A 110,878-nucleotide genomic window follows, 5' to 3' on the forward strand; every position below is an offset into this window, starting at 1 on the left:
AACCTTCTTCAGCTCCTGCATGGCGAGATGGATGTTGGCAACGCCGCGCAGGATCTGCGGCAGCCGGCCGACATAGAGCTCGCCGGGCTTGGTGACCATCGGAGGATCGGTCGGCAAATCGTGCTGCGGGCTGACGACCATGTAGCCGCGCGCAGCGAAGATGTTGGCGAGGAAGCCGTATTCGGTGTTCTTGACGGTATTGCCGTGGTTGATCACCGCGACCGGCAGCGTGATCATGCCGGCATTGGCCTGCATTTCCTTGTCGCGGCGCACCGCGATTTGAACGGGCACCGGACGGTTGTCGCGCGAGGCGTCGTAGAAGGTGATGGTCTCGTGCTTGATCGCCCACTTGCTCGCCGTGAAATAGGCGATGCCGCAGAGGGCGCTGACCGAAACCAGAACGGCAATTCCACGCTTCATTTTCGTCCTCAGCCTCAGGCGCTTGTGGCCTGAATCCCTGTTGAAAATCGTGTTCTCCGGGGCTCTCCGTCCCCTCGTCGCCTATTCGCTAATATATGTCACAGGCGCGTGACAGGAAGGCCAAATATTGTGAACCTGCAGCCCTTTCGTTGTGCGGCGCACACGTTTTCTGAGCACCCTGTTTTCCAGCCGCTACGTCAGGATGCAGCTCACCATCCGACGCAACCGGACCCGGTCGGGTTCAATTTCACGGTGAACGTAGAATAAAAACGGCCGAGCGCGGTCGCGGTTCCAGAGGAACCCGGCGCGGTCAGATCGATGGGAAGTAGCAGTATACCGCCTCAGGCGCCGAGGATGTCGTGGACTTCGAGCGGCTTGTCGACCTGGTTGAACCACTCGGCCCGGTTCGCGGCGCGGCGGCGGCCGCGCTCGTCGAGCGGCAACTTGAGCTGACGCAGCAGGCTCGTCACCTCTTCCCGGGCGGTGAGATGGCCGAGATTGGGCCGCATGCCGAGCGTGGCCTCGTCGATCTCGTCGAGGGCGGTCAGGCCGCGCGGGAAGAATTCGCGATAGACGACGCGTTCGGCGAAGCCATCGACGTAGCGGAAGCCGAGCCGCAGCGACAGATCCTTCAGCCCCTCTGCGACCAGCTGCTTGTTGCGCGAGCCGAGCATCGACAGGCGGTTGCGCACGACGATCCAGTCGGTGGTCGAACCGTCGAGCTGGCGGCGCTTGCGCCGGACGTCGCGCACCATCTCGGCGTAATGGCTCTCGCCGGTCACCGCGTAGCTCGCGGGATCGACGGTGCCGAGCACGTCGAAATCGAGGAAGCTGTCGTTGATCGGCGTGACCAGCGTGTCGGCCATCGAATGCGCAAGCCGCATCAGGTAGCTGTCGGTGCCCGGCGTATCGATCAAGATGAAGTCGAAGCTGCTCTCGACCACCGAGACCGCCTCCATGAACTGCTGGAACTCGGAATTCTCGTTCTCGGCGATCTGCATGGTCTCGCCGAGCTTGATGCAGCGATGCACCGGCAGTTCGAGGTCCAGCTTGGTGCGGCACGCCCAGGCGGCGCGGTTGTTGATGTAATGGGTGAAGCTCTGCTGACGGCAGTCGAGGTCGATGGTGGCGACGCGCTGGCCGGCCTTCAGGAGCGCAACGGCGATGTGCAGGGCGGTGGTCGACTTGCCGGAGCCGCCCTTCTCGTTGCCGAGCACGACCACATGCGCCGAGCCGGATTGGCCTTGGCTAGCCTGCACAAGCATGGCGATCCTCAACACCCCTGATGAAATATCTTCGAGTTGGCCGCGCCTGCGGTCAAGTGAAATGCGTGACAGGTCTTGCAAATCGTACTGCGCCGTTCTTCATCTTGAATCGCGGCGCCAATCTTCCTTCGTCTGTGATCCAGCCCACGACGTCGTGCGCGGCCTTGCGCGGAATGCTGTGCCGCATCCGGGTGCATGGCGTCCATGATCGCTGCTTGTTAAGGTTAGTCCTCCCGGGCGCGGATCGCGCCGCGCCGATTCCCAACCCTGCCGAGTCCCGATGTCATCAAGCCCCTTGATCGCCCGCACGGTCCCAACCTTGCGCCGCGCCGTCGACAATCTTCGCAAGCGAAAGGCCACGATCGCGCTGGTCCCGACCATGGGGGCCCTCCATGACGGGCATGTGTCCCTCGTCCGCCTCGCCAAGCGGCGCGCCAGCCGCGTCGTCGTCTCGATCTTCGTCAACCCGACACAGTTCGCCCCGACCGAGGATTTCGGCGCCTATCCGCGCACCTGGAAGGCCGACATCGCCAAGCTCGCGGCCGAGGACGTCGACATCGTCTGGCATCCGGACGTCAAGGCGATGTATCCGGAGGGCTTCGCCACCCGCATCGTGCCGGAGGGGCCGGCGCTCGCCGGCCTCGAGGATCGATTCCGCCCGCATTTCTTCGGCGGCGTCGCCACCGTGGTCGGCAAGCTGTTCACGCAGTGCCGGCCGGACTTCGCCATCTTCGGCGAAAAGGACTTTCAGCAATTGCGGGTGGTGACGCAGATGACGCGCGACCTCGACCTCGGCGTCAAGGTGATCGGCTCGCGCACCGTGCGCGAGCGCGACGGACTCGCGATGTCCTCGCGCAACGTCTACCTGTCGCCCGAGGAGCGGCAGACCGCCACTGTCCTCTACCGGGCCATGAAGGAGAGCGCCGGACGCATCCGCGCCGGCGATGCGATCGCGCCGGCGATGGCCGGCGGCGCCGAGATGATCACGGCGGCCGGCTTTGCGCTCGACTATTTCGTGATCCGCCATGCCGAGACGCTGGCACCGGTCACCTCGCGCCAGGACGGCCCGTTGCGGATCCTGGTCGCGGCCAAGCTCGGCAGCACCCGGCTGATCGACAATATCGCGGTTTAGAGCAGCCCCAGATCGCGCAATTCGCGCCGCATCGGCTCCGGCATCGCCGCGATCGAGCCGGCGGCGGACCTGCCGAGATCGCGCGGCACGGAATCCTCCGCGAGATAGCGCCAGCCCTGGAACGGGCGCATCGGCCGCGGCGACACCGAGATCACCTTCGGCTGCATCACGATGCGGCAGCGCCCGATACCGTCCTTGTCGCGGAACGGCTCGATGCCGATGATCTTTTCCCGCGCGGCGATCTCGCCCTTGATCACCCAATAGAGCGACCCGCCGGCGAGGATCTCGGCGTCGCGCTTGGGCACCATGCGGGTGATGTGGATGTGGCGTTGCGGCAGACCCTTCTTCTTGGCGGTCTGCATCCGTTCGGCGACCCACTCCTTCAATTCCTTGACGGAGTCGCAGCCGACGGCGAGCTTGATCAGATGTAGCGGCATGGCCCAGCATTAGCCGGGCAGCACCGCATTTGGAATGCCGAACTATTCGTTATCCGCAGCCGCGGGAGCCGCCGCGGTCGCCGGCGGGGGCGCGAGCGGAACCGGTGCTGCGGTGGCCCGCGCAGCCTTCGGAGCCGGTGGCCGCTTCGCAGCAGGCGCCGCAGGCGCTGAAGCCTGTGCCGAGGCAGCTGCCGGCGCGCGCGAAGCGGCCGGCGCTGCCGCCGCGTTTGCCGACGGCGCCGCCTGCCGCGTCGTCGCCGCGGGCTCCGGATTCATGATGCTGACCGGCGGCGTCGACGAGGCGCTCGGGAACTCCGCATTGGTCGGCTTGCCCGTCGGCATCGAGGGCGGCAGACCCGCGAGCGCTGCATTCGGTGGCAGCGCCGCTGCCGCTGCCGCCGTCGTTGGCGCGTTCCAGGTCGGCGCATGGCGCGCGACCAGCGCGTCGTAGAGATGGGAATCCATGTTGGCAGCGACCTGCTGCTGGTCGGTCAGCGAGCGGAACGCGGCACAGTCGAACTGGGTACAGCCGTCGCGCACGACCAGCACCTGCGCCGCCAGGCCGTAGCGATCGCGCTCCAGCGCCTTGCGCAGCGCTTTGATGTCCGCCGTCAGGCTCTTGTCGGCGGTCGCGGCATCGCCGAGCGCCATCAGCCGGTCGATCCGGGCCGCGGTGTAGGACACGGCCGCGGCCACCGCATCCGGCGAGCCGAACAGCGCCCTTTCGCAGCCGATGGCGACCGCATCGCCGGCGAGATCGTCAAGGCAGGACAGTGCCGGCAGGCTGGCGACGACCGCGCTAGGCGCGCGCGCCTCGGCCGGCGCGTCCGAACCCAACGGGCCATAGACGCGCACGGTGGCAGCTCCGGCGATCGCAATGGAGAGCAGCGTGATCACGGTCAGGGCGCCGTTGGCGACCGATCTGTCGGCGCGCAGCAACGTGATCAGCAGGATCAATCCGAAGAATCCCGCAGCGGCCAGCGTCATCCACATCGGAAAGGCCGGTGAGCGCCAGATTTGGTCGAGCGAAGTGGCCCATGCCCAGTTCATGCGCGACGTCCCTCACGCGAGCAGAGAGCGAATGGTCAAGCGAGCACCGCTAATCGGCAACTGCCCCGGCCCACCTTTTGGAGGTGAAGCGGGCCTTTTGACGGCGGCAGGACACTATTCGCTGATGGCAGCAATGCGGGATGCGTCAGCCTTCAGGAGCGCGAGCTGGCTTCAGGACAGCGCGAGCTGGCTTTCCTTGGCGACGCGTTCGAAGGCTTCGGTCGAGCTCTTGATCCGATATTGGCAATCGTCGCCATCGGTCGGCAGCAGACGGATGATCTCATACGCGCCGCTGGCGGCGGGGCGCGCGACGTTGCTGGCCGTGAACAATACGCGCGTTCCAATCGGAAATTTGTGCTTCAACACCCTCTCCATCACTCCAAACAGCGCCTGCCTCGCCCATGGTCCCACTACGACGGCCGGCCGGAAACCCATGTGCTTTATAGCACGCGACCCGTGGTTTTGGCCAGCGCCATGCCCGCATGGCAAGCGCCTATATTTTGCAGTCTTTTCAGAATGATAGGACCGGAACGGGCGGGCCGATGATACCGGCGGGGGCCGCTCGTTCGGACAGCTTGTCGCAGCCCTGACGCCATGGACCCCGGTCAATTTCCGGCCATGCGCCGCCGGCCGCCACCGGCCAGCGGCCTCGGGCAGCCCCCGGTGCTCAGGCGTCCTCGAACTTGGCGATGACGAGCGTTTCGGCCAGCCCGTCGCGGGTCCATTCCTGGAACGCCGGCAGCGCCATCATCGTCTCCATGTAGGCCTTGGTATCCGGCGCAACCTCGATCGCGTAGGTGCGCAGGCGGTGCACGACCGGCGCGTACATCGCGTCCGCCGCGCCGAAGCGGCCGAACAGGAACGGCCCCGCCGCCCCGTAGCGCGTGCGACACTCGCGCCAGATCTCCTCGATGCGGGCGACGTTGGCCTTGGCCTCCGCGGACAGCGCCACGGGGCGGATCGGCCGATGCAGGTTCATGCCGCATTCGTTGCGCAGCGCCACGAAGCCGGAATGCATCTCGGCGCACACCGATCGGGCATGCGCGCGCGCGGCGACGTCGTCGGGCCACAGCTTCACTTCCGGATAGCGCTCGGCGATGTATTCGATGATGGCGAGCGAATCCCACACCGTGACGTCGCCGTCGACCAGCACCGGCACCTTGCCGGCGCGGCTGAAGGACAGGATCTGCTCCTTGTCCGCGGGATTGTCGGTGTAGAGCGGAATGAGCGTCTCCACGAACGGAATGTCGTTGGCGCGGAGCGCGAGCCAGGGCCGCATCGACCATGACGAGTAGTTCTTGTTGCCGATGGCGAGTTTCAGCGCAGCCATGTCATCAGTCCTTCCAGAGACGTCCTCGAGCGAGCCGCTTTTAACGCCATCACCTGCCGCCAATCAATCGTTGCCGCGCCGGTTCACGCGTGGCAATCGTTGCCGTCCGCGCCAGGAGACAGACATGAGCAGGCACTGGGTCGACATCGCCGCCGTCGGCTTCTTCGTCATCGAATGGCTGGTCTATGCCCTGACGCTGGAGCATTCGGCCTACGGCCGGGACAGCCTGTCGGCGCGCATGAACCGCTATCGCGAGGTCTGGGTCCGCCGAATGCTCGACCGCGACACCCGCATGGTCGACATGCAGATCATGGCCTCGCTGCAGAACGGCACCGCCTTCTTCGCCTCCACCAGCCTGTTCGCGCTCGGCGGCGCGCTGGCGCTGCTGCACGCCACCAACGACGCCATTACGATTCTGAGCAAGCTGCCGGTCGATCTCAGCACCTCGCCGGCGATGTGGGAGCTGAAATGCGTCGGCCTCGTGCTGATCTGCGTCTATGCCTTCTTCAAATTCGCCTGGGCCTATCGCCTGTTCAACTATGTCGCGATCCTGTTCGGCGGCATGCCGGCGGCGGACCAGCGCGACACGCCAGCGGCCGAAGCCCATGTCATCCGCACCTCGCGCCTGTTCGAATCCGCCGGCCGCCATTTCAACCGCGGCCAGCGCGCCTTCTTCTTCGCGCTCGGCTATCTCGGCTGGTTCGTCAGCCCATGGGTGCTGTTCGTCACCACCGCCGCCGTTGTGGTCGTGACCTGGCGCCGGCAGTTCGCATCCAGCGCCTGGATGGCGATGGCCGCGGAGGTGGACGCTGATCAGGGGATGAAGCGCGGTCATTGAGGCGCTGGTGTCCCGGACAAGCTGCCACGTCCTCGGCGTTGCGGCGCGGAGCCGGGCCCCGGAAGGCCGCGGCACTCGCTGGATGGGCCCCGGCTCTGCAGCGCACCGCCAAAGAGGCGCTGCGCTGCGTCCGGGGCACGAGAGCCGAGTGGCGCACCCTCTCGCAACGGCGTCATTGCGAGAGGCTGCGTGTGAGGCGGCAGCCTGTTCTCCAAGGGACGCTGTCATTCCCCGCGAAGGCGGGGAATCCAGCACGCCGCGGCTTCTCGGTGCAATCGCGAGCGTCTCTGGAATACTGGATCGCCCGGTCAAGCCGGGCGATGACACCGCGTGTGTGGCGACGGGCATACGTTCTCGCTCTCGCGGCTGAGTTCGCCCGAGCTTTGCTTACGTCTCGCTACCCTCTCAAAGCCAAGAGGGCGCAGGGAAGGCCGGGTGCCAGCTCGCACCCGCGGTCCGCTGCGCGAAATGCACACGCAGGAAGAACCGCACAGCAGCATACAGGTGTGGCCAATCACTCGGCCTTCCCTGCGCGGTGGTCTGACGGCTTATGCCGTGCTCTCCCGGGAGCCGAACTTTCCTTCTGGCCTCCCTCGCCCCCGCGAATTGGATGATGCAGTCTGCCCGGTTGGGCTCGCTCGCATCTTCGCGGACAGCTTGACCGTAGCAACGACGGCCAGGACCACACGGTTTTGCCGTACGCACGGCCCGCCATGTCGCCGCAGTCTTTCCAGCCCTGTCGACGGAGCCGGAAACTTACAGGCGAGACGAAACCTAACAGCGCCGTTCGTCTGCACGCGGGTCTCGGGCTCACAGGGACTACCCGCCCTGCCCGCACCATCTCGTGCCGACGCTGCCGCGTCCACCGCAAGCCCGGCTCGCGAAATTGACGACCGCAAGATCGCCCCTCTTGAGTGAGCCGGGATGGCCGACACATACGCCATTTCCGAATTTCGGTAAAGTGGAATATTTTCGGGTGAAGGGATTGACAGTGGCCGACACAGGGCATCTTCCCAGGTATCGCTGCGCTCACCCGGGCTACGCGCTGCGGGCTAGCTCCCCAAATCCCGCGGGCTGAACGGCAGGTCGAGCACCTTCCATTCCTCGTACAAATCCGCGGGCAGCATCTTGTAAGGTTGACAGTTCTGAAGCGCGCTCGTTGCGGATTTCACGAGGGCGACCCCTTTCGTCGACGGCGGGGCTTCGAGCAGGACCGGCTCGCGCGCCAGCGTGCCGTCGGTCGCGAACACCGCGCGCAGCTTGATGTGAACATTGTCGGTGGGTGCAAGTCCGGCCGGCAATTTGGCACAGCTGCGCAAATGGCTGCGAAGCGCGGCGATGATCTCGGCCGGCAGCTTGGCTGCGATCGAGTCCGTGGCATCGCCGCCATCGTCCTTGGCGCCGCCTTTCGGCAGCGGCAGCGGCAATTCAGGCGGCAGCCCCAGCATGACGCCGTACTTGACGGTGACGTCAGGCTGCGGGGCCTGATAGGCCGGCGGCGGCGCGGCCTGTTGCTGTGGCGGGGTTTGGGGCGGCGGCGGCATCGCCGGGGCCTGCGGCTGTGCGTTGGCCTCGCGCGGCTTCGGCGAAGGCTGTTGCTGTTGCTGTTGCGCCGGCCGTTGCGGTTCGGGCGTTGGCGCGGCCGGCTGCGGGGTCGCAGGCTTCGACGCCGCGGGCGCCTTGTCCTTGTCGGTGAAATCCAGCTTCGGCAGCTTCAGATCGGGGAGCGGCTCCGGGGTCTTGTCTTTGACCTCCTCCTTGACCTTCTCCTCCGCTTTGGCCTCCTCCTGCTTCACCTCCTCGGGCGTGACGATGTCTACCGTGACAGTCTCGGGCGGCGTAGCGTGGAACGGATGGACTTCGCTGATCAGGATGATCAGCGTCACCAGCGTCAGATGGGCGATCGCCGACGCCGCAACGTCCGTCCGTATGATTGTCCGCAGTTCCATCGCCAGATCTTGGATTGCCGCCCTGCTGTTAGCATACCGCGGTCTCCCCTCAATCCCATTTCGGGGCGAAGCCAAAGTCGGTCAGGCGGCCCTTCGGATTGGCGAGCGCGGCGATCCGGCTCATCTCGTCGTCCGACAGCTCGAAATCGAAGATCTCGATGTTTTCGGACAGGCGCTCGATGCGCGAGGTGCGCGGGATCGCAGCAACATTCTGTTGCACCAGCCAGCGCAGGCAGACCTGCGCCGGTGTCTTGTGATGGGCGCGCCCGATCTCGGCCAGCGCCTGGTCGGTCTTGATGCGCCCCTTGGCGATCGGGCTGTAGGCGACGAGGGCAAGGCCATGCTGGTCGCAGGCCGCCCTCACCTTCGCCTGGTCGAGATAGGGATGGTATTCGACCTGGTTGCAGACGAGCGGCTCCGGCGAGGCCGCCACCGCCTGCTCGATCAGCGCCACCGTGAAATTGGAGACGCCGATGTGGCGGGTCAGGCCCATCGTCTTCGCATGCGACAGCGCGCCAAGCGTCTCCGCCAGCGGCACGTGCGAATTGGGCCAGTGCAGCAGCAACAGATCGACGGAGGGAAGCCGCAAGCGCGCCAGGCTCTCCTTGACCGAGCGCTCGAGATCGTGAGGCGCGAAATGGTTGGTCCAGACCTTGGTGGTGAGGAAGACGTCGTCGCGCCGCACGCCCGAGGCGCGCAAGCCGTCGCCGACCTCCCGTTCGTTGTCATAGACCTGCGCGGTGTCGATGTGGCGATAGCCGAACCGCAGCGCCTGCTCGACCACGCGCGCGGCAAGCCTTCCGCTCAGCTCCCAGGTCCCGAGCCCGATTGCCGGGATCTTTGCGCCATTGGCCTCGACGAACAGCATGAGGACTCCTTCCGTTGCGGCAGCCCCAAACGCCATCAGACGGCATTATGGACCCGGCCCTGGACACTGCCAACGGAAGCTGTGGCAGTTCGACGGGATATTTGGCGCAAGACTAACGGGAGGTTGCGTCAGGGCTGGTCGGCCCGTCACGCCGCCACGTCAGGCTTTCGCAAGCGCCTGGAACACCGTTTCGGGGGCGTGCGCAATCACCGCGAGCAGCGCGCGGGCCGGCCCCCGCGGAGCCCGCTTGCCCTGCTCCCAGTTGCGGATGGTCTCGACGGGAACGCCGAGCTTGGCGGCGAACTCCATCTGGGTCAGGCAGGCGCGGCGGCGCAAATCGCGCACCGCGAGCGAAGAGGTGTCGCCAGGCGCGACTGGGGCCGTGGGCTCGACCGCAGACGGCTGGACTGGAAATTCCTGTCCGTCCCGCAACTCAACGACCCGTCCGTCCGCCTTCAGCCGCAACCGCATGTCCAGTCCCCCAAGCGCGGGCGATGATGCGGCAGGTCGCTTAAGTTCGGATTAAAGATGGGTTGCTGTCATTCCGGGGCGCCCGAAGCGCGAGCTATGGTGCGCAATTGCGCACCTGAGAATCCATCGTGCACCGGAGAATGTCGACAAATGGATTCCGGGCTCGCGCCAAGTGGCGCGCCCCGGAATGACGGCGGGTGAGACCTACCTCAACCCGAACCACAGCGTCGCAATGCCGAGGAAGGAGAAGAAGCCGACGACGTCGGTGACGGTGGTGACGAACGTTCCCGACGCCACCGCCGGATCGACCCTGACACGTTCGAGCGCCATCGGGATCAGGATGCCGCCGAGCGCGCCGGCGACGAGGTTGCAGATGATCGCGAGGCCGATGACGATGCCAAGGCCCGGAATCTTGAACCAGGCCACCGCCGCAATCCCCGTGATCACCGCGAAGGCGAGCCCGTTGACGAGGCCGACCAGGGCCTCGCGCATCACCACCCGCCAGGCATTGGAGGCGCCGAGCTCGCGCGTCGCCAGCGCCCGCACCGCCACCGTCATGGTCTGGGTCGCGGCATTGCCGCCCTGGCTCGCCACGATCGGCGCCAGCACGGCGAGCGCGACCATCTTCTCGAGCTGCCCCTCGAACAGGCCGAGCACGGAGGATGCGAGGAAGGCGGTGGCGAGATTGACCAGCAGCCAGTTGAAGCGGCCGCGCGCGATGGTCAGGAAGGTGTCCGACAGCTCTTCGTCGCTGGTGACGCCGCCCAGCGCCTTGAGGTCCTCGTCCGCCTCCTCCTCGATGACGTCGACGACGTCGTCGACGGTGATGACGCCGACCAGGCGGTCCTGGGTGTCGAGCACGGGCGCGGCGACGAGATTGTACTTGCCGAACATGCGCGCCACCTCTTCCTGGTCCTCCAGGACGGAGACGCGGCGGCGGTCCTCGTCGGTCAGTTCGGTCAGCGCCACCGGCCGGCGCGCGCGCAACAGCACGTCGAGCGGCACCGCGCCCTGCCAGTGCTGGTCCTTGTCGACGACATAGATCTCGTAGAAGCGGTCGGGCAGATCCGGCGTCTCGCGCATGTAGTCGATCGCCTGGCCCACGGTGAAATCCTGGGGCACCGCGATGAACTCGGTCTGCATGCGGCGACCGGCGGAATTCTCCGGATACAGCAGGCTGCGCTCGAGCGCGACGCGCTCCTTGAGCGGCAGCTTCTCGAGGATCTCCTCCTGTTCCTCGGCATCGAGGGTTTCCAGAAGCTCGACCGCGTCGTCGGATTCGAGCTCGCGGACGCCCTCGGCAACCGTCTCCGGCGGCAGCTCGTCCAGGATCTCCTCGCGGACGGCCTCGTCGACCTCGTTCAGCGCGGAGAAGTCGAAGTCGCGCCCGGTGAGCTCGACCAGGCGGACACGGTCGTCGGGCTCCAGAGCGCCGATCAGATCGCCGAGATCGGCCTCGTGCAACTCGGCGACGCAGGCGCGCAGCGATGCGCTGTCGCCGGCCTCGATCGCCCGGGCAATTTCTTCGACGAATTCGTGCCTGATATCGCCGTCTTCATTGCGCATCGGCACGTGGTCGAGTACCGAATCGGCAGCGGGCGGGGCAACGTCCATATTTTCATCCATGGCGCGCCTCGCCGGTTGACAGGTTGGAACCAGTGGTCTGAGCTGATGGTTCAGGCAATACCCACAAGGCAACTCCGAGCGCAATGACAAAGATGCTTCGACTGAGGTGGACTTCGATGTCGCTGGGCGCGGCCGTTGCGGCGCTCGCCGGCGTCGCCGCGGCGGATGCCGCCGAGTGCCCGCGCAAGGACGCGCTCGGCACCTCCCGCGTGCTGAGCGTTGATGCCAGGACCACGCCGCGCGTGGGCCTGAAGAGTTTTCCGCAGACGCTGCAGCTGGCCGATCGCGAGGTCGTGCTGACCTTCGACGACGGACCGAACCCGCCGACGACCTCGAAGGTGCTGGCGGCGCTGGCGCACGAATGCGTGCGCGCGACCTTCTTCCTGATCGGCCAGCACGCCGCCGAGCATCCCGACATGGTCAAACGCATCGCCCGCGAGGGCCATACCGTCGGCCACCACAGCTGGTCGCATCCATTCATGGCGCATATCCCGTTCGACAAGTCGAAGGCCGATATCGACCGCGGCATCGCGGCCGACGAGATGGCGCTGCACGGCACCTCGACCACGACACCCTCGACGCCGTTCTTCCGCTTTCCCTATTTCGAGTCGACGCAGGCACAGCTCGACCTGCTCCAGTCGCGCGGCATCGTCGTGTTCGGGGCTGATCTATGGGCCAGCGACTGGGAGGAGATCACGCCGGAGCAGGAATTGAAACTCGTCACCGACCGCCTGGCGGCGAGCGGCAAGGGCATCATCCTCTTCCACGACAACAAGGTGCGGACGGCCGCAATGATGCCGGCCTTTCTGCGGTATCTGAAGGAGAACGGCTATCGGGTGGTCCACGTCGTCCCGGCGGGCACGTCACAGAAGAGCGTCGATGCGCGCTGATGCCGGAATGTCACGCCGGCGCAAAATGGGGCGATTTGGGTCCTATTAACACTCTGTTCATGCTACGCCCTGCAAATGGATGGAGACTTTGCCATGGGAATGGTTCTTCGCGCCTGAACCGTTTCCTGCTGTCTCCGACCTACTATGGCGGCCATCGCGCATGAGGGCAGACGGGGTTCATGATCGGAAGTAGCGTTGTGGTGCGGACGCGATCGTGGATCGTCCTTTGCCTCGGTGGTTTCCTTGGGTGTTCGGCCGTCGGATCGCCGGCGCTTGCAGCCGACTGTCCGGGCCATCCGGACGCGCTCGGGACCTCCCGCACCCTCGTGGTCGATCCGCGCGAACATCCGCGCATCGGCACCATGCAGTACCGCGAGACGCTGCCGCTGAAGGACCATGAAGTCGTCCTCACCTTCGACGACGGTCCGCTGCCGAAATATTCCTACCAGGTGCTCAAGATCCTGGCCGACGAGTGCATCAAGGCGACCTTCTTCATCGTCGGTCAGCAGGCCAAGGCGAACCCCGAAGGTGTGCGCAAGCTGGTGGCGGCGGGCCACACCGTCGGCACCCACAGCATGAGCCATCCGCTGACGTTCGACCGGATGCCGAACGAGAAGTTCGAGCCCGAGATCAACGGCGGCATCGAGTGGACCTCGGCCGCGATGACGGACCCGGCGCAGCTCGCCCCGTTCTTCCGCATCCCCGGCCTGATGCGCGCCGAAGGCGTCGAGAATTACCTGATCTCGCGCGGCATCCAGATCTGGAGCGCCGACTTCCCGGCCGACGACTGGCGCCATGTGTCGTCCGACCGCGTCTATCAGCTCGCGATCCAGCGACTGGAAGCCAAGGGCAAGGGCATCCTGCTGCTGCACGACATCCAGGCCCGCACCGTGGCGGCACTGCCGAAGATCATCCGCGACCTCAAGGCGCGCGGCTATCGCATCGTGCATGTGGTGCCGGCGACCGCCGACCGGCCCGCAACGCCGACCAATCCAGTGGAGTGGCTGCTGCATCCGCCGACCGAAACGGTGCCGATCGCGCGCTGGCCGGCTGTGCCGCACTTCGTGTTCGCCGAGAGCCGGACGCTGCCGGCGCCCTCGCTCGCCGACCTCAACGCAAGGACCGAGCATCAGCCGCTGCTGCCGCGCCGGACCAGGGGGCAGATGGATATCGCATCCACCCTGCCCGTGCCCGGCCGCGCTCTCTTTGCGATCCCGGAAGGCTCGGTCGAGGTGCTTCTGTCGACGACATTGTCGCGGCGTGCCGCGACGCGGCTGGCCATGGCGGCCGAGACGCCGCATGCGGCCAGGGGCAAGGTCGCAAAGGGCAAGACCGCCAAGCCCCAGGCTCGGCACACCGCGCATGCGGCACCGGCCGCACCGAACCATGCCGCGCAGATCAAGAGCGCTCCGCCGCGCCCGACCCGCGTCGCCAGCCTGAAGAAACGCGCTTGAGCTTTACGGCCGCAGGATGGCGGCGACGCAGAGCAGCACGATCAGCGCCAGGAAGAACAGGTCCATGTAGGACTTGAGCTCGCCGTCGCGCCGCAGCCGGGCAACGTCGGTGATGACCTGCTTGCGCGTGTTCGTTCCTCCGGAGCCGTCATTGATCGGGCCTTGAAGGCGCCGCGTCTCGGCCTCCAGTCTCTCGATCTTCTGGAAGAAGTAGAACGCGCGCAGCGTCGAGGCCGCGCGCATGGCGGCGTAAACCAGCACCAGGATCGCCAGTGTCGCCCGGTTCGGATATTTCTCCATGAAGTTCAGGCTGAAATAGACCACCGCCATGAAGGCAAAATTGGTCAGGAAGCGGTAGACGAAGCTGAGAATGCCCATGCTGGCTCGAACCTTGAGGAGTGCAACCAAATCGTGCTGCAAATTCGGGATCGGGGACCCGGACCGGAACGGCCGGCCTGGATGCTTAGCGGCCCGTCTACGCCAAGTTCGTTTCAACAAAGATACTGCCGCCCCGCACCCCGCCGCCTTTTAGCCTGACGCGGACATAAGGCAAGCCGGAGCATGGCCCGGTGGCGCTGCCCCGCATGATACCGCAACGGCTCGATGGCGATTTGGCGGAAGTCGCGATAGACTGGGTCCAGTCGCCACATCCGGGGTCTGCCGATGCCGAAGAAGGGAATCACCGGCCACGACGACTGGGTTCTGACCGAGGCCCTCGCGACCGCCCTGGTCGCGCTGGAGCAGCTCGAACCGAAGCACCAGCCGAACGCGCATATGGACGATATCCGCAAGATGCTCTCGAACGGCAAGGAGCCGGCGGAGGTGAGCCTGCACCTGGCCCAGGCCAAATGCCGCCTGTTTCCCGACCTCGATCCGCTGAAGATCTACCGGGAATACGGCATCGGCGAGGAATACGGCTGAAGCGACGGTTTAAGGCTAAGGCCCGCCCGCAACCGATCCCGCGATCGCCATGACCAGCGCGCCGAGATCGATCTTGCCGTCGACGGTGAGCTCTTCCGAGCCTTTCGCATCCTGGGCGCCCGCGATCTTCAGCGCTTGCGGCCGGTTGGCGGCCTGCCGTTGCAGCTCGCCGATGATGGCGTCCTTGAGCTTCTCTTCCAGCATGGGCTCTCGTCCTTCGCGCGCGTTCCTCTCACTCAAGGCAAAGCCGCGCCCTTCGTTCCCTCACGCAAGCCGCCGCGGCAGGCTATGATGGATGTTGCAGGCGGCGACCGCGGCGTGGCCGAACGCGACCGAGATCTGGTGCAGATCGGTGACGACGTCGCCGATGCCGTACAGCCCGCGGACCGAGGTGCGCTGATGGTCGTCGACCTTCAGATAGCGGTCGGGCGTGTGTTCGGCGCCCAGCGCCACCGCGAGCTGCGAACGCACCTCGGCCCCCATCGCAGGATAGACCGTGTCGAATTGCAGCGTCCGGCCGTCGGCGAGGACAGCCGCGACGCCCCCGCCCGCGCGCTGCAAATGCAGGTCGGGCGCGAACACGAGCTCGACGCCGGCATCCAGCAGCTCCGAGGTTGCGCTCTGGTCGTCATCCGGTCCGATCGCGAGCAGCGTCACGTCACGTGAATAGCCGCGCAGGAACAGCGCCTTGCCGGCGGCACGCTGAAGCGGGCCGACGATTCCGATGCGGCCGCCGGTCGCCTCGAAGGCATCGCAGACCGGACAATAGCGTAGCACCCCGTCCGCGACCGCAGCACGCCACTCCCGGAACGGCGGATGGGTGTCGACGATGCCGCTGGCGAGAATGACGGTGGCGGCGGCGTGCGCATCGCCGTTCCAGCTCGCCTCAAAACCATGATGGTGCCGCCGCAACGCGGTGACCTCGGCCTCCGCGCGCGTGACCGCGAGCTCGTCCAGCTGCGCCGACATGCGGGCAATCAGATCCGCGCCTGACAGCCCGTGGACGAAGCCGGGAACGTTGTGGCTGCGCGGGATCAGCGCGGCCCGGCTCGCGCCGGCGTCGACGACGCAGACGTTGCGGCGGAAGCGGGCCAGATAGATCGCGGCCATCAATCCGGCGGGGCCGCCGCCGACGATCAGGCAATCGAACTGCGCCGGCTTCATTTGGGATTCGGATCCGCAAGACCGTCGCCGGGCTCCTGAAGGCGCCCGCTCCTTGCCAGCCGCACGGCGTTGCCGAGCGCATGCGCCGCGTTGCGCACCTCCTGCTGGAATTCTCCGTCTTCATCGAGTTCGCGATGCGAGGTGGCGTATGGCTCCATGTAGCCAACATAGCCGTCGAGCTCGGCGAAGCGGCCCGCCGAAATCAGCTGCATGTCGGTCAGCCAGTCCGACAGAGCGCGGCGCACGCCCTCGGCACCGACGGCATCGCCGTGAACGACGACGCCGAAATGACGGCCGGCGAGATGGCGCGGATACGGCCAGCCCTTCAGCTCCATCGCCTTGGCCTCATCGGCCTTCTTGCCATGCGTCGAGGTCGGATCGGGATTGCCGCCGTCGGCGCAGACCATGCGGTCCATCATCGCCTTGAGGCCTGATGGCACGTGATACCAGTTCACCGGCGTCACGATCAGGATGCCGTGAGCGGCGACCCACAGCGGATAGATCTCGTTCATCCAGTCGTGGGTCTGCCCCAGCGCATAGTTCGGATAGCAGCTGCACGGCCAGTGGCAGAGCGGCATCGCGGTGCCGACGCAGGATTTGCAGGGATGAATCGTCTTGCCAAACTCCGAGGCGAGGCGTGACAGATCGAGGATGTCGACGGCAAACCCCATCTCGGTGAAAACAGGCTCGGCCAGCTTGACCAGCCGCCAGGTCTTGGACATCTCGCCGGGACAGGTGTGCTCGCTGCGGGCCGAGCCGTTGATGAGGAGGATGCGCGGCGTCTCGTCCGCATCGTCGTGCCGTCGCTGCGCTTCCAGGATTCTCGCGCGCGCATCGAGCCAGTCGACGGCGATGTCATAGTCGGGATCGGCAAAGCCCGGGCCCGCCTTCCGCGTCAGCGGCGCCTTGCGCGAATGGCTGTAGGCGTCCCAGGCCGCAGCGGTGATGGCATCGAGCTCGCGCCCGAGCGGCGCAAAGGCGGGATCGACGAACTGCCCCGTGTAACGCCGCTCGAACTCATCGCGCGACAGCTTGACGGGCGGCATCCCCTTGCGAATTTCGGCGTCCCTCATGCGTGCTCCGGCAAAGTCGGCTGTCCGACCAACCCGGCGCGCAGCGCGCGGTTCCCGAAACGCTACTGACGAACCACATCCGGTGGCGCATCGAACTTCGCGATGCGCCGGTCCAGCCGCCACAGCTCGATGCGATGCACCAGCACGAGCGCGGCGGCCTCCCGCTTGGCCTGCTCGTCGTCGTCGCAGACCAGGTTGACGCATCCGAACACCCGCCCGTCCGGATCGATCTGGAAGGCGCGGTAATGCTTGAGGCTCCCCACTAGGATGCTCCTCGTCTCGGGAAGACCGGTGCGCTCAGCCAGTCCGTCAGGTTCGAGGTGATCTCGTTCTGCTTGGCGCGTTGCAGCAGCATCTCGCGCTCCCTGCCCGGTGGCAGGCTGCGTGCGCGCTCGCGGGCGCTTTCGGCGAAGGCTGCCAACCGCTCCTGAAGCGATTGGGTCTGTTTCCTGCGGTTACGTTTGACGCTCATCGGACTTTCACAGCGGATTTCGGATGGAGGAAATCGGCCTCGCAGCTTCCGCCGCGAGAGCCGGTTCCAGCATTTCAATAAGTTAACGCTGCGTGATTTTGCGGAACGCCCCGCTTATGACCGCTGCTTTGCACTGCGCCGGAACCGAAATGCTGATTCGTATGTTCAAGGATGACCTTGAAGGAGGATCATCATGGCGAAAGCAGCATGGAAGCGGCCGGGCTCACCGATCGGCCGCAAGGGACCGCGCAAGGCCAATCCCGCGTACAAGCGACGCACGCGGCAGCCCTGGACGCCCGCGGACGTGAGCAAGTTGAAGCAGCTTGCGAAAGGCAACACGCCCACCGGCGTGATGAGCATCAAGCTTCAGCGCCCGGTCGCGGCCATCCGCAGCAAGGCGCAGCGCGAAGGAATCTCGCTGCGGCCCGCCAACCGCTCGCCCTACAACCGCCGAACCAAGGCGGCGAAGCGGCGTTGACGACAGGCACCGCCGGGTGACAACCGGACACAACGGGGAACGATGGACGTGGCGCTCATTTTTCCGGTTTCTGCCCACGACATCAGCGCATCGGTACGCGCCGACATCTAACCCGTTCCCGGCGCGTGCACCTCACACCCCCGCGCGTGCTACGGCTTTTCCGCGCCGCAACACTCGACGTCATTCAGTCCGGCGGCTGCAGGCCGGGTGAGCGCAGCCATTCGCTCATCTGAGAACCGGTCTCGGCCTGACGTGCCTTGCGCAACATCTCGTCGCGGGCCGCCCCTGGCGGAAGCGAACCTGCTTCTTCGCGCAGCCGCTCAGCCTCAGCAGCCAACCGCGCCTCGAGCGGATCCGTGTGCCTGGATTTGCGCCGCGTCAACATGAACGTCCTCCCTGTTCGTCGGAGCGCGCCGTTGCGTTCTCGGTTCGGTCACGCCACGCCGGTTCGGCGCGGCGAACCGACAACGTTCCCGAAGCGGAGCGGTTGCCTGCGTTCCGCGAAAAAGCCGCCGTCTCACGCTGCTGCCGAGAGCTAATTGTCCTGATTGTCGCGGTGAGCCCTGATCTCCGTGCGGACCATGGCGCTTTCCATGACAGCCAAACGCAGATCGGCGAGGATTTGATCGTGACGCTCCATGAGCAACCGACGCTGCTCCCGCAGCGTGCGGCTGTCATCGATCGCGCGAGCTGCGCGAGATATCAGGGCGTCAGGCATGGCGCCATACTGACATGCCAGCAGAAGCGCGCATTTAAGCAAGTTACTCAAATTGAGCCACCGGCTGAAAATGAGCGCGATGAGGCCCTATATCTTGAGCGTCGACTGGGCGAATTGCCGTTCCAGTTCAGAGCGGGCCAGCCGCACTTCCTTCCTTACGGAGAATCCGGCTGCGTCGGCGCCCGCTCCCCGCCGATCAGCGCCATCATCCGTGCTCTCGGCCGCCCCGATAGAGTTGCAGATAGCTCGGCGAGAACAGGGCCGTGCTCTTGAGCGCGTCGATATCCCTGATCACCAGCGTACGGTCGCGCAGAACGATCAGCCCTGAGGCGCGCAACTCCTGCAGCGTGCGATTGAGATGGACCACCGACAGGCCGGTGGCGTCCGCCAGATCCGTCTGCGTCACCGGCATCGCGCAGCTGTTGCCCTCCGCCATTCCGACGGGGCGAAGCCGCTCGAAGATTTCGCAGAACAGGTGCGCGACGCGCTCGAGCGCGGCGCGACGGCCGAGATTGATGACCCATTCGCGCTGGATCGCGTTGTTGACGAGCATCTCGCACAAGAATGCTTCGGCAAGCGAACGGTCGGCGGCCAGCAGGCTGTCGAAGCGCGCGCGCTTGATCTCGGCGTAGACGACCGGGGTCAACGTCGCGATGGAATGGTCCATGGTCGAGAGCAGGAACGCATGAGCGTCGCAGCTCTCGCCGGGAAAGATGAAGTTGACGATCTGGCGCCGGCCGTCCTCGAGCGCCTTGTAGCGGCAGAGCCAGCCCGACAGCACGATGCGAACGCTGTCGACAGGATCGCCCTCGGAGATCAGGTCCTCGCCGGCTCCGGCGCGCTGCAAGCCCTCGAGCATCGCATATTCAAGCGAGGCGCGCGCTTCCGGCGACAGCGGTCTCAGCGCGTTCAACCGGCGAATCGCCGGTTCCAACAGGCTGCGATCGGCGGTCGATAAGGGCATCAGTCAGCCGCAGAAGGGGTGTGGAAGGAGCCCTTGCTCAATGGAATCGCGATCGTGCATTGCAGCCCCCCCGAATTGAAGGCCAACTTGGTCTGGCCCTTCAACTCGAACGCCAGCGTACGCTCGAGAAGTTCGGTGCCGAAACCCTTTCGCGGTGGCGGCGGCACCTCAGGCCCTCCACGCTCCCGCCATTCGAACATCAATTGTGCCGGCGCCGTGCTTTCGTCAATGCGCCAGGAAACCTCGATGCGGCCCGACGGCTGGCTCAGCGCACCGTATTTCAGCGCGTTGGTCGCAAGTTCGTGAATGGCAAGAGCGAACGTTTCGGCGGCCTTGGGCTGGAAGCGCACCTTCGGGCCGGACACCCGCATCTGCTCGCCTTCGCGCGCATCATAGGCCAGCAATTCCTCGACCACGAGATATTCGAGGTCGACGCCGCCATCGGGATCGCGGGTGACCAGCGCCTGGGTCCGGGCGAAAGCATTCAGCCGGCCGTCGAGATGCGAAGCATATTCCTCCACCGTGGAGCTCGTCTCCGCCGAGCGGCGGGCGATCGAGCGGACCACGCCGAGCGTATTGCGAACCCGATGCTGAAGCTCGGCCAGAAGCAGGCGCTGCCGCTCCTCGGCGCGGGTCATCGCCGTGACGTCGATGAAGGTGATGACGACGCCCGCGATGAAATCGTCGACGCTGCGGTAGGGCAAGACCCGCGCGATATATCTCTTGCCGTCGTCAGGCGCGGTCAGCTCGCGCTCGGCGCTTGCCAGGGTGCGCAGCACGCGGCGGACATCGTCATAGAGCTCCTCGATCGGAACGCGCGCCTTGATGTGAGAGATGGGACGGCCCGCATCGGTCTCCACCAGGTGCAAGACCTGCGTGATCGCGGGCGTGAAGGTCATCACCCGCAGATCGTTATCGAGGAACACGGTCGCGATCTGGGTGCTCTCCAGGAAATTCTTGAGGTCGCTGCTGGCGCGGGTCAATTGCCGGACGCGGTGCGCCAGCTCGCCGTTGACGGTCGTCAGCTCTTCGTTGACCGATTGCAGCTCTTCGCGTGACGTCTCGAGCTCCTCGTTGGCGGACTGAAGCTCTTCGTTGAGCGATTGGTATTCCTCGTTCGAGGATTTCAGCTCCTCGTTCGTGCTTTCGAGCTCCTCGATGGTGGCCTGGAGCCGCTCACGCGTCGCGCGCAGCTCGCTTTCGAGGCGCTCGACATGCTCGGTGCGAATGACGGTGTTGGGCTTGCTGTTGCCGTCCGCGGCCGATGGGGCCGATCCGTCCTTGAACAGCGAGGTCGCAGCGGCCGCGGGCACCTCGTCGAACCCCCGCTTCTCCTCCAGGCGGCGCAAATGGCGGGCATAGACCTGGATGTGCTCGGGAATGTCTTCCGGCGGCAGCACGTAGTCCGCGATCGCCGCCGGCGTGTTGGCATTGAAAGGGCCCGATGTCTCGCTCGCGACCTTCTCGGCGATGGCAAGGCCGCCGTGGTCCTTGAGCGTGGCCGTGCCCAGCGTGCCGTCGCCGCCGGTGCCGGACAAGATCACACCGATGGACTTCTCGGCGCGCTCCTCCGCCAGCGACACCAGGAAGCTGTCGATCGTGGCGCGCTCGCCGGGCGCCTGCTCGGCCTTGCGGATCGCGAAACGCCCGCCCTGGATCGTGGTGATCGTGCCAGGCGGGCACAGATAGATCGTGCCGCCTTCGATCGGATGGCCATGGCCGGGATCGGACAGCCTGCCGCCGCTTGAGCTTTGCACGATCTGGCGCAGCCGAGCCTCGTCGAACCCTTCGTGGTGCTGAAGCGCCAGCACGATCGCCTGGTCGGCGCCCAGGGTCAGCTTGGCGAAGAAACGCTCGATGCTGTCCAGCGCGGTCGGTGAGGCGCCAACGCCGATGACAAGTGGGGACTTGGTCTGGCGCTCTCCCTCGGCTGCTTGCTCGCCGACTTCAGTCATGGACCGGGTAGCTCTCTCACTGGCCGGCACCAACGGGTGCCCGGTGCCTGCAAATAGCAGAAATCAGCGGGATCCTAACAGTTCAAAGACAACAAGGTCACAGAGCCTCCTTGATGTTTCGTCTCCTCTCAGCCCTGGGGTGGAGCCGCGTGGCATCTCGCCGGCTGGGGCGGCGCGCGGCCTTCAGGGCTCCGGCCATGCCGGCAGATCCGGCGGCAGGCGGCTCAGGATCTGCTTCAGCGGCTGGGTCGCTCCCGCCGAGCCACCGATCACGATGATATCGCGGTTGCTCATGGAACCCGTTTTCGATTGCGTCGTTTTGCAACCAAGGCGGAGCCCCGTTTTATGTTCCTACGGGGCGAAGCGGAGGCTGAGGCATCATAACGATGTTGCGTAAATCATCCGGGCAGCCTGCGCCTCTCGCCGGGCGCAGGGTTTTCGTGGTCGAGGACGAGTATTTTCTCGCCGACGACATCAGCGAGACATTCCGGGCGCTGGGGGCCGAGGTGGCAGGTCCCGCCGGGCACATCGAGGACGCTTTCAAGATCCTGCGCGACGGCAGCACGCTGGATGCCGCGGTTTTGGACGTGAACATTCACAACGAGATGATCTTTCCGATCGCCCGCGAGCTAAGGGCGCGCAAGGTGCCGTTCGTGTTCACCACGGGATATGAAAGGATCAACGTCGGCCCGGAATTTCACGACGTGCCGCTGATTGAAAAGCCGATCGATCTTGCGGCGATGGCGCGGAAGCTGGCGGCGCTGATCGCCGATCCCCGGGACGAACAAGGCCCGGGCACGATAAGACCTGGATAAGACTTGAAGACTTGGATAAGGCCTGGCAGTCAGAACAGCCGCGCGAAGGCGAGCCAGGTTGTGACCGCCAGGCACAGGAGAACCGCGACGTAGGGCAGCGCAACGCGCAAGACAGCCTCCCGGCCCCTTAAAGCGCGATGAGATGAGGAAGACTAGTCATCGCGCTCCAGGTTATTTTTGAGCATGATCTTTTCGGAAAAGCGCTGCGCACCTTTCCGGATCATGCTTTAACTCATCATCATCCAGACGAGCGCGCCCATCATCACGAGAAAGCCCGTAATTGCGGTCGCGACAAAGGCCTGCTCGATCCGATCCATTGCCCCGGCCCCTATCCGGCGGGTGCAGCTTGACCGGCTCGGGGCCCGAACGCATTAGGCTATGTGAATCGGCCCCCGGCGCTTTTTCGTCAAATGCCGAGGGCCGTACCTGCCGCCACGGACAGCAGCGGAGCGTTACGTCACGATTTCGCCGTGCCGGGCTCGGCCATCTTGCGATGCTGCCTGGCCAGCATCTCGTTCGGCGTGACATTGGCGACCGTGGTCTGGATCTTGTTCTTCAGGCCGGTGACGATGTCGGCCTCTCCGCGCAGCATCGCATCGAAACCGGCCTTGGCAACGTCGTAGGCGCCGTCCTTCTTCTCGGTGCCGACCCTGGTGTCCATCATGCCGGCGCGGCGGAAGAACTCGGTGTCGGTCGCGCCCGGCATCAGGCAGGTGACGGTGACGCCGCTGTCACGCAGCTCCTCACGCAGCGCAAACGAGAACGAGTCCAGAAACGCCTTGCTGGCGTTATAGGCGGCCTGGAAGCTGCCCGGCGTGAAGCCGGCGATCGAGCCGGTGATCAGGATGCGCCCGGCATTGCGGCGGAGCATCTCGTTGCCGACGCGGTGGATCAGATACAGCGTGCCGGTGATGTTGGTGTCGATCAGGTGCTTCACCCTGGCGAAGTCCTGGTCGAGGAAGGCCCTGCCGAGGCCGACCCCGGCATTGGCGAGCAGTGCGTCGATCGGCCGGTCGCCGACCGCGGCGCACAGCTTGTCGACGCCTTCGGTGGTGGCAAGATCGGCCTCGACCGGCTCCACGCTGCCGCCGAGCCGGCGCAGATCGACCGCCACCCGTTCGATCTGGGGTTCATCCGCGGCGATGACGAGGTTGAAACCGTCCTTGGCACAGCACCTGGCGAGCTCCAGGCCGATGCCGGTGGAGGCGCCGGTGACGACGGCGAGTTGATTGGCGGGCATGGCACATGTCCTTGAGATGGGATGATGACGCCCAATCACTCCGCCGCCATCTCGTTCCAAACAGGCGCGGTGCGAAGAATCGCCCGTCGCTTAGCAACCATCGTTCATTCCTGGACTTAAGTGCCAACTGGTTCAGCCGAGAGGACGAAAGATGAAGGCGCTGGTTTGGCACGGCAAGGAGGATATTCGCTGCGACACCGTCACCGACCCTGAGATCCAGGATTCGCGCGATGCCATCATCAAGGTCACGAGCTGCGCCATCTGCGGCTCCGACCTGCACCTGTTCCACAATTTCATTCCCGGCATGCTGCCCGGCGACATCATGGGCCACGAGACCATGGGCGAAGTGGTCGAGGTCGGCTCCGGCGTCGACGGCAAGCTGAAGAAGGGCGACCGGATCGTGGTGCCCTTCACGATCATTTGCGGCGAATGCGACCAGTGCAAGCGCGGCAATTTTTCCGTCTGTGAGACCACCAACCGCAAGCGCCATCTCGCCGACAAGGTGTTCGGACACACCACCGCCGGCCTGTTCGGCTACACCCACCTGACCGGCGGCTATCCCGGCGGCCAGGCCGAATATCTGCGCGTGCCCTATGCCGACGCCACCCACATCAAGGTGCCCGCCGGCATTCCCGACGAGCAATTGCTGTTCCTCAGCGACATCTTCCCAACCGGCTGGCAGGCCGCGGTGCAATGCGACATCGAGCCGACCGACACGGTCGCGATCTGGGGCTGCGGCCCCGTCGGACAGATGGCGATCCGCAGCGCCATCCTGCTCGGCGCCAACCAGGTGATCGCGATCGACTGCCTGCCCGAGCGCCTCAGCATGGCGGAAGCCGGCGGCGCCACCACCATCAACTTCGAGACCGAGAGCGTCCTAGAACGGCTCCAGGAGCTGACCGACGGCAAGGGCCCGGAAAAATGCATCGATTGCGTCGGCATGGAATCGCATGTGATGGCATCGCTGCCCGACACGCTGCTCGACCGCGCCAAGCAGATGGTGATGGCGGAGAGCGACCGGCCCCACGTGCTGCGCGAGATGATCTATGTCTGCCGTCCCGGCGGCATCATCTCGGTGGCCGGCGTGTACAGCGGCTTGTCCGACATGCTGCCGATGGGCGCCTTCATGAACAAGGGCCTGACGATGCGGACCGGCCAGACCCACGTCAACCGCTGGACCGACGATCTGCTGCGCCGCATCGAGGACGGTGAGATCGATCCGTCCTTCGTCATCACCCACACCGTCCCGCTCGAACAAGGACCGGAGATGTACCAGGTGTTTCGCGACAAGCGCGATTCCTGCGTCAAGGTCGTGCTGAAGCCCTGAAGGAGCAGACCCATGTTTCATTTCTCCAACATCGTGCGCACCAAGGGCGACCCCAAGATCCTCGAGAGCGGACCGAGCCTGAAACAGCCGGTGGATCAACTCGCCCGCGCGCTCGGCTGGTTCAGCATTGGCCTCGGCGTCGTCGAGTTTTTCGCGCCGCGGCGCGTCACGGAAACGCTGGGCATGGAAGGCCATGAGACGATGGTGCGCGCCTTCGGCGTCCGCGAGATCCTGGCCGGGATCATGTCGCTGTCCGTGGACAAGAATGCCGGCCTGTGGGCCCGCGTCGGCGGCGACGGCCTCGATGCCGCGGCGCTGCTGTCGGGACTGACGCCTGATAATCCCAAGAAGGGCAACATCGCGCTGGCGCTGCTGATGGTCGGCGGCATCGCCATGCTCGACTACAGGGCCGCGCAGGATACCAAGCCGCGCCGCCCTCCGCGCGATGCACGGCGCAAGCTCTACCCGAACCGCAGCGGTTTCCCCAAAGGCATCGAGAGCATCCGAACTGCGGCGCGGCAGATCGCAGCGCATGCTGGGCAGAACGAGGTGAAGCAAGGTGATGAGCGTCGAATCCCCTGACAAATCTGCGTGGTGGGAATCCGCCGTCATCTACGAGATCGCACCGATCTCCTTCCAGGACTCCAACGGCGACGGCAAGGGCGACCTCGCCGGGCTGATCTCGCGTATCGACTACCTGAAATGGCTCGGCGTCGACGCGGTGTGGCTGACGCCGATCTACAAGAGCCCGTTCCGCGATCTCGGCTACGACATCTCCGATTATTGCGCGATCGACCCCGCCTTCGGCAGCCTCGAGGATTTCGACCGCCTGCTCGCGGCGCTGCACGGCAAGGGCGTCCGCCTCATCCTCGACCTCGTCCCCAATCACACCGCCAATGATCATGCCTGGTTCGCCGAAAGCTCGAGCTCGCGCAACAGCGCCAAGGCCGATTGGTACATCTGGGCGGATGCGGCCGAGAATGGCGGGCCGCCCAACAACTGGCTGAGCCGTTTCGGCGGCAGCGGCTGGGAATGGTGCGAGGCACGGCGGCAATATTATTATCATTCGTTCCTGGTCGAGCAGCCCGACCTGAACTGGCGCAATCCGCAGCTGCGCGCCGCGATCGCCGACGTCATGCGGTTCTGGCTCGAACGCGGCGTCGACGGCTTTCGCGTCGACGCCAGCGCGGTCCTGATCAAGGATGCGCTGATGCGCGACAATCCCGCCAAACCCGACGCCGAGGGCAAGCCGCCGCCGCAGCGTCAGACGCCCGTGTTTACCGACGACCGGCCGGAGACGATGGATTGCATCGAGTTCATCCGGAGCGTGATCGACGAATATCCCGAGCGCATGCTCTGCGGCGAGGTCCAGGGCAAGACCGACCGTATCGGCCACTTCTACGGCAACGACAAGCCGCGCCTGCATCTGCCGCTCAATTTCGCGCTGCTCGATTCGCAATGGGACGCGCTGTCGCTGCAGGCGACCATCGACGCGTATTTCAACGCGATCCCGGAGCAGGCCTGGCCGGTCTGGGTGATCGGCGGCCACGACAAGCAGCGGGTCGCCAGCAGGATCGGCGAGGCCCAGATGCGCGTGCTGGCGATGCTGCTGATGACCTTGCGCGGAACGCCGTTTCTCTTCATGGGCGACGAGATCGGCCGCAAGCGCGTTCCGATTCCGTCCGAGCGCGTCCGCGATCCCTTCGAGAAGCTGGTGCCGGGCTATGGCCTGTGCCGCGATCCCGAGCGCGCGCCGATGCGCTGGGACGACAGTCCCGACGGCGGCTTCACGACCGGCCAGCCATGGCTGCCGCAGGAGCGGCCTGATGGCGCGGCCAACATCGCCACGCAGCGGCGCGACGAGCGCTCGATCCTGGCGCTGTTTCGTGCGTTGATGGCGCTGCGGCGCGAGCATGCTTGCCTGCGCCGGGGGGCTTACGAGCCGCTGCGTTCGCAGAACGACGTTCTCGCCTACAAGCGGACCGATCGCGGAAGCGGATTCCTGATCGCGCTCAACATCGCTGCCGAGCCGCGGAAATACCACTGGCAGGGCCGCGGCCGCCTGCTGATCTCAACGCACCTCGACAGGCCGCCGGAGCCATTGCCGGACGCCTCGATCCTGCTCCGCGGCAATGAGGGCGTGATCATCGCAATCGAGGCGCGGTGACGACAGGAACCATCGGCGCATCAGCGCGTCTGATCAACGCCTCCGACATCCCCCCTGCCGGAGGCGGACTGCGCGAACCGCGGCCCCGGCGCTCGCCGCCTTCGGGCGCCGGGGCTGGCGGCATGAAGCTTGGAGGCAGGCCAAGGGAGGCAGGCAAAAGGGAGGCAGCGCATGAGCAAGACGAAGGGTCTTCGGCAACGGATCGCCGGCAAGACCAGGCAGGCCGTCGGCGAGATCCTCGGCGACCAGGATCTCCACGATGACGGCAAGGCGCAAGCCGAGCGCGGGCGCGACGAGCAGGACCAACCGAGCGAGCTCAATCCACTGACGAAGCTCAAGCAGCTGACGTGAACGCGAAACCGCGACCAACGCTCTCCGATACGGCACGGTACGCTGGCGGAGGCGCGTCGCGGCTGGCGCGGCAACGACGCTCGCGCTGGATCGCCGCCGTCGAGCTCGGCCTGATCAGCAGCACGTTCTCGACCCTGGTCAGCCAATTGTTCGCCGCCCGCATCGGCCGCGACGCCGCGGTCGACTGGATGACGGTCGCCGCAATTCCCGCGCGCGACTGGGCGCTCAGTGCCGAGCCGTCGTGGAGCGCAATCCTCGCCGGGATTGCCTTCCATCAATGGGCGGACTTTTCCTGGGCGCTGGTGTTCTTCGGCGTGCTCGGGCGCTGGACCGCGGACTTGCGGCCGCGAACGATCCTGCTGCTTGCGCTGCCGTGGGCGGCATTCTCCTCGAGCATGGAATGGTTCGTATTGGTTCCGCTGTTTCCGTTCTGGCAGCCGCTGTTCACGCTGCAACAGCCCTACTGGATCGGACTGCTGGTCCATACCTCTTCCGCCGTGATGTATCCCCTGTTCGCCCGGCTGCGCTGGAGGCGCGGCCATGCGCCGGCGCGCGACATCCGCTTCACCAACGCCTGGGCCACCGGCGCGGTGGCGGTGACCGTGCTGCTCGGCGCGACCGCATTGTTCGGCAGCCACGGCTACGAGCCGCCGTGGATGGGCCGCGACAGGGATGCCGACCAAACCTATATCCGTCACATGACCGCGCATCACGCCCAGGGCATCGAGCTGGCGCGGATCGGCGCAGAGCGCGCCCAGGACCCGCATCTGCGCAAGCTCGCGATGCTGATGGTCGCGAGCCAGGCCGGCGAGATCAGGATCTTCGAGAACTGGTGGCTGAGCTGGTTCGACACGGAGATGCCCGATTGCAGCACGGAGGAACGCGCGGCCATGCCGGGCTATTTGACGCCGGCCGAGATGCGAGCGGTCAAGACCGCATCGCTCGACCAGTTCGATGCGGCCTTCGTCCAGGCCATGAGCAGGCATCATGCCGGCGCGGTGAGGATGGCCGACCGGATGTGGCAGAGCCGCGGCGATCCGCGCCTGCGCGTCATGGCGCATGCCATTCGCCACGAGCAGCAAGGCGAGATCGCGCTGATGCACGGCATGGACGGCGTTGCAGCCGTCGCCACCGCGTTCCGCAACATGTTCGACGACAACGTCAATTGAGCTGATAGCACCCTACTCACGCCAGAATTCGGTCAGCTCCTCCGCGGTCATCAGGTCGACCTGACCGTGGAAGCGGGTGCGGTACATCGTCATGAGAGCGTCGTGCCCGACGTCGGAGGAGCTGCACAGCGCGTCCTCGACGATCACGACCCTGAAGCCGAAATCGACGGCGCTGAGGACCGTCGAAAGCACGCAGACGTCGGTCTCGGCGCCCGAGATCACGACCGTGCCGACCTTCTTGTCGACCAGCCGGCCCGCCAGGCCGGGATTGCTGAAGGCGGAATAGGCCGGCTTGTCGATCATTGCAGCCGGCGGAACGAACTTGCTCAGGGCGGGCACGAGCTCGAGCGCGGATGGCGGAAGATGCCTGCGGGTGGCCTGGTGCCAGCGGCGAAAATAGTTCTGCCATTGCCCGGCACGGTCTTCCGGATCCAGCGGCGTGACGAAGCGCGTGAAGATCGTTCTGGTCTGATAACGCGCAACGATCGAGGCGATCGTCGGCAGGACGCGCTCCATCCAGGGTGTCGCCCACAGACCGCCGGGCGCGAAAATGTTCTGCATGTCGATGCAGAGGTGAACGGCATCCCTGATCTCGGCGACATCCGACGCACTGTTTCTCATGGTCCTCCACCGGCGAACGCATGGCCGCGGCACGTCCGCGGCGGGCTCACTGACTGCAAATGCGATTCCGACGGCCATCGTTCCGCATTGATGCGGCCGGTGATCCCGCAGATGAGGCCCGGATATGCCATCGCCCGGCCGGGAGGTCTTTGGCGTTCGCGGGCTCAGGCATACCCACGCTGCACCGCCGGACGCGCGAGGCCCCGCTCGAGCCAGGCACCGACCGATTTGAACTGGGTGAACTCGACGAGATCGCCGGCGCCATAGAAGCCGATGAGATTGCGCACCCAGCCGAGCATGGAGATGTCGGCAATGGTGTAGTCGTCATCCATGAACCATTGCCGGCCGGACAGATGCGTGTCCATCACGCCGAGCAGGCGCCTGGCTTCGGCGACGTAGCGGTCACGGGGCCGCTTGTCCTCGAAATCCTTGCCGGCGAATTTGTGGAAGAAGCCGACCTGGCCGAACATCGGCCCGACGCCGCCCATCTGAAAATGCAGCCACTGGATGGCCTGGTAACGGCGCGCGGGGTCCTCAGGCAGGAGCTTGCCGGTCTTCTCCGCGAGGTATTGCAGGATCGCCCCGGACTCAAACAGCGGCAGCGGCCTGCCGCCCGGGCCGTCGGGATCGAGGATCGCCGGAATCTTGCCGTTCGGATTGAGCGAGAGGAATTCAGGCGTCTTCTGGTCGTCCTTGCCGAAGTCGACCCGATGCGCCTCGTAGGGAAGTCCGATCTCCTCCAGCATGATCGAGACCTTGACGCCGTTCGGCGTCGGCAGGGAGTAGAGCTGAAGCAGCTCGGGATGCCTGGCCGGCCAGCGCTTGGTGATGGGAAAAGCGGATAGATCAGACATCGGCGCTCCGGCTGTTCGTGAGATGCCGCCCAGTCTAGGCGAGCGGACGAACGACGCAAGGCCGACCAATTGTCTGGAAGATCGCGGGGGAAGAGGACGATCGGTAGTGCCCTTGAAGCGACTAAGGCGGCAGTGTTGCGATCTTGACGACCGGGGTCATGGTTTCATGCTGCAGTCGATACTGGATGAACCATTGCCCCGTGATCAGCAGCGCGGCCGTGAAGGCAGCCGCGAGCGTCGCGGTCGCCCATTGGCAGACATCGTACATGGCATTTGTCCCTCAACTCCTTCGGCCTAAACGCCAAGCTCACGTGCCGCGTTCCGACGTCGACCGAAAATTTTGCCAGTTTTTCCCGCCTCCGCAGACGAGCCCCTGCGATGTTTTTAGGGACCATCGAGCAGCTCTGCGCGTTGTGACGGGATGAACATCGAGAAGCGCGCCCTGCTCGACCACGCACAGCGCTGTCGCCGCGTCGCGGACGATCTCGCCCATCGCGAAGCCGCGCGGCGGTTACGGGCCATGGCCGATGTCTACGAGGCGCGAGCAGCACAATTGGCCGACGAAGATGGCTCCTCGAAGCCGGACCGTCACGAACGCAGCCGCCTTGCCGATACAGGCGATCGGCACAATTGATCGGTTCAATAGTTGATCTCCATCCGCAGTCCGCGCGGATCGATGTCTTCGCCACCGATGCGCTGCGTGCTGTCGCGCGCTGCGACCGCGCAGGCGCAGGCATCGATGAGATCGTCGCGACCGATGCCGGTGCCGTGGCGAAGCGTCAGCCATCTTTCGACCTTGCTGAAGCCGCGGTCTCTCAGCAGCGCAACGCGCTGCTCGCGGCCCCGCGGCGACGTCTTCGGCGCGAGCCGCACGCGCCCTGCCAGATTCCAGAACACCAATTCCGGATGCGCTTCGCCGATCGTCGCCTGCCGCGCCGGCGTCATAACCTCGTCCACCTCTCTGATCTTGTCCCTGATATTCCAGAGCTGCGCCGACACGCCCCTGCCCTTGCCCTCGTGCGTCCAGTAATGGCGATTGGCCGTGGCCATGTCCGGGAATGTCCAGAGGTCGCGGCGCGCACCGAGAAACACGGCAGGGCCGATCAGCTCGCGGGCGCGCAGATCGCAAGCGCGATAGCCGCTCGGATCCAATCCGATCGGCATGTCGATCATCGCGCGCGCATGCGGCAGCGCGAGCAGGCGCGTCAGGCGAGGTGAATAATCGAAGCCGTGATCGCCGCGCTCGTCGATCCAGGCCGCGACCCAACCGAAACGAAATCCATCGAGGCCGAGATAGTTCGGCACCTCATGCATCCGTCATTTTCAATTTCCTTAGCGACCATCGCTTGACATCCGCAAGTTGCCGGCGTATGTCCCGCGCCCTCGCAAGCACTTCCGTTTGCGACAGACACCATGAACCGAGCGATGCTGAACCGCTACGAAAGAATTGTCCGCATGAAGAATAGCCCAAAGCTATTCGACTGCGCATGCCCGGCTCATGGGAGCGATCTTGCCTGACCGCAAGATCGATCGTCCGCTTCTCACGGACCCTCCCGAGCCTGCCGCTCCGGAGGGTTTTTTATTGCCCGCCGCGCGGCCCAACCGAACAACCCGGCATCGGCCGGAACGGGAGACCCGGATCCCGGGGCTCGCGCTGAGAAGGCGCGTGCCCAAGTGCGCGGGGCCTGCCGGAGGGAACGAGGCGATGAGCCGGACACCGATGGCAGAGCGAACCCTGAGGTTCGCAAGATGCGGCGCGTCGACAGCGCCGCGATAGAATTTTTGTACGTACCCTCAACGGCCGGTGTCAAAGCACCGGCCTGGCGGTGGTGAAGATGTCTGTTACTTCGTGGTAAAGGCGCGAGAGCGCCGAGCAGGTTCGACTCCTGCGCGCCGAAAGGCGGTTCGCCCGCAAGGGCAGCAACAGCATCGATCGTTCCCCGCCAACCCCATCACGGTCCGTGGTGAAGATTTCTGTTACTTCGCCTGCAACGCGAGAGGTCGCGGGTTCGAATCCCGCCCGGTGTCCCATGCACCGGTAGCTCAGAGGATAGAGCGCTTTCCGGCAAGCTTGCGCTTGCCGGGTTACAGCAATCGCCTGTTCCCGGATCGTGACCCCTTAGCCACCGCCGGTGGTGAAGAGCGCTGTTACTTCGTGAATCACACTGTCGAAGGTTCGACTCCTTCCGGACGAGAGTCCGTAGCTCAGCGGTAGAGCATGTGGAGCCCCTCGTGGGCAGGACAGCCTCGCCTGTTCCCCGGCACCCGTTTCGATTCCCATCAACCCCAGAGGAGGCCATCATGGTCAGGCTCAACAAGATCGTTCGCGCCTTCACGCGGGAGGGCGCGCGCGCCGTGCGCTTCACGCCCGAGATGGAGCTGAAGCGCGCGCTGATGAACTGCCTCCTGTGGGAGGACCAGTTCTATGAGGACGGCGTCGCGATCGCCGACCGCATCAAGGCGCTCGTGCCCAAGGTTGCGCCCGCCAGGGTCGCGCAGCTTGCGATCGAGGCGCGCGAGGTGATGAAGCTGCGGCACGCGCCGCTGCTGGTCATCCGCGAGATGGCGCGGAGCGAGAAGCACCGTACCCTCGTGGCCGACACGCTCGCCCGGGTGATCCAGCGGCCCGACGAGATGACGGAGCTGCTCGCGATCTACTGGGCGGATGCGCTGGGTCCTCAGCAGCAGCGCAAGCGTCAGCCGGTCTCGGCCCAGGTCAAGAAGGGTCTTGCCCGCGCGCTGACCAAGTTCGACGCCTACCAGCTCGCCAAGTGGGACCGCGACGGCGCGGTGCGGATCAGGGACGTGCTGTTCCTGGTCCACGCTAAGCCTGGGGATGCCGAGCAGGCCAAGGTGTGGAAGCAGCTCGTCGATGGCGAGCTCGCCTCCCCCGACACCTGGGAGGTTTCGCTCTCGGCCGGCAAGAGCAAGCGCGAGACCTTCGAGCGGCTGATCGCCGAGAAGAAGCTCGGCGGTCTGGCGCTGCTGCGCAATCTGCGGCTGATGCAGACTGCGCAGGTCCCGCGCGAGACCATCGCAGGCGCGATCGAGGCGATGCGGACGGATCGTATCCTTCCCTACCGCTTCATCACGGCGGCGCGCTATGCGCCGGACTTCGAGCCCGAGCTCGAGGCTGCGATGCTCAAGTCGGTCAAGGACCATGTGCGGCTTGCGGGCCGGACGCGGCTCCTGATCGACGTCTCGGGCTCGATGTTCGCAACCCTCTCCGCGCAGTCGGAAATGACGCGCGCGGAGGCGGCGTGCGGCCTTGCCATCCTGGCGCGCGAGATCTGCGACGAGGTCGAGATCTTCACCTTCTCCAACGAGGTCGTGAAGGTCCCGCCCCGCCGCGGCTTCGCGCTCAGGGATGCGATCATCAACTCGCAGCCGCATGGCGGGACGTATCTCGGCAAGGCCGTGACGGAGATCGACCGCAAGGGCGATCGCCTGATCGTCTTCACCGACGAGCAGAGCCACGACCAGGTGCCCGAGCCGCGGGCGCGCGGCACCATGGTCAACGTGGCCTCGTATCAGCACGGTGTCGGCCACGGCGCCTGGACCCGCGTCAACGGCTTCTCTGAGGCCGTGGTCGCGTGGATCGCGGCGTCGGAGACGGCGTTGCACTGATGCGCACAACGACAACGGCCCCGGACGCAAGAACTGCGCCCGGGGCTTCAGAACTTTCGGAAATGAACCGCCGGCCCGTTATGGTGCGCGCGGAATGACAAGGACTACGACCATGCGACGACCCGATCCCTACATGGAACGCGCCCGCGAGCTCTGCCTCGCCGCCGGTGTCGATCCCGACTCGCGCGTCGGCGAAGGACGCGGCCAGCCCGCCTGGTGCCTGTACAAGGACGCCGCGCGCAAGGAGCATCTGGCCCGCGAGGCCAATGCAACCGCGAGCTCGATCGCCGCGTTCCGAATGCAGGACACCCGCTTCCAGAATGCGCCGCTGAAGGTGTTCGGTCCGCACGAGGACGCGACGATCGCGCAGATGCGCAACTGCATGGCGGTCGGCAACGTCGTCTCCGGCGTGATCTGCGCCGACGGCCATCTCGGCTATGCGCAGCCGGTCGGCGGCGTCATCGCCTACGAGAAGCAGATCAGCATCTCCGGCGTCGGCTTCGACATCGGCTGCGGCAACATGGCGGCCCGGCTCGACACGCGCTTCGACGACATCGCGGGCCTCGTCCCCACGATCATTCGCGACGTCGCCAGGACGATCTCGTTCGGCGTCGGCCGTGCCAATGCCGAGCGGGCGGAGCACGATCTGTTCGACGACGGCGATGCCTGGCGCGAGAGCGACATGGAGGCCTACCGCAACAAGGCGGTGAGCCAGCTCGGCACGGTCGGATCGGGCAACCATTATGTCGACCTCATGCGCGACGAGGACGGCTTCGTCTGGATCGGCGTCCACTTCGGCAGCCGCGGTCTCGGCCACACCTCCGCGACGCGCTATCTCAAGGCCGCCGGCGGCAAGGACGGCATGAACGTCCCGCCCGCCGTGGTCGACGAGGACAGCGAGCTCGGTCGCCGCTACATCGCGGCGATGCAGCTCGCCGGGCGTTATGCCTATGCGGGCCGCGAGTGGGTCGTCGAGCGCGTCCGCCGGATCATCGGCGGCAGCGTCACCGAGAGCGTGCACAACCACCACAACTATGCCTGGCGTGAGACCCACGACGGCAAGGATCTGTGGGTGGTGCGCAAGGGCGCCACGCCGGCGTTTCCCGGCCAGAAGGGATTCGTCGGCGGCTCGATGGGCGACGACGCCGTCATCCTCGAAGGTGTCGACAGCGCGGAAGCCAAGGCCTCGCTCTACTCGACCGTGCACGGCGCGGGCCGCCTGTTCGGACGACGGGAGGCGAAGCGGCGCTTCTCGCGCGCGGAGATGGACCGCTGGCTCAACGAGCGCGGCGTCACCCTGATCGGTGCCGACCTCGACGAGAGCCCGATGGCCTATCGCCGCCTGCCGGACGTGCTGGCGCAGCATGCCGGCACCGTGAAGGTGCTGCACACGCTGCGGCCGTTCGCCGTCGCCATGGCCGGCGAAGGCGAATTCGATCCGTGGAAGGATTGACACAAGCAGCGGGCGGGAGGCGATGCCTCCCGCTCGTTTCGTTTCATCCTGGAAAGCGAGACCGCCCGCTTCGTCAGCCTCCGGCGGCCTGATAGGCCAGGCGCTTGAACTCGAAGAAGAACGGATTCCAGAAGCCCATGTAGCGCTGCGCCATCAACACGCCGGCGGTGTTGGCCTCAGGGCAGATCCACCAATGGGTGCCGGCAAGGCCGCCCCACTGGAATTCACCAGTCGAGTTCGGCGGATCGAACGGCGTCGGCGCGAAGGTGACGGCGCCCCCGAGACCAAAGCCCTTGCCGGGGATCGGCCCGAGAGTGGCGAAGCGGATGGTCTGCCCCGTGGGCAGCTGGTTCGTCATCATCTGCCCGAGCGTCTCCGGCTTCAGCAGGGCATCCGAACCGGGCAGCAGCGCGCGGACCAGCGCGAGCATGTCCGGCAGGGTCGAGACCAGACCGCCGCCGCCCGAGAGCCGCGGGAACGGCCGCCGATAGGCTTGCGGAAACGGCAGATTGTCCGCGCGCGTCAGGCCCGGCTTCATGGGGTCGAGCACGTCGGCGCCATTGTAGAGCGCGACCAGCCTGCCCTGCTGTGCCTCGGGCACGTAGAAGCCGGTGTCGGTCATGCCCAGCGGATCGAAGATGCGCGCCTTGAGGAAGGCATCGAGGGATTTACCCGAGACGACCTCCACGACGCGGCCGAGCACGTCGGTGGCAACGGAATATTCCCAGGCCGTACCGGGATGATAGGACAGCGGCAGATCGGCCAGCTTGTCGATCATGTCGGTCAGCGGCGTCAGCGGATTGAGCACGCGCGCATCATTGTAGCCCTTGAACAGCACCGTGCCGGGATCGAAGATGCCGTAGCTGAGACCGGAGGTGTGGGTCAGGAGCTGGCGGATCGTGATCGGGCTCTTTGCCGGCTCGACATCGGCGAGGCTCGAAGCGCCCGGCTTGAGCACCTTGCGATTGCCGAGTTGCGGCAGGAACGTCTCGACCGGATCATCGAGCCCGATGCGGCCTTCCTCGACCAGCAGCATGATCGCGCACGTGACGAAGATCTTGGTGTTGGAGAACGCGCGGAAGATATGGTCGGGCCGCAGCACGGCGTTGGCCTCGCGGTCGGCAAAGCCGACGCATTGCTGGTCCACCACCTCGCGCCCGCGCAGCACGGCCCAGGATGCGCCCGGAATGATCTCCTGATCGACATAGCGCTGCATCGCCGTCCGCGCGGCGGAAAAATCAGGTGTCCTGGCGTCCATATATCCCCCCAAATTCTGGTTGGCATCGATATAGCGCGAATTCGCGGGATATGAAGCCCGCCGCGCGGCTCATCCCTGTTTCATCAGCACTGTGACGTGCAGGCGACGCCGAATCCGCATGCCCTGCCGCTGGTACAGGGCAATCGCGGACGTATTGTGGGAAAACACGTGCAGGAACGGAATCTCGCCGCGCGCCTCGATCCGCCGCGCGACCGCCGCAAGCAGCGCCTGTGCATAGCCGCGGCCGCGATAATCGGGATGCACGCAGACGGCCGTCATCTCGACGAACTTGCCCGGCTTCATCCGCTCGCCCGTCATCGCGACCAATTCGCCGCCGGCGCGGATGCCGAGGAACGTGCCAAGCTCGTGGGTACGTAGCGCGAACGGCCCGGGCTTTGTCAGCTCCGTCAGTGCCATCATCGCGGGCACGTCGGCCGCTCCCAGCGTGACGATCTCGGCGTCGCGGAGCGGGCTGTCGGCGGGCGAGCCGATCATCTGCTCGCCCGTATCGGCGAGCACCACCTTGAAGCCGCCGGGAACTTCGACCGGCTCCGGCGTGAACAGCGCGGCGACCTGCGTGCCGGACAAGAGATCGCGGAGCGCGGCAAAACTCGCTGCGGACATATCGGCCATGTCGGCAAACGGCGTCATGTCCACGGGGTAACGCAGCGCCCGCGGGCCGCCCTCGGCCAGATGCTTCTGGCTCGTCGTCAGCGCGCTCCAGATCGGACGATCCAGCAGCGCCTCATCGCTGTCGGACATCGGCTTAGTCCTTGTCGAAGCTGACGATGACGGCGGCGTTGGCGATGAGGATGGGGTCGTTGGCCACTTCCGTGGCCGAGGGAATCTCCAGCCCGCCCTTGACCGCGGTGACGGTCACGGTGCCGTAAGGCAGCTCCCTGGCGACGGCTTCCTTGTCCACCGCCTCAGGGTTGGGGACGCCGATCGTGACGTCGACGAACATGTCGTTCGCGGTCTTGCCGATCATCCGGAAGAAACCGAGGCTGGAATGCCGGATCGCGTCCGACACCGCCCGCTTCGCCGCCTTGGTGGCATCCCTGCCGTGGACGTCGACGCCCATGCCCATCTCGGTGACACAACGAACGCGGGTCATTTCATATTCCTGTGGTTGATTTGGTGATTGCGAGTGTGGGTGATCGGGGCGCGCGAGGCAAGTTTTTGGTCTCGTGTGCCGGACGCGCTGCAACGCTTTTGGCGTTGCTGCGCAGAGCCGGGACCCAGGAAGCCGCACAGCTCGCTGATGTATGGGCCCCCGCTCAGCAGCGCACCGCCAAGAGGCGCTGCGCCGCGTCCGGGGCACGAGAGCGTTGTTGTCACGCCTTCGCCTTCTCATGCGCGCGCAGCTCATCGACCAGCACCCGCACGTTCTCCGAATAATCGATCGGGATCGAAACGAGATGCAGGCCGCCCTCCTTGAAAGCGGCGTCGAGCGTCGGAGCAAAACTGTCGATGCTCGCGATGCGATGCCCCCTCGCCCCATAAGCCCTCGCGTAAAGCGCAAAGTCCGGATTGCCGAAGGTCATGCCGTAGTCGGCGAAACGATCGACGGCCTGCTTCCAGCGGATCATGCCGTAGGCGTTGTCCTCCAGCACCAGCACGACCAGATTGAGCTTGAGCCGGACGGCGGTTTCCATCTCCTGGCTGTTCATCATGAAGCCGCCGTCGCCGGCGACCGCGAGCACGCGGCGATCAGGATAGAGCATCGCGGCCATCATTGCCGACGGCAGGCCGGCGCCCATGGTCGCCAGCGCATTGTCGAGCAGCAGCGTGTTGGCGACGCGGGTGCGGTAGTTGCGCGCGAACCAGATCTTGTACATGCCGTTGTCGAGCGCGACGATACCGTTCTCGGGGATCACCTGGCGGATGTCGTGCACGATCCGCTGCGGCGTCGGCGGCCAGCGCGCCTCGGTGGCGCGGTCGGCGATGTGCCCCAGGATTTCCTCGCGCAACGGCAGCAGCGCCGCAGCTTGCGGCAGCTTGCCTTCGAGCCGGTCGGCGAGCAGCTCCAGGCTCGGGCCGACATCGCCCACCACCTCGGCGTCCGGAAAATAGACCTGCTCGACGCTCGCCGAGGTATAGCTGACGTGAATGACCTTCGGCCCCGACGGGCCCATGATGAAGGGCGGCTTCTCGATCGGGTCGTGACCGATCGCGACGATCAGGTCGGCGGCGTCGATGGCGTCATGCACGTAGTCGCGCTCCGATAGCGCCGCGGTGCCCATGTAGAGATTGGTGCCGCCGGGCACGGTGCCCTTGCCCATCTGCGTCGTGAAGAACGGAATGCCGGTGCGCCGAACGAAGCTTGCGATGCCGTGGGTCGATCGCGGCCGGCTGGTGGCTGCGCCCATCATCACCAGCGGGCGCTTGGCGGCCAAGATCATCTCGGCCGCACGGTCGAGCGCGGCGCGATGGGCGACCGGGATCTCGATCGGATGCACCGGGATCACGGGCACGGCAGGCACTTCGTCCCCGGCGATGTCCTCGGGCAGCTCGAGATGCACCGGCCCGGGCCGCTCCTCCATCGCGACGCGAAAGGCGTCGCGCACCACGGTTGGAATGCTGGAGGCGCTGACGATCTGCCGCGACAGCTTCGTCAGCGGCTTCATGGTCGCGACCACGTCCACGATCTGAAAGCGCGCCTGCCGGCTGCTCATGATCGGCTTCTGGCCGGTAATCAGTATCATCGGCATCGCGCCGAGATGCGCATAGGCCGCACCGGTGGACAGGTTGAGCGCACCCGGGCCGAGCGTCGACAGACAGACACCGGGCTTGCCGGTCAGCCGGCCATGGGTGGCGGCCATGAAGGCGGCGGCCTGCTCGTGGCGGGTCAGAACCAACTCGATCTTGGAGGTGCGAAGCGATTCCACCAGATCGAGATTCTCCTCGCCGGGGACACCGAAGATGCGATCGACGCCCTCGTTCTCCAGCGCGGCGACAAACAGGTCCGAACCTTTCGTCTTGCGTTCCTGCCCGCTCATGCCGCCTCCCACCTATGCTCGCTGCCGTGTTCCACGGCAGTCGGCACATCGTAGCGGCTCGCGGCTTCGGCACAACTCACAAAGAAAGGCGCGGCCGGATCTACCTCGTCATGGCGCGCGCAACGAGGCGGTACGGACCAGCGGCTTCCTCCGCGCTTCATCGCGGCGGCCGCCGGCTGCCAGATCTCCCCACGCGATTGACAGGCCAATATCTCTGACTATAGTCAGATATCATGCTGGACCCGATCTCGCGCGTTCGCCGTTTCAACCGCGCCGTCACCTCCGCTGTCGGCGCGCTCGATACCTCCTTCCTGGGCCGCGGCCGGCCGCTCGGTGCGGCGCGCGTGCTCAATGCGATCGGGCACGGACGTTCGGACGTGGCGGACATCCGCGATTATCTCGGTCTCGATTCCGGATTGATGAGCCGCCTGCTGCGCAGCCTCGAGGAGGAGGCGTTGGTCGAGACCGAAGCGCATCACGACGATGCGCGCCGGCGCGTCGCGACCTTGACGCGTTCAGGCCGGCGCGAGTTCGCCGCCTATGAGGCGCTGTCGAACGCGCAGGCCGAAGGCTTCCTCGCGCAACATTCACAACGCGAGGCGCTGCTGGCGGCGATGGACCTGATCGCCTCCACCCTGACGCGCGAGCGGATCGCGCTGGACGAGATGGATCCGCGATCCGCGGAGGCGCGCCACTGCCTCGGCGAGTATTATGCCGAGCTCGGCCGCCGCTTCAGCCAAGGCTTCGACGTCTCGCGCTCGCGCGACCCTGACGCCAAGGATATGCGCCGCCCGCGCGGCACCTTCATCGTCGCGATGTCGGACACGCTGCCGATCGGCTGCGTCGGCTTGAAGGGAACGGATCACGGCTACGCTGAGGTCAAGCGTCTGTGGGTCGCTCCCTCCGCACGCGGCTTGCGGCTCGGCCGGCGACTGATGGAAGCGGTCGAGGATGCCGCGCGGGATCTCGGCATCACGCTGCTGCGGCTCGACACCAACAGCGCGCTGCCCGAAGCCGGTCAGCTCTATCGCAGCACGGGCTGGCGCGAGATCCCCCGCTTCAACGACGATCCCTATCCGGACCTGTTCTTCGAAAAGCGGCTGTGACGCAGCGAGAGGGGATCACGTCGTCCGCGTCGGGCGCACGACAATCTCGTTGACGTCGACGTCATCGGGTTGCTCGATCGCAAAGCGCACCGCGCGCGCGATCGCATCCGGCTGAAGCGCGATGGCGCGATAGGTCTTCATCGCTTCGGCCGCTGCGGGATCGGTGATGGTGCCCGCGAGCTCGCTCTCCACCACGCCGGGATGGATGCAGGTGACACGGATGTTGTCGTGCTCCTGGCGCAGGCCGTCCGAGATCGCTCGCACCGCATGCTTGGTCGCGCAGTAGACCGCCGCGGTCGGCGATACGCTCAGGGCCCCGATCGAAGCGATGTTGATCACATGGCCGGAGCCGCGCGCGACCATTTCAGGCAGCACGGCCGCGATGCCGTAAAGCACGCCCTTGATGTTGACGTCGACCATCCGGTCCCATTCCTCGACCTTGAGAGAGGCCATCAGCGACAGCGGCATCACGCCGGCATTGTTGACGATCACGTCGACGCGGCCCCACACCCCGCGCGCGGCGTCTGCAAAGGCTGCAACGCTCGCACGATCGCTCACGTCGAGCGGATGCGCGAGCGCCGTCCCGCCCGCCGCCTTCAGCTCGGCCGCGAGATCCTTGAGACGATCGACGCGACGCGCCCCAAGCAGGAGCTTTGCGCCGCCTCTCGCCAATTCGCGCGCGATGCCCGCGCCGATCCCGCTTGAGGCGCCGGTGATGAGAATGACTTTGTCGATTGGCATGAGGTCCTTCCTCGCGTTCGGATTGATGGCGTGGAAGATGGACCCGGGCCGCTGTCGTGATAAGACGACAACCCCTAACCAGCACGGCAAGCATATCTAACCAATGGAACCCGATCTCAACGCTCTCGCCGTCTTTGCGCTGGTCGCCGAGGAGCGGAGCTTTCGTGCCGCGGCCGACCGGCTCGGCGTGACCCGCTCGGCCGTGAGCCAGACCATCCAGCGGCTGGAGGAAAATCTCGGAATCGCACTGGTCCAGCGCACCACGCGCAGCGTCGGCCTCACCGAGGCCGGTGAGCTGCTGCACGCGGAGGTCGCCCCCGCCATCGCCGACATGCGCGCCGCGCTCGGCAACACTGAAGCGCTGCGAGGGCGGCCGCGCGGATTGCTGCGCCTTGCGGTCGCCTCGATCGCCGAGCATTTTCTCTCGGGGCCGTTTCTTGCGGCCTTCGCCGAGGCCAATCCGGAGGTACAGCTCGACGTCACTGTGACCGACGCGGAATTCGACATCGTCGCTGCGGGCTTCGACGCCGGAATCCGGCTCGGTGAAGTCATCGAGCAGGACATGATCGCTGTGCCGATCGCCGGCGAGGAGCGCCAGCTTGCGGTCTGCGCTCCTACCTTTCGCGACCGTTTCGGCGTGCCGGCGCACCCGTCCGAGCTTGCATCGTTTCGCTGCATCGGCTGGCGTCCTGCGCCGACCGTCGCTCCCTATCGCTGGGAATTTGCGGAAGACGGCAGGGAGTTCAGCGTCGCGGTCGCTCCTGACATCACGACCAACGACATGGCACTGATGATCAAGCTCGCGGTGGCGGGCGCCGGCATCACGTTCGGAATGGAGGCGAGCTTCCGTCCCGCGATCGAACGCGGCGAGCTGGTGCCGATCCTGGAAGACTATTGCCCGTTCTTCGCCGGGTTCTATCTCTACTACCCGAGCCGCCGCAACGTCGCGCCGAAACTGCGCGCGCTGATCGAGCACGTGCAGCGGCGCACCTGAGCCGAAGGAACCTGCCATGACCAGGGACGAGCTTGCCGCCATCTATCGCGACTACATCGGCTGTCTCAATCGGCGGGACTGGCCGGCGCTCGGACAATTCGTGCATGAAGAGGTCGCCCACAACGCGCGGCCCCTTGGGCTGGCCGGGTATCGCGCGATGCTGGAACGGGACGTTCGTGAGATCCCAGATTTGCAGTTCCACATCGAGATGCTGATCTCCGATCCTCCCCGCATCGCCGCCCGACTGAGGTTTGATTGCACGCCAGCCGGGACATTTCTGAGTCTTGCGGTCAATGGAAAGCGCGTGTCGTTCTGCGAGAACGTGTTCTACGAGTTTCGCGACGGAAGGATCCGGCGCGTCTCGTCGGTGATCGACAAGGCGGCGATCGAAGCGCAGCTCTGACGCCCCGCCTCGATCCGAAACTCACGCTGCCGCCGGCGCCACCTGCCCTTGCGGCTTTGCGAAGGGCTTGAACGACATCGCCATCAAGAAGGCACCGAGGCCCATCGCCCAGGAGGCGATATAGAGCCAGGCGTAGCTGGAGAACGCGTCGTAGATCAGGCCGCCGGCGAGCGGGCCGGTGGCCATGCCGAGGCTGCCGGCCATCGCCGTGCCGCCGATCACCGTGCCCATCATCTTGAGCGGAAAGTTCTCGCGGATGAGCACGGCGTAGAGCGGCATGGTGCCGGCGTAGATGAAGCCGAAGATCGCGCCGACCGCGTAGAAGGTCGCGAGCTGATTCGCGAAAACGTAGGCCAGCGCGCCGAACGCCTGGAGCAGCAGGCCCGACACCAGCACACGCTTGGCGCCGAACCGGTCGCCCATCAGGCCGAAGGCGATGCGGCCGCCGAGGCCGGCAAGCCCCTCGATGCTGTAGATCGTCACCGCCGCGATCAGCGGAATGCCGCAACTCACGGCATAGCTGACGGTGTGGATGATCGGGCCGGAATGGGTGGCGCAGCAGAAGAAATTGGTCGCGAGCAGGATCATGAATTGCGGCGAGCGCAGCGCCTCGCTCACCGATATCTCGCTCTGCGCGGCCCCCTCGCCGATCGGAGCGGCCACGGCCTGCGCGAGCGCCGGCGGACGGCGCACCAGGAACGAGACCGGGATCATGATGGCGCCGACCACCAGCGCCACGATCTGCATCGAGGTCCGCCAATCGTGGCCGGAGATGAGCCAGGCCGCGAACGGCGACATCGTCATCGGCGCCATGCCCATGCCGGCCGACACCAGCGACACCGCGAGGCTGCGATTTGTGTCGAACCAGCCGGTGACGGTCGCCATCATCGGCGCGAAGATCGCCGCGCAGGACGCGCCGGTCAGAAGGCCGAACACGATCTGGAACACCAGAAGCGAGGTCGCGTGGCTCGCGGCGAACAGGCTGAGCGTCAGCACGGTCGATCCCGTCAGCACCACCGGCAGCGGCCCGAACCGATCCGACAGCGTGCCCCAGGCCATGCTGGTGAAGGCCATCGCCAGAAAGCCGATCGTCATCGCGCTGGAGATGCCGGTCACCGACCAGCCGGTGTCCTTGGCGATCGGCTGCAGGAACACCGGCAGCGAGAACATGCCGCCGATCGCGACGCAGCCGAGCAGGCCGCCGGCGGCGACGATCACCCAGCGATAATTGGAAGAGTTCATTGTGGTCTCCCGTCAGGTCTTGCCTGCGTGGAAGACGAATGGGAACTGCACCGGCCGACAGCATCGCGCAAGTTTTTGCGCAGCCCGCCAACACGAATCGCGAAAACAACCCCATGCACAGTAGCCGGCCTCTGCGGGATCAAGGACTTAACGAGCGGGCGAAATGAGCCGCCGGCGGTTTGCGCGGCAAGTCCGCGAGTTGACCCGCCGGGCAAAACAGCGGCGGATCGCATCCGGCAGCGGCTCGGCGATGCCGGAGGCTTGTCGGATTTCGGGTCAACCTGATGCGCCTCGGCTCGCGCTCGCAGGCCGACCTCATCACCTGCTCCGACATCGACATGATGAGCCCGGCATCCGACGGCCGCTTCCTGCACAAGGACGGCACGCCCTATCCGGACGCGTGAAGCGTCTGGAGCAACGCCTCACATGGCCGCGCTGCGGCGCCACGTGCTGACGGTGAGCCAGACCGCCGAGACGAGGAAGTAGAGCGCGCCGACCGCAGCGTAGCCCGCGACATTCGCGATCGATGGCACCGCAGGCATCGAGGCCTGAAAGATGAAGAAGCCGCCCGCCAGCGCCGATTGGCCACCGCTGAGCACCATGGCCCATTGCGCTCCGAAACGCTTCCAGCGGCGCACGGCCGTGCCGAGCTGGAGCAATCCGGACAGGATCGCCCAGGCCCCGAAGATTCCGAGCACCCAGTTCATGCTCACCTGCAAGGCCAGGATGACCGCGATGGTGGTCGCCAGACTGACCAGCACGTTCAGGCCCTGCGTGCGGTTCTGGTTCAAGCCGCCGCTGGAGAGCGCGTCGAGATAATTGGCGGCAGCGTCCCAGGCCGGATAGGCGACGAGCAGCGCCGCTGCGATCACCGCGGACGATGGCGCGATCACGAAGGCCGCGATGACCCAGGCGACGGAAAACGCGGCACGCAGGAAGTAGTATTGCTTCAGCCATTGCGCCTGGTCGGCCGCCTCCAAAGCGATCTCACGATTTCTCATTTCTCTTCTCCTTACCTACTAGTTGGTAGTTTGGATACGACGCGGAAACGTCGTGCCGCCCTGACCGGCATGGCCCGTGTCGACCTCGTCAGTGCCTGGTGGAAAGCCGGTCCAGCAGCGGCCGGATGATGGTTCCGAACATCTTTGGATCGCCATAAGCGCGCGCCGACAGCATCGCGCCGTGAACGGTCGCCATGAATCCCTCCGCCTCGACCCGTGCCGTGCTGGCGAGATGGAGCCGTCCTTGCCGCTTGCCGCGCTCCATGACCGATGTCAGCCAAGATGCCAGGAAACGGAAGTGCGCGCGGACTTCGAGCGCCACCTCCTCAGGCAGGATCGGAAGCTCGCTGGCCAGGAGCGCACAGACGCAGAAGGGAGCCGTTGCGTCCTTGATGCACGCCTCCCAATACCCCACGTAGTTCCTGAGCTGGTCGGCGGGGTCGGCGACATTGCGTTCGAGCGCCGACAACCCCGCCTGGGCCTCCTCGCGATAGCGCGACACGAGGGTGCGGACCAGGTCGACCTTGCTGGCGAAATGGTGGTGGATGCTCGGCTTGCGGATGCCCACGACATCGGCGATGTCGGCGTAACTGAAGCCGTTATAGCCACCCGCGATGATCAGCGTGCGGGCGCAGGCAAGAATGTCGTCGGCGGTCGAGGAAACGGTGCTCATGGCGTCTAGCTACCTTCCAGTAGGTAGGTCGTCAACCTCGGATGCTTCAACGATCCGTGAGCGAGTGGTAGGAGCCTGCATGACCATCCGCCCGATCGTGCGCTATCCCGACCGCCGGCTCGCGCTGCCGGCCCGCCCCGTCACCACCTTCGATGATGGATTGCGCGAGCTCGCAGCCGACCTCCTGGAGACCATGCGTGCCGCGCCCGGCATCGGCATCACCGCGCCGCATATCGGCGTGCCCTTGCGGGTCGTGGTGCTGGAGCTCGACGCCAAGGACGGCGCGCGCACTTACGTCAATCCGGAGATCACATGGGCCTCGCCCGAGATGATCCTGCACCGCGAGGGCAGCGTCTCGATGCCCGGGGTCAACGACGAGGTGCAGCGCCATGCGCGGGTGCGGATCAGCTATCAGGATCTCGATGGCAATATGCAACACGAGGAATCGGACGGCTTGCGCGCGGTGTGCCACCAGCACGAGATCGACCAGCTCGACGGCATGTTCTGGCTCCAGCGGCTGTCGCGGCTGAAGCGCGAGCGGCTGGTGAAGAAGTTCGAGAAGATGTCGCGACCTTGAGAGGGCAGCGAAGCCATCCGCCAGCGCCAGAGGCTAGACGGATGGACTACGCCAGCGGCCGGCGCTCCCGCGCGGCCGCTGGCAACTCCGTGGCGTGATCGTTGAGAGGGCGTGACGAGCTTCGAGATGCAACCGCTTTTTCGGAGCGATGCAGTTGAACCCTCACACGCTCAGACATCCCGCGTTGCCGGGTACGGGCGTGTTGAGCAGCTGCTGCTCCCACAGGTACGCGATGCCGCTACCGCCGGCATGTTGGGTGATCACCTTCGTCAGCGCGGCAGCTTGATCGGCCCGAGCCCAGTCGCGCTGCCATTCGGCCGCGAGCGCCAGCCAGGTCATCATATTCACGCCCGCCGCGATCATGCGCTGGATTGCGACCTGGTGGGCCTCCACCGAAACGGCGCCAGAGGCGTCGGTGATCACCGTTACATCCCAGCCTTCGCCACGAGCCTGAATCGCCGGCATCGCAACGCAAATTTCGGTCCACAGGCCAGCAATGATGAGCTGCTTGCGGCCCGTTGCCTTGACTGCGTCCACCACCTTTCGATCCTCCCAGGTGTTGATGAACGTCCGGTCGATGACTTCCTGGCCGGGGAAAACGTCCGTGATCTGAGGGAAAAGGAGACCACCCCGTTCAGCGATCACGGTGGTGAGGATCGTGGGGACGCCGAAGGCTTTGGCGGCCTTGGCCAGACCGGCCGTGTTGTTGATCACCATCTGCGGTTCATGGCTGTTCACGTTCGCAAGCTGGTAAGGCTGGTGGTCGATCAGAACGAGCACGGAGTCTTCGGGACGAAGAAGCGAAGCAAGGCCGTTACGAAAAGTCATCGTTGCATCCTTTATTGCCGTTGTGAGCGGCGCTGTTTTTCGAAGACGTACGCCAGCAGCGACGTAGCCGACGCCGAGATTGGTGTTCCCGGACGCGATACGGTAGTGTCGTGGTGAGGGACACCGTGTCGCGGAATGAGGAACGCTGAATTGGATATCGAAGAAATACGGACGTTCGTCGAAATCGCCGACGCTGGGGGAATTTCGTCCGCCGCGATCCGGCTGGGCGTCGCCAAATCGATCGTCAGTCGTCGGCTCCTGCGGCTCGAAGCGGAGCTTGGCGTCCAACTGCTTGCAAGAACGACCCGCGGGGCTGCGCTCACGGAAGCCGGCGTCACTTTCCGAGACCATGCCGCCAGAGTCAGCGCCGAGATCGACGCAGCGAGGGAGGCAGTGCTACCCGCCGGAGACTTGCGCGGCCGCTTGCGAGTTGCAGTGCCGCTTTCTTTCGGCCCGATCCACTTCGCTCCCATCCTTGCGGAGATGGCCCGGCGCCATCCCCATCTTCAGATCCAAACCTGCTACAGCGATCGCTTCGTCGATCTCATCGCAGAAGGATATGATTGCGCGATACGAGTTGGCCATCTTCAGGACTCCAATCTGATCGCAAGACGCGTCGGACCTGTCTATGGGAAGCTTGTCGCGAGCCCGGACTACATCAAGGCGCATGGGTCGCCTGAATCGCCAGAGGCACTCCTCGCCCATGAAGCCCTCATGCAGGGCACCGAAGTGTGGCAACTCATGGATGGCGACAAGATCCTCACGGTGCGTCCGCAGGGTCGCTTCAAGGCCGACAACGGCACAGCTCTGGTTTTCGCTGCGCTGGCAGGACTTGGGATCGCCTATCTTCCCGACAGGCTCACCCATGAATACGTAACCTCGGGCGCGCTTGTGCCGGTCATGACACGATATCCCCCGGCTCCGGCGGGTGCGTATGTGATCCGCCCGCCGGGCCAGCATCCCGCACGGAAGATACGGGTCCTCACCGAGTTGCTGATCGAGTATTGCGAGCCGGCTCCGCAGCCCGCGTAACCTCGCTCATCACTCCCCATTCGCGATCGCCTCAAGCTCTTTTCCCGCTCCTCTTGGTGAGCGGCGCGTTGCGGCGCTCGCGTTTGCCGCGCGCGATTTCGGTTGCCAGTGCGTCGAGCTTCGGCTCCCAGAAGTTCCGGAACTGACCGATCCAAGCATCGACCGCGCGAAGCCCGGCAATGTCGACCGAATAGAGGCGCCTCTGCGCCTCCGCGCGAACGGTCGCAAAGCCGCTCTCGCGCAGCACCTTGAGGTGCTGCGAGACGGCTGCCTGGGTGATGCCGAATTCGGCCCCGATCGCTTCGACGACCTCGCCGGACGCCATCTCCCCGGGCGCGAGCAGCTCGAGGATGCGACGGCGCACGGGATCGGCGAGGACCTCGAAGACGTGCATCAGCTTCCAGTGCCGGGATGGGCGATGTCGGGCGGCATCTCGCCGCGATAGAACGCGATGGTGCGGTCCGAGCGCTGCTTCGCCTCGTCCGGGTCGACCCCGCTCGCGACATGCGCCGCACGCCAATGCTCGCCGCTGGTCGTCATGAAGTCCTTGCCCTCCGGCGAGCGCATCCACGCCTCGGCCGTCTCATGGTCGACCGATGCCCCGGTCGCAACATATCGCTCGAGCCCCGCAAGCGCGAGATCCCAGCCGATCCCGACCGCACCCGGGCCGAACTGATTCCAATGATCCTCGATGATCGCGGTGTGCTCAAGCGTCAAACGCGCCTGCTGCCGTTCCGCCGCCAGCTTGACGTCGATCCAGCTGATCGCGCCGCCGAATTCCCAGGTTGCGGCGAAATGGGTCGGCGGCGTACACGCCGTGATGGTGCCGCCCGCATTGCCCTTGACCTGGTACCGCCCGCCGAGTTGGAGGTCGCCCTCGACCGCCGCAAACCAGCGCGGAATCCGCTCTTTGCTGGTCACGGCGTCCCAGAGATCGTCGACGCTGGTGTCGTAGAGCCGCGTCAGCGTCACGGCACTCGCAGGTTTTCCGTCCTTCTCGAAGTTCGTCACCGAACGCGTCACAAGCCCCAAGATCCTCGCGACATCGATCTGCATGGCATAGCCTTCCTATCGTTTCATCCAAGGATGGAATATCGAGCTACACTAATATAAGTCAATACTTATATTAAGCCGCCGCGCTGCGTCAAACCGCCTCGCGAGGCGATGCGAACCAAACACCTGCTCAAACGTCTATCGGTTCCCCACTCACCCGCCGGGGCTGGATAACACGGTAGGAATTCATGAAAGTTCGCAAATTCGCCATCTCCGACGCATCGCTCGAACGCTCGCCGGGACAGGACGGCGAGATCTTCGCCGGCAATGTGATCGACCAGCGCCACGGAGGCCCGGTCACCATCGGCTTCGGCCGCTATGCACCGAACCAGACTCTCGAAGAGACGATCGAGGTCGACGACGTCATGATCGTCCTCGAGGGCAAGCTGTCGGTCATGAGCCGAGGCAGCACCGTCACCGCAGGTCCCCACGAGATCGTCTACATGCCGAAGGGCGAGACGGTCACCATCCGCTCGCACGAGCAAGGCGCCGTCACCGCTTACGTCACCTATCCGCATTGGCAGGAGGCGGGCGACGATGCGGCTTAGCCGGTAACGGGCACGACCTGCTCGACCGATGTTGCGGCTTTGGCAAGCTGTCGTCGCCCGGCTTGACCGGGCGACCCAGTACGCCGCGGCCTCACGATCAATCGATCGCTTCTGGAATACTGGATCGCCCGATCAAGTCGGGCGATGACAGCGAGTGTGAGGCGTGAGCGTGCGACGCGCCCCTACCCGCCCGCCATCAGCGCCTTCGCCAGCGCCATGTAGGCCGGCAGCGTCACGGGATCGTTGGCAGCGTTGCCGGCGACCGGATGCGAGGCGTAGCGCGCGATCACCATCTCAGCTTTAGGGTCGATATAGATGCCCTGGCCGTAGACGCCGCGCGCCATGTAGGCGCCGTGCTCGTTGTGCGTGACCCACCATTGATTGCGGTAGGACGCGCCCGGCAGCGTGGTGTAGCCGGCCGGCTTGAATTTTTCGGGGTCGCCGCCGCGCGCGATGTCCTCGACCACTTGCGACGGCACGATCTGGCGGCCGTTGAAGCGGCCGTGATTGCGCATGGTCTCGCCGAAGCGGGCGAGATCGCGCAACGTCGTGGAGAGACCGCCGCCGCCGCTCTCGGTGCCGATGCGGTCGACGTGATAATGCGCGTCCTCTTCCGCGCCCATCGGCTGCCAGATCCGCTCCGACAAGAGGTCGGACAGCGTCAGGCCGCTGACGCGTCGGCAGATCCACGCCAGCACGTCGGTGTTGACGGTCTTGTAGGCGAACACCTTGCCGTGCTCGCCCTGCTTCTGCTGCGCGATCAGGAATTCGAAAATGTTGGTCGGCCCGTCATAATCCGGCGGAATCGGCGCCATGCCGTTGGCGCGCCGGAGGCCCCACACGTCCGAATCCTTGTCGGTGTAGATCTCGGTGTAGGCGAGCCCCGTGGTCATATCCATGACCTCGTGCACGCGCGCATCGCCGAAGGCGCTGGCCTTCAGCTCGGGCACATAGTCCGTGACGGGCGCCTGCGGATCGATCCTGCCCTCGGCGACCAGCATGCTGGCGAGCACGCCGGTGAACGACTTCGTCACGGACATGCCGATATGCGGCTTGTGCGGCCTCAAGGCGCCGAAATAGCGCTCATAGATCAGCCTGCCCCGGTGCAGCACCGCGATGCCGTCGGCGTAGGTCTCCTCCAGCATCTTTGCGAAGGTCATGGGCCGCCCGTCCATCGTGGTCGAGGCGACCGCGCCGATATCGTGATCTTCGCGTGGCAACACGGATGCAGGCCCTGCCCCGCGCCAGACATTCACGGTGGGCACCAGCTGGCGGATGTTGGACCAAGCCCAGCGCAGTTCGGGGAAATTGCGGAACGAGCCGTCCTGGAAGGTGATGGTGCGATCGGGGGAAGGTGGGAAGCCGCGCATCCAGCCGAGAGTGTTGGGATCGGTGGAGGCGGCGGAAGGCTGGCTGGGCGCGGCGGACATGAAGGCTGGCTCCGGACGGACAATGCGGGGGTCGTAGCACGGCACTGCGCTGCGGAGATCCAGCGTTTGCGCCGGGCGGCTGCGCGATGATCTGCATGCCCCTAGCGCGCGCCGGCTTCGGCAAGTGCTCGCATGAGGTTCGGCGTCGACCACGTCGCAACGCCAGTTCCCGCAAAATCGCGGTCCGTCGTCCAGACATCGGCCTCGACACTCCAGGCCAGCGCCAGCACGTGCGCGTCGCGCACTGAACCATTGCGGCTCGGCACCGCATCGCGAAGGGTTTCCTCGCAGCGAAAGAGAACAGGCTCCAGGGCGGCGACGGGGACAACCGTAAGCAATTCCGCCAGATCGTCGAGCACATCAAGCAGCTCCGGCCGCTTCAATCCGAGTTCGATCCGTCGGCGTGCTTCCTGAACCACACGGTCCGTCGTGACCAGGACCGTACCCTCGGCGGCTTTCAGCATCGCGCCGGAGCTTCGGCCCCGAACCGCTGCAATCAGGATGGCCGCGTCGATGACGATCGTCGTCGACGGCAGTTTCACTTCGGCTTGCCGGTCAGGGCTTTCACGGCGGCGACCGACCAATCGACCGGATCGACGTCGCCGAATCCGGCCAGCGCCGCGTCGTCCGCAGCTGCGTCGCGCCCCTTCGCCAGCTTCTCGGCTCGCCTCAACACGGCGGCCAAGCGATCGGGATCGGCCGATTTCAGCGGGATCAGCAGTCCCACCGTCCGCTCGCCCGACTTCACCGGCGTCGGCCCCGGCAGCGCCCCGATCGCCTCGCCGGAAATCTTCTGCAGATCACGGATGCTGATGTGGGTCATGGAGGTTACATACGCCTATATGTAACAAATAGCAAGAATGGTGTGGTTCCGAACAGCGCCGGCATCAAGCCAGCGCGATGGGTTTCGCTGCGTGTACCTACGGAACTACACTAGTGCTTGAAGCAATGCTCGCGGTGCCATTTGAGAAAATGCGGATGCGGTCGATCCGACATCCGCCCCGGCGCTAGTGCGACGCCCGTCTTGTTGATAATCGACCGAACGCCGTCCGGGTCGTTTGTCTGGCGCGAGACCAATATCTCTAGATTATCAGCTAGACTAATCAGACCGCGGTCGAACATCCAATGCGCCGTGCCAGAAAGAGCGATGCCATTGCTAATGATGTCGGGCCCGTGTGCCTCGACTGGTCGTATGTGAGCGGCGGCGACCTCGGCACGCCCCATCCCATTGACGAGCTTCAGCCCGGTGATGGCGCAACGCTCGTCATAGGCGCGAAGCACGATGCGGCGAAAAACTCGATCGCGCAAGACTCTCGATATTGTTAGACTAACCCGGTCGCGCTGCTGCTCAAGACGGAACGGTAGCTGCTCCTCGTTAAGATCGAGCGGGCGGACGTCGTCATCGCGCCGCGGCAGTAGCGGCACACCCTCCACCAAACCGAGCTCGCATATTCTGTTGAAGTCGTCGGGAGAGATCGGACGGACTGCCGACTGAGCACGCCCCGAGATCCGTCCCTGCTCATTTAGGACGCCGCGTTCAAAGGGACCGGCCGTCCCGCTGAAAGGAACGGGGTTGACGAAATCGAGATAACTGCCGGGTTCCATCAGGGCCAAATACATTCCCGGAATAGCTGGGTCGGGAATAACCTGCTGCACCCGGGCAATCGCAAAGTAGCCCCGCGTCTCAGCAACTTTGCGCGGTTCGTAGTAGATTATCCAATCATTGACGCAAGCTTCGACGCGGCGAAGATACTGACTGGGAAACTGATATCGTTCAGCTGGGCTGTCATCGTAGATCGAGTCCGATCGATGGATGAATACCCCAAATCCCATGACTTAAACGCTGCCGCCTCTACGAAGCGTTAGAGATCGATTATCCTCACTCCCACTCAATCGTCCCAGGCGGCTTGCTGGTCACATCATATACCACCCGGTTCACGCCCTTCACCTCGTTGATGATGCGCGTCGCGGTCTCGCCCAGGAATTTCATGTCGAACTGATAGAAGTCCGCGGTCATGCCGTCGGTCGAGGTGACGGCACGCAGGCCGACCACATAGTCATAGGTGCGGCCGTCGCCCATGACGCCGACCGTCTTCACCGGCAGCAGCACGGCGAAGGCCTGCCAGATCTCGTCGTAGAGGCCGTGCTTGCGGATCTGGTCGATGTAGACGGCGTCCGCTTTCCGCAGGATGTCGAGCTTGTCCTTCGTGATCTCGCCGGGGCAGCGGATGGCAAGGCCAGGGCCCGGGAACGGGTGGCGGCCGACGAAGATTTCGGGAAGGCCGAGCTCGCGGCCGAGCTTGCGCACCTCGTCCTTGAACAATTCGCGCAGGGGCTCGACGAGCTTCATGTTCATGCGCGCAGGGAGTCCGCCGACATTGTGGTGCGACTTGATGGTGACGGAGGGTCCGCCGGTGAAGGAGACGCTCTCGATCACGTCGGGGTAGAGCGTGCCTTGCGCGAGGAAGTCGGCGCCGCCGATCTTCTTGGCCTCGGCCTCGAACACCTCGATGAAGAGGCGGCCGATGGTCTTGCGCTTGGTTTCGGGATCGGTGACGCCTTCGAGCTCGCCCAAAAACTGTTTTGAGGCATCCACGTGCACGAGCGGGATGTTGTAGTGGTGGCGGAACAGGTCGACCACGGTCTTGGCTTCGTCGAGACGCAGGAGGCCGTGGTCGACGAAGACGCAGGTGAGCTGGTCGCCGATCGCCTCGTGGATCAAGACGGCGGCGACGGCGGAATCGACGCCGCCGGAAAGGCCGCAGATCACCCTGCCCTTGCCGACCTGCTGGCGGATCTTCGCAATCTCCTCCTCGCGGAAGGCGCGCATGGTCCAGTCGCCGGTGAGGCCGGCGATCTTGCGGACGAAGTTGCGGATCAGCTTCGCGCCGTCGGGCGTGTGCACCACTTCGGGGTGGAACATCAGGCCGTAATATTTGCGCTTCTCGTCCTGGATGATCGCGAACGGCGCGTTCGGCGAGGTGCCGGCGACGGAGAAGCCCGGCGGCATTTTCGTGATGCGGTCGCCATGGCTCATCCAGACCTGGTTCTTGCTGCCTGACGACCAGACGTCCGCAAACAGCTGGCTCTCGGCCTTGACCTCGACATCGGCGCGGCCGAACTCGCGGTGATGGCCGCCCTCGACCTCGCCGCCAAGCTGGGCGGCCATGGTCATCTGGCCGTAGCAGATGCCCATCACGGGCACGCCGGAGGCGAAGATCAGTTGCGGCGCGCGGGGCGAGCCGGCCTCGTGCACCGACTCGGGGCCGCCGGAGAGGATCACCGCCTTCGGCTTCATCTCCTTGAAGGCCTCTTCGGCCTTGTTGAACGGCACGATCTCGCAATAGACGCCGTCCTCGCGCACGCGGCGCGCGATCAGCTGCGTCACCTGGCTGCCGAAGTCGACGATGAGAATCTTGTCATGCGCCGAGGCCACGGAGGGCGTCGACGCGGAGCGGTCGTTCTGTGCTGCTGTCATGGCCAGCAGATACGCTGGCAGCGGGCGCGCCGCAACCGCAGCGGCTGCGCGCCCACATGCTTCTTTGGGCATGGACAAACGGATATAGGTAAGTAATATTGACCTATCATGCCCACGCTCGAACAGGGGCTGATCAGGGAAAACGCCATGTCACAACATCATCCACCTTCAACGCTGGCGGCGCTCGGCCGAACCTGGGTCGAGGCCTGGAACGCGCGCGATCTCGAGCGCGTTCTCGCGCTCTACGACGAGGCTGCCATCATGACCTCGGACCGCATCCCGATGCTCGGGTTCGACCCCAGCGGCACCGTGCGTGGCAAAGATGCCTTACGCACCTATTGGGGCAAGGCGCTCGGGCTGGTGCCGCAGCTGCATTTTTCGCTGATCGATCTGTTCGTCAGCCCGGATAGCGTCGTGGTGTTGTACGCGAACGAGCGGGGCAAGAAGATCTGCGAATATCTGCGGGTCAACGATGCCGGGCTGATCGTGCAGGGCTCGGCGAACCATTTGGTGGGGTGACGGCCGCTTTTTTGCTCTGTGACGTCGCTCTTTTCCCGTCATCCTGAGGCGCGAGTGGCGCGATGCCAAAGCATCGCGCCGGGAGCCTCGAAGGATGCACGGCCGAGATGCAGCCGGGCTGTCGTCCTTCGAGGCTCGTCCCGCCTTGCAGGACGAGCACCTCAGGATGACGGTCGGACATTGGGCAACGCGGCTCGCAATGACGGAGACGAGAGCAACAGCGTGCGCTAACAACAGCACTGCCGGCTCTCAAGACAGGACTCTCCCATGAAACTCCCCACCTCCCCCTTCACCGTCACCGACTGGAGCAAGGTCGAGCCGACGACGCATCCTGGTGAGACGGGAGAGGCCAAGTGGCGCACGCTCAATATCGGCGACCTCCGGGTGCGGATGGTGGAATATTCGCCGGGCTATCTGGCCGACCATTGGTGCGACCGCGGCCACGTGATCTACGTGCTGAAGGGCGAGCTCGACTCCGAGCTGCGCGACGGGCGCCGGTTCAAGCTGACGGCGGGGATGAGCTACCAGGTCTCGGATTTCGGCGACGCCGCGCACCGGTCCTCGACCGCCACCGGAGCGACGCTCTTCATCGTGGACTGAGTTGCGTCCGGCGGTTAATTTGCACCGCAAAATAGCAAAGTCGTGCGACGTTCCGGGCCGCGGGTGGTGCCTTGAACTGGCCCCAAATTCTCGCTATATTGTGATCATCGATACTTGGCCGAACGACTGGGCCGCTTCGCCTCGTTGCTAACGGGCGCGCACGCTTCAGATGACTTCTCCAAACATCGACTGAACAGGGCTATGGGCGCAATGCTGCGTTCCGGTCCACGTGCGTACTCTCTCTAACTAACTAAAGGAAATTCCCATGGCTATGGGCACCGTGAAGTGGTTCAACACCCAAAAGGGTTATGGTTTCATCCAGCCGGACGACGGCCAGAAGGACGTGTTCGTGCACATCAGCGCCGTCGAGCGCGCTGGCCTCTCCTCCCTCAACGAGGGTCAGAAGGTCTCGTTCGACATCGTCGCCGACCGCCGCAGCGGCAAGTCGTCGGCTGACAATCTCCGCGTCGGCTAACGCCCGCGCAGCGTTCTGACCACGGACGTACCGGCAGAACGCCAGAGTTAAAAGGCCCCGCGACCGGGATCCGGTTCGCGGGGCTTTTGTTTTTGGCCCCGTCATTCCGGGGCGCCCGCAGGGCGAGCCCGGAATCCATCGCGCGGCCGTCCATGCGGTTCGATGGATTCCGGGTTCTCGCTTCGCGAGCCCCGGAATGACGGCGTTGATCAGGCCATCTTCCTCAGCACCGAGACGAAAAATCCGTCTGTGCCGGTTCGCCGCGGCGTCATCAGCCAGCCTTCGTCCGAGCGTCGGGCGGCTTGCGCAAAATCGTCCGCCTTGTCCCAGAGCACGCTTGCGGTCTGCTCGGGCGGCACGATCGCGAACTCGCCATGGCGGGCGGTGAACGCCCTCACCTGCTCGCCGTTCTCTTCCGCAAGCACCGAGCAGGTGATGTAGGCGATGCGGCCGCCCGGCTTCACCAGCGGAACCGCACGCGCCAGCACCTCGGTCTGGTCGCGCAGGCGAATCTCCAGCGCGCCGGGGCGCATGCGCCATTTGGCATCGGGGTTGCGGCGCCAGGTTCCGGTTCCCGTGCAGGGCGCATCGATCACGACGAGATCAGCCGAGGCGCGGATGTCGGCGAGGGAATCGGCCTCGCCCTTGGGAGTGCGCACATCGGCGTTGTGAACGCCGGCGCGCGACAGCCGCTCGTGGATCGGCGCGAGCTGGCGCTTGTCGCGGTCGGTCGCGATCAACCGGCCCTTGCCCTGCATCAGCGCGGCGAGCGCCAGCGTCTTGCCGCCGGCGCCGGCGCAGAGGTCGATCACCTGCTCGCCGGGTTTTGCCGCGGTGAGTTGGGCCGCAAGCTGCGATCCCTCATCCTGCACTTCAACGGCGCCCTTGATGAAATCCTCTTCCGCCTGGATCCCGGGGTTGCGCGCATCGGCCGAAAGCTCGATGCGCAAGCCGGTTGCGGACCACGGCGTCGGTTTCGCATGAAGATGAGAAAGATTGCGCAGCACCTTGTCGCGATTGGATTTTAGCGTGTTGACGCGAAGGTCGAGCGGGGCCCGGCTGGCCATCGCGGCCGCCTCCGCCGCGCGGTCCTCGCCGAACACCTTTGCAAGGTGCGGATCTAGCCATTCGGGATAGTCGCCGGCGATCGCGGCCGGCGCCCCCTCCAGGGACCGCGAGGCGAGCGCGGCCGCTTCGGCCTCCGTCAGCGGCGCAGGAGCAAAGCGGCTGCCGTCGAACAGCGCGCCCATCGTCGCCGCGTCCATGTCGCGCTCGAGCCGGAGCATGCCGATCAGCCGCGCCCGCGCGGTATCGGAATCCATCAGATATGCGCTCGAGGCGTAGCGGCGCAGCACGTCCCAGACCAGGCCGGCGATGGCGGCGCGGTCGCCGGAACCGGCGAAGCGGTGCGCGGTGCCCCACTCCTTCAGCGCCTTGGCCGCGGGCACGCGGTCTTTCTCGATGGTGTCGATCAGTTCGATGGCTGCGGACAGCCGGGCAGCGGGGGTCATTCTCGATCTTTCAGATCAGCGTGGGCAGGCGAGCGCCTAGATCAGCAACAAGAGCTTCAGCGCGAAGTAGATCCACATCGCGAGCAGCACCAGCACGCCGGCGAGCCAGACCGTGGAGCGCCGGCCGAGATCGTTCGAGGAGACGAACACCCCGGCATGGGCAAAACGCGTCGCCACGAACCCCCAGGACATCAGCACGATGAAGAGATCGGCGCGGCGCAACGGCAATGCCAGCGCGATCAGGACGTAGAACAGCACCGGCAGCTCGAACTGGTTGCGGTAGCAATTGGCGATCTGGGTGGCGCCCTTGGGCCAGTTCGGCTCGCCGAGCGCAATGTCGCGGATCTTGGTCTCGCCCGAGACCAGCGTCTTGCGGCGCGCGACCACCATGCCGATCAGCAGGGCGAAGGTGAGCCCGATCTGGACGAAGACCGGCAGCAAGACCATTTGAACGGACATCGGAACTTTCCCGGAAGGCGAAACGCTGCGGACCGTCATTAGCCGCGACTTCCGACGCTGACAATCAGCGAGTTGAACCGGCCTTCCCGATCTTGCGACCAACCACCGAAAGTTGAAGCGATTTCGGCCCCTCTCGGGGGCCCAAGGCGAGATGGCGCCATGACCACCCTGTCCAGCCTCTGGACCGAATCCGCCGGCGGCCAGCTCGGTATCCTGATGTCGGCGTTGTCGGGCATCGCGATGGCGCTCGCAGTCGCGCTGGCGATGACGGTGTACTTCCGCTTGAGCTACCGGAGCTGGCGGGACGTGGCCCGCCATGGCCTTGCGGCGCTGGCCGCGCTCGCTTTGTTCGCCTTTGCCGCCTACGACATGCGCCACGCCGCGCTTGCCTATCTCGGCCTCAATCCGTCCAAGCCGGCGGTCGAGTTCGAAATCCGCATGCCCCGCGAGATGCTGACGGCGGCGACCGACAGCCAGATCGAGCTGCACACCGACCGCAACCAGACGCTGGCGCTGATCGGCGGCGTGCGCGACCTCGCCGACGGCCGCGCCCTGCTGCGCGGCGCGGTCGCGCTTAACCACCGCACCGCGGATCGCATGCTGGTCGTGAACCTGCCGGGCAAGGGCACGTTCGAGTTCCGTCTCCGCCTGCCCGCCGAACCGCATCGCTCCCTCGAGTTCGGCCCCTGGCACCTCGCCGACCGCATCGCCTCGCCGCTCGCAGGTCCCGTCGCGCCGCAGGACGGCTACACGATCCGCTACCGCGTGCTTTAAACTTTGTTCGTTGCGATCCATGCCGGCGCCGTCATCGTTCAGACGCGCGACAACGGGTAAGTTGATCGCATGTCCGAATTTCGCCTGACCCAGATTTCCGACACTCATCTCGGCCGCCGCTTCCCCGGCCTGATCGCCAACTTCCATCGGGTTTGCGAACGTATCGACGCCGAGAGGCCCGATCTCGTCGTCAACACCGGCGACGTCGCCTTCGACGGGCCGACCGGCCGCGACGATATGGTCTTCGCAAAAGGCCTGCACGACGCCCTGCCCGTCGCGTGCCGCTACATCCCCGGCAATCACGACATCGGCGACAATCCGACCGCGATCGGGCCGGCGCCGAAGCCGCCGGTCAGCGAGGCGCATTGCCGGCAGTTCTGCGACATCATCGGCGAGGACCATTGGTCATTCGAGGCCGCGGGCTGGCGCTTCATCGGCCTCAATTCGCTAGTGATGAATTCAGGGCTCGCCTTCGAGGCGGAGCAATTCGACTGGCTGAGCGCCCAGCTCGCGCGCACGAACGGCAAGCCGATCGCGCTGTTCCTGCACAAGCCGCTGTTTCTCAACCTGCCCGACGATGCCGAGACGCCGGAGACCTCGATCCGCTACGTGCCGCAGCCGGCGCGGGCACGGCTGATCGAGATGCTCGGGGCGATCGATCTGCGCCTCGTCGCCAGCGGCCACGTGCACCAGCGGCGCGACTTCACCCGGCGCCACACCCGCCATGTCTGGGCGCCGTCAGCTGGCTTCATCATCAACGATCGGCGGCAGGACCGCGTCGCGATCAAGGAAGTCGGCCTGGTCGAATATCGGTTCCGACCCGACAGTCTCGAGGTGCGCCACGTCAGGGCCGCGGGCCAGGTCGACGTCGACATCGAAGAGCTCCTCACCCAGATGGGCGGCGAGCACTAGCCCAATTCGCAGGCACGAATCCTTATCTAAATACCTCAATGCACGAGATTTGTCCCAAGAATGATCAGATTTGGCTAATGACAACGTTGTCATACGGACATATCTTTCATTCCGGCGGCGAAGGGCCGCTGAGGAAGCGACGATGCAGTTCTTGTCCCGGTGGGATAGCCAACGCCTTTCGACGACGACGCGGGGCATTCCCCTGGTCGATGGCGCAGCCACCGAGGACATTGGCCGCCAGCGCTGGTCACCATCGCGCGGTGATCTGGCCCTCCCCGCCCTCACCCTGGACGAGGCCGCGTTCGCGGCCAACCGCGACCTCTTCCTGACATGGTGCGCGAGCGCCGGCGTCAGCGTTGCTCCCCATGCCAAGACGCCGATGTCGCCGGAGCTCGCGGGCTCGCTGCGCGCAGCCGGCGCCTGGGGCACGACGGTCGCCAATGCCCAGCAGGCCGCCGTGCTGCTCGCGAGCGGCGAGCGACGCCTGCTGCTGGCCAACGAGATCGGCGGGCTCGCGGCCGGCCGACGGCTCGGGACGCTGCTCAGCGCCTATCCCGACGTCGAATTTCACGCCTTCGCGGATTCGCCGGCCGCGGTCGCAGCGCTCGCTGAAGCCGCGCGGATCGCAGGCCGCAGCGAATTGTCGGTGCTGGTCGAGCTCGGTGCTGGCCGCGCCGGCGCACGCGATCGCGCCGCAATCGAGGCGACGATAGCGGCCGTGCTCGCAGCCGACCGGCTCGTGCTCGGCGGCGTCGCGACCTATGAGGGCGCGGCCGCAACGTCCGACCCCGAGGCGACGATGCGCGCCATCGCGACGCTGCTGGAGCGCACCATCGAGGCGTTGGCGCGGGTGCGCGCCGCCGCCCCGCAGCGACCGCTGATCATGAGCGCAGGCGGCTCCGCCTATTTCGATATCGTCGCGCGGACACTGGCGCCGGTGGCGCAGGCCGATGGCAACGCGAGTGTGATCCTGCGCTCGGGCGCGCTGTTCTTCTCCGATCACGGCATCTATGCGCGCGCCTTCGCGGAAGTGGACCGGCGCGGAGGCCTCCTCATCGACGGCCTGCTCCACTCCGCCGCGCAGAGCTTTCGTCCCGCGCTGACGCTCTGGGCCGAGGTGCTGTCGCGTCCCGAAGACGGACTTGCGATCGCCGGCTTCGGCATGCGCGACGCCTCGTTCGACCAGGGACTGCCCGTGCCCTTGCGCGTATTCCGCGATGGCGTCGAACTGCACGGGCTCGCCGCTGCGCTCGCCGTGACCCGTCTCAACGACCAGCACTCGTTCCTGTCGGTCGCACCCGAAGCCGCGCTTGCAGTCGGCGACATCATCGCCTTGGGCATCTCGCATCCCTGCACCTGCCTCGACCGCTGGCGCGTCATCCTCGGCCTCGACGCCGATGGGGTCGTAACGCGCGCCCTTCCCACCCAGTTCGGCTGAGAGCAGCGCGATGAACTTCCTGCCGCTGTGGCGCTATCAGAACCAGCTCATCGAGGGTGCCATCGTCACGCTGGAGCTGACGGTGATCTCGGCGCTGGCCGGCCTCGTGATCGGCATCGCCGGCGCGGTCGCGCTGAAGGGCCGCATCACGCCGCTGCGCTGGATGGTGCGCGGATACATCGAGCTGTTCCGCAACACGCCCTCCCTAATCCAGATCTTCATCGTGTTCTTCGTGCTGCCGAACTTCGGGTTGAAGCTGCCGGCCTTCGAGGCCGCCGCCGTGGCGCTGTCGCTGTATTTCGGCGCCTACTCGGTCGAGATCATCCGCGCCGGTCTCGATTCCATTCCGCGCAGCCAGATCGAGGCCGGCCAGTGCATCGGGCTGTCGGGCTGGCAGGTGTTCCGCCACATCATCCTGCCGCCGGCGCTGCGCAACGCTTATCCGGCCGTGACCAGCCAGTTCGTGCTGCTGCTGCTGGGCACCTCGCTCGCCTCGCAGGTCGCGGCCGACGAGCTGTTTCACGTCGCCGGCTTCATCGAGAGCCGTACTTATCGCAGCTTCGAGGTCTATGCGGTGATCTGCGCGGTCTATTTCGCCATGGCGATGTCGTTCAAGGCGCTGTTCGCCGTCATCGGTCTGGCTGCCTTCCGCTGGCCGCGGCGGCGCTGAGGGACAAGCGATGCGATCTTTCTCCCTCATCGATTTCGCCTCGCTGTTCATCGCGCTGCGCTGGACCGTTGCGCTCGTGGTGCTCGCGCTTCTGTTCGGTGCGCCGCTTGCGCTCGGGCTCGCCATGGGCCGCATCAGCCGCTTTGCCGGTCTGCGCTGGACGACGGCCGCACTCATCCAGGTGATCCAGAGCGTGCCGCTGCTCGGCCTGCTGTTCTTCTTCTATTTCGGCATGCCGGTTTTCCTCGGCATCCAGGTGCCGGCACTCGTCGCCGTGACCGTCGCCTACACGCTCTACACCGCCGCCTTCCTCGGCGAGATCTGGCGCGGCGGGCTGGAGGCCGTAAAGCAGGCGCAATGGGAGGCCGGCGCATGCCTCGGCCTCTCCGCCTGGCAGCAATTCCACCACATCGTCGCGCCGCAGGCGCTGCGGCTTTCGCTGCCGCCGACCGTGGGCTTCCTGGTGCAGCTGATCAAGGGTACCTCGCTCGCCTCGATCCTCGGCTTCGTCGAACTCGCACGCGCCGGACAAGTGGTGAGCGCGGCGACGTTCCAGCCACTGCTCACCTACGCGCTGGTCGCTGCGATCTATTTCGCGCTGTGCCTGCCGCTCACGCTCTGGTCCCGCTCCTTGGAGGCCCGCCTCGATGGCTCTCGTTGAAATCCGCAACGTGCACAAGACATTCGGCAAGGTCGAGGTGCTCAAGGGCGTCTCGCTCGATGTCGAGGAAGGTGAGATCGTCACGATCATCGGCCGCTCCGGCTCGGGCAAATCGACGCTGCTCCGCTGCATCAATGCGCTCGAGAGCGTCGATTCCGGCGAGATCCGGGTGGAGGGCCAGAAGGTCCACGCCAAGATGCCGGGCCTGAAGAAATTCCGACAGCGCGTCGGCATCGTGTTCCAGGCCTTCAACCTGTTTCCGCATCTAAAGGTCGAGCGCAACATCACGCTGGCTCCGCTACTCACCGGCCGTATCGAGAAGGCGAAAGCACGTGCGCTGGCCGAGGATGTGCTCACCCGCGTCGGCCTCGCCGACAAGATCGACGCATGGCCGGAGCAGCTGTCCGGCGGCCAGCAGCAGCGCGTCGCCATCGCCCGGTGCCTGGCGATGGCGCCCCACCTCATGCTGTTCGACGAGGTGACCTCGGCGCTCGATCCCGAGCTCGTCGGCGAAGTCCTGAAGGTGATGGAGGCGATGGCGAAACAAGGCATGACCATGATCCTGGTCACGCACGAGATGGGCTTTGCCCGCAACGTCGCCAACCGCATCGTGTTCATGCACCAGGGCCGCGTCTGGGAACAGGGACCGCCGGCAAGACTGTTCGCCAGCCCCGAGACGCCCGAGCTCGCAAGCTTCATCGCATCCGCCAAGTGAGAACCTTCCACCCTTCAAGGAGAGAGTCATGAGAAAATTGAAATCCCTCTTCACCATCGCAGCCGCGGCGCTTGCCGTTCTCGCAGCGCCAAGTCTCGCCAGCGCCGACAAGCTTCAGGACGTGCTCGGTTCGGGTAAGCTGCGCGTCGGCATCCTGACCGACGCCGCGCCCTGGGGATTCAAGGACGACAAGGGCGAGATCGCCGGCCTCGACGCCGATCTCGCCAAGCTGATCGCTGCCGACATGGGCCTGAAGCTCGAGCTCGTTCCGGTGACGGGTGCCGCGCGCATCCCGAGCCTGTTGTCGGACAAGATCGACATGCTGATCGCCGGTCTCGGCGCAACGCCGGAGCGCGCCCAGCAGGTGATGTTCTCGCAGCCCTACGCGGTGGTCAATCTCGGCGTGTACGGCGCCAAGTCGCTGCCCGCCTCGACCGGCAAGAAGCCCGACAATCTCGACGGCCGCAGTGTGGCAGTGGCCAAGGGCTCAACGCTCGACGTCTGGCTCACCGACAACGCGCCGAAGGTAAAGCTGGTGCGCTTCGAGGACACTCCGGCGGCGATTGCGGCCTATCTCGCCGGACAGGCCGACACGTTTGCCGAGAACAGCGCCATCGCGCTGAAGGTACAGGACCAGAACCCGACCAAGGAGGTCGAGCTGAAGTTCCTGATCCGCCAGTCGCCGGCTCACGTCGGCGTGCGCCAGGGCGAGCAGAACCTGCTCAACTGGATCAACACCGACATCTTCTTCAACAAGCTCAACGGCAAGCTCGGCGCGCTTCAGCTCAAATGGTTCAAGGAAGAGCAGACCCTGCCGACGCTGTGAATTTCGGACCGGCTCTCGCATCATGCGAGAGCCAACCCTGACGAGGAGTATTCAGATGATCAAACGTTACGTCGTCGGCTCGCGCATGAGCCAGGCCGTCGCCGCCGGCGGCGTGGTGCACATCGCAGGCCAGGTGGCCGATGACCGCAAGGCCGGCATCGTGTCGCAGACCGAGCAGGTGCTCGCGAAAATCGACGCTCTGCTCAAGGAAGCCGGCTCGGATCGGTCCAGGCTCATTGCGGTCAACGTCTTCCTGCCGCACATCACCGATTTCGACACCATGAACTCGGTCTACGACGCCTGGATCGATCCGGCCAATCCGCCGGCGCGCGCCTGCGTCGAAGCCCGCCTCGCCGATCCCGACCTGCGCGTCGAGATGACCGCGGTCGCCTTGCTCTAAGGCGCTGCCCTTTTCTTCAACCTGCGGCCGGCGCCGGTGGCGGCGCGGCCTCGAGGCGAGCCATGCATACCGGACTTTTCCACGAGATCGACTTCGAGAAGGACCAGAAATGGTCCGGCCATCTCGGCATTCCCTTCTCGATCGACCGCTCCCCCTACTTCCAGCTCAAGATCCCGATCTTCCGGATCAAGAACGGCGCCGGGCCGAAGCTGCTATTGATGGCCGGCAATCACGGCGACGAATATGAGGGTGAGATCGCGCTGACGCGGCTGTATCGCCGGTTGGATGCGAGCGCCATCAAGGGCGAGATCACCATCCTGCCGTTCGCCAATTGGCCCGCCGTGATGGCGGCGCGCCGCCGCTCGCCGCTTGACGAAGGCAATCTCAACCGCGCCTTTCCCGGCAATGAAGCGGGCACGCCGACCTTTCGTCTGGCGCATTTCCTCGAGCACGAGCTGTTTCCGCGACACGACGTCGTCTTCGACCTCCACTCCGGCGGCACGTCCATGGCGCACGTACCTTGCGCGCTGATCGAGCGGCAGGGACCGCCCGAGATGTTCGGCCACGCGCTAGGTCTGATGGAGGAGTTAGGGATGCCGTTCGCCTTCATCGCCGAGAACGGCGCCTCGGCGCCGACCTCCATGGCGGCGGCCGCACGCGCAGGCGCGATCGGCCTCTCCGGCGAATTCGGCGGCGGCGGCACCGTGACGCCACAGACCATGGCGCTCACCGCGCGCGCCGTCGACCGGCTGCTGCTCGCGCTCGGCCTCGTCCAGGCCCCTGTGCTGGGGCCGCATGCGCCGGTCGAACACGCCACAGAGCTGCTGGCCCTGCAAAGCCATGCCCAGGCGGTGTTCGCGACGCGCCGCGGCTGGTTCGAGCCAGCTGTCACCGTCGGTGCGCGGGTCAAGGCGGGCGACGTCGCCGGCTGGTACCACGACTTCGAGCGCCCGGAGCTTGCCGAAGAGGCGCTGCGCTTCCCCGCCGACGGCATCGTGATTTCGCAGCGCCTGCACACCGACAGCCAGAGCGGCGACTGCCTGGTCCAGGTCGGCCGTGCGCTGTCACGCGAGGAGTTGCCTGCGCGCTGAACTTTGGAGACGATATCGACCGCGACCAACTTCGGGATTCGATGACCGATCCGGCAAAGCCAGGCTATGACGACGTGGTGCGCATTCCGGCGCCGCCCGGCCGCAGCAATGCGACCGGACGGCCGCCGCGTATCGAGGAAGTCGCGGCGCGCGCGGGCGTCGCGCCGATCACGGTGTCCCGGGTGCTGCGCCACCCCGAGAAGGTCAATCGGAAGACCCGCGAGCGAATCCTCTCGGTGATCGAGGCGACCGGCTACGCCTCCAACCCGCATGCCCGCGCGCTGCGCTCGGGCCGGTCGAACGTGGTCATCGCCTTCGTCTCCAACATCCTCAGCCAGCAGTTCGGCCTCGCGGTACGCAGCTTTGCCGCGACGCTCGAGCCGGAAGGTTTTGAGGTGCTGGTCGGCCAGACCTCCTACTCCTATGCCAAGGAGGTCGCGATGATCCAGTCGCTGCGCGGCATCCGTCCCGCCGCGGTGATGTTCACTGGCGTAATCGAGCTCGAGGAGAACCGGGCCGCGCTGGCCGAGCTCGGCATTCCCGTGATCGAGACCTGGGCGTTTCCGCGCGATCCCATCGATATGCTGGTCGGCCTGCCCAATGCGGATGCCGGCGCGATGGCGGCACAGAGGCTCGCCGAGGCCGGACATCGCCGCGTCGCCTTCATCGGCCGCAGCAGCGGCCGTGGCGCCCTCCGCCGCGACGGTTTTCGCGCGGCGGCGGCAAAGCTCGGTCTCGAGATCGTCCACGAGATCGGTGTGGGTGAGATCACGGGCCTCGTTGACGGCCGCGCCGCCTTCACCGCCCTGCTCGATCGCGGCGGCGAGGTCGATGCCGTGTTCTGCGCCAACGACCTGCTCGCGACCGGCGCACTGATCGAGGCGCGCGCACGCGGCCTTTCGGTACCGCGCGATCTCGCCGTGCTCGGCTTCGGCGACAACGACGTCGCCGATCAGATCACGCCCGGCCTCACCACCATCTCGTTCGATGCGGCGGCCCTGGGGCGGATTGCGGGGGAATTGCTTCTGGCGCGGCTATCCGGTCCGCCGGCAGCCGAGCAGCGGCTCGCCGTCGAATTGTCCATGGTCGAGCGCGGTAGCGTCTGAGCGTTGCGATTTAGGCGATGCTCTTGAGATCCTGCTGGATCGCGGCGAGCAAGGATTGCAGCGCCTCGCTGTTTACCGGCTTGGCCGCGAGATCCTTGGCGGATGGCTGCCTGGCAGGTTGCGCGGCCTTGACCGGACGCTTCGGGAATGGCGGGGCCGGCATCGCGGGACGGCTCAAATCGCCCTCCTCGTCGACATGGACGAACTTGCCATGGATGACGTCGTCGCGACGGCCCATGATGAACATGGTCGTCCAATAGCCGGCAGCCAGCAGGATGACGCAGAAAACACTGATCTCTAACATCGCAACACCCAAAATATGCGCGATGATTCAATGCCTTCGCGGGCCCGTCAATAAACAGCCGGTCACACCTGCGGCTTTTGCGGGCAGGTGTGACCATTTGGTGACTCTTTGTTAACCAATGAGAGGCCCTGCGGTCGGGTTTTATGCGAGTTCAGGAGCCCAGTGCGTCGAGAACGTGCCGCGCAACCACGGGATCGTCGAGGTAGCCCACGATGCCGTGGCGGTTGTCTGTCCCGTTGAGGACGTTCGCATAGTTCTCGATAGCAGGCGTGACCGGGAAGTTCGCGCGATCGAGCGGATAGAGCGCGACCACGTCCTTGGGGTCGAACGCATTGTACCAGGCTTTGGCTGGCGCCGGAAAACCGATCGGCCGGAGTTGGTCGCGGATGGCCCTGATACCCAGCGGCGAGCCCACCGTGACATACGCACGCACGTTCAGCGTTCGCCGGTCGGTCCGCATAACGTTGTAGGCTACGACCGACCCCAGCGAATGCCCGACCACCACGCAGGGCCGCTCATCGAAGCCGGCGCCGACGATGCGGTCGATCTGGTCGCGGACGCCTGACCGCGTCGTATAGAGAAATACGTCGCGCATCAGGCGCTCGATCCCGGACTGGCTCAGCCCGCCGCCGAAGCGATCGATGGTGCGGATGATCGCCTGCACCCATGCCCAATTCTGCGGACCTCGTGCCGTCGGGTTGTTGCCGAACTCCTGCTGCACCTGGGCATCTGTGATGCCGGCCTTGCTGCGGATAGACTCCGCGACGGAAGCCTGAAACTTTAGGAAATCGTCATCGACCGCGCTGCCCCGCGCCTGGATGTCGTCGGTCAGAGGCACCTGCGCCTCGCGCGCAAGTTCGTCCAGACGATCGCCGTAGTAGGGAAATGCTACTTCAAGATTGTCCGGGACGGTACGATTGATCTTGGCCGCGCCGCGTTTCAGCGTCTCCATCCAGATCGATTGCAACTCGACAGGATCCAGCCCCTGTTGCGAGCGACCATGTACCAGCACGAGACGTACAGGAAACGGATCCGCTCGGCCTCCCGTCGCGATCAGCGACATCAGGCCAGCCGCACCTGCAAGAACTTCACGACGACGCATCGCTTTTCCTTTCCCGCCCGGAACCCGTCTTCGGCCGCGCACGATCATCGGCTGCCGGTGGTCAGGGCTCCCAGCATCAATTTCATTCCGGGGGGACCGAACGTGGTCCAGAGCGACGGCCGCAGGCTGTCCCTGGCCCGCAGGACCTCGTCCCGAAGCACCACATTGCGAGTGCGGATGAGCTGCCAGCCCTGCGAGAACATCGGGCAGAACGGCACGGCGCGCTCATATATCCTCCTGTCCGACAGTACGTCGGCCAACAGCGCAAGATCGAACAACTCGCCTTCGAGGTCACCTGCCATGAAAGACCGCACCGAGGCGACCTGCTGCGGCAGATTGGCATCGGCGTAAGCATAGGCGGCGTAGATTCCGAGCGTCGGATCAATTCCCTTCAACACGCGAATCTGATCGGCGAGTCTCGCGGCCGCCGCCGAGCGCGTTGGCCGGTCGCCTTCGATGCGGAGCACGCCGAACTGGGCCGACGTCGCCACGAGCGCCCGCAACTGATCGAGGCGGGGTCCGGCCTCCTTGTACTCGCCCCATCGCCGGCTTGACGGCGACGGGGCGTACGTGACGTCCGCCACACCGCCATTGCGGACGGTGAGCGACCCTATGAAGCCGGGTAATGCGGCAAGGACGGTCCCGCTACCGTCCGCAAACACCAGCGCGGCCGTCATTGGAGACCCATCCTGGACAGGAATGTTCACGAGGCCGGACTGGTCGGACCCGTTGCCGGGTGCAACGATCTCCGCTTGCCTGCCGCCGGCCAGCCATGCCTCGCGCAATTGGACGCCGGTCACCGAGAATCCGGTCGGCGCATTGAAGGTCGCGGCCGGCTGCTTCGCCACAATCAAGGATTGCTGGGCCGCGTTGAAGCCCGTGATCGAAGCGACCTGCAGCTCACTGACAGAATCGATGTTTCGCAGCGTCGCAAGCGGTCCGACCGCGGTGCGATTGAACTGATGGGCGGCAACGTCGATCAGCGTCACATCCCGCGGTTGGTCGACCGCCGCCGTCACCGATCCGCGCACGCGTCCCAGGTAAGCACTGTCGGGGGATTCGATCCGCGCATCGGGATATTGCGCGAGACTCGCATTTTGTCCGCGTAACCGCTGCGGCACCTCCTCGAGCAGGAACGTCTTGAGCTTCCGGTTCGAGACCACGTTCACGCCCCCGACCGTCGACACCATATTGGGCCGAGGCTTGCGGAAGGCATCGAGAAAAGTTTCGGTGAAGACGCCCTGGAACTCATCGGCCGCCTTCTGACGCAGTTCATAGGACGGCGCGCCGGGGCGGGTGCTGAAAAAGCGATCGACTTCCGGAGAGGGACGTCCGGGGATGTAGCTTCCCAACGGGAAAATCACCGTTCCATGCAGCAGCGAGCTGTCGAAGTCCGAATTGGACCGGCAGGCATCGCAGATGATCACGACGTTTGATACGGCGCTACGCCCGGCAAGCGCCACGCATTCGGTGAGGCTGACCGCCTCGTCGACATCGTCCGGAGCTCCGCTCAACAACCAGAACTCGTTGTTGGCAAACGCAATTCCATGACCGGAAAAGTAGATCACGAGCTGTGTCAGCGTGCCGCGATTGACGAACTCCGTCACGGCCGCCTTGAGCGCTGCGCCGGTGACGGGCGCGACCTCATCCGTGATCAGCTTGACCTCGAAATCTTCCGTCGCAAGCCACTGTGCGATCGACCTTGCGCCCGAGACGGCCGCTCTCAGCACGGGCAGATTGCCGGTCTTGTTGACCCCGACCACCACAGCCCCGCGCGTGGAGGCCGCAGGCTGCGCCAGGACCCTCCGAGCCGCCAGCAATTGCCCCCAGACAAGTCCGCCGACAAGCACATCGCGCCGCCGCATGCCCGCAACCTCATATCGCAGGACCCAACTGCTAACCCTATGGTAGTAGCATTCCCGCGTTTGCCAATCGGATTTTGCAGCCGTCGTCGGCCGCCCGGCCCCAAGCGCAGGGGCGGCCAACGTGGGTTCGGGAGCGCTTGCCTCAGGCCTTGTCGGGCCCGACCCGGACCAGCTGCTTGCCGAAATTGGCGCCCTTCAGCAGCCCGATGAAGGCGCCGGGCGCGCTCTCCAGGCCCTCGGTGACGAACTCCTTGTATTTGACCTTGCCGTCGCGGACCCAGGCGGACATGTCGCGCAGGAAGTCGCCGTGCCGCGCGGCGAAGTCAGACACGATGAAGCCGCGGAAGGTCAGCCGCTTGGTCAGCGTCGCGCGCATCATGCTGGCGGCCCATTTGGGCGGCTTGGCCTCGGTGTCGTTGTAGTGGGCGATCAGGCCGCAGACCGGCACGCGGGCAAACGGGTTGAGCAGCGGGAACACCGCCTCGAACACGGCGCCGCCGACATTCTCGAAATAGACGTCGATGCCATCAGGGCAGGCCTCCTTGAGCCTGGCGGCGAAATCGGGATCGCGGTGATCGATGCAGGCATCGAAGCCGAGCTCCTTGACGACGTAGTCGCACTTGTCCTTGCCGCCGGCGATGCCGACCGCGCGTGCGCCCTTGATCTTGGCGATCTGGCCGACGGCCGAGCCGACCGCCCCGGAGGCGCCGGCAACGACGACGGTCTCGCCTGCTTGCGGCTTGCCGATGTCGAGCAGGCCCGTATACGCGGTCATGCCGGGCATGCCGAGCACGCCGATCGAGGTCGAGATCGGGCCAAGCTTGGGATCGACCTTGATCAGGCCCTTGCCGTTCGAGATCGCGTGGGTCTGCCAGCCGGAACGAATGCGCACGATGTCGCCGACCGCGAAATCAGGATTGTTGGACGCCGCGACCTCGCTGACCGCCTCGCCTTCCATCACGCCGCCGACCGGCACCGGCGCAGCGTAGGACGGCCCCTCGCTCATGCGCCCGCGCATATAGGGATCCAGCGACAGCCAGATCGTGCGCAGCAGGACTTCGCCCTGCCCTGGTGTCGGAATGGCGAATTCCTCCAAACGGAAATCGGACGGCTTGGGTTCGCCGACGGGACGCGCGGCGAGAACAATGCGTTTGGCTTGGGCCATGGCTTCCTCCTGATTGCTTTGTCGCAATCATTTAGGAGGTGTGCAGGAACGAAGCAAACCCAACACGCGCTGTCATCGCCCGCGAAGGCGGGCGATCCAGTACTCCGAGCGGCTGTAATTGAATCGAGAAGCCGCGGCGTACTAGATGCCCCGCCTCAGCGGGGCATGACACCGTCATCGACGCAAGCGCATCGAAACCGACACGCAGCCGAGAGAGAAGCGACTAACCCCCGCCCGGATAGTTCGGGCTTTCGCGCGTGATCGTGACGTCGTGGACGTGGCTTTCGCGCAGGCCCGCACCGGTGATGCGGACGAACTGGGCCTTCTCGTGCAGCTCCTTCATATCGCGCGCGCCGACGTAACCCATCGCGGCGCGCAGGCCGCCGGCGAGCTGGTGCATGACGTTGCCGACCGGGCCCTTGTAGGGCACCTGGCCTTCGATGCCTTCCGGCACCAGCTTGAGCGTGTCCTTGATGTCCTGCTGGAAGTAGCGGTCGGCAGATCCCCGCGCCATCGCGCCGACCGAGCCCATGCCGCGATAGGCCTTGTAGGAACGGCCCTGCCACAGGAAGACTTCGCCGGGCGTCTCGTCGGTGCCGGCGAGCAGCGAGCCCACCATGGCGATGTCGGCACCGGCCGCGAGCGCCTTGGCAAGGTCGCCGGAAAACTTGATGCCGCCGTCGGCGATGACGGGGATGTCGGCCTTCTTCGCCGCCTCCACCGCGTCCATGATCGCGGTGAGCTGGGGAACGCCGACGCCGGCGACGATGCGCGTGGTGCAGATCGAGCCCGGGCCGATGCCGACCTTGATGCAATCCGCGCCCGCATCGATCAGCGCCTGGGTGCCCTCGGTGGTGGCGACGTTGCCGGCGACGACCTGCACCGAATTGGACAGACGCTTGATGCGGTTCACCGCCTGCAGCACGTGACGGGAATGGCCGTGCGCGGTGTCGACGACGATGAGGTCGACACCGGCATCGATCAGCCGCTCGGTACGCTCGAAGCCGGTGTCGCCGACGGTGGTGGCGGCGGCAACGCGCAGGCGACCCTGCGCATCCTTGCAGGCGAGCGGATGGGCAACCGCCTTCTCCATGTCCTTCACGGTGATCAGGCCGACGCAGCGATATTGCTCGTCGACCACGAGCAGCTTCTCGATGCGATGCTGATGCAGCATCCGCCGCGCTTCCTCCTGGCTGACATTCTCGCGCACCGTGACGAGGCCTTCATGCGTCATCAGCTCGGAGACTTTTTGCCGGCGGTCGGTGGCAAAGCGGACATCGCGGTTGGTGAGGATGCCGACCAGCTTGCCGGGCGTGTTCTTGCCAGCGCCGGTGACCACGGGAATGCCGGAGATGCCGTGGTCGCTCATCAGCTTGAGCGCGTCGTCGAGCGAGGCATCGGGGCTGATGGTGAGCGGGTTCACCACCATGCCCGACTCGTAGCGCTTGACCTGCCGCACCTGGACGGCCTGGCCTTCGGGATCGAAATTGCGGTGGATGACGCCGAGGCCGCCGGCCTGCGCCATCGCGATCGCCATGCGCGCCTCGGTGACGGTATCCATGGCCGAGGCCATGATCGGGATGTTGAGCGGAATGGCGCGGGTGACGCGGGAGCGGATGTCGACCTCGCCCGGCATGACGTCCGACAGGCCCGGCTTCAGCAGCACGTCGTCGAACGTAAAGGCTTCGCGGATGCCCTGAAGTTGCACCGTGGCCATTTGCCAACTCCTTCCTGCGGCCTTGCCGCAAATGCTAATGGATGAGCGCCGCCCTCGGCGTACCTTGCGGCATCGCCTTGAGAATCGGAGCCCATCGGTGGGGTTGACGCGGGTCGATAGCACGGCCGCGCGACGAATCAAAGCAATTCGGACCGCCGGCCAGCCATGCACAGGCTTTTTAAGCAATTTTCAGCGGGGATGGCTCGGTACGCCCTCCCCCCGCCGTCATTCCGGGGCGCGACAAAGTCGCGAACCCGGAATGACGGTGTTAGTCACACCGAGGTCACGCAGGAGTTAGGTGCCATGCGTCGATCCGCAATGGTCGCAGGCGGGCGGCGGTGATAAGCCGCGAGCAGCCCTCCCTCCCTATTTCATTACCGATCCGTCATGGTCGACAAGCAACGCGTCATTCCGCTGATCGTCGCCACTGCTCTCTTCATGGAGAACATGGATTCGACGGTCATCGCCACCTCGCTGCCGGCGATCGCGGCCGACATCGGCACCAGTCCGCTGACGCTCAAGCTCGCGATCACCTCCTATCTGCTGTCGCTGGCGGTATTCATTCCGGCGAGCGGCTGGACCGCCGACCGGTTCGGTGCGCGGATGGTGTTCGCGATCGCCGTCGGGGTGTTCATGGTGGGCTCGGTCGGCTGCGCGCTCTCGACCTCGGTCACCGATTTCGTGTTCGCGCGCATCCTGCAAGGCATGGGCGGCGCGATGATGACGCCGGTCGGGCGCCTCGTGCTGCTGCGCTCGGTCGACAAGAGCGCATTGGTCAACGCCATGGCCTGGGTGACGGTCCCAGCCCTGATAGGTCCCGTGATCGGCCCGCCGCTCGGCGGTTTCATCACGACCTACGCGTCCTGGCACTGGATCTTCCTAATCAACATCCCGATCGGGCTGCTCGGCATCTTCATGGCGCTGCGCTTCATCGATCCCATCAAGAGCGAGACCCAGGAGCCGTTCGATCTCTATGGCATGGTGCTCGCGGGAATCGGGCTTGCCGGGATCGCGTTTGGGCTCTCGGTGGCCGGGCTCAACCTGCTGCCCTGGAGCACGGTGGCCGCGCTGGTCGTGGGCGGTACGATCTCGATGACACTCTACATCATCCATGCCCGGCGCACGGGATCGCCGGTGCTGGATTTCTCGCTGCTGAAGCTGCCGACCCTGCGCGCGGCCGTGATCGGCGGCTTCCTGTTCCGCCTCGGCATCGGCGCGCTGCCGTTCCTGCTGCCGCTCCTGATGCAGATCGGCTTCGGGCTGACGCCGTTCCATTCCGGCCTCGTCACCTTCGCCTCCTCGCTCGGGGCCATGGGCATGAAGACGCTGGCCGCGCGCATCATCCGCACCTTCGGCTTCCGCAATCTGATGACGGTGAACGCGATCGTCAGCGCGTTCTTCCTCGGCGTCTGCGCGCTGTTCACGGTGTCGACGCCGCTGCTGATCATCATGGTCATCCTGGTGGTCGGCGGCTTCTTCCGCTCGCTGGAGTTCACCGCGATCAACACGGTCGCCTATGCCGACGTCGAGACCGCGCAGATGAGCCGCGCCACCACGCTGGTCAGCGTCAACCAGCAGCTGGCGATCTCGGCCGGCGTCGCCGTCGGCGCGGCTTGCGTCGAGACCACGATGTGGTTCAGCCATGTCAGCGAGATTGACGCCACCGTCTTTGCGCCGGCCTTCGTCGTGGTCGCGCTGACCTCGGCGGCGTCGAGCTGGTTCTTCTGGCAGATGCCGGCGGATGCCGGTCACGAGATCTCCGGCCGCAAGGCCGTGGAGATCGCGAGCCGCAAGGGCGCCGGCAAGGGCGCGGAGAAGGCGGCCGTCAAGGCGGCCAGCGAAGACACGCAGGACGTGCGGGATCAACGGCTGGGGTGAGCCCCCTCCGTCATTCCGGGGCGATGCGCAGCATCGAACCCGGAATCCATCGCGCCGCAAGAATGCTGGGAGACATGGATTCTCAGGTGCGCAATTGCGCACCATAGCTCGCCTCTTCGAGGCGCCCCGGAATGACAGAGTATGCGGCTAGGCCTTCACCTCGCCGCGAAACCCCGTGGCCAGCACGTAGCGTTCCGAGGAATCCTGCCGGCTCGCGGCCGGCTTGACGTGGCGCACGCTCGCAAAGTCGCGCTTGAGTTGGGCGAGCAGGTCGGCGTCGGCCCCGCTCTGGAACGTTTTGGCCAGGAACGTGCCGCCGGGCTTGAGCACGTCGCAGGCAAACGCCGCGGCGGTCTCGACCAGGCCGACGATGCGGAGCTGGTCGGTCTTGCGGTGGCCGGTGGTATTGGCGGCCATGTCGGACATCACGACGTCGGCGCCGCCGCCCAGCATCGCGGTGAGCTTTTCGGGCGCGTCGTTGTCCATGAAGTCCAGCTGCGCGAAATCGACACCGGGAATCTCGGGCATCTCAAGCAGGTCGATCGCGACGACCTTGCCCTTGCCTTCCGTGGAGCCGACGCGCTTGGCTGCGATCTGGCTCCAGCCGCCGGGTGCCGCGCCGAGATCGACCACGGCCAGGCCGGGCTTCAAGAACCGGAACTTGTCGTCCATCTCCAGGAGTTTGAACGCGGCGCGCGAACGATAGCCCGCGGCCTTGGCCTTGGCCACATAGGGATCGTTGAGCTGCCGCTCCAGCCACAGCTTCGACGACAATTTGCGCTTGCCGCCGGTCTTGACCTGGACGTGCAAGCGGCCGGTGGTGTCCTTGGCCATCTCACCAGCTCCTGAGCGCGCCGTCCTCGCGCATCATCTCGACCAGCATGCCCTCGCGCAGGCCCCGGTCGGCGACGCGCAGGCGCGGCAGCGGAAAGGCGCGCCTGATCGCATCGAGGATGGCGCAGCCGGCCAGCACGAGATCGGCGCGCTCGACGCTGATGCAGCTGTTGGACGCGCGCTCCTCGTAGCTCATGCCGAGCAGCTTGTTGATGGTCGCGGTGATGTCGGAATCGTTCATCCAGATGCTGTCGATGCGGCGGCGGTCGTAGCGGGCGAGGTTGAGATGGATACCGGCGAGCGTCGTCACCGTGCCCGACGTGCCGAGCAGGTGCATGTCGGCGAGATCGCCGCCATGCTCCTCCGCGAACGGCGCGACATGGTTCGCGACCTCCTGCTCCATCGCAGCGTAGATCTCCGGCGTCACGTCGCGTCCGCCGAACTGCTCGGCGAGCGTGACCACACCATAGGGGATCGACATCCAGGCCTTGATGCGCGGCTCCGGATTTTCCGCGTCGCGCTCGATCCGCACCAGCTCGGTCGAGCCGCCGCCGATGTCGAACAGGATCGCGCCGCGCCCCCTAGGGTCGACCAGCGGCGAGCAGCCGAGCACCGCGAGCGCGGCCTCGGTCTCGCGGTCGATCACCTCCAGCTCGATGCCGGTCTCGGCCGCCACGCGGCTGCGGAACCCCTCGGCGTTCGAGGCCGCGCGGCAGGCCTCGGTTGCGATCAGTCGCAGCCGGCGCGCCTTCCGCAAGTTGATCTTGTCACGGCAGATGCTGAGCGCGGCGATGGCGCGCTCGATCGCGGCCTCGCTGATGCAACCGGTCGCCGAGACACCCTCCCCGAGCCGGATGATGCGCGAGAAGGAATCGACGACACGAAAGCCGTCCTGGGTCGGACAGGCGATCAGCAGCCTGCAATTGTTGGTGCCGAGGTCCAGCGCCGCATAGACGCCGGTTCCCGACGCGCCAACGGCCGATTCGGTGGCCAACGCCACCGCCGCCATCGACCGCTCCAGCTCGCCGTGCGGCGCATGGCCGTCGCGGAGCCGCGTGTGGTCATTCATACAAATTGTCTTTCCGCGGCCGGTCGGGCCGGTCTGGAATTGCTTTTTCGCCTGAAACATTAGCAGCGCGGCGGGTATGCGCAACAACGCATCACATGGGACCATGCCCATTCGTGCGTTGTCGTGAACGGGGGTGTGCGTTATCTCAGGGGAGTCCGGTGCCCCGCTGCCGCGAAAATGCGCAAATGCCGGCTTTTCAGGTCAATTCCATGCAAGAACACACCAAATCGTCCACGCTCGAGAACGCTATTGCACTGCAAAAATATGGCGTCGGGCAGCCGGTCCGCCGCAAGGAGGACGACACGCTGGTGCGCGGCAAGGGCCGCTACACCGACGATTTCAACCTGCCCGGCCAGGCCTATGCCGTGGTCGTCCGTTCCACCCACGCCCATGGCATCATCCGAGGCATTGGTGTCGATGCCGCCAGGGCGATGCCGGGCGTGCTGGGCGTGTGGACCGGCAAGGATCTCGACGCCGCCGGTTACGGCCCCTTCACCTGCGGCCTGCCGCTGAAGAGCCGCGACGGTTCGCCCCTGCTGCAGACCAACCGCCAGCCGCTCGCGACCGACAAGGTCCGCTTCGTCGGCGATCCCGTCGCCTTCGTGGTGGCGGAGACGCTGGCGCAGGCCCGCGATGCGGCCGAGGCGGTCGAGCTCGACGTCGAGCCGCTGCCGGCGGTGACCGACCCCGAGGAAGCCGCCAAGCCCGGCGCGCCGCAGCTCTATGAGCACATCCCGAACAACGTGGCGCTCGACTATCATTATGGCGACATGGACAAGGTGAACGCGGCGTTTGCCAGCGCCGCCCATGTCACCAGGATCGACATCGAGAACACCCGTGTCGCCGTAGTCTCGATGGAACCGCGCGTCGGTCTTGCCTCCTACGACAAGCAGACCGAGCGCTACACGCTTCAGGTGCCGACGCAAGGCGTCGCCGGCAACCGCGCCAACCTCGCCAAGAACCTGAAAGTGCCGAACGAGAAGGTGCGCATCCTCACGGCCAATGTCGGCGGCTCCTTCGGCATGAAGAACATCAACTATCCCGAATACATGTGCATCCTGTATGCGGCGAAGGCGCTGGGCCGCCCGGTGAAATGGCTCGACGAGCGCTCGACCGCCTTCCTCTCCGACAGCCACGGCCGCGCGCAGAAGATCCACGCCGAGCTCGCGCTCGACGCCGAGGGGCATTTCCTCGCGGCCAAGCTCGAAGGCTACGGCAATGTCGGCGCCTACATCACCGGCGTCGCGCCCGGGCCGCTCTCGCTCAACACCGGCAAGAATTTTTCCAGCGTCTACCGCACGCCGCTGATGGCGGTCGACATCAAGGTGGTGCTGACCAACACCACCTTGATGGGCGCCTATCGCGGCGCCGGCCGGCCCGAGGCCAATTACTACATGGAGCGGCTGATCGACCGCGCCGCCGACGAGATGGGCATCAACCGGCTGACCTTGCGCAAGCGCAACTTCATCAAGCCGAACCAGATCCCGTTCGCGGCCTCCTCCGGCGTCACCTATGACAGCGGTGACTTCCAGGCCGTGTTCAACAAGGCGCTCGAAATCTCCGACCACGAGAATTTCGCCAAGCGCAAGAAGGAGAGCAGGAAGGCCGGCAAGCTGCGCGGCATCGCGGTCGGCTCCTATCTCGAGGTCACCGCGCCGCCGAGCCCCGAGCTCGGCAAGATCGTGTTCGAGCCTGACGGCACCGTGCAGCTCATCACCGGCACGCTCGATTACGGCCAGGGCCATGCCACCCCGTTCGCGCAGGTGCTGAGCGCGGAGCTTGGGGTGCCCTTCGAGAGCATCAAGCTGGTGCAGGGCGACAGCGACATCGTCCACACCGGCAACGGCACCGGCGGCTCGCGCTCGATCACCGCGAGCGGCCAGGCCATCGTGGGCGCAGCAAAGCTCGTCATCGAGAAAGGCAAGCGCGCGGCGGCCTATATGCTCGAAGCGTCGGAGGCCGACATCGAATTCGAAGGCGGCAGGTTTACGATCGCCGGCACCGATCGCAGCATCGACATCATGGAGCTCGCCAAGCGCTTGCATGACGGCAAGATGCCGGAGGGCGTGCCTGACAGCCTCGACGTCGACCACACCAGCGAACCGATCGCCTCGGCGTTCCCGAACGGCTGTCACGTCGCCGAGGTCGAGATCGACCCGGAGACCGGCGTGGTGCAGATCGTGCGCTACAGCGCGGTCAACGATTTCGGCACGGTGATCAATCCGATGCTGGTCGCAGGCCAGCTCCATGGCGGCGTCGTGCAGGGCATCGGGCAGGCGCTGATGGAGCAGATCCGCTACGACGAGAGCGGCCAGCCGATCACGGGCTCGCTGATGGACTACGCCCTGCCTCGCGCCGAGGACGTGCCGAACATGGCGGTCGGCGACCACCCGGTGCCGGCCACCACCAACCCGCTCGGCAGCAAGGGCTGCGGCGAAGCCGGCTGCGCCGGCAGCCTGTCGACGGTGGTGAACGCCGTGCTCGATGCGCTCTCGGATTACGGCATCAAGCACATCGACATGCCGCTGACCCCGGAGCGGGTGTGGCGCGCGATCCAGGAGGCGAAGGCCAAGGCGGCGTAGGGGGCTGCCCTTCCGCATCCACAACAATGCTGTCATCGCCCGCGAAAGCGGGCGATCCAGTACGCCGAGACGGTCGTGATTGACGGAGAAGCCGCGGCGTACTGGATGCCCCGGTCAAGCCGGGGCATGACACCGCGTGGGAGGACGCAGAGTCCTCTTCCCTCCTACGCCGCCGCCTGCTCGCGCGGCTGGTAGATCGCGGTGTGCTGGCAATGCGCCAGCGGCGTGGTGCCGTTGGCGACGACCAGCGCGTCGAGCTCGACGAAGCGGTGGCCCTTCTTCTCGTAGTTCGCGGTGACCTTGGCCCGCGCGGTGATCTCGTCGCCGGCGCGTGCGGCGGAGAGCAATTGCATCCGGCTGCCGACGTGGATCCAGGGGCCCAGAATGGTGTTGTCGACGAGCACGCGGTTCATCACCCGTTGGATCAGGCCGGGATGGCCAAGCCCCTCGCGCGCGAAGATCGGATCCTTCTCCCTGACATCGGCGAGATAGTCCGCCGCATCCTGCCCAATCCAGCGGCGCGGCGCCGTGCCGAGCCATTTGCCCGTCTCGAACGTCGCCGGGCTGACCGGCTTGCGCTCGGCCACCACGGGCACCGCGACATAGTCGTCCAGTGACACCGCCGGTGCGGCCGCCGGGAGCGAGGCCGTCCCGGTCGCGCAGAGCTCGGTGCGGCTGAACACCTCGATCGTCAGTAATTCGTTGTGCTCGGTGGCGTCGACATCGGCGGTCTCGCCGTCATAGACCGGCTTGATGAAGCGCGCCTCGACCAGCCCGCGCGCCAGGAAATCGCGCCCCCAGCGGGCGATCGGCACGTGCATCATGTAGGCGAAGACGTCGACGCCCGGCACCAGCCCGCCGGAAAAGCCGAAGCGCCGCGCCACCTTGTCGTCATGCATCTTGTTTTCGGATTGTCTGGCGGTGTTGTAGGCCTCGACGCGGTAGGTTTCGAGCCGGTTCGGCATGGCTGGCGTTCCCCGTATTCTTGTTGGTTCGGGGCCGATCGTAGGCCCCGGGGAACAGTGGTCAATCCCCTCGCCTTTGCGGCCCGAATGGGGTACCACGCCGCGAATGACCGACACTCCCACCCGCATCTATGTCGATGCCGACGCCTGTCCGGTGAAGGACGAGATCTACCGCGTGGCGCTCCGACACGGCGTGCCCGTCAGCGTGGTCGCCGGCAATTTCATCCGCGTGCCGCAGGACCCGCTGATCGAGCGCATTGCCGCAGGGAGCGGCATGGACGCGGCCGACGACTGGATCGCGGAGCGCGCCCGCCCCGGCGACGTCGTGGTGACCTCGGACATCCCGCTGGCCAGCCGCTGCGTCAAGGCCGGTGCCGACGTGATCGCGCCGAACGGCAAGCCGTTCACGGAGGAATCGATCGGCATGACGCTGGCGGTGCGCAATCTGATGACGGATCTGCGCTCGGCGGGCGAAGTGACCGGCGGCCCGCGCTCGTTCGCGGCGCGCGACCGCTCCGCCTTCCTCTCGGCGCTCGACCAGACGCTACGCCGGATCCAGCGCCGCCGTGCGGGCCAAGCCGCAACATCTCAAGGCTGACGATGGCGCCGCCGCTGATCCAACTCAAAGACATCAGGCTGACCTTCGGCGGCACGCCGCTGCTGTCAGGCGTCGAGCTCAACGTCGCGCCATCCGAGCGCGTCTGCCTGATCGGCCGCAACGGCTCGGGCAAATCGACGCTGCTGAGGATCGCGGCCGGCCTCGTCGAGCCCGACGGCGGCACGCGCTTCGTGCAGCCCGGCGCCACCGTGCGCTATCTGCCGCAGGAGCCTGATTTCGGCGCACACAAGACGACGCTTGCTTACGTCGAGTCCGGGCTCGCGCCCGGCGACGACCAGCATCAGGCGCGTTATCTCCTGGAGCAGCTCGGCCTCACCGGCGAGGAGAACCCGCACGATCTCTCCGGCGGCGAAGCCCGTCGCGCGGCGCTGGCCTATGTGCTGGCGCCCTCGCCGGACATATTGCTGCTGGACGAGCCGACCAACCATCTCGATCTCGCCACCATCGAATGGCTGGAACGCGAACTCGACAGCCGCCGCAGCGCGCTGGTCATCATCAGCCACGACCGCCGCTTCCTCACCAACCTGTCGCGCTCCACCGCCTGGCTCGACCGCGGCAGGATCAAGCAGATCGACCGCGGCTTTGCCTCGTTCGAGAGCTGGCGCGACGAGGTGCTGGCGGAAGAAGAGCGCGACCAGCACAAGCTCGACCGCAAGATCGTCGACGAGGAGCACTGGTTGCGCCACGGCGTCTCCGGCCGGCGCAAGCGCAACGTCAAGCGCCTCGCCAATCTGCATGCGTTGCGCGACCAGCGCCGCAATTATCGCGGCACGGCCGGCGCCGCCAGTCTCGCAGCGAGCGAAGCCGAGCAATCCGGCAAGCTGGTGATCGAGGCCAAGGGCATCACCAAGGCCTATGGCGAGCGCAAGATCGTCGAGAATTTCTCGACCCGCATCCAGCGCGGCGACCGGCTCGGCATCATCGGGCCGAATGGCGCCGGCAAGACCACGCTGGTCAATCTGCTCACCGGCGGCATGCAGCCGGATTCCGGCACCGTGCGGCTGGGCGCCAATCTGGAGATGGCGACGCTCGACCAGCACCGCGAAAGTCTCGATCCCAAATCGACGCTGGCGGAAGCGCTGACCGGCGGTCGCGGCGACCAGATCATGGTCGGCGGCAAGCCGAAGCACGTCGTCGGCTACATGAAGGACTTCCTGTTCGCGCAGGAGCAGCGCGGCACGCCGCTGGAGGTGCTCTCGGGCGGCGAGCGCGGCCGCTTGATGCTGGCGCGCGCGCTGGCAAAGCCCTCGAACCTGTTGGTGCTGGACGAGCCGACCAACGACCTCGATCTCGAAACGCTCGACGTGCTCGAGGAGATGCTCGGCGATTATGAGGGCACGGTGATCCTGATCAGCCACGACCGCGATTTCCTCGATCGCGTCGTGACCTCGGTGATCGCGCCCGAGGGCAACGGCAAGTGGATCGAATATGCCGGCGGCTACAGCGACATGCTGAGCCAGCGCGGCGCGGACCTCAAGCGCGAGACGGCGAAAGCGCAACCGGTTGCGGAAAAGAAGGAGGAGCGCTCCCCTGCCCCCGCCTCCGCGCCCAAGCGGAAGCTCAGCTTCAACGAGAAGCACGCGCTGGAGACGCTGCCGAAGAAGATGGAGACGCTGCATGCCGATATCGCCAGGCTGCAGCGCGTGCTCGACGATCCCAACCTCTACGCCAGGGATCGCAAGACATTCGACGATACCTCAGCCGCCATCGCCAAGGCGCATGACGAACTGTCCGCCGCCGAAGAGCGCTGGCTCGAACTGGAAATGCTCCGCGAAGAGATAGAACAGGCTTGAACCGTAGGATGGGTAGAGCGAAGCGAAACCCATCGACACCTGCCCGGTTGCTGCAAATGATGGGTTTCGCTGCGCTCTACCCATCCTACAGGACCGAACATAGAGACATCCCATGACCACATCCCTCGCCGCCAAGATCGCCCGCGAATACGGCACGCCCTGCGCCGTGATCGACATGGACCGGGTCGAGCGCAACATCGCGCGGATCCAGAAGGCCTGCGACGACGTCGGCATCGCCAATCGCCCGCACATCAAGACGCACAAGAACCCGACCATCGCCAAGATGCAGGTCGCGGCCGGCGCCAAGGGCATCACCTGCCAGAAGCTGGGCGAGGCCGAGATCATGGCCAATGCCGGCATTGACGACATCCTGATCAGCTACAATCTGCTCGGCGAGGAGAAGATGGCGCGCCTCGGGGCGCTGCAGACCAAGGCCAACATGACGGTGGCCGCGGACAATTCCACCGTCGTCGCCGGCCTGCCGAAGGCGGCTGCGGCGTCGGGCCGTCCGCTCTCGGTCGTGGTCGAATGCGATACGGGGCGCAAGCGCGCAGGCGTCGAGACGCCGGGAGAAGCGATTGCGCTGGCGCGCGAGATCGCGGCGTCCAAGGGGCTCGAATTCGCCGGCTTCATGCTGTACCCGACCGAGACCGGCTGGGCGGACGCGCAAAAGTTCTACGACGAGGCACTGGCCGGCGTGCGCGCGCACGGGCTGGACGCAAAAATCGTCTCGACCGGCGGCACGCCGAACCTCGTCAACATCGGCAAGCTCAAGGGCGGCACCGAGCACCGCTTCGGCACCTATATCTACAACGACCGCATGCAGGTCGCGGCCGGCGTCGCCAGCTGGGATGACTGCGCGCTGCACATCTATTCCACGGTGGTCAGCCGCGCCGCGCCCGAGCGCGGCATCCTCGACGCCGGCTCGAAGACGCTGACGTCAGATACCGGCGGCCTCGACGGCCACGGCCTGATCCTGGAGCATCCCGAGGCCAAGATCGCGAAATTCGCCGAGGAGCACGGCTTCCTCGACCTCTCCCGCAGCAACACACGGCCGAATGTCGGCGATGTCGTCCGGATCGTGCCGAACCACGTCTGCGTCGTCGTCAACATGATGGACGAGGTCGTGATGGTCCGCGGCGAGGAGATCATCGGCACGCTGCCGGTGGCGGCGCGGGGGAAGCTGCGGTAGGGCCTGCGTCGCTGGCATCGGAACGCCCGCGCATCCTTCGAGGCTCCCGGCGCGCTGCTTTGCATCGCGCCACTCGCACCTCAGGATGACGCTCTCTCTAAGCCAGCGCAAGCTAACGCTCTTTCGTAGCCGTCACCCTGAGGTGGCCGCTTCTTCAGCGGCCCTCGAAGGGCGGCGGCGTTCTACGAACGCTTCAGCCATTCCAGCACGCCCCTGCCCACCGCAGCCCCCGTCGCGAACGAGGCCTGCAGCAGGTAGCCGCCGGTCGGCGCTTCCCAGTCCAGCATCTCGCCGGCGGCGAACACGCCGGGCAGCTTGCGCAGCATGAAGCGGTCGTCGAGCTCGTCGAAGGTGATCCCGCCCGCGGTCGAGATCGCGCGCTCGATCGGGGCGACGCCTGTGAGCTGCACCGGAATGGCGTTGATCAGCTGCGCAAGCTCCGCCGGCGCGAACGAGGCCAGCGGCCGCCCCGACGCAATGGCGGCTTCCTGCATCAGGCCGATGCCGACCGGCGTCACTTGCGCCGCCTTGCGCAAAAAGTTCGCCAGGGATTGCTTGCCGCGCGTGCCCGATAGCCGCGTCGTCAACGCGCCGGTATCGAGGTCGGGCCGCAACGCGATCATCAACGTCGCCTGGCCAAGACCCAGCACCGCCTCCCGCAACTCCGCCGACAGCGCGTAGACCGCGCCGCCTTCGATACCGCTGCGGGTGATCATGGCTTCGCCGCGCACCGTGTGTGCGCCGACCGTCAGCGCCACGCCCTTGAGCGGCTGGCCCTCGAAGCGATTGCGGAACACATTTGACCACGCGACCGTGAAGCCGGAATTGGCGGGCCGCAGTCTGGAAATGGCAACGCCCCTGGCAGCGAGGAGCTCGACCCAGCCGCCATCCGAGCCGAGCCGCGGCCAGCTTGCACCGCCGAGCGCGAGGACCGCGGCGTTGGCAACGACGGCTACCTCGCCATTGGGCGTTCGAAACCGCAGCCGCCCCTCGGCGTCCCAGCCGGTCCAGCGATGCCGGAAGGCAAACCGCACGTCGCTGGCATCGAGGCGCCGCAGCCAGGCGCGCAGCAGCGGCGAGGCCTTGAACGCCTTCGGAAACACCCGACCGCTGCTGCCGACAAAGGTCGGCTCGCCCAATGCTTCGCTCCACGCCCGCAACGCCTCGGGCGAAAACGCCGCGATCGCCGCTTGCAGCCTCGGTGCCGCCTCGCGATAGCGCGCCATGAACTGCGGCAACGGCTCGCTGTGGGTGAGATTGAGCCCGCCCCGGCCCGCCATCAGGAATTTTCGACCGGCGGACGGCATCGCGTCGTACACGGTGACGCGGCCGCCGCCCTGCGCCAGCACCTCCGCCGCCATCAGCCCGGCGGGACCGGCGCCGATGACGGCGATGTCGTTATGGGTTGAGGTCATGGCGGGAGTTTAAAGCAAGCTGAACGCCAAAGAACAGGTCGTCATGCCCGGCTTGTCCCGGGCATCCGCGCGAGCCACGCGGGCGGTGCCAAGAACGTGGATGGCCGGGACAAGCCCGGCCATGACGAACAGAGTGGTTCCGAATTCAAGCTGCGTGCGCCCCGGAATGACGGTGGGGTTAGAGCTTGATCCCCGCCCGCGCCGCGGCCTGCGCCACGTATTTCTGCGTCTGCTCGAACGCGCCGGTCAGCGCCTTAGCCTTCGACATGTCGCTGATCTCGGCGAAATGCGCGGCGATGGCGTCGGGCGTCCATTCGGACTCCGGCAGGTTGATGCCTTCGCTCTCCAGGATCTTGATCACGGCGAAGGAGCCGGCGCCGGCCCCCATGATGGTGCGGGTCGGGGCGTCCTCGCTCAGCATGTACTCGACCGCCGGCGTGATCGCGTTCGGCTTCATCAGCTGCAGCGCCTGCGGCGGCAGCAGCTCCTCGGTCATGCGGGTCGCCGCGGTCGGCGAGATGATGTTGACGCGGATGTCGTTCTTGCGGCCCTCTTCCGCGAGCACGTTCATCAGGCCGACCATGCCCGACTTCGCCGCGCCGTAATTGGCCTGGCCGAAATTGCCGTAGAGGCCGGAGGACGAGGTCGTCAGCACGATGCGGCCATAGTTGCGGTCGCGCATGCCGGCCCAGGCCGCCTTGCAGCAATAGAAGGTGCCGACGAGGTGCACGTCCAGCACCTTCTGGAAATCGGCGGCGTCCATCTTGCCGAACGACTTGTCGCGCAAAATGCCGGCATTGGCGCACAAGAGGTCGACGCTGCCCCATTCCTTGGTGGCGCGCTCGACCATGGCGGTGACCTGCTCGAAGTTCGAGACATCAGCGCCGTCGGCCATCGCCGTGCCGCCAGCCTTGCGAATTTCCTCGACCACGGCTTCGGCCGGCGACAGCGAACCACCGGTGCCGTCGCGCGCGCCGCCGAAATCGTTGACCACAACTTTCGCGCCGCGGCTGGCCAGCCCCAGCGCATGCGCCTTGCCAAGACCATTGCCCGCGCCGGTGACGATGGCGACGCGTCCGTCGAACCTGATTGCCATGAGTGCGATTCCTGCTTCTTCTTCCTTCTCCCCTTGTGGGAGAAGGTGGGATAGGCGGCCTCCGGCCGCCGTTCTTGAGAACGCCGACGCGTAGCGTCGGCTACGGCGCCGGATGAGGGGTTTTCTTCTACAAGCGAGTCCGCGGAGAGAGACCCCTCACCCGGCTTCGCATTCGCGAAGCCACCCTCTCCCACAAGGGGAGAGGGTGACACCGTGCTTTGGGTCGCTTTTTGAGCAGCGATAAATGTCCGGGTCAAGCCCGACCATGACGGGCGCAGTTACTCGAAATAGATCAGACCCAGCCACTCCGCGACCAGCGCGGGCTTGTCCTCGCCTTCGATCTCGACCGTGACGTTGGTGCGGGACTGCAATTCGTTCGGCTTGCGCAGCTTGGCTTCCGCCAGCACGAAGCGGCCGCGGATACGCTTGCCGGCGCGAACCGGCGAGATGAAGCGCAGCTTGTCGAAGCCGTAATTGACGCCCATCGTGGTGCCCGCGATCACCGGCATCACCTCGTAGGACATGATCGACAGCAGCGACATCGTCAGGAAGCCGTGCGCGATGGTGCTGCCGAACGCGGTCTCTTTCCTCGCGCGTTCCGGATCGACATGGATGAACTGGTGATCCTCGATCACGTCGGCATAGGTGTCGATGCGGGGCTGGTCGATCAGGTGCCACGAGGACACGCCAATCTCCTTGCCGACCATGGCCTGATACGCCTCGAGCGTGATCGGCGGCTTCTTCCAGACTTCGTTCACTTAGGTCTCGCTCCGTGTCTTTAACAACTCCGAAAAATCCTCCTCGCGGAATTCCCGGCCGCGCAGCGGATCCTCGCGATCGTCGTCGCGTTCGAGCCGTCGTAGCTGCACGCGACGGATTTTGCCAGAGATGGTCTTCGGCAGCTCGGTGACGATTTCGAGGCGGCGGACGCGCTTGAACGGGGCAAGCCGCGTATGCAGATGCCTGAAGATGGAGAGCGCCGTTTCCGGCGTCCGCTCCGTGCCCGAGGTCAGCAGCACGAAGGCTTTGGGAACGGCAAGGCGGATCGGGTCCGGGCTCGGGACGACCGCAGCTTCCGCGACGAGCTCGTGCTCGAGCAGCACGCTCTCGAGCTCGAACGGGCTGATGCGGTAATCGGATGACTTGAACACGTCGTCGGAGCGGCCGACGAAGGTGAGATAGCCCTCGTCGTCCTCGAACACGACGTCGCCGCTGCGATAGAGCTCGCCTTCGGCGCCGGACAGCTTGCCGTCGTCGCCCTGGTAACCCTGCATCAGGCCGGCGGGCCGCTCGGCCCCGAGCACCAGCGTGACCTCGCCTTCCCTGGCGGCATGGCCGTCGGCGTCGCTGATCTGCACGCGATAGCCCGGCAGCGGCCGGCCCATCGATCCGATCTTGATCTTCTGGCCCGGCGAGTTGCCGGCCAGCGCGGTGGTCTCGGTCTGGCCGTAGCCGTCGCGGATGGTGAGGCCCCAGGCCGCCCGCACCTGGTCGATCACTTCAGGGTTGAGCGGCTCGCCGGCGCCGCAGACCTCGCGCAAGCTCACCTTGAACGCGGCCAGGTTCTCCTGGATGAACAGCCGCCACACGGTCGGCGGCGCACAGAGCGTGGTGACGCCGCAGCGGCCGATGGTGGCGAGCAGGCCTTTCGCATCGAAGCGCGGCTGGTTGACCACGAACACGGTCGCGCCCGCATTCCACGGCGCGAAGAAGCAGCTCCAGGCGTGCTTGGCCCAGCCGGGCGAGGAAATGTTGAGATGGACGTCGCCGGGCTTCAGCCCGATCCAGTACATGGTCGAGAGATGGCCGACGGGATAGCTGCGCTGGCTGTGCCGGACGAGTTTTGGTTTTGCCGTCGTGCCCGAGGTGAAATAGAGCAGCATCGGATCGTCGGCGTTGGTCGGACCATCAGCTGCAAAACTGTCGGAAGCCTTCGCCGCGTCATCGTATGACAACCATCCGTCGGAGGCGGCGCCGACTACGATGCGAACGATGTTTTCCGCACCAAGGCTCGCAAACTTCGCGACCTGATCCTGGGCGGCAATTACTGCCTTGGCCTTGCCGCGATCGAGCCGGTCGCGCAGCTCATCCGCGGTGAGCAGCGTGGTCGCGGGAATCACGACGACGCCGAGCTTCATCGCCGCGAGCATGGTCTCCCACAGCGGAACCACATTGCCGAGCAGCAACAGCAGATGGTCGCCGCGCTGCAGGCCTTGCGCGCGGAGAAAATTCGCGACCTGGCTGGAGCGCTTGGAGAGCGCCGCAAAGGACAGCTTTGTCTGGCGATCCTGTGCGGCATCGACGATCCAGAGCGCGGGACGATCCCTGCTCTCCGCATTGGTTGCCAGTTCGGCGTCGAACCAGTCGAGCGCCCAGTTGAAGGGCACCGGATCCGGCCAACGGAAGCCTTTGACCGCCGTCTCGTAATCCGTGCGATGTTGCAGAAGGAACGCGCGCGCTTCCTGGAATGTCGTCATCAAGCTTTCCCGGCTAGACTCCTAACGTGCTTGATAATTCCGGAAAAATCCACCCCACCCTGGCCGGCTGCGTCGAAAGACTGATAGATCTCCTGCGCATGCTTGCCGAGCGGCGTGGCCGCGCCGGCAGCCTTGGCGGCATCCTGCGCCAGCGTCAAATCCTTCACCATCAGCGCCGAAGCGAAGCCCGGCTTGTAGTCGTTGTTCGCGGGCGAGGTCGGCACCGGACCCGGCACCGGGCAATAGGTCGTCAGCGACCAGCACTGGCCCGAGGAGGTCGAGGCGACGTCGAACAGCGCCTGATGCGAAAGGCCGAGCTTCTCGCCGAGTGCAAAGGCCTCGCTGACCGCGATCATGGAGATGCCGAGGATCATGTTGTTGCAGATTTTTGCCGCCTGGCCGGCGCCGGCGCCGCCGCAATGCACGATCTTCTTGCCCATGTTCTCCAGCACCGGCTTGGCCGCGGCAAATGCCTTCTCCTCGCCGCCGCACATGAAGGTGAGCGTCGCGCCCTTGGCGCCGCCGGTGCCGCCGGAGACCGGCGCGTCGACCGAGAGCACGCCGTTCTGGGCGGCCAGTGCATGCGCGGCCCTCGCACTCTCGACGTCGATGGTGGAGCTGTCGATGATCAGCGCGCCCTTGGTCATGGCGGGCACGACCTCGTTCCAGACGCCGAGCACGTGCTTGCCCGCGGGGAGCATGGTGACGACGACATCGGCGCCCTTCACCGCGGCGGACGCGCTGTCGGCAATGTTGGCGCCATCGGCCTTGGCCTGACTACGCGAGGCTTCGACGAGGTCGAATGCCACCACCTTGTGGCCGGCCTTGACGAGGTTGGCCGCCATCGGCCCACCCATGTTGCCGAGACCGATGAATGCGATCGTGGCCATTGTCGTTTCCTCCGCTGTCGCGTTGTTAGTTGAACTTTAGTTCGTCGGTACCGATCTCGGCGAGATATGGCGCCAGCATCTCCGGCGTCACATCCTCGATTCTTCGCGGCGACCAGGTCGGGTTACGGTCCTTGTCGATCACGGCGGCACGCACGCCCTCGCGAAAATCGTCGCTGCGGAAGACTTCGAGTGCGGCGCGGTATTCCCGCACCAGACACTCCTCCAGGCTCGATGAAGCGCGCGCGAGCCGCAAGAGCTTCAACGTCACCACCATGCCGCGCGGCGATTTTTCGCTGAGCGTCTTCAGCGTCGCCAGCGCAAATTCGGAGCCGTCGCGCTCGAGCGCCGCAACGATGTCTTCCATGCGGTCAAAGCCGAACAGCGCGTCGATGATGGGCTCCTTCGCGGCCACCGGCCCCGCGGTCTCGCCGGTCGCAAAGCCGCCGATCAGCTTGCTGACGTCGGCGGCGGTCGCGCCGGAACGCAGCTTGGTCAGGGCCTCGCGCAGCTCCGGCAACTTCAACGCCGGAACGACCCAGTCAGCGAACCTGGCATGGATCGCATCCGGCCCGTTCATGGTCTGGCCAGTCAGCCCGAAATAGGTTCCGATCTCGCCCGGCGAGTGCGACAACAGATAGGTGCCGCCGACATCGGGGAAGAAGCCGAGGCCGACTTCGGGCATGGCCAGCTTGGTGCGATCCGTGACGACGCGATGGCTGGCATGGGCAGACAGACCGACGCCGCCGCCCATCACGATGCCGTCCATGAAGGCGACATACGGCTTCGGGAATTTCTTGATCCGGGCGTTGAGGATGTATTCCTCGCGCCACAGGATCTTGCCGAGGTCGCCGTTCACCTTCGAGCTCTCCCAGAGCGCGCGGATGTCGCCGCCGGCGCAGAGGCCGCGTTCGCCGGCACCTTCCAGCACGATCACGGCGACGGCCGGATCGGTCTCGAAGCGGTCGAGTGCCTTCTCGATGTCGCGAAACATCTCCAGCGTCACGGCATTGATCGCCTTGGGACGGTTGAGCCTGATGATGCCGGCCGCCCCCTCGACGCGGGCGATGAGATCGCCCTCTTCCACCCCGCTCATCGCGCGCCCTCGATCAGTTTGCGCGCCACGATGAGCCGCATGATTTCGTTGGTGCCTTCGAGGATCTGGTGCACGCGCAGATCGCGCACGATCTTCTCGATGCCGTACTCGCTGAGGTAACCGTAGCCGCCGTGAAGCTGCAGCGCGTGGTTGGCGACCTCGAAACCGACATCGGTGCCGAAGCGTTTTGCCATCGCGCACAGCATGGTGGCATCGGGATCCTTGCGGTCCAGCGCCGCGGCAGCCCGCCACAAAAAGGTGCGCGCGGCCTCGAGCTCGATCGCCATGTCGGCAAGGCGGAATTGCAGCGCCTGGAATTCGTCGAGGCGCTTGCCGAACGCCTTACGCTCCTTCATGTAGGCGCGCGCCTTGTCGAGCGCGGTCTGTGCGCCGCCGAGCGAGCACGCCGTGATATTGAGGCGGCCGCCGTCGAGGCCGGCCATCGCGATCTTGAAGCCGACGCCCTCCTCGCTCAGGCGATTGGCAACAGGCACGCGGGCGTTCTCAAACATCACCGCACGGGTCGGTTGCGCGTTCCAGCCCATCTTGCGCTCGTTGGCGCCGAAGGAGACACCCGGCGTCTTGCCGTCGATGACGACGGTCGAGATGCCGCCCGGACCGTCACCCCCGGTCCGCACCATCGCCACCAGCAGATCGGTGCCGCCGGCGCCGGAGATGAACTGCTTCTGACCGTTGAGGACGTAATGGTCGCCGTCGCGCACCGCGCGGGTGCGCAACGCTGCCGCGTCCGAGCCCGCGCCCGGCTCGGTCAGGCAGTAGCTTGCGATCAGCTCCATGGTGCAGAGTCTTGGCAGCCATTGGTGGCGCTGGGTGTCGCTGCCGTAGGCGTCGATCATCCAGGATGCCATGTTGTGGATGGAGATGAAGGCCGAGGTGGTCGGGCAGCCCGTCGCCAGCGCCTCGAAGATCAGCGCCGCGTCGAACCGCGTCATCGCGGATCCCCCGACATCGTCGCGGATATAAATGCCGCCCATGCCGAGCGTCGCGGCTTCGCGCATGACGTCGACGGGGAAATGCTTCTCCTCGTCCCAGCGCAGCGCATGCGGCGCGATCTTTTCCGCCGCAAACGCCAGCGCCATGTCGCGAACCGCGATCTGATCCTCGTTCAGAGCGAACTGCATGCTGCCGCCTACCCTTTCACTCCACCGTCATTGCGAGCGCAGCGAAGCAATCCAGCATCCTTCGAGGAGACAGTCTGGATTGCTTCGTCGCAAGGGCTCCTCGCAATGACGACTGAGGGAGTTTACTTCATCAGCGGGATCGAGAACTCCGCACCTTCCTTGACGCCGGACGGCCAGCGCGACGTCACCGTCTTGGTCTTGGTGTAGAAGCGGACCGAGTCCGGGCCGTGCTGGTTGAGATCGCCGAAGCCCGACTTCTTCCAGCCGCCGAACGTGTAATAGGCGATCGGCACCGGGATCGGCACGTTGATGCCGACCATGCCGACGTTGACCCTGGCCGCGAAATCGCGCGCGGCATCGCCGTCGCGAGTGAAGATGGCGACGCCGTTGCCGTAGTCGTGCTCGGAAGGCAACGCGAGCGCTTCCTTGTAATCATGTGCGCGCACGACCGAGAGCACCGGGCCGAAGATCTCTTCCTTGTAGATCCGCATGTCCTTGGTGACGTTGTCGAACAGCGAGCCACCGAGATAAAAGCCCTTCTCGTAGCCCTGCATCTTGAAGCCGCGGCCGTCGACGGCGAGCGTCGCGCCTTCCTTGATACCGATGTCAATGTAGCTCTTGACCTTCTCGACCGCCTCGCGCGTGACCAGCGGGCCGTAATCGGCGGACGGATCGATCGAGGTGCCGATCTTCAGGCTCTCGACGCGCGGGATCAGCTTTTCCATCAGCCGGTCGGCCGTGGACTTGCCGACGGGGACCGCGACCGAGACGGCCATGCAGCGCTCGCCGGCGGAGCCGTAGCCCGCACCGATCAGCGCGTCGACCGCCTGGTCCATGTCGGCGTCGGGCATGATGATGGCGTGGTTCTTGGCGCCGCCGAAGCACTGGCAGCGCTTGCCGGTTTGCGCGGCGCGCTCATAGATGTACTGCGCGATCGGGGTGGAGCCGACGAAGCCGATGGCCTTGATGTCGGGGTCGTCGAGGATGGCGTCAACCGCTTCCTTGTCGCCGTTGACGACGTTGAGGATGCCGGCCGGCAGGCCTGCTTCCATCATGAGTTCAGCGAGCAGCATCGGCACGCCCGGATCGCGCTCCGACGGCTTGAGGATGAAGGCGTTACCGCAGGCGATCGCGGGCGCGAACTTCCACATCGGGATCATCGCCGGGAAGTTGAACGGGGTGATGCCGGCGACGACGCCGAGCGGCTGGCGCATCGAATAGATATCGATGCCGGGACCGGCGCCCTCGGTGTATTCGCCCTTCATCAGATGCGGGATGCCGCAGGCGAACTCGGCGACCTCGAGGCCACGCTGGATGTCGCCTTTGGCGTCCGGCACGGTCTTGCCGTGCTCGCGGGCGAGCAGCTCGGCGAGCTTGTCGTAATCGCGCTGCACCAGCTCGAGGAACTTCATCATGACGCGGGCGCGACGCTGCGGGTTGGTGGCGGCCCATTCGGGCTGCGCGGCGCGCGCGTTCTCGACGGCGGCGCGAACCTCGGCCTTGGACGCCAGCGCGACCTTGGCCTGGACGTCACCGGTCATCGGCTCGAAAACGTCGGCGGTGCGATTTGAGGTGCCCTTGACCTCCTTGCCACCGATGAAATGTCCGATTGAACGCATGGAATGATCTCCTGAGGTCGAGCTTGAACGCTTTGACAAATCCTATCGACCTGCATTTTATAGGATTCAAGTCTGAGATATTGCACCATAGATGTGCGAAAATGCTGGATCAAGGCGCTATCGATTGGGACGACTTTCGCTTCGTGCTGGCCATCGTGCGGGGCGGCTCGGTCTCGGCTGCGGCAAAACAGCTGGGCGTCGACCATGCCACGGTGATCCGCCGGGTTGACCGGCTGGAAAGACACCTCTCGGCAAAATTGTTTGACCGGCGCAAGACCGGCTACCTCCTCACCGAGGCCGGCCAGCGCGTCGCCGACAGCGCCGAAGCCATGGAATCGACCATCGTCGCCAACCAGGAGCAGGTCGGCGGCTCGGTGGCGCGGCTGACCGGCACGGTCCGGATCGGGGCGCCTGATGGCTTCGGCACCGCCTTCCTGGCGCCGCGGCTGGCGCCCTTCGCCGACCGGTATCCCGATCTCGATCTGCAACTGGTGGCGACCGCGCGGCTGTTCAGTCTCTCCAAGCGCGAGGCCGATATCGCCATCAGCCTGACCATGCCGAAGGAAGGCCGCATCGTCGGCCGCAAGCTGCTCGACTACCGCCTCGGTCTCTATGCCGCGCCCGCCTATCTCGACCGCTTCCCAAAGATCACCTCGCGCGAGGTGCTGCCGCAGCACCGCTTCGTCGGTTACATCGAGGAGCTCTTGTTCACGCCGGAGCTCGATTATCTGCCGCAGGTGTCGCCGCGGATCTCCGCGCGCTTTCGCAGCGCCAATCTGATCGCCCAGCTCAACGCCACGCTCTCCGGTTTCGGCATCGCGGTGCTGCCCCACTTCATGGCGAACGACTATCCGCAACTCGTTCCGGTGCTGCCCGACGAGATCTCGATCACGCGCACGTTCTGGATGCTGATGCACGCCGACAGCAAGGACCTGGCGCGCATACGCGCGGTGGCGGACTACATCGGCGAGATCGTGGAGCGCGAGCGGGCGCTGTTCGCGGGGCGGTAGCACCGGTCTCGTAGGGTGGGCAAAGCGCAGCGTGCCCACGTCAACCCGCACAATGGAAAGATGGTGGGCACGGCGCTGATGCGCCTTGGCCCACCCTACGGCACCTGGTTCCTGGCCTTTTTCGCGGCCACCGCTTTCGGCTCGCGCCTGGTGGCACCGAGCGCGCTATCCCGGCCCGCCTTCAACACCTCGTCGGACAGCTCGCTGGAGCCAGCGACACGCGCGAGCAGCATGGTGCCGGCCATCGTCGCCAGCGTCGCGATCGCCTGCTTGCGTGCGGCCTTGCGCGGCAGGTTCGGGATGTAGTCCGCCAGCTGCTCGATCATCTCGTCGAGCTTGCCGGCAAAGGCCTTGCGCGCCTTTGGGCTCTCGCGGGCGATCTCGGCGCCGAGGGCGGGAATCGAGCAGCCATGGCCGGGATTGTCGCGATGCAGCGCCGAGAGATAGGCCTCCGCGATCAGCACCAGCCGCTTTTCCGGCGAAACCTCGTCGGTGATCTTGCGCCAGTGCTCCATCGAGCGGTCCATCGCATAACCGAACGCCTCGATCACCAGCGCCTCGCGGGAATCGAAATGCGCGTAGAAGCCGCCATGGGTCAGGCCGGCCTCCTTCATGAGGTCGGCGACGCCGATGCCGTGGGCGCCCTTCTCGCGCAGCCGCACGGAAGCCTTCTTGACGATGCGGTCGTGGGTTTCCTGCTTGTGTTCCCGGGAATAGCGCATGCGGGTCTCATTGGATGTCGGAAATCATCTCATAACACGCGGAGGCGGAAATGGGTGCATTAATTCATGTTAAGTTGCTCCCGATCATCGAAAAGGTTGCGGTTGCATGCACCGCTAGAGCGCCCTTGCCGTCCCGGACGAAGCCTTCGGTGTAGCTGGTCTGCCGCCCCAGCTTGATCACCTTACCTTCGGCCGAGATCGGCCCGGAACGGACCGAGAGCGGACGCAGGAACGCCAGCTTCAGCTCCAGAGTCACCGAGCCCTGGCCGGCCTCGAGCCGGGTCGAAATGGCGCAGCCCATGGCGGTATCGAGCAGCGCCGCGGCGGTCGCGCCGTGGAGGAGGCCAATGGTGTTTTCGAGATCCTCACGCGGCTCCAGTTCCATGACGATCCGGCCCGGCTCGACCACGGCCATGGTGAAGCCGATCAGTTTCGCGAAAGGCGGCGGCGGCAGCCGGCCGTCGCGAATGCCCAGCATGGCGTCCATGCCGGACAGCCCCATGGCCGCTCTCGCCACCGGCGCGGGCGCCTGCCAGTCCACCACGCGCTCACGCCGCTGCGCCGGCGAAAACAGGTTGAGTTGATCGATGTCAGTCATAGCCGCCTCTTTGTATTATTCCTGTCATACTATGTCGCGGACTTCGCCCTGGCAACTGCCGGCTTGACAAGCCCGGGGTTTCGGCCCGGAAGTGACATCGCCCCCTGCGCCTCATGCGCACCCACCAAAGCCGATCGAGATCTCACGATGGAAATGCTCAACACCCATTGCGGCGTGACGCGCGATGCGCGCGGCGTCGTCCATGTCGCGATCTGCAACGCCGGCCCGCTCAACATTCTCGGCTCGAAGGTGACCGACGCCGTGCGCGAGGGCTTGCAGCAGCTCAGCTCCGACCGCAGCATCCGCGTCGCGGTGCTGCGTGGCCAGAGCGAGAGGAGCATGATCGGCGGCGCCGACATCAAGGAGATGGCAAAACTCGACCAGCCCTCGGCCGAGGCCTTCATCAGCCGCCTGCGCGATCTCTGCGAGGCCGTGCGCGCCTTTCCCGCCCCGGTCATCGCTCGGATGCCCGGCTGGTGCCTCGGCGGCGGGCTGGAAGTAGCGGCGGCTTGCGACTTCCGGATCGCCGCCCACGACGCGCATTTCGGCATGCCGGAGGTGCGGGTCGGCATCCCCTCGGTGATCCACGCAGCCCTGTTGCCGCGCCTGATCGGCTGGGCCCGCGCGCGCTGGCTGGTGATGACGGCGGAAAATATCGACGCAGCCACCGCGCTGGCCTGGGGCCTCGTCGACAAGGTCGCGCCGGAGGGCGGGCTCGATGCTGAGGTCGAGCACCTCGTGAAGGCGTTGCTCGCATGCGGCCCCGAGGCGCTGCGCTCGCAGAAGGCGCTGCTGCGGCAATGGGAGGAGCTGCCGCTGACGGAATCGGTGAATCTGAGCGTGAAGGTGTTCGGGGAGTCGTTCCTGACCGACGAGCCGACGCGGCTGATGGGCGCCTTCGTGAACCGGAAGCGGTAGACTTGATCCACTCCAACGGTGTCATGCCACGGCTTGACCGGGGCATCCAGTACGCCGCAGCGCCAGTTGCAAAAGCGGATTCTCCAACGCAGGCCTCTGGGATACTGGATCGCCCGCCTTCGCGGGCGATGACAGCGAGGGGCTGAACGACCAAATCTCATCCTCATCACGACATTTTCTCATCCCCGCCGCGGTTGCATTTCCTGCGTTGCATCATATGATGACCATCATCTTTCTGATTACCGCCAGGGAGTTCCGTCATGGCCGAAGCCGCCGATCCCGTCGTCATCGTCTCCGCCGCCCGTACCCCGCTCGGCCGCTTCATGGGCGAATTGTCGCCGCTTGCCGCGCACAAGCTCGGCTCGCACGTGATCGGGGCCGCACTGGAGCGCGCCAGGCTCGCGCCGGAGAAGGTCGACGAGGTCTTCATGGGCTGCGTGCTGCCGGCCGGACAAGGCCAGGCGCCGGCGCGGCACGCAGCGCCGGTTTGCCCGACGCCACCGGCGCCACCACCGTCAACAAGGTCTGCGGCTCCGGCATGAAGGCGACCATGCTGGCGCACGACATCATCCGCGCCGGTTCGGCCGAGATCGTCGTCTCCGGCGGCATGGAGAGCATGAGCAACGCGCCGTATCTGCTGGCCAAGGCGCGCGGCGGCTATCGCGTCGGCCATGACCGCATCATCGACCACATGATGATGGACGGGCTGGAGGATGCCTATGAGAGCGGCCGCTCCATGGGCGATTTCGGCGAGGCGACGGCAGAGGCCTACCAGTTCACCCGCAAGGACCAGGACGCCTATGCGATGGAGACGCTCACCCGCGCCCGCAAGGCGGTCGAGGGCGGCGCGTTCAAGGCCGAGATCGCGCCGATCACGCTGACCGAGAAGGCAGGCCCGCGCGTGGTCGCCAATGACGAGCATCCGTTGAAGGTCGACCCCGCCAAGATCCCGGGCCTCAAGCCGGCATTCCGCGCCAACGGCACCATCACGCCGGCGGCCTCCTCCGCCAATGCCGACGGCGCGGCGGCGTTGGTGCTGACGAAACGCTCGCTCGCCGATCGGAACGGCCTGCCGGTTCTCGCCGAGATCAAGGGCCATGCCACCCACAGCCAGGAGCCGCAATGGTTCACCACGGCACCGATCCCGGCGATCCGCAAGCTGTTGGACAAGGTCGGCTGGGCCGCCTCCGATGTCGACCTGTTCGAGATCAACGAGGCCTTCGCCGTTGTGGCGATGGCGGCGCAGCGCGATCTCGGCATTCCCCGCGACAAGCTGAACGTCAACGGCGGCGCCTGCGCGCTCGGCCACCCCATCGGCGCCACCGGCGCGCGTTTGATCGTGACGCTGCTGCATGTGCTCGAGGCTCAGAACCTCAGGCGCGGTGTCGCCGCGCTGTGCATCGGCGGCGGCGAAGCCACGGCAATCGCCGTCGAGCGGCTGGCCCGCTAACGTCAATGTCCGAAATTGAGGGAAGTATGACATTTTAGACTTCCCTCGTCTGTGCCAGATTGCAACGATGATGCGGGTCCTTCTGGGGCTCGACAACCATGATTGAGGCCCGATGATCTCGAACTGGCTCGCGGCGGCACTGTCCCGCCGCAACATCCATTACGGTTGGGTGATGGTCGGCGTGACCTTCCTCGCCGCGCTGATAAGCGCCGGCACGGTCGGCGCGCCCGGCGTGTTCATCGTGCCGCTTCAGAAGGAATTCGGCTGGAGCACGGCGGAAATCTCCTCGGCGCTATCGATCCGCTTCATCCTGTTCGGACTGATGGCGCCGTTCGCGGCCGCCCTGCTCAACCGCTATGGCCTGCGCAACGTCACGCTGGCCGCGCAGCTGATCGTGGTCTCGGCACTCGTAGCCTCGCTCGGCATGACCGAGGTCTGGCAGCTCATCGCGCTGTGGGGCGTCGTGATCGGCATCGGCACCGGCATGACCGCCTTGGTGCTGGGCGCGACGATCGCAACGCGCTGGTTCGCGGCAAGGCGCGGCCTCGTGGTCGGCATCATGACCGCGAGCGTCGCCACCGGCCAGCTCGTGTTCCTGCCGCTGCTGGCAAGCCTGACCGAACGTTACGGCTGGCGGCTCGCGCTCGGTTTGGTCTGCATCATGCTCGGCGTCTCCGCACTGGCCGTCCTGCTCGCAATGCGCGACCGGCCGAGCGATGTCGGGCTGCGCCCGTTCGGCGACGAAGGCACCGACCCCCTGCCCGCGCCGCCCGTCAGCCACGGCTCGATCACGGCGGTGGCGCTCGGCACGCTGCGTGACGCCTCGAAATCGACCGCGTTCTGGATCCTGTTTGCGACCTTCTTCGTCTGCGGCGCCTCGACCAACGGTCTCGTCCAGGTGCACCTGATCCCGATGTGCCTCGATTTCGGCATCCCGCAGGTGCAGGCGGCGAGCCTGCTCGCCGCGATGGGCATCTTCGACTTCTTCGGCACCATCATGTCGGGCTGGCTGTCGGACCGCTACGACAACCGCTATCTGCTGTTCTGGTATTACGGCCTGCGCGGGCTCTCGCTGATCTTCCTGCCCTTCAGCGATTTCTCGTTCTACGGCCTCTCCGTCTTCGCGATGTTCTACGGGCTCGACTGGATCGCAACCGTGCCGCCCACGGTGCGGCTCACCGCGCAAAAATTCGGGCCCGAGCGCGCCAATCTGGTGTTCGGCTGGATCTTCGCCGGCCATCAGCTCGGCGCCGGCGCCGCAGCGTTCGGGGCAGGCTTCTCGCGAACCGTCTATCAGAGCTACCTGCCCGCCTTCTTCATCGCCGGCGCGCTCTGCGTGTTCGCCGCGCTGATCGTGCTGGCGCTGTCGCGGCAACCGAAGCCGCAAGCCGCGGTGGCGTAAGACCGCACAAGCATGTCTCCCCGGTGCGACGTACACCGGCAGGACAGAGGGCTCGCAACTCTCTCCTCCTCGTCATTGCGAGCGCAGCGAAGCAATCCAGGACTGGTACCGCGGAGAGATTCTTGCGGGGCGTCCCGTAGCAACGCACCCCTGTGGCCATCCTTCGAGACGCCCGCTTCAGGCGGGCTCCTCAGGATGAGGATCGCCTGCGCGGCTACAGCTTCAACGAGCGCCGACGCTGATTAGCCTCATCCTGAGGAGGCGCGGCAGCGCCGTCTCGAAGGAGGAGGCGTGCGCGCAGGCCGCCGCAGCGGGTCATGTGCTCTTCCCTACCCCGGACCCGGCATGTTGCCTGCGAACTGCGGATAGCACTCGCGCAGCTCCTCGCGGATCCGGCCCCGGATCAAGGCCAGTGTCGCCTCGTCCGGCGACGGCGTCGTGACCTCACATTGCTCGTTGTCGTACACAAAGCCCGTCGTGCCGCGAATGTCGCGCCAATCATATCCGGGATGCGTGCTCTCGAGGCGAAAGCGTCCCGCCTCGCGCTTGAAGGAAAACAACGCCGCATTGGTCAGCAATGCGTGAGGGCCACCGCGCCGATAGACCGTCTCGTCGGTGACGCCGGGCGCAGACACGAAGTCGACGCGCTCGACCAGGGATCGCAGGCTGTGCTCTTCCCGGAACAGGATGACTCGCGGAACGAGGAAATAAAGGTAGGCGGAGCCGAACGAGCCGGGCCATCTGACCGGATTGTTCGGATAGTCGCCGGTGCCGACGAGATTGACGTTGCCCTGGCCGTCGATCTGGCCGCCGCCGAGAAAGAAGGCGTCCAAACGTCCCTGCGCCGCGCAATCGAACAGCTCCTCGGCACCGCCGGTGAACGAATTATGCTTGACCGACCCGAGGATCGAGACCTGCACGCGCTCCAGTCCGTCACGCTCGTTGAGCGCGCGCAACAGCATTGCTCCCGCCGCCGGCATCGGCGAGGATTGACCGACCGCAACATGCCGCACGCCCTTCAGCAGCCGCGAGATCGTGTAGATCATCAACTCACGGCTGGTGCACGGCTCGCTCATGCCGCGCTCCTCGAACCCCGGATGTAGGCCTGGAAACCTTCCGGCGAGCGCGCCGCGCGCGCGTATTTCTCGACCTCCTGCCCGTCCCGGGGATATTCGGCGTAGAGCCCGGTGGGCCACCCGCCGTTCTTCAGCTGTGCCACCGCGCTCACGTAGATCGCCGGCAGGACGCCCGCGGCCATCTTCTCGTCTTCGAGCAACGAGACCTCGGAAATGCGCTCGACGGTCACGAAGGCCTGCTTCGACGCGTGCGCGAGCAACATCACCTCGCGCCGGCGCCCCAGCCGGACGTTGCCGAACCGGTCCGCTTCAGGCGCATGAAACAAGGCGATGTCGGGCTGGATCGCCGAGACCACCACGATCTTCTCACCGTCGTCGAACGGATTGGACACCACCTTCCAGTCGTCCCGTCTCTTCAGGACGTCACTGCCGATGATGCCGCGGATCGGCATGAACGGAACGCCCTTCTCGGCGGCCGTGAGCCCAGCGAACACCGCTGGACAGGTCGCGTCGCGAAGGCGAATGGATCCGTCGCGGACAGCCCGGCTGAAACACGGCGCGCCACCCGCTTCGCCGAGACTGACGGCGCTGGTCTCCAGCGTCGCCACGGCACCCGCGCCGATGAGCATATCGACCTGCATGCCGCCGATCGGCGCACAGACCACGTGCAGATCGCGGATGCCGCGATCGATCAGCATCCGAACCAGTCCCGGCGCCGCAGCATAGTCGTCCGGTGCAAGACCAAGCTTGCACCCCGACGGTATCATCTCCGCCATCTTCTGCGGCGTTACGAAGTCCGTCATCTCTTCATACCTCCCATCGATTTCCAATCAAGCCGACGACCGAACAGGATCGATTTCGCGATCGGTCCGCAGCATCTGATCCTGTGGCCCCCGATCGCGAACATCCGGACCCGGTCAGCCGCGCCCCATGCTGTAGAATTCCGCGTTTGGACGCATGCTGGTGACGTTGGCAAGCCGGTTGGAGAGGCCGAAGAAGGCCGTGATCGCGGCAATGTCCCAGACATCCTCTTCCGTGAACCCGTGCGATTTCAGCGTGGCGAAATCGGATTCGGAAACCTTGTAGGCCTCCGTCGAGACGCGGACGGCGAAGTCGAGCATCGCCTTCTGCCGATCCGTGATATCGGCCTTGCGGTAGTTGACCGCGACCTGATCGGCGACCAACGGATCCTTGGCGCGGATGCGCAGGATCGCACCATGCGCGATGACGCAATATTGGCATTGATTGAGATTGCTGGTCGCAACCACGATCATCTCCCGCTCGGCCTTGGTGAGGTTGCCCGGCTTGTCCATGAGCGCATCGTGGTAGGCGAAGAACGCGCGAAACTCGTCCGGCCGGTGCGCGAGCACGAGAAAGACGTTCGGAATGAAGCCGGACTTCTCCTGGACGGCCAGGATACGGGCCCGAATGTCGTCTGGCAGGTCGGCGAGATCAGGGACAGGAAAGCGACTGATGGCAGGTGCCTGGGTCATGGCCTGAATATCCTTGGGGCTTCCTTGGGGCTATTCTATGGGACTCCCCCTCGCCTTCTTCATGTCCTTGGGCCCGGGTCATTGCAAGAAATCCACGGGGTGAATGCGTCGAGCGCGTCGGGGCGTCGTTCCTTGCAATCAATGCCCGCTTCGATGTCGTAAGGCAATGCAGGTTGCTGTAGACCAGCCCCGCGCGCAGGTGACGGTCCGCTCAGGATGGGGCGACGCAGCATCCGGGTTCGTCGAGACGTGGGCCGCGCACCCGATCCTCATCCTCAGGGCCCGCCGGCGGCCGGCGTCTCGAAGGATGGGCGCAAGCAAGACCTGCTCCAATATGCAATAGCCCTGCCCGCTCGCGCGAGACTAACAGGTCTTCTGCTGCAAATGCTGGACGCAGGTACAGGTGGTCACCCCCGCTCCATATTTCACGTCGTAATAGGGAGGGCTGGAGGAGCCGCCCGGGCCGTTGGTCGAGCAGCGCGGGAACAGGTAATAGCTGTCGGACAGCTTGACGGTGCCCGCGATGGTGAAGCCGAGATTGGGCGTGTAGTCGTAGGACACCTCGCTCAGGATGAGGGAGATGTTGGCATTGGTGGTGCCGCCCGGCGCGGTGAAGGACGACAAGGTCATGGAGGAGCCCTTCGTTCTCGCGGCTGACGTGTTGGTCGACGTGCTCCATTGCACCGTCGCATTGCCGCTGCTGTCGGTCGAGACTTCCGAGACGGTGATCGTCATCAAGGACGTGCCGCCGTTCTTGATGGGATATGGCGCCATGATGGCACTCGCAGCCGCGAGGATGCCGTCCATCTGGGTCGTGCTGACGGCCGTGTTCTGCGTGATCATGTCGGCAACACTGTGCGCGGTCGCGCTGACCTTGACGTTCATGGAGAGCGCGTTGCCGAGCTCGACGCCGCCGACATAGAGCAACAGCATGAACGGCGTCACGATGGCGAACTCGGTCGCTGCAACGGCGCGGACATCGGTCAACAGGTGACGGGCGCGAGACGACAGGGCGGAGATCATCAGGTGGCTCATGGCTCGTTCTGGAACGCGGCGGACGACATGATCAGCCGGTTACCGTTGCTGAGGTTCGAGAGGTTGAAACCGAGCGGACCGAGGACGACCGGCCACTCGTACATGATGCGGAGCACGACGATATCGCCCGGCTGGCCGGGGTTGTATTGCCAGACATTGGAGACCTTGCCCGAGCCATCGTAGGTCAGGGTTGGCATCCCCGTGTTCGCGGACGTCCACGAGGTCGCCACCTGCAGGTCGACCATCAGACCGCTGCAGTTGAACAGGATCAAGATCTGGTCGCAGACCTTCTGCTTGAAGACGGCCTGGGTCATGTTCGCGGACTGGACCTGTCCGGTCATGACGAGGCGCGCCGACTGGCGCACGATGGATTCGAGCGTCTGCTGGGCGAAGAAGACCAGAAAGGTCTGGATCAGCGCAATGACGAGGGCGAGGAACGGCGCAGCGACGAGCGCGAACTCGACCGCCGTGGCGCCCCTGCTGTCCCGCGCGAAAGCAGCGCAGCGATCGCGGCGTCTCCTCATTGTGGCGGCGGATCCGGACATGGCCTCTTCCTACTGCACGAGGCTGGCCGTACTGGACGCAACCTTGATGAACAGGTCCGTCAGTGCCTTGCTGATGTCGCCGCCATTCTGAACGTTTGCGTACAGGCCCGGCGACGCACAGGATTTCAGCCGTTGTGCGATCGTGCCCGTCGACGAGGTCGGGTTGTTGAACTGCGCGATACGGCTGTTGTACCAGCCGTCGCTCGGCAGTTGCAGATACTCGGTGTAGAGGATCGCGATACGGATGTTCCGATTCTTGATGGTATCGCAAATTGCCGTGTTGAGCGGTTGCTGACATCGCAAAGTCGTCGAGTTGGCCTGCGGAAGCGGATAGGTGGCATTGGGATCGCAGCTGCCCCCCGTCTTCGGAATCAGCTTGTCTTCGACGCCGTCGGTGACAAGGAAGACCACTTCCTGCGGCGTACCGGCCGCCGTACCGTCGCCGGGATTGGGCATGACGGCATTGAGGTCCGTCAGCCCCTTCGAGATGTCGGTGCCGTAGTCGGTCGTGTAGGTGCAGGCGCCCTTGCTGTCGACAACGGGGCAGTTCTGATGGTCGACCTTCAGGATCTGAATGTTGCCGATCTTCGTGCCGGCGGTGGTCGGGCTGGTCAGCGTCTGGATCGTGTTCAGGGCGTAGTCGAAAGTGTAGATGGCAGCCTGATAGGTCGTGTTGTTGATCGCCGACATGCACTGCATGACGCCGCCCGAGGTACCCGACTGCGGGCAGGACCACGGCCCGACCATCAATTGCTTGACGGCATTGGTCACGAGATCGATCCGCAGCGTGATGTTGTTCGCACGCGCGACCGTGAGATTGTCCTTGTTCGTCGCGCTGGGGCTTGCGTTGTTGGGGCGCGCCTCATGGCAGGCGAATGCGCAATTCTTCGCGTAGGTGGGCTGGTTCTTCGTGGCGAGAACCATGTTGTCGATGTCTGTCTGGGTGGCCGCCAGCGCCATCGACGGGGAATCATCCAGCAACAGATAGAAGTTCATGTTCGGGGCGCTGGACGCCTTCGCCGTCGCCGAACCCGCCACCTTCCAGGTCTGCTTGCCGAGAACGCCGGGGAAATTGTTGACGGACTCCGCAGCGTAGGACACCGTGATGGTGCGCGACAAACCGACATCCGTGACCGTGACCGTCGGCGTCGGCACGGCGGCGAGCCCGGGAAGATTGGCCTTCGCAGCAAAGACGGCAGCCGCCGTGTTCTCGATGGTGGTCTTGTTGGTCTGCGTCAGCATCGCCGGCCGCACGGCTGCGATCGCGGCCGCATCGGCGGCTGCGTTCAATTGCTCGCGCTTGCGCAAGGCCAGCGTGTAGTCGAGCGTCATGCCCAGGAGAAAGATGATAGGAACCATCGTCAGCGCGAAGATGATGGCGACGTTGGCCTTCCGGTCTGTCGCGAAACAGAGCATTGCGCGGCGGAGCATGTCGTTCATCCTGGCTGCCGTCGTTGCGGCAGCGGTCCTTTCCCTGAGATCGACGGAAGAGGCCGCCGGGTTTGGATCCCGGCGCTCGCCCATCACGGGCGGAATATGGCGATGGCTCTCTTAATCAACGCTTACGGGGAATCCGCAAACAGCGGCCGAAGCGGATCGAGATGTCTCAGATCGAGATGGCATCATTAACGTCGCTTGAATCCGATCGCAGAGATTGGCGGTAAACCCTTAGCATTCCCGTAAAAATACCGGAGGAGACGTGACATGCGCGGGCCGACGGAGCGCGTCGGTCGCCGGAAATCCGAAGGCCAATCCCATGCCCCCGGCCGGCGCGAGCCTGCCCGCCTGGACATCCGGGTGAGAGGGATATTTTGCCGTTAGACTCCACGGCGCAAACGTGGACAATGCTCCGACGCACACCGCGTGCGCAGTGCACATCAAGATGCGCCAGGGGAAACAAATGCCGGTTGCCGGTCCGTCGTCCGAACCCATCATTCCTACCGTTCTGCTCACCGCCCAGATGCGCGATTCGCTGCGCGCGATCGTGGGCGAGAAGGGCCTCATCGAGGACGAGCACGGCATGCAGCCCTTCGTGACGGATTGGCGCGGATTGCTGGTTGGACGTGCCGGCGCCGTGGTTCGTCCCGGCAGCACCGAGGAAGTCGCTCAGGTGGTCAGGCTCTGCCACGAGCACGGGATCGCGATCGTGCCGCAGGGCGGAAACACCGGCCTGATGGGCGGCGCCACGCCATGGCCCGCGCACACGGGCATCGTGCTGTCGCTTGGCCGCATGAACCGCGTGCTGAACATCGATGCCGCGGGATACACGATGACGGTCGAGGCCGGCTGCGTGCTGCAAACTCTGCAGGAGACGGCAAGCCGACACGACAGGTTCCTGCCCCTCAGCCTTGGCGCCCAGGGCTCGTGCATGATCGGCGGTAACCTTTCCACCAACGCCGGCGGCGTGCAGGTGCTCCGCTACGGCAATGCCCGCAATCTCGTGCTGGGACTCGAGGTCGTGCTGCCGAACGGCGAGGTCTGGGACGGCTTGCGCGCGCTCAAGAAGGACAATACGGGCTACGACCTCAAGCATCTCTTCATGGGCGCCGAAGGAACGCTCGGCATCATCACCAAGGCCGTGCTCAAGCTATGGCCTGCGCCTAAGGACGTCTGCACGGCGTGGCTGGCGATCCGGGATCCGCGCGCGGCGCTGGAGATCCTGTCGGAAGCCCACAGCGCGTCTGAGGACAATGTCGGCTCCTGCGAGCTGATGAGCCGCGCCGCGGTCGACATGGTGCTCCGCCACATTCCCGGCACGCAGGATCCGCTTAGAGCGGACACGCCATGGTACCTGCTGCTGGAATGGTCGTCGGCGCGGGCGCGCCAGGACGGGACCGCGGGCATCGCCGAGAAGATGGAGCAGTTTCTCGCCGATCAACTCGAGGCCGGACGCGTGCTCGACGCGGTCATCGCCCAGACCGGACATCAATCGCACAACATGTGGCGCATTCGGGAGAGCGTCGCAGAGGCCTCGCGCGCCGAGGGGCCGGGGCTGAGCTACGACGTCTCGGTGGCTATCTCGAAGATTCCGGAGTTCATTGATCTCGGGCTCAAGGCCGTGCTCGACATTCTCCCGACCATCCGGCCCTATCCTTTGGGTCACATCGGCGACGGCAATCTGCACTTCTCGTTCATGGCGCCGCTGGGCATGGATCAGCAGACGCTGACGCAATACAAGGCCGCCATCACGCGGGCCGTGAACGACCTCATCACCTCCATGGACGGCTCGATCTCGGCCGAGCACGGCATCGGCATCGACAAGCTGGACGAGCTCAGCCACTACCGTTCGAAGACCGAGCTCGACATCATGCGCACCATCAAGCGCGCGCTCGATCCGCACAACATCATGAATCCCGGCAAGGTGCTGCGGCTTTGACCCGAGAGGGCGTAGGATGGGTAGAGCACTTGCGAAACCCATCACAGCTTTTCGGCCGGAGAGATCGCGATGGGTTTCGCTGCGCTCTACCCATCCTACAGCCTCTGCCGGTGAGAGGAGCTACTGCAGGATCGCAGCCGCGATCTTCTCCGCCGACATCAACACCGGAAAATTGGTGTTGGCGCACGGTACCACCGGGAAGATCGAGGCGTCGACGACGCGCAGGCCCTGGATGCCCTTGACGCGGCCCTGGTTGTCGACCACCGCCATCGGATCCTCAGTGCGGCCCATGCGGCATGAACAGGAGGCGTGCCACACGCCGATGGTGGCCTTGCGCACGAAGGCCTCCAGCGCATCGTCGTCGTTCATGACCTGATCGAAGGTGAAGCCCTCGACCACGAAATTGTCGATCATGTAGTGGCGCAGCGCTGCCGGCCCGTCCATCAGGGCCGCGGCGATCCTGGTGAGAATCCTGTTCCTGGTATTGACCACGCCGATCTTGCGCACCTTGTCGGTGTAGGCGGCCGGAAACGGCTTGTCCGTCACCTGCTTGACGATGTCGCTCATTTGAATGGCCGCCATCTTGCGGAAGCCGCTCATCAGGCGATCGAGATCGCGCCGGTCGGACAGCAGATTGAACTCGACGATCGGCTCCGCGGAGGGATCGCGCGAGGCAAGCCTGACCTGTCCGGTCTCCGAATAGGTCTTGTTGACGAAGGTCAGGAGCGAGCCGATCTGCTCGCCGACCGCGTGCCAGGCCGACTTCGAGAGCAGGACGACGAACATGTCGCCCTTCGGCACGCCTGCAAGGCCCGAGGAGTAGCGCAGGCCCAGCTGCATGTGGCGCCTTGTATGCTCGTTCATGCGCGCGCCGCGGCGAACGAATGACGACAGCGAGATCGAGGGATGATCCATCAGGCGCTGGCCGACGCCCGGCAAGCCCATCAGCACGGGAATGCCCATATCCTTGAGGTGGCCGACCGGCCCGATGCCGGCGCGCAACAGATGCGCCGGCGAATGGATGGCGCCGCTGGAGAGGATGATCTCGCGTCCCCGGAATTCCTGCTCGCGTCCGTCCACCATCGCTTTGACGCCGACGCATTGCGCGCCTTCGAACAGCAGCTCGCGCACCTGAGTATTGGTGGAGATGGTGAGATTGGCACGCTTGCGGGTGTCGCGATCGAGATAGCCCATCGCGGCCGAGACGCGCTGCTCGGCCTGGTTGGAATGCGTCACCGGAAAATAGCCGTCGACGAACTCGCCGTTCTGGTCCGCCAGAAACTGATGGCCGGCCTGCTGGAAGGCTTCGGCAAACGCCTGGGAATGCTTCGTCCAGTGCTCCCTGGGGATGCGGCGAACCGGGATCTTGCCGTCCTTGCCGTGATAGGGACCGTCGAAATCGAGGTCGCGCTCGACCTTCTTGAAGAAGGGCAGCACCTCGTTCCACGTCCACCCTTCGGCGCCGCGCGCGTCCCATTCGTCGTAATCGGTCGGTGCGCCGCGGTTGGCCATCTGGCCGTTGATCGAGGAGCCGCCGCCGAGCACGCGCGCCTGCTCGTACTTGCGCAAGGGAGGCCGCGCCTCGTTCGGATTGTTGTGGCTGACGACCTGGGTCGTGACCTTGAGCTCGGTCCAGTGGAAGCGCGGATCGAAATAGGCGGTGCCCGGATAGCTGTCCCGAATTTCAGCCGGCTCGTTGCCGGGCGGTGTGTCCTGTCCGGCCTCGCACAGCAGGACCCTGTTGGCGCGTCTAGCCGAGAGCCGGTGCGCCAGCACGGACCCCGCCGAGCCGCCGCCGACGATAATGAAGTCGTACACGATTGGCGTTTCCTGTTGTTTTTGTTGGGGGAGAGCTTAGCGCGGGATTGCGACGCGATGGAAGCTTGATTGCATCGCCATCAACCCGTCATCCTGAGGCGCTCGCGCAGCGAGCCTCGAAGGATGCACGGCCCCGATGCAGCCGGGCCGTCGTCCTTCGAGGCTCGTCCTGCGTTGCAGGACGAGCGCCTCAGGATGACGGTGATGGAGTTGTGCTTCAGCCGCGTCTAAGGCCTGATCGAAAAGTTCTCCGGCGGCCCCGGCTTGCGCAGCGGCTCGGCGAGGCGCGCGAACTCGCACAGCAGCGAGCGCGTCTTGCGGGGATCGATGATCTCCTCGACCCAGAATTTCTCGGCCGAACGGAACGGCGAGCGCAGCTTGTTGAGGCGCTGCTGGATCTCCTCCAGCTTCGCCGCCTTGTCCTCGGCCGCATCGATGTCGGCGCGATAGGCGGCCTCGATGCCGCCTTCGAGCGGCAGCGAGCCCCAATAGGCCGACGGCCAAGCGTAGCGGATCGAGAAGCGGTCGGCCGGCTGATGCACGACCCCCGCAACGCCGAACGCGTTGCGCAGGATCACGGTGCACCAGGGCACGGTGGTCTGGTTCACCGCGGCCATGGCGCGGACGCCGTGGCGGATGGTCGCCGCCTTCTCGGCATCGAGCCCGATCATGAAGCCGGGGCAGTCCATGAGGTAGACGATCGGCAGGTGGAAGGTCTCGGCGAAGTCGACCCAGCGCACCACCTTCTGGCAGGCATCCGCCGTCCAGGAGCCGCCATAGTGGAAGCTGTCGCTGGCCAGCACCAGCACCGCCCTGCCCTCGAGCCGGGCGAGGCCGACGATGATGGGCTTGCCGAAATTCCTGGCGACCTCGAAGAACGAGCCCTTGTCCACGACGGACTCGATGATCGGCCGTATCTTGTAGACCTGCTTGCGGTTGCGCGGCACCGCGTTCATCAGCGCTTCGTCGCCGCGCTCCGGATTGTCGGTGCAGGGCAAGGTCGGCGGCAGCTCGTAGACCGATGACGGCAGGTAGGACAGGAAACGCCGCGCGCAGGCGAACGCCTCTTCCTCGGTATCGACGGCGTGGTCGATTGCGCCGGCGCGGGTCTGGATGTCGGCGCCGCCGAGCTCCTCCTTCGAGAGGTCCTGCCCCAGCGCCTTCACCACCGGCGGCCCCGCGACGAACATCGCGGACTTCCTAGTCATGATGGAATAGTGGCTGGCGGCAAGGCGCGCGGCTCCCAGGCCCGCCACCGAGCCGAGGCCGAGCGCGACCACCGGCACGCACGACAGGTTCTCCGTCGTGAAGCGGTACCAGCGCGTGCCGCCGATGCCGCCCGGCAGGTTGGCCGCGCCCTTGGTCTCGATGGTCTTGACCGAGCCGCCGCCGCCGGAGCCCTCGATGATGCGGACGATGGGCAGGCGCAAGTCGTGCGCCATCTCCTCGGCCATCAGCGGCTTTGCTGAAATGGACGCATCAGCCGAACCGCCGCGGACCGTGAAATCGTCGCCGACCACGACCAATGTACGCCCGCCGACGCGGGCGCGGCCGAACACGCAGTTCGCCGGCGTCAATTTCTGCAATTCGCCGCTGGCATCGTACTCGCCGATGCCGGAGACGGCGCCGATCTCGTGAAAGCTGCCCTTGTCGGTCAGCTTGTCGATGCGCTCCCGAACAGTCAGCCGGCCCTGGTCATGCTGTCGCTTGACCTTGTCAACGCCGCCCATCTCCCGCGCGAAGGCTTCGCGCCGGGCGAGCTCGTCGAGTTCCGGCTTCCAGTTCATTCACTCCCTCCGAACGGATCGGCTTGTTATTGTTGTGCACGGCCATCGCGACCGGTTTACGCGGGATGCGGTTGTTGAAGACGTCACCTTCCGCGCCCTCGAGCAGGCCGCCGAGCGAACGCCCGAGCTCGAGCATCAATGGCGCGACTTCGGCATGCAGCCGCTCCTCGTCATACATCGCCGAGAGCAGGCCGATCGTGATGACCACGAAG

Annotated in this window: 111 protein-coding genes and 4 pseudogenes (2 of these 115 running past the window's edge); 44 read left to right on the plus strand and 71 right to left on the minus strand. The window is 65.5% G+C overall.

Going from position 1 to position 110,878, the window contains the following annotated elements; genetic code table 11:
• A protein-coding gene (locus E4K64_RS12180) for an alpha/beta fold hydrolase (protein ID WP_135163720.1) crosses the window boundary here: on the minus strand, window positions 1-420 show its start. Its footprint begins 441 nt before the window's first position; 420 of the gene's 861 nt are visible here — the first part of the coding sequence; the start codon lies at window positions 418-420; its stop codon lies off the left edge, out of view.
• A gap of 341 nt (window positions 421-761) precedes the next feature.
• On the minus strand, window positions 762-1,685 hold the full coding sequence (locus E4K64_RS12185) for a division plane positioning ATPase MipZ (RefSeq protein ID WP_135163721.1): 924 nt from the start codon (window positions 1,683-1,685) through the stop codon (window positions 762-764).
• Window positions 1,686-1,965: 280 nt separating this feature from the next.
• Here E4K64_RS12185 and panC point away from each other — a divergent pair, with 280 nt between their 5' ends.
• A complete protein-coding gene (gene panC, locus E4K64_RS12190; protein WP_135163722.1) occupies window positions 1,966-2,817 on the plus strand; it encodes a pantoate--beta-alanine ligase in 852 nt (283 codons plus the stop codon).
• Here the strand turns inward: panC and E4K64_RS12195 are convergent.
• The 4 genes from E4K64_RS12195 to E4K64_RS12210 form a co-directional block, all read right to left on the minus strand.
• Window positions 2,814-3,254 (minus strand): DUF1489 family protein, encoded by a 441-nt coding sequence (locus E4K64_RS12195; RefSeq protein WP_135163723.1) that lies wholly within the window; start codon window positions 3,252-3,254, stop codon window positions 2,814-2,816. The two genes, panC and E4K64_RS12195, sit on opposite strands and share 4 nt — an antisense overlap.
• Before the next feature lie 42 nt (window positions 3,255-3,296).
• Window positions 3,297-4,304 (minus strand): hypothetical protein, encoded by a 1,008-nt coding sequence (locus E4K64_RS12200; protein ID WP_135163724.1) that lies wholly within the window; start codon window positions 4,302-4,304, stop codon window positions 3,297-3,299.
• A 171-nt stretch (window positions 4,305-4,475) separates the two neighbouring features.
• Window positions 4,476-4,679, minus strand: a complete 204-nt coding sequence (locus E4K64_RS12205) for a hypothetical protein (protein ID WP_126258634.1) — start codon at window positions 4,677-4,679, stop codon at window positions 4,476-4,478.
• A gap of 292 nt (window positions 4,680-4,971) precedes the next feature.
• Window positions 4,972-5,634 (minus strand): glutathione S-transferase family protein, encoded by a 663-nt coding sequence (locus tag E4K64_RS12210; protein WP_135163725.1) that lies wholly within the window; start codon window positions 5,632-5,634, stop codon window positions 4,972-4,974.
• Between the two features lie 124 nt (window positions 5,635-5,758).
• On the opposite strand from E4K64_RS12210, the gene E4K64_RS12215 reads away from it, so the two are divergent.
• Window positions 5,759-6,472 (plus strand): DUF599 domain-containing protein, encoded by a 714-nt coding sequence (locus E4K64_RS12215; protein ID WP_135163726.1) that lies wholly within the window; start codon window positions 5,759-5,761, stop codon window positions 6,470-6,472.
• Window positions 6,473-7,524: 1,052 nt separating this feature from the next.
• On the opposite strand, the gene E4K64_RS12225 is transcribed toward E4K64_RS12215, so the two are convergent.
• The 4 genes from E4K64_RS12225 to mgtE all read right to left on the minus strand — a co-directional run bounded on the left by E4K64_RS12225 (window position 7,525) and on the right by mgtE (window position 11,386).
• Window positions 7,525-8,421 (minus strand): hypothetical protein, encoded by an 897-nt coding sequence (locus E4K64_RS12225; protein WP_135163727.1) that lies wholly within the window; start codon window positions 8,419-8,421, stop codon window positions 7,525-7,527.
• Window positions 8,422-8,470: 49 nt separating this feature from the next.
• Window positions 8,471-9,289: an aldo/keto reductase gene (locus E4K64_RS12230; protein ID WP_135163728.1), complete on the minus strand. Its 819-nt coding sequence runs from the start codon at window positions 9,287-9,289 to the stop codon at window positions 8,471-8,473.
• Window positions 9,290-9,448: 159 nt separating this feature from the next.
• A complete protein-coding gene (locus tag E4K64_RS12235; protein WP_167771963.1) occupies window positions 9,449-9,760 on the minus strand; it encodes a helix-turn-helix domain-containing protein in 312 nt (103 codons plus the stop codon).
• A 204-nt stretch (window positions 9,761-9,964) separates the two neighbouring features.
• Window positions 9,965-11,386: a magnesium transporter gene (gene mgtE / locus E4K64_RS12240; RefSeq protein ID WP_135163730.1), complete on the minus strand. Its 1,422-nt coding sequence runs from the start codon at window positions 11,384-11,386 to the stop codon at window positions 9,965-9,967.
• 116 nt (window positions 11,387-11,502) lie between these two features.
• Between mgtE and E4K64_RS12245 the strand changes: the two genes are divergently transcribed.
• Both E4K64_RS12245 and E4K64_RS12250 read left to right on the plus strand, forming a co-directional pair.
• On the plus strand, window positions 11,503-12,276 hold the full coding sequence (locus E4K64_RS12245) for a polysaccharide deacetylase family protein (RefSeq protein ID WP_167771964.1): 774 nt from the start codon (window positions 11,503-11,505) through the stop codon (window positions 12,274-12,276).
• A gap of 179 nt (window positions 12,277-12,455) precedes the next feature.
• Complete coding sequence (locus E4K64_RS12250) at window positions 12,456-13,730, plus strand: polysaccharide deacetylase family protein (RefSeq protein ID WP_135163732.1); 1,275 nt, start codon at window positions 12,456-12,458, stop codon at window positions 13,728-13,730.
• A gap of 3 nt (window positions 13,731-13,733) precedes the next feature.
• On the opposite strand, the gene E4K64_RS12255 is transcribed toward E4K64_RS12250, so the two are convergent.
• Entirely contained in the window at window positions 13,734-14,108 is a 375-nt protein-coding gene (locus E4K64_RS12255) for a hypothetical protein (protein WP_126258643.1), read from the minus strand.
• A gap of 285 nt (window positions 14,109-14,393) precedes the next feature.
• Between E4K64_RS12255 and E4K64_RS40265 the strand changes: the two genes are divergently transcribed.
• Window positions 14,394-14,651, plus strand: a complete 258-nt coding sequence (locus E4K64_RS40265; RefSeq protein WP_167771965.1) for a hypothetical protein — start codon at window positions 14,394-14,396, stop codon at window positions 14,649-14,651.
• Between the two features lie 15 nt (window positions 14,652-14,666).
• Here E4K64_RS40265 and E4K64_RS12265 read toward each other — a convergent pair whose 3' ends face one another.
• From E4K64_RS12265 to E4K64_RS12285, 5 genes are all read right to left on the minus strand, one after another.
• Window positions 14,667-14,855, minus strand: a complete 189-nt coding sequence (locus E4K64_RS12265; RefSeq protein ID WP_126258644.1) for a hypothetical protein — start codon at window positions 14,853-14,855, stop codon at window positions 14,667-14,669.
• Window positions 14,856-14,915: 60 nt separating this feature from the next.
• Window positions 14,916-15,815, minus strand: a complete 900-nt coding sequence (locus E4K64_RS12270) for an NAD(P)/FAD-dependent oxidoreductase (protein ID WP_135163733.1) — start codon at window positions 15,813-15,815, stop codon at window positions 14,916-14,918.
• Window positions 15,812-16,888 carry a flavodoxin family protein gene (locus E4K64_RS12275; protein WP_135163734.1) on the minus strand — a complete coding sequence of 359 codons (1,077 nt, stop codon included), beginning with the start codon at window positions 16,886-16,888 and terminating at the stop codon, window positions 15,812-15,814. The genes E4K64_RS12270 and E4K64_RS12275 overlap by 4 nt, the downstream gene beginning before the upstream one ends.
• 62 nt (window positions 16,889-16,950) lie before the next feature.
• Complete coding sequence (locus E4K64_RS12280) at window positions 16,951-17,151, minus strand: hypothetical protein (protein ID WP_135163735.1); 201 nt, start codon at window positions 17,149-17,151, stop codon at window positions 16,951-16,953.
• On the minus strand, window positions 17,151-17,360 hold the full coding sequence (locus tag E4K64_RS12285) for a hypothetical protein (protein ID WP_135163736.1): 210 nt from the start codon (window positions 17,358-17,360) through the stop codon (window positions 17,151-17,153). Before E4K64_RS12285 ends, E4K64_RS12280 begins: the two co-directional genes overlap by 1 nt.
• A gap of 193 nt (window positions 17,361-17,553) precedes the next feature.
• Between E4K64_RS12285 and E4K64_RS12290 the strand changes: the two genes are divergently transcribed.
• Window positions 17,554-17,838 (plus strand): hypothetical protein, encoded by a 285-nt coding sequence (locus E4K64_RS12290; RefSeq protein ID WP_135163737.1) that lies wholly within the window; start codon window positions 17,554-17,556, stop codon window positions 17,836-17,838.
• A 184-nt stretch (window positions 17,839-18,022) separates the two neighbouring features.
• Here the strand turns inward: E4K64_RS12290 and E4K64_RS12295 are convergent, their stop codons facing one another.
• From E4K64_RS12295 to E4K64_RS41885, 5 genes and pseudogenes are all read right to left on the minus strand, one after another.
• Entirely contained in the window at window positions 18,023-18,223 is a 201-nt protein-coding gene (locus tag E4K64_RS12295) for a hypothetical protein (protein WP_135163738.1), read from the minus strand.
• A gap of 150 nt (window positions 18,224-18,373) precedes the next feature.
• Entirely contained in the window at window positions 18,374-18,556 is a 183-nt protein-coding gene (locus E4K64_RS12300; RefSeq protein ID WP_135163739.1) for a hypothetical protein, read from the minus strand.
• Between the two features lie 205 nt (window positions 18,557-18,761).
• Window positions 18,762-19,520 carry a Crp/Fnr family transcriptional regulator gene (locus E4K64_RS12305; protein ID WP_135163740.1) on the minus strand — a complete coding sequence of 253 codons (759 nt, stop codon included), beginning with the start codon at window positions 19,518-19,520 and terminating at the stop codon, window positions 18,762-18,764.
• A pseudogene (locus E4K64_RS12310) lies at window positions 19,520-20,809 on the minus strand (sensor histidine kinase); the annotation flags it as partial. The pseudogene E4K64_RS12310 and the gene E4K64_RS12305, both read right to left, overlap by 1 nt.
• Before the next feature lie 138 nt (window positions 20,810-20,947).
• Window positions 20,948-21,475: pseudogene (locus E4K64_RS41885) on the minus strand (chemotaxis protein CheB); the annotation flags it as partial.
• A 386-nt stretch (window positions 21,476-21,861) separates the two neighbouring features.
• Here E4K64_RS41885 and E4K64_RS12315 point away from each other — a divergent pair.
• Entirely contained in the window at window positions 21,862-22,290 is a 429-nt protein-coding gene (locus tag E4K64_RS12315; RefSeq protein ID WP_135163742.1) for a response regulator, read from the plus strand.
• A gap of 457 nt (window positions 22,291-22,747) precedes the next feature.
• On the opposite strand, the gene E4K64_RS12320 is transcribed toward E4K64_RS12315, so the two are convergent.
• Entirely contained in the window at window positions 22,748-23,530 is a 783-nt protein-coding gene (locus tag E4K64_RS12320) for an SDR family NAD(P)-dependent oxidoreductase (protein WP_135163743.1), read from the minus strand.
• Window positions 23,531-23,681: 151 nt separating this feature from the next.
• Between E4K64_RS12320 and E4K64_RS12325 the strand changes: the two genes are divergently transcribed.
• The 5 genes from E4K64_RS12325 to E4K64_RS12345 all read left to right on the plus strand — a co-directional run bounded on the left by E4K64_RS12325 (window position 23,682) and on the right by E4K64_RS12345 (window position 28,544).
• Window positions 23,682-24,857, plus strand: coding sequence for a zinc-dependent alcohol dehydrogenase (locus E4K64_RS12325; RefSeq protein ID WP_135163744.1), 1,176 nt, complete (start codon window positions 23,682-23,684; stop codon window positions 24,855-24,857).
• Window positions 24,858-24,869: 12 nt separating this feature from the next.
• On the plus strand, window positions 24,870-25,439 hold the full coding sequence (locus E4K64_RS12330) for a hypothetical protein (protein ID WP_135163745.1): 570 nt from the start codon (window positions 24,870-24,872) through the stop codon (window positions 25,437-25,439).
• Window positions 25,420-27,024 carry an alpha-amylase family glycosyl hydrolase gene (locus tag E4K64_RS12335; RefSeq protein ID WP_135163746.1) on the plus strand — a complete coding sequence of 535 codons (1,605 nt, stop codon included), beginning with the start codon at window positions 25,420-25,422 and terminating at the stop codon, window positions 27,022-27,024. Before E4K64_RS12330 ends, E4K64_RS12335 begins: the two co-directional genes overlap by 20 nt.
• 171 nt (window positions 27,025-27,195) lie before the next feature.
• Complete coding sequence (locus E4K64_RS12340; protein ID WP_135163747.1) at window positions 27,196-27,375, plus strand: CsbD family protein; 180 nt, start codon at window positions 27,196-27,198, stop codon at window positions 27,373-27,375.
• Window positions 27,372-28,544, plus strand: a complete 1,173-nt coding sequence (locus E4K64_RS12345; protein ID WP_135163748.1) for a DUF305 domain-containing protein — start codon at window positions 27,372-27,374, stop codon at window positions 28,542-28,544. The genes E4K64_RS12340 and E4K64_RS12345 overlap by 4 nt, the downstream gene beginning before the upstream one ends.
• A gap of 12 nt (window positions 28,545-28,556) precedes the next feature.
• Here the strand turns inward: E4K64_RS12345 and E4K64_RS12350 are convergent, their stop codons facing one another.
• The 3 genes from E4K64_RS12350 to E4K64_RS40270 form a co-directional block, all read right to left on the minus strand.
• Window positions 28,557-29,165: a cysteine hydrolase family protein gene (locus E4K64_RS12350; RefSeq protein WP_135163749.1), complete on the minus strand. Its 609-nt coding sequence runs from the start codon at window positions 29,163-29,165 to the stop codon at window positions 28,557-28,559.
• Window positions 29,166-29,329: 164 nt separating this feature from the next.
• Window positions 29,330-30,019, minus strand: a complete 690-nt coding sequence (locus E4K64_RS12355) for a glutathione S-transferase family protein (protein WP_135163750.1) — start codon at window positions 30,017-30,019, stop codon at window positions 29,330-29,332.
• Between the two features lie 121 nt (window positions 30,020-30,140).
• On the minus strand, window positions 30,141-30,287 hold the full coding sequence (locus E4K64_RS40270; RefSeq protein WP_167771966.1) for a hypothetical protein: 147 nt from the start codon (window positions 30,285-30,287) through the stop codon (window positions 30,141-30,143).
• Between the two features lie 153 nt (window positions 30,288-30,440).
• On the opposite strand from E4K64_RS40270, the gene E4K64_RS12360 reads away from it, so the two are divergent.
• The gene (locus E4K64_RS12360; RefSeq protein WP_135163751.1) at window positions 30,441-30,653 is read left to right on the plus strand and encodes a hypothetical protein; all 213 of its coding nucleotides are present in this window, start codon (window positions 30,441-30,443) and stop codon (window positions 30,651-30,653) included.
• Window positions 30,654-30,658: 5 nt separating this feature from the next.
• Here E4K64_RS12360 and E4K64_RS12365 read toward each other — a convergent pair whose 3' ends face one another.
• On the minus strand, window positions 30,659-31,324 hold the full coding sequence (locus E4K64_RS12365) for a DUF429 domain-containing protein (RefSeq protein ID WP_135163960.1): 666 nt from the start codon (window positions 31,322-31,324) through the stop codon (window positions 30,659-30,661).
• Window positions 31,325-32,320: 996 nt separating this feature from the next.
• Here E4K64_RS12365 and E4K64_RS12370 point away from each other — a divergent pair.
• A complete protein-coding gene (locus E4K64_RS12370; protein WP_135163752.1) occupies window positions 32,321-33,646 on the plus strand; it encodes a TROVE domain-containing protein in 1,326 nt (441 codons plus the stop codon).
• A 112-nt stretch (window positions 33,647-33,758) separates the two neighbouring features.
• Window positions 33,759-35,099 (plus strand): RtcB family protein, encoded by a 1,341-nt coding sequence (locus E4K64_RS12375; RefSeq protein ID WP_135163753.1) that lies wholly within the window; start codon window positions 33,759-33,761, stop codon window positions 35,097-35,099.
• 73 nt (window positions 35,100-35,172) lie between these two features.
• Here E4K64_RS12375 and E4K64_RS12380 read toward each other — a convergent pair whose 3' ends face one another.
• The 4 genes from E4K64_RS12380 to E4K64_RS12395 all read right to left on the minus strand — a co-directional run bounded on the left by E4K64_RS12380 (window position 35,173) and on the right by E4K64_RS12395 (window position 39,356).
• Complete coding sequence (locus E4K64_RS12380) at window positions 35,173-36,357, minus strand: serine hydrolase domain-containing protein (RefSeq protein ID WP_135163754.1); 1,185 nt, start codon at window positions 36,355-36,357, stop codon at window positions 35,173-35,175.
• A 69-nt stretch (window positions 36,358-36,426) separates the two neighbouring features.
• The gene (locus tag E4K64_RS12385; RefSeq protein WP_135163755.1) at window positions 36,427-37,119 is read right to left on the minus strand and encodes a GNAT family N-acetyltransferase; all 693 of its coding nucleotides are present in this window, start codon (window positions 37,117-37,119) and stop codon (window positions 36,427-36,429) included.
• A gap of 4 nt (window positions 37,120-37,123) precedes the next feature.
• Complete coding sequence (locus E4K64_RS12390; protein ID WP_028178016.1) at window positions 37,124-37,471, minus strand: Lin0512 family protein; 348 nt, start codon at window positions 37,469-37,471, stop codon at window positions 37,124-37,126.
• Between the two features lie 220 nt (window positions 37,472-37,691).
• Window positions 37,692-39,356, minus strand: a complete 1,665-nt coding sequence (locus E4K64_RS12395; RefSeq protein ID WP_135163756.1) for an acetolactate synthase large subunit — start codon at window positions 39,354-39,356, stop codon at window positions 37,692-37,694.
• A 233-nt stretch (window positions 39,357-39,589) separates the two neighbouring features.
• Between E4K64_RS12395 and E4K64_RS12400 the strand changes: the two genes are divergently transcribed.
• A complete protein-coding gene (locus E4K64_RS12400) occupies window positions 39,590-40,462 on the plus strand; it encodes a bifunctional helix-turn-helix transcriptional regulator/GNAT family N-acetyltransferase (RefSeq protein WP_135163757.1) in 873 nt (290 codons plus the stop codon).
• A gap of 15 nt (window positions 40,463-40,477) precedes the next feature.
• On the opposite strand, the gene E4K64_RS12405 is transcribed toward E4K64_RS12400, so the two are convergent.
• Entirely contained in the window at window positions 40,478-41,203 is a 726-nt protein-coding gene (locus E4K64_RS12405; RefSeq protein ID WP_135163758.1) for an SDR family oxidoreductase, read from the minus strand.
• A gap of 103 nt (window positions 41,204-41,306) precedes the next feature.
• On the opposite strand from E4K64_RS12405, the gene E4K64_RS12410 reads away from it, so the two are divergent.
• Together E4K64_RS12410 and E4K64_RS12415 are read left to right on the plus strand one after the other, a co-directional pair.
• Window positions 41,307-42,197 (plus strand): LysR family transcriptional regulator, encoded by an 891-nt coding sequence (locus E4K64_RS12410; protein WP_135163759.1) that lies wholly within the window; start codon window positions 41,307-41,309, stop codon window positions 42,195-42,197.
• A gap of 16 nt (window positions 42,198-42,213) precedes the next feature.
• Window positions 42,214-42,600 carry an ester cyclase gene (locus tag E4K64_RS12415; RefSeq protein ID WP_135163760.1) on the plus strand — a complete coding sequence of 129 codons (387 nt, stop codon included), beginning with the start codon at window positions 42,214-42,216 and terminating at the stop codon, window positions 42,598-42,600.
• A 21-nt stretch (window positions 42,601-42,621) separates the two neighbouring features.
• Here the strand turns inward: E4K64_RS12415 and E4K64_RS12420 are convergent, their stop codons facing one another.
• The 3 genes from E4K64_RS12420 to E4K64_RS12435 all read right to left on the minus strand — a co-directional run bounded on the left by E4K64_RS12420 (window position 42,622) and on the right by E4K64_RS12435 (window position 45,516).
• On the minus strand, window positions 42,622-43,842 hold the full coding sequence (locus E4K64_RS12420) for an MFS transporter (protein WP_135163761.1): 1,221 nt from the start codon (window positions 43,840-43,842) through the stop codon (window positions 42,622-42,624).
• 422 nt (window positions 43,843-44,264) lie between these two features.
• Complete coding sequence (locus E4K64_RS12430; RefSeq protein WP_135163762.1) at window positions 44,265-44,843, minus strand: DUF308 domain-containing protein; 579 nt, start codon at window positions 44,841-44,843, stop codon at window positions 44,265-44,267.
• A gap of 88 nt (window positions 44,844-44,931) precedes the next feature.
• Complete coding sequence (locus tag E4K64_RS12435; RefSeq protein WP_135163763.1) at window positions 44,932-45,516, minus strand: TetR/AcrR family transcriptional regulator; 585 nt, start codon at window positions 45,514-45,516, stop codon at window positions 44,932-44,934.
• A 79-nt stretch (window positions 45,517-45,595) separates the two neighbouring features.
• Here E4K64_RS12435 and E4K64_RS12440 point away from each other — a divergent pair, with 79 nt between their 5' ends.
• Window positions 45,596-46,093 (plus strand): peptide deformylase, encoded by a 498-nt coding sequence (locus E4K64_RS12440; protein ID WP_135163764.1) that lies wholly within the window; start codon window positions 45,596-45,598, stop codon window positions 46,091-46,093.
• A gap of 162 nt (window positions 46,094-46,255) precedes the next feature.
• Here E4K64_RS12440 and E4K64_RS12445 read toward each other — a convergent pair whose 3' ends face one another.
• Entirely contained in the window at window positions 46,256-46,921 is a 666-nt protein-coding gene (locus tag E4K64_RS12445) for a hydrolase (protein WP_135163765.1), read from the minus strand.
• A gap of 150 nt (window positions 46,922-47,071) precedes the next feature.
• Between E4K64_RS12445 and E4K64_RS12450 the strand changes: the two genes are divergently transcribed.
• Window positions 47,072-47,953 carry a LysR family transcriptional regulator gene (locus E4K64_RS12450; protein WP_167771967.1) on the plus strand — a complete coding sequence of 294 codons (882 nt, stop codon included), beginning with the start codon at window positions 47,072-47,074 and terminating at the stop codon, window positions 47,951-47,953.
• Between the two features lie 31 nt (window positions 47,954-47,984).
• Here E4K64_RS12450 and E4K64_RS12455 read toward each other — a convergent pair whose 3' ends face one another.
• Window positions 47,985-48,347, minus strand: coding sequence for an ArsR/SmtB family transcription factor (locus E4K64_RS12455; RefSeq protein ID WP_135163767.1), 363 nt, complete (start codon window positions 48,345-48,347; stop codon window positions 47,985-47,987).
• Entirely contained in the window at window positions 48,347-49,009 is a 663-nt protein-coding gene (locus tag E4K64_RS12460; protein WP_135163768.1) for an SRPBCC family protein, read from the minus strand. The genes E4K64_RS12455 and E4K64_RS12460 overlap by 1 nt, the downstream gene beginning before the upstream one ends.
• A gap of 185 nt (window positions 49,010-49,194) precedes the next feature.
• Between E4K64_RS12460 and E4K64_RS12465 the strand changes: the two genes are divergently transcribed.
• On the plus strand, window positions 49,195-49,554 hold the full coding sequence (locus E4K64_RS12465; protein ID WP_135163769.1) for an ethanolamine utilization protein: 360 nt from the start codon (window positions 49,195-49,197) through the stop codon (window positions 49,552-49,554).
• Between the two features lie 182 nt (window positions 49,555-49,736).
• On the opposite strand, the gene E4K64_RS12470 is transcribed toward E4K64_RS12465, so the two are convergent.
• The 5 genes from E4K64_RS12470 to guaA all read right to left on the minus strand — a co-directional run bounded on the left by E4K64_RS12470 (window position 49,737) and on the right by guaA (window position 54,462).
• A complete protein-coding gene (locus tag E4K64_RS12470) occupies window positions 49,737-50,984 on the minus strand; it encodes a serine hydrolase domain-containing protein (protein WP_135163770.1) in 1,248 nt (415 codons plus the stop codon).
• 101 nt (window positions 50,985-51,085) lie between these two features.
• A complete protein-coding gene (locus E4K64_RS12475) occupies window positions 51,086-51,526 on the minus strand; it encodes a PIN domain-containing protein (protein ID WP_167771968.1) in 441 nt (146 codons plus the stop codon).
• Window positions 51,523-51,807 (minus strand): hypothetical protein, encoded by a 285-nt coding sequence (locus E4K64_RS40275; RefSeq protein ID WP_164718733.1) that lies wholly within the window; start codon window positions 51,805-51,807, stop codon window positions 51,523-51,525. The genes E4K64_RS12475 and E4K64_RS40275 overlap by 4 nt, the downstream gene beginning before the upstream one ends.
• Window positions 51,808-51,917: 110 nt before the next feature.
• Window positions 51,918-52,817, minus strand: coding sequence for an HNH endonuclease (locus E4K64_RS12480; protein WP_135163772.1), 900 nt, complete (start codon window positions 52,815-52,817; stop codon window positions 51,918-51,920).
• Between the two features lie 46 nt (window positions 52,818-52,863).
• Window positions 52,864-54,462, minus strand: a complete 1,599-nt coding sequence (gene guaA, locus E4K64_RS12485; RefSeq protein WP_135163773.1) for a glutamine-hydrolyzing GMP synthase — start codon at window positions 54,460-54,462, stop codon at window positions 52,864-52,866.
• A gap of 147 nt (window positions 54,463-54,609) precedes the next feature.
• On the opposite strand from guaA, the gene E4K64_RS12490 reads away from it, so the two are divergent.
• The 3 genes from E4K64_RS12490 to E4K64_RS12500 all read left to right on the plus strand — a co-directional run bounded on the left by E4K64_RS12490 (window position 54,610) and on the right by E4K64_RS12500 (window position 56,056).
• Complete coding sequence (locus tag E4K64_RS12490) at window positions 54,610-54,981, plus strand: nuclear transport factor 2 family protein (protein ID WP_135163774.1); 372 nt, start codon at window positions 54,610-54,612, stop codon at window positions 54,979-54,981.
• Between the two features lie 267 nt (window positions 54,982-55,248).
• A complete protein-coding gene (locus E4K64_RS12495) occupies window positions 55,249-55,581 on the plus strand; it encodes a DHCW motif cupin fold protein (RefSeq protein WP_135163775.1) in 333 nt (110 codons plus the stop codon).
• Between the two features lie 265 nt (window positions 55,582-55,846).
• Window positions 55,847-56,056 (plus strand): cold-shock protein, encoded by a 210-nt coding sequence (locus E4K64_RS12500; protein WP_008141931.1) that lies wholly within the window; start codon window positions 55,847-55,849, stop codon window positions 56,054-56,056.
• Window positions 56,057-56,265: 209 nt separating this feature from the next.
• On the opposite strand, the gene E4K64_RS12505 is transcribed toward E4K64_RS12500, so the two are convergent.
• Together E4K64_RS12505 and E4K64_RS12510 are read right to left on the minus strand one after the other, a co-directional pair.
• Window positions 56,266-57,567: an RsmB/NOP family class I SAM-dependent RNA methyltransferase gene (locus E4K64_RS12505; protein ID WP_135163776.1), complete on the minus strand. Its 1,302-nt coding sequence runs from the start codon at window positions 57,565-57,567 to the stop codon at window positions 56,266-56,268.
• 36 nt (window positions 57,568-57,603) lie between these two features.
• Entirely contained in the window at window positions 57,604-58,026 is a 423-nt protein-coding gene (locus tag E4K64_RS12510) for an MAPEG family protein (RefSeq protein WP_135163777.1), read from the minus strand.
• A gap of 159 nt (window positions 58,027-58,185) precedes the next feature.
• Here E4K64_RS12510 and E4K64_RS12515 point away from each other — a divergent pair, with 159 nt between their 5' ends.
• The 10 genes from E4K64_RS12515 (at window position 58,186) to E4K64_RS12560 (ending at window position 66,619) form a co-directional block, all read left to right on the plus strand.
• A complete protein-coding gene (locus E4K64_RS12515; protein ID WP_135163778.1) occupies window positions 58,186-58,800 on the plus strand; it encodes an acriflavin resistance protein in 615 nt (204 codons plus the stop codon).
• Between the two features lie 69 nt (window positions 58,801-58,869).
• Complete coding sequence (locus E4K64_RS12520) at window positions 58,870-59,712, plus strand: metallophosphoesterase family protein (RefSeq protein ID WP_135163779.1); 843 nt, start codon at window positions 58,870-58,872, stop codon at window positions 59,710-59,712.
• A gap of 142 nt (window positions 59,713-59,854) precedes the next feature.
• The gene (locus E4K64_RS12525; protein ID WP_135163780.1) at window positions 59,855-61,150 is read left to right on the plus strand and encodes a type III PLP-dependent enzyme domain-containing protein; all 1,296 of its coding nucleotides are present in this window, start codon (window positions 59,855-59,857) and stop codon (window positions 61,148-61,150) included.
• A 10-nt stretch (window positions 61,151-61,160) separates the two neighbouring features.
• Entirely contained in the window at window positions 61,161-61,820 is a 660-nt protein-coding gene (locus E4K64_RS12530) for an amino acid ABC transporter permease (RefSeq protein ID WP_135163781.1), read from the plus strand.
• 10 nt (window positions 61,821-61,830) lie between these two features.
• A complete protein-coding gene (locus E4K64_RS12535) occupies window positions 61,831-62,481 on the plus strand; it encodes an amino acid ABC transporter permease (RefSeq protein ID WP_135163782.1) in 651 nt (216 codons plus the stop codon).
• Entirely contained in the window at window positions 62,468-63,196 is a 729-nt protein-coding gene (locus tag E4K64_RS12540; RefSeq protein ID WP_135163783.1) for an amino acid ABC transporter ATP-binding protein, read from the plus strand. Before E4K64_RS12535 ends, E4K64_RS12540 begins: the two co-directional genes overlap by 14 nt.
• A 28-nt stretch (window positions 63,197-63,224) precedes the next feature.
• Complete coding sequence (locus E4K64_RS12545) at window positions 63,225-64,022, plus strand: transporter substrate-binding domain-containing protein (protein ID WP_135163784.1); 798 nt, start codon at window positions 63,225-63,227, stop codon at window positions 64,020-64,022.
• Between the two features lie 55 nt (window positions 64,023-64,077).
• The gene (locus E4K64_RS12550; protein WP_126258703.1) at window positions 64,078-64,422 is read left to right on the plus strand and encodes a RidA family protein; all 345 of its coding nucleotides are present in this window, start codon (window positions 64,078-64,080) and stop codon (window positions 64,420-64,422) included.
• Window positions 64,423-64,484: 62 nt separating this feature from the next.
• Entirely contained in the window at window positions 64,485-65,513 is a 1,029-nt protein-coding gene (locus E4K64_RS12555) for a succinylglutamate desuccinylase/aspartoacylase family protein (RefSeq protein WP_135163785.1), read from the plus strand.
• A 41-nt stretch (window positions 65,514-65,554) separates the two neighbouring features.
• The gene (locus tag E4K64_RS12560; RefSeq protein WP_126258705.1) at window positions 65,555-66,619 is read left to right on the plus strand and encodes a LacI family DNA-binding transcriptional regulator; all 1,065 of its coding nucleotides are present in this window, start codon (window positions 65,555-65,557) and stop codon (window positions 66,617-66,619) included.
• 10 nt (window positions 66,620-66,629) lie between these two features.
• Here E4K64_RS12560 and E4K64_RS12565 read toward each other — a convergent pair whose 3' ends face one another.
• The 5 genes from E4K64_RS12565 to guaB all read right to left on the minus strand — a co-directional run bounded on the left by E4K64_RS12565 (window position 66,630) and on the right by guaB (window position 72,772).
• Complete coding sequence (locus E4K64_RS12565; RefSeq protein WP_135163786.1) at window positions 66,630-66,923, minus strand: hypothetical protein; 294 nt, start codon at window positions 66,921-66,923, stop codon at window positions 66,630-66,632.
• 151 nt (window positions 66,924-67,074) lie between these two features.
• A complete protein-coding gene (locus E4K64_RS12570; protein ID WP_135163787.1) occupies window positions 67,075-68,025 on the minus strand; it encodes an alpha/beta hydrolase in 951 nt (316 codons plus the stop codon).
• Window positions 68,026-68,069: 44 nt separating this feature from the next.
• On the minus strand, window positions 68,070-70,010 hold the full coding sequence (locus tag E4K64_RS12575; RefSeq protein WP_135163788.1) for a caspase family protein: 1,941 nt from the start codon (window positions 70,008-70,010) through the stop codon (window positions 68,070-68,072).
• Window positions 70,011-70,032: 22 nt separating this feature from the next.
• Entirely contained in the window at window positions 70,033-71,055 is a 1,023-nt protein-coding gene (locus tag E4K64_RS12580; protein WP_135163789.1) for an NADP-dependent oxidoreductase, read from the minus strand.
• Window positions 71,056-71,278: 223 nt separating this feature from the next.
• Entirely contained in the window at window positions 71,279-72,772 is a 1,494-nt protein-coding gene (guaB, locus tag E4K64_RS12585) for an IMP dehydrogenase (protein ID WP_135163790.1), read from the minus strand.
• Between the two features lie 387 nt (window positions 72,773-73,159).
• On the opposite strand from guaB, the gene E4K64_RS12590 reads away from it, so the two are divergent.
• Window positions 73,160-74,650, plus strand: coding sequence for a DHA2 family efflux MFS transporter permease subunit (locus tag E4K64_RS12590; protein ID WP_135163791.1), 1,491 nt, complete (start codon window positions 73,160-73,162; stop codon window positions 74,648-74,650).
• Between the two features lie 147 nt (window positions 74,651-74,797).
• On the opposite strand, the gene E4K64_RS12595 is transcribed toward E4K64_RS12590, so the two are convergent.
• The gene (locus tag E4K64_RS12595) at window positions 74,798-75,484 is read right to left on the minus strand and encodes an RlmE family RNA methyltransferase (RefSeq protein ID WP_135163792.1); all 687 of its coding nucleotides are present in this window, start codon (window positions 75,482-75,484) and stop codon (window positions 74,798-74,800) included.
• Between the two features lies 1 nt (window position 75,485).
• Complete coding sequence (locus E4K64_RS12600) at window positions 75,486-76,553, minus strand: Ppx/GppA phosphatase family protein (RefSeq protein WP_135163793.1); 1,068 nt, start codon at window positions 76,551-76,553, stop codon at window positions 75,486-75,488.
• Window positions 76,554-76,762: 209 nt separating this feature from the next.
• Here E4K64_RS12600 and E4K64_RS12605 point away from each other — a divergent pair, with 209 nt between their 5' ends.
• The gene (locus tag E4K64_RS12605; RefSeq protein ID WP_135163794.1) at window positions 76,763-79,135 is read left to right on the plus strand and encodes a xanthine dehydrogenase family protein molybdopterin-binding subunit; all 2,373 of its coding nucleotides are present in this window, start codon (window positions 76,763-76,765) and stop codon (window positions 79,133-79,135) included.
• A gap of 164 nt (window positions 79,136-79,299) precedes the next feature.
• Here E4K64_RS12605 and E4K64_RS40280 read toward each other — a convergent pair whose 3' ends face one another.
• Window positions 79,300-80,100, minus strand: coding sequence for a hypothetical protein (locus tag E4K64_RS40280; RefSeq protein ID WP_167771970.1), 801 nt, complete (start codon window positions 80,098-80,100; stop codon window positions 79,300-79,302).
• A gap of 106 nt (window positions 80,101-80,206) precedes the next feature.
• Here E4K64_RS40280 and E4K64_RS12615 point away from each other — a divergent pair, with 106 nt between their 5' ends.
• The 3 genes from E4K64_RS12615 to E4K64_RS12625 all read left to right on the plus strand — a co-directional run bounded on the left by E4K64_RS12615 (window position 80,207) and on the right by E4K64_RS12625 (window position 83,704).
• The gene (locus tag E4K64_RS12615) at window positions 80,207-80,698 is read left to right on the plus strand and encodes a YaiI/YqxD family protein (protein ID WP_135163795.1); all 492 of its coding nucleotides are present in this window, start codon (window positions 80,207-80,209) and stop codon (window positions 80,696-80,698) included.
• A 2-nt stretch (window positions 80,699-80,700) separates the two neighbouring features.
• Window positions 80,701-82,512, plus strand: coding sequence for an ABC-F family ATP-binding cassette domain-containing protein (locus E4K64_RS12620; RefSeq protein ID WP_135163961.1), 1,812 nt, complete (start codon window positions 80,701-80,703; stop codon window positions 82,510-82,512).
• A 112-nt stretch (window positions 82,513-82,624) separates the two neighbouring features.
• Window positions 82,625-83,704: a D-TA family PLP-dependent enzyme gene (locus tag E4K64_RS12625; protein ID WP_135163796.1), complete on the plus strand. Its 1,080-nt coding sequence runs from the start codon at window positions 82,625-82,627 to the stop codon at window positions 83,702-83,704.
• 182 nt (window positions 83,705-83,886) lie between these two features.
• Here the strand turns inward: E4K64_RS12625 and E4K64_RS12630 are convergent, their stop codons facing one another.
• From E4K64_RS12630 to E4K64_RS12665, 8 genes and pseudogenes are all read right to left on the minus strand, one after another.
• A complete protein-coding gene (locus tag E4K64_RS12630) occupies window positions 83,887-85,119 on the minus strand; it encodes a BaiN/RdsA family NAD(P)/FAD-dependent oxidoreductase (protein WP_135163797.1) in 1,233 nt (410 codons plus the stop codon).
• A gap of 178 nt (window positions 85,120-85,297) precedes the next feature.
• On the minus strand, window positions 85,298-86,215 hold the full coding sequence (locus E4K64_RS12635) for an SDR family NAD(P)-dependent oxidoreductase (protein WP_135163798.1): 918 nt from the start codon (window positions 86,213-86,215) through the stop codon (window positions 85,298-85,300).
• 278 nt (window positions 86,216-86,493) lie between these two features.
• Window positions 86,494-86,973, minus strand: coding sequence for a MaoC family dehydratase (locus E4K64_RS12640; protein WP_135163799.1), 480 nt, complete (start codon window positions 86,971-86,973; stop codon window positions 86,494-86,496).
• Window positions 86,974-88,692, minus strand: a complete 1,719-nt coding sequence (locus tag E4K64_RS12645) for an AMP-binding protein (RefSeq protein ID WP_135163800.1) — start codon at window positions 88,690-88,692, stop codon at window positions 86,974-86,976.
• Window positions 88,692-89,594, minus strand: a pseudogene (gene mmsB, locus E4K64_RS12650) (3-hydroxyisobutyrate dehydrogenase); the annotation flags it as partial. The pseudogene mmsB and the gene E4K64_RS12645, both read right to left, overlap by 1 nt.
• Window positions 89,595-89,607: 13 nt before the next feature.
• A complete protein-coding gene (locus E4K64_RS12655; RefSeq protein ID WP_135163802.1) occupies window positions 89,608-90,675 on the minus strand; it encodes an enoyl-CoA hydratase/isomerase family protein in 1,068 nt (355 codons plus the stop codon).
• Window positions 90,672-91,817, minus strand: a complete 1,146-nt coding sequence (locus E4K64_RS12660) for an isobutyryl-CoA dehydrogenase (RefSeq protein WP_135163803.1) — start codon at window positions 91,815-91,817, stop codon at window positions 90,672-90,674. The genes E4K64_RS12655 and E4K64_RS12660 overlap by 4 nt, the downstream gene beginning before the upstream one ends.
• Window positions 91,818-91,939: 122 nt before the next feature.
• A complete protein-coding gene (locus E4K64_RS12665; RefSeq protein ID WP_135163804.1) occupies window positions 91,940-93,436 on the minus strand; it encodes a CoA-acylating methylmalonate-semialdehyde dehydrogenase in 1,497 nt (498 codons plus the stop codon).
• Between the two features lie 101 nt (window positions 93,437-93,537).
• On the opposite strand from E4K64_RS12665, the gene E4K64_RS12670 reads away from it, so the two are divergent.
• The gene (locus E4K64_RS12670) at window positions 93,538-94,446 is read left to right on the plus strand and encodes a LysR family transcriptional regulator (protein ID WP_126261121.1); all 909 of its coding nucleotides are present in this window, start codon (window positions 93,538-93,540) and stop codon (window positions 94,444-94,446) included.
• A 95-nt stretch (window positions 94,447-94,541) separates the two neighbouring features.
• Here E4K64_RS12670 and E4K64_RS12675 read toward each other — a convergent pair whose 3' ends face one another.
• Complete coding sequence (locus E4K64_RS12675; protein ID WP_135163805.1) at window positions 94,542-95,168, minus strand: TetR/AcrR family transcriptional regulator; 627 nt, start codon at window positions 95,166-95,168, stop codon at window positions 94,542-94,544.
• A gap of 64 nt (window positions 95,169-95,232) precedes the next feature.
• On the minus strand, window positions 95,233-95,766 hold the full coding sequence (locus E4K64_RS12680; RefSeq protein WP_135163806.1) for a PaaI family thioesterase: 534 nt from the start codon (window positions 95,764-95,766) through the stop codon (window positions 95,233-95,235).
• A 147-nt stretch (window positions 95,767-95,913) separates the two neighbouring features.
• On the opposite strand from E4K64_RS12680, the gene E4K64_RS12685 reads away from it, so the two are divergent.
• From E4K64_RS12685 to E4K64_RS12695, 3 genes and pseudogenes are all read left to right on the plus strand, one after another.
• Window positions 95,914-96,684, plus strand: a complete 771-nt coding sequence (locus E4K64_RS12685) for an enoyl-CoA hydratase (RefSeq protein WP_135163807.1) — start codon at window positions 95,914-95,916, stop codon at window positions 96,682-96,684.
• Window positions 96,685-97,007: 323 nt separating this feature from the next.
• Window positions 97,008-98,134: pseudogene (locus E4K64_RS12690) on the plus strand (acetyl-CoA C-acyltransferase).
• A 112-nt stretch (window positions 98,135-98,246) separates the two neighbouring features.
• Window positions 98,247-99,536 (plus strand): MFS transporter, encoded by a 1,290-nt coding sequence (locus E4K64_RS12695; RefSeq protein ID WP_135163808.1) that lies wholly within the window; start codon window positions 98,247-98,249, stop codon window positions 99,534-99,536.
• A gap of 329 nt (window positions 99,537-99,865) precedes the next feature.
• Here E4K64_RS12695 and E4K64_RS12700 read toward each other — a convergent pair whose 3' ends face one another.
• The 6 genes from E4K64_RS12700 to E4K64_RS12725 all read right to left on the minus strand — a co-directional run bounded on the left by E4K64_RS12700 (window position 99,866) and on the right by E4K64_RS12725 (window position 105,116).
• A complete protein-coding gene (locus tag E4K64_RS12700; RefSeq protein ID WP_135163809.1) occupies window positions 99,866-100,612 on the minus strand; it encodes a CoA-transferase in 747 nt (248 codons plus the stop codon).
• Window positions 100,609-101,415 (minus strand): CoA transferase subunit A, encoded by an 807-nt coding sequence (locus tag E4K64_RS12705; RefSeq protein ID WP_135163810.1) that lies wholly within the window; start codon window positions 101,413-101,415, stop codon window positions 100,609-100,611. Before E4K64_RS12705 ends, E4K64_RS12700 begins: the two co-directional genes overlap by 4 nt.
• A 114-nt stretch (window positions 101,416-101,529) precedes the next feature.
• Entirely contained in the window at window positions 101,530-102,105 is a 576-nt protein-coding gene (locus E4K64_RS12710; RefSeq protein WP_135163811.1) for a peroxidase-related enzyme, read from the minus strand.
• A gap of 363 nt (window positions 102,106-102,468) precedes the next feature.
• Window positions 102,469-103,128, minus strand: coding sequence for a TadE/TadG family type IV pilus assembly protein (locus E4K64_RS12715; protein WP_135163962.1), 660 nt, complete (start codon window positions 103,126-103,128; stop codon window positions 102,469-102,471).
• An 8-nt stretch (window positions 103,129-103,136) separates the two neighbouring features.
• On the minus strand, window positions 103,137-103,685 hold the full coding sequence (locus tag E4K64_RS12720; protein WP_126261129.1) for a TadE/TadG family type IV pilus assembly protein: 549 nt from the start codon (window positions 103,683-103,685) through the stop codon (window positions 103,137-103,139).
• A gap of 9 nt (window positions 103,686-103,694) precedes the next feature.
• Entirely contained in the window at window positions 103,695-105,116 is a 1,422-nt protein-coding gene (locus E4K64_RS12725) for a TadE/TadG family type IV pilus assembly protein (RefSeq protein ID WP_135163812.1), read from the minus strand.
• Between the two features lie 469 nt (window positions 105,117-105,585).
• Here E4K64_RS12725 and E4K64_RS12730 point away from each other — a divergent pair, with 469 nt between their 5' ends.
• A complete protein-coding gene (locus E4K64_RS12730; RefSeq protein WP_135163813.1) occupies window positions 105,586-107,061 on the plus strand; it encodes an FAD-binding oxidoreductase in 1,476 nt (491 codons plus the stop codon).
• Window positions 107,062-107,181: 120 nt separating this feature from the next.
• Here E4K64_RS12730 and E4K64_RS12735 read toward each other — a convergent pair whose 3' ends face one another.
• From E4K64_RS12735 to E4K64_RS12745, 3 genes are all read right to left on the minus strand, one after another.
• Complete coding sequence (locus E4K64_RS12735; protein WP_135163814.1) at window positions 107,182-108,879, minus strand: GMC family oxidoreductase; 1,698 nt, start codon at window positions 108,877-108,879, stop codon at window positions 107,182-107,184.
• Between the two features lie 227 nt (window positions 108,880-109,106).
• A complete protein-coding gene (locus tag E4K64_RS12740) occupies window positions 109,107-110,666 on the minus strand; it encodes an acyl-CoA carboxylase subunit beta (RefSeq protein WP_135163815.1) in 1,560 nt (519 codons plus the stop codon).
• Window positions 110,596-110,878: the 3' portion of an IclR family transcriptional regulator gene (locus E4K64_RS12745; protein ID WP_135163816.1), read on the minus strand. It continues 692 nt past the right edge of the window; 283 of the gene's 975 nt are visible here — the last part of the coding sequence; its start codon lies beyond the right edge, outside the window; the stop codon is at window positions 110,596-110,598. The genes E4K64_RS12740 and E4K64_RS12745 overlap by 71 nt, the downstream gene beginning before the upstream one ends.

Origin of the sequence: Bradyrhizobium frederickii (assembly GCF_004570865.1) — a bacterium.
Lineage (GTDB): Bacteria > Pseudomonadota > Alphaproteobacteria > Rhizobiales > Xanthobacteraceae > Bradyrhizobium > Bradyrhizobium frederickii.

Bases quoted from the DNA above. Each gene is read 5' to 3' on its own strand.
- E4K64_RS12215 (WP_135163726.1), top strand. From the start codon at position 5,759: ATGAGCAGGCACTGGGTCGACATCGCCGCCGTCGGCTTCTTCGTCATC.
- E4K64_RS12665 (WP_135163804.1), bottom strand. From the start codon at position 93,436: ATGCGTTCAATCGGACATTTCATCGGTGGCAAGGAGGTCAAGGGCACC.
- E4K64_RS12555 (WP_135163785.1), top strand. From the start codon at position 64,485: ATGCATACCGGACTTTTCCACGAGATCGACTTCGAGAAGGACCAGAAA.
- E4K64_RS12685 (WP_135163807.1), top strand. From the start codon at position 95,914: ATGGAAATGCTCAACACCCATTGCGGCGTGACGCGCGATGCGCGCGGC.
- E4K64_RS12380 (WP_135163754.1), bottom strand. From the start codon at position 36,357: ATGGACGCCAGGACACCTGATTTTTCCGCCGCGCGGACGGCGATGCAG.
- E4K64_RS12375 (WP_135163753.1), top strand. From the start codon at position 33,759: ATGCGACGACCCGATCCCTACATGGAACGCGCCCGCGAGCTCTGCCTC.
- E4K64_RS12370 (WP_135163752.1), top strand. From the start codon at position 32,321: ATGGTCAGGCTCAACAAGATCGTTCGCGCCTTCACGCGGGAGGGCGCG.
- E4K64_RS12500 (WP_008141931.1), top strand. From the start codon at position 55,847: ATGGCTATGGGCACCGTGAAGTGGTTCAACACCCAAAAGGGTTATGGT.
- E4K64_RS12530 (WP_135163781.1), top strand. From the start codon at position 61,161: ATGAACTTCCTGCCGCTGTGGCGCTATCAGAACCAGCTCATCGAGGGT.
- E4K64_RS12290 (WP_135163737.1), top strand. From the start codon at position 17,554: ATGGCGAAAGCAGCATGGAAGCGGCCGGGCTCACCGATCGGCCGCAAG.
- E4K64_RS12200 (WP_135163724.1), bottom strand. From the start codon at position 4,304: ATGAACTGGGCATGGGCCACTTCGCTCGACCAAATCTGGCGCTCACCG.
- E4K64_RS12270 (WP_135163733.1), bottom strand. From the start codon at position 15,815: ATGAAGCCGGCGCAGTTCGATTGCCTGATCGTCGGCGGCGGCCCCGCC.
- E4K64_RS12400 (WP_135163757.1), top strand. From the start codon at position 39,590: ATGCTGGACCCGATCTCGCGCGTTCGCCGTTTCAACCGCGCCGTCACC.
- E4K64_RS12515 (WP_135163778.1), top strand. From the start codon at position 58,186: ATGACCACCCTGTCCAGCCTCTGGACCGAATCCGCCGGCGGCCAGCTC.
- E4K64_RS12580 (WP_135163789.1), bottom strand. From the start codon at position 71,055: ATGGCCCAAGCCAAACGCATTGTTCTCGCCGCGCGTCCCGTCGGCGAA.
- E4K64_RS12405 (WP_135163758.1), bottom strand. From the start codon at position 41,203: ATGCCAATCGACAAAGTCATTCTCATCACCGGCGCCTCAAGCGGGATC.
- E4K64_RS12420 (WP_135163761.1), bottom strand. From the start codon at position 43,842: ATGAACTCTTCCAATTATCGCTGGGTGATCGTCGCCGCCGGCGGCCTG.
- E4K64_RS12415 (WP_135163760.1), top strand. From the start codon at position 42,214: ATGACCAGGGACGAGCTTGCCGCCATCTATCGCGACTACATCGGCTGT.
- E4K64_RS40265 (WP_167771965.1), top strand. From the start codon at position 14,394: ATGCCGAAGAAGGGAATCACCGGCCACGACGACTGGGTTCTGACCGAG.
- E4K64_RS12525 (WP_135163780.1), top strand. From the start codon at position 59,855: ATGCAGTTCTTGTCCCGGTGGGATAGCCAACGCCTTTCGACGACGACG.
- mgtE (WP_135163730.1), bottom strand. From the start codon at position 11,386: ATGGATGAAAATATGGACGTTGCCCCGCCCGCTGCCGATTCGGTACTC.
- E4K64_RS12590 (WP_135163791.1), top strand. From the start codon at position 73,160: ATGGTCGACAAGCAACGCGTCATTCCGCTGATCGTCGCCACTGCTCTC.
- E4K64_RS12495 (WP_135163775.1), top strand. From the start codon at position 55,249: ATGAAACTCCCCACCTCCCCCTTCACCGTCACCGACTGGAGCAAGGTC.
- E4K64_RS12710 (WP_135163811.1), bottom strand. From the start codon at position 102,105: ATGACCCAGGCACCTGCCATCAGTCGCTTTCCTGTCCCTGATCTCGCC.
- E4K64_RS12695 (WP_135163808.1), top strand. From the start codon at position 98,247: ATGATCTCGAACTGGCTCGCGGCGGCACTGTCCCGCCGCAACATCCAT.
- E4K64_RS12730 (WP_135163813.1), top strand. From the start codon at position 105,586: ATGCCGGTTGCCGGTCCGTCGTCCGAACCCATCATTCCTACCGTTCTG.
- E4K64_RS12325 (WP_135163744.1), top strand. From the start codon at position 23,682: ATGAAGGCGCTGGTTTGGCACGGCAAGGAGGATATTCGCTGCGACACC.
- E4K64_RS12620 (WP_135163961.1), top strand. From the start codon at position 80,701: ATGGCGCCGCCGCTGATCCAACTCAAAGACATCAGGCTGACCTTCGGC.
- E4K64_RS12545 (WP_135163784.1), top strand. From the start codon at position 63,225: ATGAGAAAATTGAAATCCCTCTTCACCATCGCAGCCGCGGCGCTTGCC.
- E4K64_RS12670 (WP_126261121.1), top strand. From the start codon at position 93,538: ATGCTGGATCAAGGCGCTATCGATTGGGACGACTTTCGCTTCGTGCTG.
- E4K64_RS12335 (WP_135163746.1), top strand. From the start codon at position 25,420: ATGAGCGTCGAATCCCCTGACAAATCTGCGTGGTGGGAATCCGCCGTC.
- E4K64_RS12630 (WP_135163797.1), bottom strand. From the start codon at position 85,119: ATGACCTCAACCCATAACGACATCGCCGTCATCGGCGCCGGTCCCGCC.
- E4K64_RS12385 (WP_135163755.1), bottom strand. From the start codon at position 37,119: ATGTCCGACAGCGATGAGGCGCTGCTGGATCGTCCGATCTGGAGCGCG.
- E4K64_RS12570 (WP_135163787.1), bottom strand. From the start codon at position 68,025: ATGCGTCGTCGTGAAGTTCTTGCAGGTGCGGCTGGCCTGATGTCGCTG.
- E4K64_RS40280 (WP_167771970.1), bottom strand. From the start codon at position 80,100: ATGCCGAACCGGCTCGAAACCTACCGCGTCGAGGCCTACAACACCGCC.
- E4K64_RS12520 (WP_135163779.1), top strand. From the start codon at position 58,870: ATGTCCGAATTTCGCCTGACCCAGATTTCCGACACTCATCTCGGCCGC.
- E4K64_RS12455 (WP_135163767.1), bottom strand. From the start codon at position 48,347: ATGCACGTCTTCGAGGTCCTCGCCGATCCCGTGCGCCGTCGCATCCTC.
- panC (WP_135163722.1), top strand. From the start codon at position 1,966: ATGTCATCAAGCCCCTTGATCGCCCGCACGGTCCCAACCTTGCGCCGC.
- E4K64_RS12315 (WP_135163742.1), top strand. From the start codon at position 21,862: ATGTTGCGTAAATCATCCGGGCAGCCTGCGCCTCTCGCCGGGCGCAGG.
- E4K64_RS12595 (WP_135163792.1), bottom strand. From the start codon at position 75,484: ATGGCCAAGGACACCACCGGCCGCTTGCACGTCCAGGTCAAGACCGGC.
- E4K64_RS12465 (WP_135163769.1), top strand. From the start codon at position 49,195: ATGAAAGTTCGCAAATTCGCCATCTCCGACGCATCGCTCGAACGCTCG.
- E4K64_RS12395 (WP_135163756.1), bottom strand. From the start codon at position 39,356: ATGAGCGGGCAGGAACGCAAGACGAAAGGTTCGGACCTGTTTGTCGCC.
- E4K64_RS12435 (WP_135163763.1), bottom strand. From the start codon at position 45,516: ATGAGCACCGTTTCCTCGACCGCCGACGACATTCTTGCCTGCGCCCGC.
- E4K64_RS12245 (WP_167771964.1), top strand. From the start codon at position 11,503: ATGTCGCTGGGCGCGGCCGTTGCGGCGCTCGCCGGCGTCGCCGCGGCG.
- E4K64_RS12205 (WP_126258634.1), bottom strand. From the start codon at position 4,679: ATGGAGAGGGTGTTGAAGCACAAATTTCCGATTGGAACGCGCGTATTG.
- E4K64_RS12265 (WP_126258644.1), bottom strand. From the start codon at position 14,855: ATGCTGGAAGAGAAGCTCAAGGACGCCATCATCGGCGAGCTGCAACGG.
- E4K64_RS12305 (WP_135163740.1), bottom strand. From the start codon at position 19,520: ATGCCCTTATCGACCGCCGATCGCAGCCTGTTGGAACCGGCGATTCGC.
- E4K64_RS12720 (WP_126261129.1), bottom strand. From the start codon at position 103,685: ATGTCCGGATCCGCCGCCACAATGAGGAGACGCCGCGATCGCTGCGCT.
- E4K64_RS12430 (WP_135163762.1), bottom strand. From the start codon at position 44,843: ATGAGAAATCGTGAGATCGCTTTGGAGGCGGCCGACCAGGCGCAATGG.
- E4K64_RS12565 (WP_135163786.1), bottom strand. From the start codon at position 66,923: ATGTTAGAGATCAGTGTTTTCTGCGTCATCCTGCTGGCTGCCGGCTAT.
- E4K64_RS12550 (WP_126258703.1), top strand. From the start codon at position 64,078: ATGATCAAACGTTACGTCGTCGGCTCGCGCATGAGCCAGGCCGTCGCC.
- E4K64_RS12645 (WP_135163800.1), bottom strand. From the start codon at position 88,692: ATGACGACATTCCAGGAAGCGCGCGCGTTCCTTCTGCAACATCGCACG.
- E4K64_RS12680 (WP_135163806.1), bottom strand. From the start codon at position 95,766: ATGACTGACATCGATCAACTCAACCTGTTTTCGCCGGCGCAGCGGCGT.
- E4K64_RS12300 (WP_135163739.1), bottom strand. From the start codon at position 18,556: ATGCCTGACGCCCTGATATCTCGCGCAGCTCGCGCGATCGATGACAGC.
- E4K64_RS12740 (WP_135163815.1), bottom strand. From the start codon at position 110,666: ATGAACTGGAAGCCGGAACTCGACGAGCTCGCCCGGCGCGAAGCCTTC.
- E4K64_RS12605 (WP_135163794.1), top strand. From the start codon at position 76,763: ATGCAAGAACACACCAAATCGTCCACGCTCGAGAACGCTATTGCACTG.
- E4K64_RS12275 (WP_135163734.1), bottom strand. From the start codon at position 16,888: ATGAGGGACGCCGAAATTCGCAAGGGGATGCCGCCCGTCAAGCTGTCG.
- E4K64_RS12660 (WP_135163803.1), bottom strand. From the start codon at position 91,817: ATGCAGTTCGCTCTGAACGAGGATCAGATCGCGGTTCGCGACATGGCG.
- E4K64_RS12600 (WP_135163793.1), bottom strand. From the start codon at position 76,553: ATGAATGACCACACGCGGCTCCGCGACGGCCATGCGCCGCACGGCGAG.
- E4K64_RS12715 (WP_135163962.1), bottom strand. From the start codon at position 103,128: ATGATCTCCGCCCTGTCGTCTCGCGCCCGTCACCTGTTGACCGATGTC.
- E4K64_RS12725 (WP_135163812.1), bottom strand. From the start codon at position 105,116: ATGCTCCGCCGCGCAATGCTCTGTTTCGCGACAGACCGGAAGGCCAAC.
- E4K64_RS12505 (WP_135163776.1), bottom strand. From the start codon at position 57,567: ATGACCCCCGCTGCCCGGCTGTCCGCAGCCATCGAACTGATCGACACC.
- E4K64_RS12355 (WP_135163750.1), bottom strand. From the start codon at position 30,019: ATGTCTGATCTATCCGCTTTTCCCATCACCAAGCGCTGGCCGGCCAGG.
- E4K64_RS12700 (WP_135163809.1), bottom strand. From the start codon at position 100,612: ATGAGCGAGCCGTGCACCAGCCGTGAGTTGATGATCTACACGATCTCG.
- E4K64_RS12615 (WP_135163795.1), top strand. From the start codon at position 80,207: ATGACCGACACTCCCACCCGCATCTATGTCGATGCCGACGCCTGTCCG.
- E4K64_RS12360 (WP_135163751.1), top strand. From the start codon at position 30,441: ATGAACATCGAGAAGCGCGCCCTGCTCGACCACGCACAGCGCTGTCGC.
- E4K64_RS12635 (WP_135163798.1), bottom strand. From the start codon at position 86,215: ATGGCAATCAGGTTCGACGGACGCGTCGCCATCGTCACCGGCGCGGGC.
- E4K64_RS12255 (WP_126258643.1), bottom strand. From the start codon at position 14,108: ATGGGCATTCTCAGCTTCGTCTACCGCTTCCTGACCAATTTTGCCTTC.
- E4K64_RS12540 (WP_135163783.1), top strand. From the start codon at position 62,468: ATGGCTCTCGTTGAAATCCGCAACGTGCACAAGACATTCGGCAAGGTC.
- E4K64_RS12445 (WP_135163765.1), bottom strand. From the start codon at position 46,921: ATGACTTTTCGTAACGGCCTTGCTTCGCTTCTTCGTCCCGAAGACTCC.
- E4K64_RS12350 (WP_135163749.1), bottom strand. From the start codon at position 29,165: ATGAGAAACAGTGCGTCGGATGTCGCCGAGATCAGGGATGCCGTTCAC.
- E4K64_RS12390 (WP_028178016.1), bottom strand. From the start codon at position 37,471: ATGACCCGCGTTCGTTGTGTCACCGAGATGGGCATGGGCGTCGACGTC.
- E4K64_RS12510 (WP_135163777.1), bottom strand. From the start codon at position 58,026: ATGTCCGTTCAAATGGTCTTGCTGCCGGTCTTCGTCCAGATCGGGCTC.
- E4K64_RS12195 (WP_135163723.1), bottom strand. From the start codon at position 3,254: ATGCCGCTACATCTGATCAAGCTCGCCGTCGGCTGCGACTCCGTCAAG.
- E4K64_RS12675 (WP_135163805.1), bottom strand. From the start codon at position 95,168: ATGCGCTATTCCCGGGAACACAAGCAGGAAACCCACGACCGCATCGTC.
- guaA (WP_135163773.1), bottom strand. From the start codon at position 54,462: ATGACAGCAGCACAGAACGACCGCTCCGCGTCGACGCCCTCCGTGGCC.
- E4K64_RS12250 (WP_135163732.1), top strand. From the start codon at position 12,456: ATGATCGGAAGTAGCGTTGTGGTGCGGACGCGATCGTGGATCGTCCTT.
- E4K64_RS12410 (WP_135163759.1), top strand. From the start codon at position 41,307: ATGGAACCCGATCTCAACGCTCTCGCCGTCTTTGCGCTGGTCGCCGAG.
- E4K64_RS40270 (WP_167771966.1), bottom strand. From the start codon at position 30,287: ATGTACGATGTCTGCCAATGGGCGACCGCGACGCTCGCGGCTGCCTTC.
- E4K64_RS12295 (WP_135163738.1), bottom strand. From the start codon at position 18,223: ATGTTGACGCGGCGCAAATCCAGGCACACGGATCCGCTCGAGGCGCGG.
- E4K64_RS12235 (WP_167771963.1), bottom strand. From the start codon at position 9,760: ATGCGGTTGCGGCTGAAGGCGGACGGACGGGTCGTTGAGTTGCGGGAC.
- E4K64_RS12440 (WP_135163764.1), top strand. From the start codon at position 45,596: ATGACCATCCGCCCGATCGTGCGCTATCCCGACCGCCGGCTCGCGCTG.
- E4K64_RS12230 (WP_135163728.1), bottom strand. From the start codon at position 9,289: ATGCTGTTCGTCGAGGCCAATGGCGCAAAGATCCCGGCAATCGGGCTC.
- E4K64_RS12655 (WP_135163802.1), bottom strand. From the start codon at position 90,675: ATGAGCGGGGTGGAAGAGGGCGATCTCATCGCCCGCGTCGAGGGGGCG.
- E4K64_RS12225 (WP_135163727.1), bottom strand. From the start codon at position 8,421: ATGGAACTGCGGACAATCATACGGACGGACGTTGCGGCGTCGGCGATC.
- E4K64_RS12210 (WP_135163725.1), bottom strand. From the start codon at position 5,634: ATGGCTGCGCTGAAACTCGCCATCGGCAACAAGAACTACTCGTCATGG.
- E4K64_RS12330 (WP_135163745.1), top strand. From the start codon at position 24,870: ATGTTTCATTTCTCCAACATCGTGCGCACCAAGGGCGACCCCAAGATC.
- E4K64_RS12340 (WP_135163747.1), top strand. From the start codon at position 27,196: ATGAGCAAGACGAAGGGTCTTCGGCAACGGATCGCCGGCAAGACCAGG.
- E4K64_RS12480 (WP_135163772.1), bottom strand. From the start codon at position 52,817: ATGGGATTTGGGGTATTCATCCATCGATCGGACTCGATCTACGATGAC.
- E4K64_RS12185 (WP_135163721.1), bottom strand. From the start codon at position 1,685: ATGCTTGTGCAGGCTAGCCAAGGCCAATCCGGCTCGGCGCATGTGGTC.
- E4K64_RS12705 (WP_135163810.1), bottom strand. From the start codon at position 101,415: ATGACGGACTTCGTAACGCCGCAGAAGATGGCGGAGATGATACCGTCG.
- E4K64_RS12490 (WP_135163774.1), top strand. From the start codon at position 54,610: ATGTCACAACATCATCCACCTTCAACGCTGGCGGCGCTCGGCCGAACC.
- guaB (WP_135163790.1), bottom strand. From the start codon at position 72,772: ATGGCCACGGTGCAACTTCAGGGCATCCGCGAAGCCTTTACGTTCGAC.
- E4K64_RS12535 (WP_135163782.1), top strand. From the start codon at position 61,831: ATGCGATCTTTCTCCCTCATCGATTTCGCCTCGCTGTTCATCGCGCTG.
- E4K64_RS12285 (WP_135163736.1), bottom strand. From the start codon at position 17,360: ATGAGCGTCAAACGTAACCGCAGGAAACAGACCCAATCGCTTCAGGAG.
- E4K64_RS12470 (WP_135163770.1), bottom strand. From the start codon at position 50,984: ATGTCCGCCGCGCCCAGCCAGCCTTCCGCCGCCTCCACCGATCCCAAC.
- E4K64_RS40275 (WP_164718733.1), bottom strand. From the start codon at position 51,807: ATGACCCACATCAGCATCCGTGATCTGCAGAAGATTTCCGGCGAGGCG.
- E4K64_RS12625 (WP_135163796.1), top strand. From the start codon at position 82,625: ATGACCACATCCCTCGCCGCCAAGATCGCCCGCGAATACGGCACGCCC.
- E4K64_RS12320 (WP_135163743.1), bottom strand. From the start codon at position 23,530: ATGCCCGCCAATCAACTCGCCGTCGTCACCGGCGCCTCCACCGGCATC.
- E4K64_RS12560 (WP_126258705.1), top strand. From the start codon at position 65,555: ATGACCGATCCGGCAAAGCCAGGCTATGACGACGTGGTGCGCATTCCG.
- E4K64_RS12460 (WP_135163768.1), bottom strand. From the start codon at position 49,009: ATGCAGATCGATGTCGCGAGGATCTTGGGGCTTGTGACGCGTTCGGTG.